Annotated in this window: 73 protein-coding genes; 34 read left to right on the forward strand and 39 right to left on the reverse strand. The window is 73.1% G+C overall.

Annotation, left to right across the window (positions count from 1 at the left end; genetic code table 11):
• Positions 1–118: 118 nt before the first annotated feature.
• On the reverse strand, positions 119–631 hold the full coding sequence (locus AB0M30_RS38490) for a hypothetical protein (RefSeq protein ID WP_364594732.1): 513 nt from the start codon (positions 629–631) through the stop codon (positions 119–121).
• Between the two features lie 327 nt (positions 632–958).
• Between AB0M30_RS38490 and AB0M30_RS38495 the strand changes: the two genes are divergently transcribed.
• Positions 959–1,882, forward strand: a complete 924-nt coding sequence (locus tag AB0M30_RS38495; protein ID WP_364594735.1) for an SDR family NAD(P)-dependent oxidoreductase — start codon at positions 959–961, stop codon at positions 1,880–1,882.
• 87 nt (positions 1,883–1,969) lie between these two features.
• On the opposite strand, the gene AB0M30_RS38500 is transcribed toward AB0M30_RS38495, so the two are convergent.
• Positions 1,970–2,875 (reverse strand): hypothetical protein, encoded by a 906-nt coding sequence (locus AB0M30_RS38500; RefSeq protein ID WP_364594738.1) that lies wholly within the window; start codon positions 2,873–2,875, stop codon positions 1,970–1,972.
• Positions 2,876–3,141: 266 nt separating this feature from the next.
• Here AB0M30_RS38500 and AB0M30_RS38505 point away from each other — a divergent pair, with 266 nt between their 5' ends.
• On the forward strand, positions 3,142–4,344 hold the full coding sequence (locus tag AB0M30_RS38505) for a cytochrome P450 (protein ID WP_364594741.1): 1,203 nt from the start codon (positions 3,142–3,144) through the stop codon (positions 4,342–4,344).
• A gap of 80 nt (positions 4,345–4,424) precedes the next feature.
• On the opposite strand, the gene AB0M30_RS38510 is transcribed toward AB0M30_RS38505, so the two are convergent.
• Genes AB0M30_RS38510 through AB0M30_RS38520 form a run of 3 tightly spaced genes read right to left on the reverse strand, consistent with a single transcriptional unit; the run spans position 4,425 to position 7,908 of the window.
• A complete protein-coding gene (locus tag AB0M30_RS38510; RefSeq protein WP_364594744.1) occupies positions 4,425–5,084 on the reverse strand; it encodes a class I SAM-dependent methyltransferase in 660 nt (219 codons plus the stop codon).
• Between the two features lie 5 nt (positions 5,085–5,089).
• Positions 5,090–6,661 (reverse strand): GMC oxidoreductase, encoded by a 1,572-nt coding sequence (locus tag AB0M30_RS38515; protein ID WP_364594747.1) that lies wholly within the window; start codon positions 6,659–6,661, stop codon positions 5,090–5,092.
• Positions 6,662–6,675: 14 nt separating this feature from the next.
• Positions 6,676–7,908 carry a cytochrome P450 gene (locus AB0M30_RS38520; RefSeq protein WP_364594750.1) on the reverse strand — a complete coding sequence of 411 codons (1,233 nt, stop codon included), beginning with the start codon at positions 7,906–7,908 and terminating at the stop codon, positions 6,676–6,678.
• Between the two features lie 252 nt (positions 7,909–8,160).
• Between AB0M30_RS38520 and AB0M30_RS38525 the strand changes: the two genes are divergently transcribed.
• Positions 8,161–9,693: an AMP-binding protein gene (locus tag AB0M30_RS38525; protein ID WP_364594753.1), complete on the forward strand. Its 1,533-nt coding sequence runs from the start codon at positions 8,161–8,163 to the stop codon at positions 9,691–9,693.
• A 75-nt stretch (positions 9,694–9,768) separates the two neighbouring features.
• Positions 9,769–10,548, forward strand: coding sequence for an alpha/beta fold hydrolase (locus tag AB0M30_RS38530; protein WP_364594756.1), 780 nt, complete (start codon positions 9,769–9,771; stop codon positions 10,546–10,548).
• Between the two features lie 106 nt (positions 10,549–10,654).
• Here AB0M30_RS38530 and AB0M30_RS38535 read toward each other — a convergent pair whose 3' ends face one another.
• The gene (locus tag AB0M30_RS38535; RefSeq protein ID WP_364594759.1) at positions 10,655–11,461 is read right to left on the reverse strand and encodes a hypothetical protein; all 807 of its coding nucleotides are present in this window, start codon (positions 11,459–11,461) and stop codon (positions 10,655–10,657) included.
• Positions 11,462–11,568: 107 nt separating this feature from the next.
• On the opposite strand from AB0M30_RS38535, the gene AB0M30_RS38540 reads away from it, so the two are divergent.
• Positions 11,569–12,591 carry an NAD-dependent epimerase/dehydratase family protein gene (locus AB0M30_RS38540; protein WP_364594762.1) on the forward strand — a complete coding sequence of 341 codons (1,023 nt, stop codon included), beginning with the start codon at positions 11,569–11,571 and terminating at the stop codon, positions 12,589–12,591.
• Positions 12,592–12,617: 26 nt separating this feature from the next.
• Here the strand turns inward: AB0M30_RS38540 and AB0M30_RS38545 are convergent, their stop codons facing one another.
• The 12 genes from AB0M30_RS38545 to AB0M30_RS38600 form a co-directional block, all read right to left on the reverse strand.
• Positions 12,618–12,836 carry an MbtH family protein gene (locus AB0M30_RS38545; protein WP_364594765.1) on the reverse strand — a complete coding sequence of 73 codons (219 nt, stop codon included), beginning with the start codon at positions 12,834–12,836 and terminating at the stop codon, positions 12,618–12,620.
• 24 nt (positions 12,837–12,860) lie between these two features.
• Complete coding sequence (locus AB0M30_RS38550) at positions 12,861–30,194, reverse strand: amino acid adenylation domain-containing protein (protein ID WP_364594768.1); 17,334 nt, start codon at positions 30,192–30,194, stop codon at positions 12,861–12,863.
• A gap of 272 nt (positions 30,195–30,466) precedes the next feature.
• Positions 30,467–31,129: an alanyl-tRNA editing protein gene (locus AB0M30_RS38555; protein WP_364594770.1), complete on the reverse strand. Its 663-nt coding sequence runs from the start codon at positions 31,127–31,129 to the stop codon at positions 30,467–30,469.
• A gap of 15 nt (positions 31,130–31,144) precedes the next feature.
• Complete coding sequence (locus AB0M30_RS38560) at positions 31,145–32,728, reverse strand: amino acid adenylation domain-containing protein (protein ID WP_364594773.1); 1,584 nt, start codon at positions 32,726–32,728, stop codon at positions 31,145–31,147.
• A gap of 17 nt (positions 32,729–32,745) precedes the next feature.
• A complete protein-coding gene (locus tag AB0M30_RS38565) occupies positions 32,746–34,146 on the reverse strand; it encodes a class I adenylate-forming enzyme family protein (RefSeq protein ID WP_364594776.1) in 1,401 nt (466 codons plus the stop codon).
• A complete protein-coding gene (locus AB0M30_RS38570) occupies positions 34,143–34,628 on the reverse strand; it encodes a hypothetical protein (protein WP_364594779.1) in 486 nt (161 codons plus the stop codon). The genes AB0M30_RS38565 and AB0M30_RS38570 overlap by 4 nt, the downstream gene beginning before the upstream one ends.
• A gap of 1 nt (position 34,629) precedes the next feature.
• Positions 34,630–35,751: a beta-ketoacyl-[acyl-carrier-protein] synthase family protein gene (locus AB0M30_RS38575; protein ID WP_364594782.1), complete on the reverse strand. Its 1,122-nt coding sequence runs from the start codon at positions 35,749–35,751 to the stop codon at positions 34,630–34,632.
• Positions 35,752–35,756: 5 nt separating this feature from the next.
• Complete coding sequence (locus AB0M30_RS38580) at positions 35,757–36,242, reverse strand: hypothetical protein (RefSeq protein WP_364594785.1); 486 nt, start codon at positions 36,240–36,242, stop codon at positions 35,757–35,759.
• Positions 36,239–36,646, reverse strand: coding sequence for a thioesterase family protein (locus AB0M30_RS38585; RefSeq protein WP_364594788.1), 408 nt, complete (start codon positions 36,644–36,646; stop codon positions 36,239–36,241). The genes AB0M30_RS38580 and AB0M30_RS38585 overlap by 4 nt, the downstream gene beginning before the upstream one ends.
• Positions 36,643–38,304, reverse strand: coding sequence for an aminotransferase class III-fold pyridoxal phosphate-dependent enzyme (locus AB0M30_RS38590; protein WP_364594791.1), 1,662 nt, complete (start codon positions 38,302–38,304; stop codon positions 36,643–36,645). The genes AB0M30_RS38585 and AB0M30_RS38590 overlap by 4 nt, the downstream gene beginning before the upstream one ends.
• A gap of 28 nt (positions 38,305–38,332) precedes the next feature.
• Positions 38,333–39,550 (reverse strand): cytochrome P450, encoded by a 1,218-nt coding sequence (locus tag AB0M30_RS38595; RefSeq protein ID WP_364594794.1) that lies wholly within the window; start codon positions 39,548–39,550, stop codon positions 38,333–38,335.
• A gap of 205 nt (positions 39,551–39,755) precedes the next feature.
• On the reverse strand, positions 39,756–40,580 hold the full coding sequence (locus AB0M30_RS38600; protein ID WP_364594797.1) for a hypothetical protein: 825 nt from the start codon (positions 40,578–40,580) through the stop codon (positions 39,756–39,758).
• A gap of 88 nt (positions 40,581–40,668) precedes the next feature.
• Here AB0M30_RS38600 and AB0M30_RS38605 point away from each other — a divergent pair, with 88 nt between their 5' ends.
• Positions 40,669–41,688, forward strand: a complete 1,020-nt coding sequence (locus AB0M30_RS38605) for a reductase (RefSeq protein WP_364594800.1) — start codon at positions 40,669–40,671, stop codon at positions 41,686–41,688.
• A 128-nt stretch (positions 41,689–41,816) separates the two neighbouring features.
• Here AB0M30_RS38605 and AB0M30_RS38610 read toward each other — a convergent pair whose 3' ends face one another.
• Positions 41,817–43,082, reverse strand: a complete 1,266-nt coding sequence (locus AB0M30_RS38610) for a hypothetical protein (protein ID WP_364594803.1) — start codon at positions 43,080–43,082, stop codon at positions 41,817–41,819.
• A gap of 581 nt (positions 43,083–43,663) precedes the next feature.
• On the opposite strand from AB0M30_RS38610, the gene AB0M30_RS38615 reads away from it, so the two are divergent.
• The 7 genes from AB0M30_RS38615 to AB0M30_RS38645 are packed head-to-tail and all read left to right on the forward strand — an operon-like array spanning position 43,664 to position 63,554.
• Positions 43,664–45,598 (forward strand): RiPP maturation radical SAM C-methyltransferase, encoded by a 1,935-nt coding sequence (locus AB0M30_RS38615; RefSeq protein ID WP_364594806.1) that lies wholly within the window; start codon positions 43,664–43,666, stop codon positions 45,596–45,598.
• Complete coding sequence (locus AB0M30_RS38620) at positions 45,595–46,533, forward strand: TauD/TfdA family dioxygenase (RefSeq protein ID WP_364594809.1); 939 nt, start codon at positions 45,595–45,597, stop codon at positions 46,531–46,533. Before AB0M30_RS38615 ends, AB0M30_RS38620 begins: the two co-directional genes overlap by 4 nt.
• Positions 46,530–47,819: an MFS transporter gene (locus tag AB0M30_RS38625; RefSeq protein ID WP_364594812.1), complete on the forward strand. Its 1,290-nt coding sequence runs from the start codon at positions 46,530–46,532 to the stop codon at positions 47,817–47,819. The genes AB0M30_RS38620 and AB0M30_RS38625 overlap by 4 nt, the downstream gene beginning before the upstream one ends.
• 21 nt (positions 47,820–47,840) lie before the next feature.
• A complete protein-coding gene (locus AB0M30_RS38630) occupies positions 47,841–52,859 on the forward strand; it encodes an amino acid adenylation domain-containing protein (protein WP_364594815.1) in 5,019 nt (1,672 codons plus the stop codon).
• Positions 52,856–59,548, forward strand: coding sequence for an amino acid adenylation domain-containing protein (locus AB0M30_RS38635; RefSeq protein WP_364594818.1), 6,693 nt, complete (start codon positions 52,856–52,858; stop codon positions 59,546–59,548). Before AB0M30_RS38630 ends, AB0M30_RS38635 begins: the two co-directional genes overlap by 4 nt.
• On the forward strand, positions 59,545–63,312 hold the full coding sequence (locus AB0M30_RS38640; protein ID WP_364594821.1) for an amino acid adenylation domain-containing protein: 3,768 nt from the start codon (positions 59,545–59,547) through the stop codon (positions 63,310–63,312). The genes AB0M30_RS38635 and AB0M30_RS38640 overlap by 4 nt, the downstream gene beginning before the upstream one ends.
• A gap of 29 nt (positions 63,313–63,341) precedes the next feature.
• Complete coding sequence (locus AB0M30_RS38645) at positions 63,342–63,554, forward strand: MbtH family protein (RefSeq protein ID WP_364594824.1); 213 nt, start codon at positions 63,342–63,344, stop codon at positions 63,552–63,554.
• Positions 63,555–63,768: 214 nt separating this feature from the next.
• On the opposite strand, the gene AB0M30_RS38650 is transcribed toward AB0M30_RS38645, so the two are convergent.
• Complete coding sequence (locus AB0M30_RS38650) at positions 63,769–65,157, reverse strand: lysine 2,3-aminomutase (protein ID WP_364594827.1); 1,389 nt, start codon at positions 65,155–65,157, stop codon at positions 63,769–63,771.
• Positions 65,158–65,277: 120 nt separating this feature from the next.
• Between AB0M30_RS38650 and AB0M30_RS38655 the strand changes: the two genes are divergently transcribed.
• From AB0M30_RS38655 to AB0M30_RS38670, 4 genes are read left to right on the forward strand one after another with little or no spacing between them, the layout of a single operon-like run.
• Positions 65,278–66,873: an amidohydrolase gene (locus AB0M30_RS38655; RefSeq protein WP_364594830.1), complete on the forward strand. Its 1,596-nt coding sequence runs from the start codon at positions 65,278–65,280 to the stop codon at positions 66,871–66,873.
• An 11-nt stretch (positions 66,874–66,884) separates the two neighbouring features.
• A complete protein-coding gene (gene lnt / locus AB0M30_RS38660) occupies positions 66,885–68,495 on the forward strand; it encodes an apolipoprotein N-acyltransferase (protein WP_364594833.1) in 1,611 nt (536 codons plus the stop codon).
• A 26-nt stretch (positions 68,496–68,521) separates the two neighbouring features.
• Positions 68,522–69,289 (forward strand): polyprenol monophosphomannose synthase, encoded by a 768-nt coding sequence (locus AB0M30_RS38665; RefSeq protein WP_364594836.1) that lies wholly within the window; start codon positions 68,522–68,524, stop codon positions 69,287–69,289.
• 26 nt (positions 69,290–69,315) lie between these two features.
• Positions 69,316–70,119: a PIG-L family deacetylase gene (locus AB0M30_RS38670; protein WP_364594839.1), complete on the forward strand. Its 804-nt coding sequence runs from the start codon at positions 69,316–69,318 to the stop codon at positions 70,117–70,119.
• On the opposite strand, the gene AB0M30_RS38675 is transcribed toward AB0M30_RS38670, so the two are convergent.
• A complete protein-coding gene (locus AB0M30_RS38675) occupies positions 70,052–70,801 on the reverse strand; it encodes a DeoR/GlpR family DNA-binding transcription regulator (protein ID WP_364594842.1) in 750 nt (249 codons plus the stop codon). The two genes, AB0M30_RS38670 and AB0M30_RS38675, sit on opposite strands and share 68 nt — an antisense overlap.
• A gap of 48 nt (positions 70,802–70,849) precedes the next feature.
• Between AB0M30_RS38675 and AB0M30_RS38680 the strand changes: the two genes are divergently transcribed.
• Complete coding sequence (locus AB0M30_RS38680; protein WP_364594844.1) at positions 70,850–71,458, forward strand: NUDIX domain-containing protein; 609 nt, start codon at positions 70,850–70,852, stop codon at positions 71,456–71,458.
• Positions 71,459–71,740: 282 nt separating this feature from the next.
• Here AB0M30_RS38680 and AB0M30_RS38685 read toward each other — a convergent pair whose 3' ends face one another.
• From AB0M30_RS38685 to AB0M30_RS38695, 3 genes are all read right to left on the reverse strand, one after another.
• Positions 71,741–72,088: an RNA polymerase-binding protein RbpA gene (locus AB0M30_RS38685; protein ID WP_003081521.1), complete on the reverse strand. Its 348-nt coding sequence runs from the start codon at positions 72,086–72,088 to the stop codon at positions 71,741–71,743.
• 227 nt (positions 72,089–72,315) lie between these two features.
• The gene (locus AB0M30_RS38690; RefSeq protein WP_364594847.1) at positions 72,316–73,077 is read right to left on the reverse strand and encodes a thymidine kinase; all 762 of its coding nucleotides are present in this window, start codon (positions 73,075–73,077) and stop codon (positions 72,316–72,318) included.
• A 21-nt stretch (positions 73,078–73,098) separates the two neighbouring features.
• Entirely contained in the window at positions 73,099–74,499 is a 1,401-nt protein-coding gene (locus AB0M30_RS38695; RefSeq protein WP_364594941.1) for an MFS transporter, read from the reverse strand.
• Between the two features lie 245 nt (positions 74,500–74,744).
• Here AB0M30_RS38695 and AB0M30_RS38700 point away from each other — a divergent pair, with 245 nt between their 5' ends.
• Complete coding sequence (locus tag AB0M30_RS38700; protein ID WP_364594850.1) at positions 74,745–75,413, forward strand: transglycosylase family protein; 669 nt, start codon at positions 74,745–74,747, stop codon at positions 75,411–75,413.
• Positions 75,414–75,416: 3 nt separating this feature from the next.
• Here AB0M30_RS38700 and AB0M30_RS38705 read toward each other — a convergent pair whose 3' ends face one another.
• Entirely contained in the window at positions 75,417–76,208 is a 792-nt protein-coding gene (locus tag AB0M30_RS38705; protein ID WP_364594853.1) for a glycerophosphodiester phosphodiesterase, read from the reverse strand.
• Positions 76,209–76,274: 66 nt separating this feature from the next.
• Here AB0M30_RS38705 and AB0M30_RS38710 point away from each other — a divergent pair, with 66 nt between their 5' ends.
• Positions 76,275–76,655: a hypothetical protein gene (locus AB0M30_RS38710; RefSeq protein ID WP_364594856.1), complete on the forward strand. Its 381-nt coding sequence runs from the start codon at positions 76,275–76,277 to the stop codon at positions 76,653–76,655.
• Positions 76,656–76,751: 96 nt separating this feature from the next.
• Here the strand turns inward: AB0M30_RS38710 and AB0M30_RS38715 are convergent, their stop codons facing one another.
• The 5 genes from AB0M30_RS38715 to AB0M30_RS38735 form a co-directional block, all read right to left on the reverse strand.
• Positions 76,752–77,732, reverse strand: a complete 981-nt coding sequence (locus tag AB0M30_RS38715) for a tyrosine-type recombinase/integrase (RefSeq protein ID WP_364594859.1) — start codon at positions 77,730–77,732, stop codon at positions 76,752–76,754.
• A gap of 540 nt (positions 77,733–78,272) precedes the next feature.
• On the reverse strand, positions 78,273–78,713 hold the full coding sequence (locus AB0M30_RS38720) for an SRPBCC domain-containing protein (protein ID WP_364594862.1): 441 nt from the start codon (positions 78,711–78,713) through the stop codon (positions 78,273–78,275).
• A 2-nt stretch (positions 78,714–78,715) separates the two neighbouring features.
• Positions 78,716–79,060: a metalloregulator ArsR/SmtB family transcription factor gene (locus AB0M30_RS38725; protein ID WP_103339392.1), complete on the reverse strand. Its 345-nt coding sequence runs from the start codon at positions 79,058–79,060 to the stop codon at positions 78,716–78,718.
• Positions 79,057–79,503, reverse strand: coding sequence for an SRPBCC domain-containing protein (locus AB0M30_RS38730; protein WP_364594866.1), 447 nt, complete (start codon positions 79,501–79,503; stop codon positions 79,057–79,059). Before AB0M30_RS38730 ends, AB0M30_RS38725 begins: the two co-directional genes overlap by 4 nt.
• Before the next feature lie 31 nt (positions 79,504–79,534).
• Positions 79,535–80,050, reverse strand: coding sequence for an N-acetyltransferase family protein (locus AB0M30_RS38735; protein WP_364594869.1), 516 nt, complete (start codon positions 80,048–80,050; stop codon positions 79,535–79,537).
• A gap of 43 nt (positions 80,051–80,093) precedes the next feature.
• Between AB0M30_RS38735 and AB0M30_RS38740 the strand changes: the two genes are divergently transcribed.
• Genes AB0M30_RS38740 through AB0M30_RS38755 form a run of 4 tightly spaced genes read left to right on the forward strand, consistent with a single transcriptional unit; the run spans position 80,094 to position 83,384 of the window.
• Entirely contained in the window at positions 80,094–80,657 is a 564-nt protein-coding gene (locus AB0M30_RS38740; RefSeq protein WP_364594872.1) for an XRE family transcriptional regulator, read from the forward strand.
• Positions 80,658–80,683: 26 nt separating this feature from the next.
• Positions 80,684–81,139 (forward strand): SRPBCC family protein, encoded by a 456-nt coding sequence (locus AB0M30_RS38745; protein ID WP_364594875.1) that lies wholly within the window; start codon positions 80,684–80,686, stop codon positions 81,137–81,139.
• Between the two features lie 33 nt (positions 81,140–81,172).
• Positions 81,173–81,778, forward strand: coding sequence for a TetR/AcrR family transcriptional regulator (locus AB0M30_RS38750; RefSeq protein WP_364594878.1), 606 nt, complete (start codon positions 81,173–81,175; stop codon positions 81,776–81,778).
• A complete protein-coding gene (locus AB0M30_RS38755; protein WP_364594881.1) occupies positions 81,762–83,384 on the forward strand; it encodes an acyl-CoA dehydrogenase family protein in 1,623 nt (540 codons plus the stop codon). The genes AB0M30_RS38750 and AB0M30_RS38755 overlap by 17 nt, the downstream gene beginning before the upstream one ends.
• Here AB0M30_RS38755 and AB0M30_RS38760 read toward each other — a convergent pair.
• Together AB0M30_RS38760 and AB0M30_RS38765 are read right to left on the reverse strand one after the other, a co-directional pair.
• Complete coding sequence (locus AB0M30_RS38760; protein ID WP_364594884.1) at positions 83,381–83,875, reverse strand: pyridoxamine 5'-phosphate oxidase family protein; 495 nt, start codon at positions 83,873–83,875, stop codon at positions 83,381–83,383. The two genes, AB0M30_RS38755 and AB0M30_RS38760, sit on opposite strands and share 4 nt — an antisense overlap.
• Before the next feature lie 91 nt (positions 83,876–83,966).
• Entirely contained in the window at positions 83,967–84,500 is a 534-nt protein-coding gene (locus tag AB0M30_RS38765) for a TetR/AcrR family transcriptional regulator (RefSeq protein WP_364594887.1), read from the reverse strand.
• Between the two features lie 77 nt (positions 84,501–84,577).
• On the opposite strand from AB0M30_RS38765, the gene AB0M30_RS38770 reads away from it, so the two are divergent.
• A complete protein-coding gene (locus AB0M30_RS38770) occupies positions 84,578–85,699 on the forward strand; it encodes an FAD-dependent monooxygenase (RefSeq protein ID WP_364594890.1) in 1,122 nt (373 codons plus the stop codon).
• Positions 85,700–86,135: 436 nt separating this feature from the next.
• Here AB0M30_RS38770 and AB0M30_RS38775 read toward each other — a convergent pair whose 3' ends face one another.
• Genes AB0M30_RS38775 through AB0M30_RS38790 form a run of 4 tightly spaced genes read right to left on the reverse strand, consistent with a single transcriptional unit; the run spans position 86,136 to position 91,481 of the window.
• A complete protein-coding gene (locus AB0M30_RS38775; RefSeq protein WP_364594893.1) occupies positions 86,136–87,224 on the reverse strand; it encodes an SWIM zinc finger family protein in 1,089 nt (362 codons plus the stop codon).
• Positions 87,221–89,731 (reverse strand): DEAD/DEAH box helicase, encoded by a 2,511-nt coding sequence (locus AB0M30_RS38780; RefSeq protein ID WP_364594896.1) that lies wholly within the window; start codon positions 89,729–89,731, stop codon positions 87,221–87,223. The genes AB0M30_RS38775 and AB0M30_RS38780 overlap by 4 nt, the downstream gene beginning before the upstream one ends.
• 44 nt (positions 89,732–89,775) lie before the next feature.
• A complete protein-coding gene (locus AB0M30_RS38785) occupies positions 89,776–90,558 on the reverse strand; it encodes an ABC transporter permease (RefSeq protein WP_364594899.1) in 783 nt (260 codons plus the stop codon).
• The gene (locus AB0M30_RS38790) at positions 90,555–91,481 is read right to left on the reverse strand and encodes an ATP-binding cassette domain-containing protein (protein WP_364594902.1); all 927 of its coding nucleotides are present in this window, start codon (positions 91,479–91,481) and stop codon (positions 90,555–90,557) included. Before AB0M30_RS38790 ends, AB0M30_RS38785 begins: the two co-directional genes overlap by 4 nt.
• A gap of 79 nt (positions 91,482–91,560) precedes the next feature.
• Here AB0M30_RS38790 and AB0M30_RS38795 point away from each other — a divergent pair, with 79 nt between their 5' ends.
• The gene (locus tag AB0M30_RS38795) at positions 91,561–92,337 is read left to right on the forward strand and encodes a TetR/AcrR family transcriptional regulator (protein WP_364594905.1); all 777 of its coding nucleotides are present in this window, start codon (positions 91,561–91,563) and stop codon (positions 92,335–92,337) included.
• On the opposite strand, the gene AB0M30_RS38800 is transcribed toward AB0M30_RS38795, so the two are convergent.
• A complete protein-coding gene (locus AB0M30_RS38800; RefSeq protein WP_364594908.1) occupies positions 92,320–93,495 on the reverse strand; it encodes a cytochrome P450 in 1,176 nt (391 codons plus the stop codon). The two genes, AB0M30_RS38795 and AB0M30_RS38800, sit on opposite strands and share 18 nt — an antisense overlap.
• 86 nt (positions 93,496–93,581) lie before the next feature.
• Between AB0M30_RS38800 and AB0M30_RS38805 the strand changes: the two genes are divergently transcribed.
• The 5 genes from AB0M30_RS38805 to AB0M30_RS38825 are packed head-to-tail and all read left to right on the forward strand — an operon-like array spanning position 93,582 to position 97,535.
• Entirely contained in the window at positions 93,582–94,652 is a 1,071-nt protein-coding gene (locus tag AB0M30_RS38805; RefSeq protein ID WP_364594911.1) for a TetR/AcrR family transcriptional regulator, read from the forward strand.
• A gap of 22 nt (positions 94,653–94,674) precedes the next feature.
• Positions 94,675–95,952 carry a sigma-70 family RNA polymerase sigma factor gene (locus AB0M30_RS38810; RefSeq protein WP_364594914.1) on the forward strand — a complete coding sequence of 426 codons (1,278 nt, stop codon included), beginning with the start codon at positions 94,675–94,677 and terminating at the stop codon, positions 95,950–95,952.
• Positions 95,949–96,713 carry an alpha/beta hydrolase gene (locus tag AB0M30_RS38815; RefSeq protein WP_364594917.1) on the forward strand — a complete coding sequence of 255 codons (765 nt, stop codon included), beginning with the start codon at positions 95,949–95,951 and terminating at the stop codon, positions 96,711–96,713. Before AB0M30_RS38810 ends, AB0M30_RS38815 begins: the two co-directional genes overlap by 4 nt.
• 1 nt (position 96,714) lies before the next feature.
• Positions 96,715–97,050: a YciI family protein gene (locus AB0M30_RS38820; RefSeq protein WP_364594920.1), complete on the forward strand. Its 336-nt coding sequence runs from the start codon at positions 96,715–96,717 to the stop codon at positions 97,048–97,050.
• A complete protein-coding gene (locus tag AB0M30_RS38825; protein WP_364594923.1) occupies positions 97,050–97,535 on the forward strand; it encodes a GyrI-like domain-containing protein in 486 nt (161 codons plus the stop codon). Before AB0M30_RS38820 ends, AB0M30_RS38825 begins: the two co-directional genes overlap by 1 nt.
• Here AB0M30_RS38825 and AB0M30_RS38830 read toward each other — a convergent pair.
• Together AB0M30_RS38830 and AB0M30_RS38835 are read right to left on the reverse strand one after the other, a co-directional pair.
• Positions 97,532–97,984 carry an anthrone oxygenase family protein gene (locus AB0M30_RS38830; RefSeq protein ID WP_364594926.1) on the reverse strand — a complete coding sequence of 151 codons (453 nt, stop codon included), beginning with the start codon at positions 97,982–97,984 and terminating at the stop codon, positions 97,532–97,534. The genes AB0M30_RS38825 and AB0M30_RS38830 overlap by 4 nt on opposite strands.
• 17 nt (positions 97,985–98,001) lie before the next feature.
• Positions 98,002–98,823, reverse strand: coding sequence for an NmrA family transcriptional regulator (locus AB0M30_RS38835; protein WP_364594929.1), 822 nt, complete (start codon positions 98,821–98,823; stop codon positions 98,002–98,004).
• A gap of 81 nt (positions 98,824–98,904) precedes the next feature.
• On the opposite strand from AB0M30_RS38835, the gene AB0M30_RS38840 reads away from it, so the two are divergent.
• From AB0M30_RS38840 to AB0M30_RS38850, 3 genes are read left to right on the forward strand one after another with little or no spacing between them, the layout of a single operon-like run.
• The gene (locus AB0M30_RS38840; RefSeq protein WP_364594932.1) at positions 98,905–99,840 is read left to right on the forward strand and encodes an AraC family transcriptional regulator; all 936 of its coding nucleotides are present in this window, start codon (positions 98,905–98,907) and stop codon (positions 99,838–99,840) included.
• A gap of 46 nt (positions 99,841–99,886) precedes the next feature.
• A complete protein-coding gene (locus AB0M30_RS38845; protein ID WP_364594935.1) occupies positions 99,887–100,480 on the forward strand; it encodes a TetR family transcriptional regulator in 594 nt (197 codons plus the stop codon).
• Positions 100,477–101,115, forward strand: a complete 639-nt coding sequence (locus tag AB0M30_RS38850; RefSeq protein ID WP_364594938.1) for a VC0807 family protein — start codon at positions 100,477–100,479, stop codon at positions 101,113–101,115. Before AB0M30_RS38845 ends, AB0M30_RS38850 begins: the two co-directional genes overlap by 4 nt.
• Positions 101,116–101,266 lie beyond the last annotated feature (151 nt).

A 101,266-nucleotide genomic window follows, 5' to 3' on the forward strand; every position in this document is an offset into this window, starting at 1 on the left:
CGATGTAGTTGTGGTTGAGCATCCTGGCCTCTTCTTGAGCCAGGACGACCACCCGCCTCGCGCGGTCGGTGAACCTCTCAAACATGTGCACTCCCAAACCGGCGCGAACAGCACCTGACTAGCGGGGATCCAATCGGTCCTTGATGGAACTGACCAGGACACCGACCTCGTCGGTGTCCCGCTGCAGCTTGCCTCGTTTGACCAGGTCGTGTGCGCCCTGGCGGGTGATCCCGAGCATCGCGCTGGCGACCGACAGCGAGACGACGGGCGAAGTCGGGTGGCCGAGCCGCCGGGCGACCACGGAACCGAACGGGGTCCGCCACCAGGAAGCCGGCTGGGTGAACTCGGTCCCGTCCAGGTACAGGGCCGAAACGATCCTCGAAATCGTCGCCTCGGCGAGCCTGCTGTCCGGTCCCGTGACCTGAGCCGCCCACATCTCGGTGTCGGCCTGCAGCTGCTGCCGCAGGCCCTCGACGGCCGGCCGCAGTTCGTCACCGCTGAGGAGCTGCTCGAGGCGGTGGAGGATCTTCTCCTCGATGTCGTGCAGGAGCTGGCGGGCGATGGCGGTGTGCGTCGCGGTCGACGTCCCGTGCCCGGCACCTCGCGGCCGCCGGCGCGTGCTTTCGTTCAAGGGACCCTCCTCCCGTCGAGACCTCTGTCAAATTTACCAGCTGCTTGACGGCAAGTGTCAAGTCGGGGGCCGCTCCGCCGGTCCGGCCGAGCGCCGGGCGGCTCGCGCACGAGCTTGACAGCGTCTGTCAGGCGGGGCCACAATGCGGACGGGTCGAAGCGACGATTCACTGGGGGTTCTGCCGGGGGTAAACAATCGGAACGGGTGGCGTGGTGACGCGTCCGGTAAAAGTGCTGCCGTCCGTTCGGGTATTTCCTTGCGCGGATTTTCCCGCGGTCCGGTACCGCCGAATCCGAATAGCCGTCACGGCGGTCAGGAGAAATACCCGTGTCCCACACCGTCGTGATGACCGGAGCCACCCGGGGAATCGGCCGGGTGGCCGTCGAGCGCCTCGTCGGCGAAAACCGGAACGGCCATTTCGTGCTGCTCGGCCGCAGTCCGGGTGTCGCCGCGCTGGCGGACGAGCTCGGCGCCGGCGGGAGCCCGGTGCGGTGGATCGAGGCGGACTTGCTGTCGCTGGCGAGCGTCCGGGCCGCCTCCGGCCGGTTGCGGGCGCTGCTGGAGGAGAAGGAGCTGCCGCCGCTGCGCACGCTCGTGGCGAACGCGGGCCGGCAGTTCACCGACGCCCGGCACGAAACCGCGGAAGGCTTCGAGGCGACCTTCGCGATCAACGTCCTGGCCAACCACGTCCTCATCCGGCGGCTCGAGGACCTCTTCGAGACGCCGGCGCGGATCGTGATCACCGTGAGCGACACCCACTTCGGCGACTTCAAGCACAACTTGGGGATGGTCCCCGGACCCCGGTGGAGGGCGCCGGACGAACTCGCCCGCGTCGGCGCGTTCCCTCGTCCCGGCACGGTCGCTGCCGGCCGCACCGCGTACTCCACCAGCAAGCTCGCGGCCATCCACCTCGTCCACGAGTACGCGCGGCGGCTGCCCTCCGGGCTGGACGTCGTGTCGTACAACCCCGCGTTCGTACCGGGCACGGACCTGGCCAGGGACGCGAACGCCGTGGCGCGGTTCGCGATGCGCCGGGTGCTGCCGGCGCTGGCGCTGACGCCACTCGCCACCGGCCGGAAGGTGGCGGGCGGGTGCCTCGCCGACGTCGCCTTGGGCCGCGTCGACGCGCCGACCGGGTCGTACGTCGATCGCGCGGAGGTCGTCCGCTCGTCCGGCGAGTCCTACGACCCCGCGCGGGAACGGGAACTGTGGGACGCCGTCGAAGACCTCACCGCCCCGTACCGGCGGTGACCCGGACGGCGGCGTGACCCGGGAGGTTCGCCGGTGGTGCCGGGCGGGTCCGCCGGGCCACACCGGCGAACCCGCCCGGGCGAGCCGCTAGGCCTGCCGGGGGATCGGCTGGTCGGGGTCCCCGCCGATCAGGCCGAGCCGGGCCGCCTGGGCGCCCGCCTGGAACCGGGATCTGGCGGACAGCCGGTCCATCAGCCCGGCGACGTACCGGCGGTAGGTGCGCACCGACATGCCCAGCTGCCGGGCGGCCGTCTCGTCCTTGCAGCCGTTGCCCAGCAGGTCGAGCACCTGCGAGGCGATGTCGTCGTCCCGTTCGAACCCGTGCTGGCGGAACTCCTCCAGGTCGATCGCCTTCTCCCACGCCGCGGTGTACAGCAGGGACAGGCTGAGGACGATCTCGGTCGAGTTGATCAGGAAGATCTTCGACGGCCCGTCGTCGACGGCGGTGCGCAGGATCGCGACGCGCCTGCTCAGGATGGTCAGGTAGGGCAGGCGCTCGTGGTGCACCCGGACCGTCGCGTACCGGTTCAATTCGTCCAGCTGCGTTTCCCCTTCCAGTGACGTCGCGACCTCCGGTCGCGCCAGGACGCACACCTCGGTGCCGCCCGGACCCCCGGCCAGCCGGCTGAGCAGCGACGGGTGTGCTTCGAGCCGCGGCCGCGGGCTCCACACCGTGCACAGCTGCGCCGGTGCGCGGCCGGACCGCTGCAGGAACTGCGCGAGCACCGGCTTCAGTTCTTCTTCGCCCGCGCAGAGATCGACCATCGACGGGCTGTGTTCCCGGCAGTCGCGGTAGGTGCTCAGTGCGATGTCGACCATCCGCTGCGCCTGCTCGAGCGCGCGGTACACCTCGAACTGGTCGACGACGGACTCGTCCCTCAGCCAGTGCTCGGCATCGGGAGAAGGTTCCGGCAGACGGGACTGGTCCGGAATGATGTTGAAGCTTTGACAATTTTCGGCTGCAAATCGCAGGCTCTCGGTGGTTTCGGTCAACGCCACCCCCCAGTGTTTCACGCGGTCGTCCGGGCCTTACCGGAAGTAAGTCCCTCACCGGTTATCAGTATCCCCAGCCATCCGTGTCTTAGCCACCTCCACCGGTGTACGGGAATACGCTCGGAACACCCATTTGTGCCACTCTGACCGTGCGATGTCGAACCGATTTCCGAGGCAAGGGGAACAAGCTGCCAACGTTGCGCCAGTGCCGGGCAGCTTGCTGCCGTGCCGCGAAGAGCGGTACGGACCCCGACCATGCTGGCGGTATGGACTCGCGCACCGAGCAGCAGGCCCCCGTGCTGGACGCGGCCTTCATGGCCGATCCGTTCGACCTGTACGACCGGCTCCGCGACGCCGCCCCGGTCTGCGAGGTGCGCCTCCCCGGCGGAGCGCGGGCTTGGCTGGTGACCAGGTACGCGGACGTCCGCGCGGCCCTCACCGATCCGCGGCTGTCCATGGACAGCCGCAACGCCGGGCACAAGCGGTGGGGCGGCCTGCCCCTCCCGCGCGAACTGCGGGCGAACCTGTTCAACATGGACGCGCCGGACCACACCCGGGTGCGCGGCCTGATCGCGCACGCTTTCGGCAGGCGGCGGATGGAGGATCTCCAGACGGCCATCGAGGGCGAAGCGGACCGGCTGCTGGACGCCATGGCGGCGCGGGGACGGGCCGACCTCATCGCCGAGTTCGCCGTGCCCCTGCCGTTCATGGTCATCTGCGACCTGCTCGGGGTGACCGGCGGGGATCGCGCCGGGTTCCGGCACTGGGCCGACGAGATGTTCGCCGGCGAGGCGTACGCGCAGCCGGAACGGGTCAGGGACGCGGTCGGCAGCATCGTCGGCTTCCTGCAGGAGCTGATCGCGGACAAGCGGGCCCGGCCGGGCGACGACCTGCTTTCCGACCTCGTGCGGGCCCGGGACGGCGACGGACGGCTCAGCGAGCCCGAACTGACCGCGCTGGCGTTCCTGGTCCTGCTCGCCGGGTACGAGAACTCCACGAACATGATCGGCAACGGGGTGCTGGCGCTGCTGCGCCATCCCGGCCAGCTGGCGAAACTGCGTGCCCGGCCGGACCTGATCACGACGGCGGTGGACGAGCTGCTGCGCTACGACAGCCCGGCGAACGTCGCGTTGCGCCGGTTTCCGCTCGTGCCGGTCGAGATCGGCGGTGTCCCGATCCCGGCAGGCGAACAGGTGCTGCTGTCCTTCGCCTCGGCCAACCGCGACCCGGCCCGGTTCCCGGGTGCCGCCGACCTGGACGTCGAGCGGGCGGACAACCCGCACGTGGCCCTCGGGCACGGTCCGCACTACTGCGTCGGTGCGCCGCTGGCCCGGCTGGAGGGCCGGATCGCCATCGGCAAGCTGCTGGACCGGTTCCCCCGGCTCGCCCTCGCGGTGCCCGCCGCGTCGCTGAACTGGCGGCCGTCGGTGCGCAACCACGGCCTGGCCGAACTGCCCGTCGTGTTCTGACCGGGGTCCGCCGGACACCGAAGCCGAACGCAGAACGGGAAGGACCCGGCCGGGTCCTTCCCGTTCTGCGTGTCACCGCGTCATCGGCGACGGGCGAGGGTGAGGCCGTCGGAGAGCGGCAGCATCACGGCGTCGACCCGGTCGTCGGCGGCCACCAGGTCGTTGAACTCGCGCATCACGGCTACCCGCTCGTCGTCGGGGGAGACCACCCGGCCGTGGCGCAGCACGTTGTCCACGGCGATGATCCCGCCGGGACGCACCCGCGGCACCAGTTCGGCCCAGTACGCCGGGTAGTTGCGCTTGTCGGAGTCCATGAACACGAAGTCCACGACCGGGTCGGCGGGCAACGACTTGAGCGTCTCGATCGCCGGCGCGATCCGCAGCTCGATCCGGTCGGCCACGCCGGCCTTCTCCCAGTGCACGCGGGCCATCTCGGTCCATTCCTCACTGACGTCGCAGGTCAGCAGGCGGCCGCCCGGGGCGAGGCCGCGGGCGATCGCCAGCGCCGAGTACCCGGTGTAGGTGCCCAGCTCGATGGCGTTGCGGGCGCCGAGGAGGCCGGCCACCATGGTCAGCAGGCCCGCCTGCTCCGGCGGGATCTGCATGGCCGCGCTCTCCGGGAAGACCCGCGCCGTCTCGGCGACCAGGTCGTCGGCGGCCGGACCGAGCGGCATGCTGTGCGCCACCACGTAGCGGTGCAGTTCGGGGGTCAGATCGACTTGCCGCCTGAGTGCGGTCATGGCTCCTACTCCTGGTGGGCCGCGGCGAACGGGGACCGGACGCCCGCGATGCGGATGAGCGCGGCGGTGACGCAGCGGTCGGCGAGTGCGGTGACGGTCAGCGAAGGCGGCACGGCGCCGGTCGTGCCGGGGATCAGCGAACTGTCGATGACGAACAGGTTGGGGTAGCCCTGGACCTGGCCGAACGAGTCGGTGACCGCGCCGAGCACGGCGCCCCCGAGCGAGAGGGGAGTGCCGCCCGCGTTCAGGTGGTAGGTCCTGGTGCCGGGGTTGGCGGCGTTGAGCCGGTTCAGCGTGCCGGCGACCGCCGTGTTCAGCTTGACCACCGCCGGATCGCTGCTGGGCCAGTTGAGCGTCACGCTGTCCGCGGCCGCGTCGTAGCTGAAGCTGCCCAGCGGCGGCGCGGGGACCACGGCCACCGCGGCCGAGATGCCGCCGCCCTCCGGCGACGGTCCCGACGGGAAGCTGCCCAACGTCACCGGGCCGTCCGGGTTGCCCCAGTCCTTGAGGGACATGGCCGCGGGCCCGCCGTTGGTCGGCTGGTACGGCTCGCCGACCCGGATGGTCTCGAGCTCGCTGCCCGGGCCCCACAGCCGGCCGACCTGGTCGTTCAGCCGGGGCAGCGTGCCACGGCCCTTCGCCTTGACCAGGAGCTGGCTGGTCCCGGTCGAGCCGGCGGCGAGGAACACGTACCGCGCGGAGAAGCGCGGCCGCTCGAGGACCTCGCCGGTCTCGCTGATCCGCTCGCACTCGACGAGGTACCGGTCGCCCTCCCGGCGCAGCCCGGTCACCTGGTGCAACGTCCGCACGGTGACCTTGCCGGTGCGTTCGGCCGCGGGCATGATCGTGCGGTCCACGCTCAGCTTGGCACCGCTGTTCATGCCCCAGCCGCCGAGGCCGGCGATCGCGGACGCGCGCACCTTGCCCGCCAGCTCCTGGCGGACGACGTTCCAGTCCACCAGCACGTCCGGCCGGAACGCCTCCAGGCCGGCCGCCGTGGCCTCCTCCTTGAACATGCGGGCGCTGAAGTACGGGTCCGAGGCGAGGACGTCGTCGGGAATCGGCGCGGCGCCCAGCAGCCGCCGCGCCCGCGGGTACCAGATCCGGTTCATTTCGTCGTAGTCGAGGCGCGTGCCGAAGGAGGCTTCGAACTGCGCGCGGATCGGCTGCAGCGTGACGCCGTTGTTGACGAGCGAGCCGCCGCCCACCCCGGCGCCGTTGTGCACGAACACCCCGTTGCCGTCGAGCTGCTCGAGAACGCCCGCGTACCGGGGGACCGGGAAGCTGGTGGACATCCACGCGGCACGGCCGTCCGGGGTCCACGGTTCGGCGAACGTGTCGCCCGCCGGCGTGATCGGCCACCGGCGCCCGCGTTCGAGCAGGACCGTGCAGACGCCGGCCTGGGACAGCCGCAGGGCCGCCACCGCGCCCGCGTAGCCCGCGCCGATGATCAGGGCGCCGACCTCAACCGGGTCGCCGGTCGCCGCGAAGGCGGGGACGCCGGCGCCGGCCGCGAGCCCGGCCGCGGTCAGCGCACCGGCCCCCATGAGAAAGTTCCGGCGGGTCAATCCAGCCACGGCAGTCTTCTCCTTCACTGCGGACGTCGGGCGGTCGCGGACACGGACAGCGGAAGCTGCTTCACGCCGCAGAGTTCGAAGCGGTTGTAGTACGACGGCGCCGCCGTCGCGGCGAACTCCGGGTACCGGTCCAGCAGCAGGCCCAGTGAAACCTTGGCCTCCAGCCGCGCCAGCTGGGTGCCGACGCAGAAGTGGGTCCCGTGGCCGAACGTCAGGTGGGCGTTGGGGCTGCGGCGGATGTCGAACACGTCGGGGCGCTCGAACTGGCGCTCGTCGTGGTTGCCCGACAGGGTCCAGATGACGGCGAGTCTGCCCGCCGGGAGGTCCACCCCGCCGAGCTGCGTCGGCTTCTTCACCATGCGCGCGGCCAGCGTGGTCGGCGACCGGAACCGCAGCACCTCTTCGACGGCCGCGGGCAGCAGCGAGCGGTCCGCGCGCACCGCGGCGAGGTCGTCCGGGTGCTCCAGCAGGCACGCCACCGTGTTGCCCAGCATCATCGTGGTGGACATGTGGCCGCCGAGCAGCATCCCGGCCGCGAAGCCGACGACCTCGTCGTCGGTGAGGCTCTCCCCGTCCACGGTGGCCATCGCCAGCCCGGTGATGAGGTCGTCCCGCGGGTGCGCTCGCCGCGACCGCACGTGGCCCAGCACGTACTCGCACAGCTCCCGCATCGCCTTCGTGACCGCTTCGGGGATGTTGACGTCGGTGCCCTGGCCGTCGAACGGGCTCTCATAGGTGGCCGAGAGCATCGCCTCGTTCCAGGTGCGGAACATCTCCTGGTCGCTTGCCGGAATGCCGAGCAGCTCGGCGATCACCGTGACGGGCAGGGGATAGGCGAGCTCGGTGACGTAGTCGAACTCGTCCTTGTCGGCCACCGAATCCAGCAGGGCCGTCGCGATGGCCGCGATCCGCGGCTCGTACTCGGCGACCACCCTGGGCGTGAACGCCTGGCTGACCAGGCGGCGCAGCTTGCCGTGCCGGGGCGGGTCGGCGCCCAGCGGGTTGCCCGACATGAACCGCTCGACGTCGGGGTCGGCACCGGTGCCCGCGTGGCCCAGCTGCGACGAGAAGGACGCGGGGTCGGACAGCGCCCGGACCGCCTCCGCGTAGCCGAAGACGTTCACCGCCCCGGTCTGTTCGCTGTAGGTCACCGTGCCGGCGGCGCGCATCCGCTGCAGCCAGCTCAGCAGTGCGGCGCCGCCGTCGCCGGTCGACGGGGGCTGGTCGGTCACGATGGGCGAGTTCATCGGCTCCTCGCTTTGCTTGCTCGACGACGGGAGATCGGCTGACGACCGCGTCCGTCGCGGGCAGGCTGGGCCGCCCCGGCCAGGTCGTTCGCAGCGACGCTAGCCAGGCACCGCCGGCATTCCAGGGCGCCTGGCAACAACTTGACCGGCGCAGCACACATTGCTGCCAGCGGACGCGCGGGCCCCGCGCGGACGACAGCTTCCTGCCACGATCCGGCCGCCGCCGGGCGCGGTGCGGCAGAGTCCGCGTAGATGAGCAGCACAGCACCGTCCGCCATCCCCGATCACTGCGTCGTGGACCACGTGTTCGCGGTGCCGCGGCCGCCGGACCGGCCCGCCATCGTGGACGCCGCGACCGGGGACACGCTGACCTACGGCGAACTGGCCGACCGGATCGACCGGGTGGCCGGGGCGCTGCAGCAGCGCGGCCTCGGCACCGGCGATGTCGTCGCGATCTTCGGCTTGAACAGCGGGCAGTTCGCCGTGGCCCTCTACGCGAGCCTGCGCACCGGCGCGACCGCCACGCTGGTCAACAGCCTCTACACCGAGCCGGAGGTGCGGGCCCAGCTCGAGCACAGCCGGGCCTGCCTGGTGTTCGCCGACGCCGCCTGCCTGCCGCGCGTCCCCGCCGGTACACCGGTGATCGGGCTCGACGTCCCCGCCGGGCCCGGCGGGGAGACGCTGCGGTCACTGGCGGAGCGGGGCCACCGCGCCCGGGCGGTGCGCATCGACCCGGCAGCCGACGTCGCGCTCCTGCCGTACTCCTCCGGCACGACCGGGACCAGCAAGGCGGTGATGCTGACCCATCGCAACCTGGTGGCGAACATGTGCCAGAACGACGCGTTCATGACGGACCTGACCGACGGCTCGCGGGTGCTCGCGTCGCCGCCGTTCTTCCACATCTACGGCACGCAGATCGTCCTCAACCTCAGCCTGCGTGCCGGTGCGCTCGTCGTCACCCTGCCGCGCTTCGAGTTCCGCGCGTTCCTCGACGCCATCACCCGGTACCGGACCGATCGGGTCTACGCCTCCCCACCGGTGCTGGTGCTGCTGGCCAAGAGCCCGCTCGAGGGCGACGCCGATCTGGGCGCCGTCCGCTACCTGTTCTCCGGTGCCGCACCGCTGGACGAAGCCCTCGCCGGGACGGTCGCGGCCCGGCTGGGCTGCCGGATCCGCCAGGGTTACGGGATGACGGAGCTGGGCCCGACGTCGCACGCGACCCCCGACCACCGCGACGACCTGCCCGTCGGCTCGGTCGGGCTGCCGGCGCCCTACACGGACTGGCGCGTGGTCGACCCCGGAACCGGCCGGGACGCCGGGCCGGGGCGGACCGGTGAGCTGTGGTGCCGCGGCCCGAACGTGATGAGGGGGTACCTGCGTGATCCCGAAGCCACGGCGGCGACCATCGACGCCGACGGCTTCCTGCACACCGGCGACCTCGTCCGCCACGACGCCGACGGCGTGCTCACCGTCGTCGGCAGGCTCAAGGAGCTCATCAAGTACAAGGGCCACCAGGTGCCGCCCGCCGAGCTCGAAGCGGTGCTGATGCAGCACCCGGGCATCGCCGACGCCGCCGTCGCCGGACGGCCCGACGAGCTGGCGGGCGAGATCCCGGTCGCGTTCGTCGTCCGCCGCCCCGGCGGGGACGGGCCGACCGCCGAGGCGGTGCTCGACTTCGTCGCCGTCCGGGTGGCTCCGCACAAGAAAGTGCGGGCGGTCCGGTTCGTCGAGCGGATCCCGAAGTCCGGCTCCGGCAAGATCCTCCGGCGGCTGCTGCCCGTGTGACGGCGGGGCCGCGGTGGTGGCAGCAAGCTGTCGGCAACGGCGTGGGGCGCGCCCGCGCGCATTACGTTGCGGGGTATGGCTTCTCGGAATGGTGCAGCGACCTCGGCGGACTGGCTTCGGCGGTACTCGGACACGCGCGGTGCGGCGGTCCGGCTGGTGTGCTTTCCCCACGCCGGTGGCGCCGCGAACTTCTTCCGGTCCTGGCCGGACGCGCTCGGGCCGCGGGTGGACGTGGTCGCGGTGCAGTACCCGGGACGGCACGACCGGATGGGCGTGCCGTGCGAGGACACGATGGCGGGCGCGGTGACGCCGATCGCGCACGCGCTGGCCGAACCCGGCGACCGGCCGACCGTGTTCTTCGGGCACAGCATGGGGGCGGCGATCGCCTTCGAGGTGGCGCTGGAGCTCGAGCGCGGGAACGGGCCCGCGCCCCGCGAGATCGTGGTGTCGGCGCGGGAGGCGCCGGATTCGGCGCACCGACGGCCGGAGGACTTCCGGACCGACGAGGACATCATCGCCGAGGTGCGGCGGCTCGGCGGCGTCTCGGCGGAGCTGATCGACAACGAGGACTTCCGGAGCTTCGCCATGCCCGCGCTGCGCGGGGACTTCCGGCTGATCACCGGATATCGCCCGGACCCGGCCCGTGCGGTCCGCGCGGCGCTGACCGCCTACGTCGGCGACCGGGACCCGGACCTGTCCGAGGAGGACATGCGGGCCTGGGCGAAGTACACGACGGGGGACTTCGCGTGCCGGGTGTTCCCCGGCGACCACTTCTACCTCGCGGAGCGGCCCGACGAGGTGCTGGCGGACCTGGCTCTGCGGCTGGTCGCCGAGCGCACGTCCGAGGTCGGGTGACGGCGGGGCAGAGCCGTGGCCGGTGCCGTACCGGGGCGATTCCGGCAGCACGACTTCTCGAACGACCTTGCCGGAACCCCGTGCCGGCGTCGGTGGCGCGTGGCGCTCAGCCCGTGCCGTGGACTTCGGTGAACACCGACAGTGCCACCTCCGGCTCGTAGGCCAAGACGATCCGGTTGGCGCGGTGCCGGAGTGCTTCGACGGCGTGCGCGCGGCAGGCCGGGGTCGCTTCCCAGCCGGCGGCGAAGACGAGGACGGCCAGTACCGGGCCGGCCGGGCAGCCGGGTGTGCTGCAGCCCGCGGCGACGGCGGACGGCTGGGTGTTCGTGGTGGCGTAGGCGTCGGCGGCCAGCGCGGAGAGCAGGCCGATCGCCAGCGCGGCGGCCGCTCCGGCCGGCGGGCGGGCCCGCAGGGCGATCGCGTGCGCGTCGAGCAGCGCCGTGTCGAGCAGGTCGACGCGCTGGGCCGGTGCGGCCGCCGCCAGCTCCGCGAGCTGGGTGCGCAGGCCCTCAAGGCGGTCCGTCTCCGCGTGTTCTTCCGCGGTGGCCAGCACGGCTTCGACGCACTCGGCCAGCTGGGCGCCGCGGCGCTGCCACCAGTCCAGCTTGCGACGGCGTTCCTCGCTGAGCCCGGTCAGGCCGGGCCACCGGCGCTTGGCGCCCTGCCTGGTGGTCTCCGCCGCGTCCCCGATCGCGGGGTAGTCGGCGTGGTGCCGGGCCGCCGAGAGCGCCGCGGACGCCGCCAGCTGCTCCGCGCTGTCGGAGATCACCTGCAGCGTTGTCAGGACGGCCAGCCACTCGCGTTGCGGGACGGCGTCCGGGGCGAACTCCGGCAGTTCCCGCGCCGCTGTCCAGGCCAGCTGCTCCACCGCCAGTGCCAAGGCGGCGCGTTGGGCGTCGGACAGCTTTCGCACGGGCGGCTCCTCGCGAGCGGGCTCCTTGACAACACTTGTTTACGCCACCATCATGAGCTGCGACAACATCTGTTGTCAATGGCGAACAGTGGCGAACAGGGGAGAACATGCGGTTACTGGTCATCGGCGGCACGTCGTTCGTCGGGCGCGCGATCGTGACGGAAGCCCTCGGCCGCGGGCATGACGTCACGACCTTCAACCGGGGGCTGACCGGCAAGGACGTCGACGGCGTCGAGCCGCTTCGCGGGGACCGGTCCACCGACGAAGGCCTGGAGGCGCTCGCCGGGCGCTCGTTCGACGCGGTCGCCGACCCGAGCGGGCTGGTGCCTGCCCACGTCCTCCGCACCGCGCGGGCGCTGGCCGATTCGGCTCCGTTCTACGCGTACGTCTCCACCACGGCCGTCTACCAGAAGTGGGACACCGCTCCGGTGGACGAGTCGGCCGCGACCTGGCCGGGGGTGGCCGACGAGGACGGCGACGCGGCCGACTACGCGAAGTACCCGGCGCACAAGCGCGGGTCCGAGCTGGCGGTCGAGCAGGTCTACGGTGCGGACGCGGCGCTGATCGCCCGCGCCGGCTCGATCGTGGGGCCGCACGACAACCTGGGGCAGCTGCCGTGGTGGCTCACCCGGATCGCGGCCGGCGGCCGGGTCGTCGCCCCCGGTGACCCCGGGCGTGGGCTGCAGCTGATCGACGTGCGCGACGTGGCCGCGTTCGTGCTGGACCAGGCCGAGACCCGGACCGGCGGCACCCACAACGTCGTCCCGGACGGGACGAACACCACGATGGGCGAGCTCGTCGACAGCTGTGTGGGGGCGACCGGCTCCGGTGCCACTCCCGTGTGGATGGACGAGGGTTTCCTGTTCTCCCAGGGTGTCCAGCCGTGGGGCGAGCTTCCACTGTGGATCCCGAACGTGCCCGACACGGCGGGCTTCTGGGCCGTGTCCGGTGCGTCGGCGAAGGCCGCGGGCCTGCGGACCCGGCCGGTCGCGGAGTCCGTGCGGGACACCTGGGAGTGGCTGCGCTCGGGCGGCGAGGTCCGGACCACGCCGGGCGCCCCGCCGCTCGGCCTGGCCACCGAGAAGGAGCAGCAGGTGCTCGCGGCCTGGGACACCCGGCCGGCCGGCTGAACGGCCGCCCGGCCGGGCGGAGGCGGTCAGGCCGGCCCACCGGCCCGGCCGTCCACCAGGCCGGCCGGGCGCAGGTCGGTCCAGGCGCGCTCGATGTAGTCCAGGCACTCCTGCCGTGCGGCCTCGCCGTGGACCGACGTCCAGCCGGCGGGCACCGGAACGTGCGCGGGCCACATCGAGTGCTGCCGTTCGTCGTTGACCAGCACGAGGTACCGGCCGTTTTCGTCATCGAACGGGTTGGTCATGGGTGTCCTCCCTGATCGTCGTACTCACAACCGGTCCAGCAGTGCGGCCAGCGCGCGCCCGATCCGTTCGAGCGCCTCCGGCCGGGTCAGCATCTCCCCGTGCGTGCAGTCCAGCACGTGCGGGTGGATCAGATCGCCGACGTACGGCCGCCACAGTTCCGCGGTCGGCTGCGGGTCCGGCCAGCCCTGGCCCGCGCCGAAGAACAGCAGCTCCTGGTCGAACCGGCCGGGCCGGTACTGCCGGGCGAGGGCGGAGTTGTTCAGCATGATGTCGGCGACCGCGGCCAGCTGGGACTCGCTCATCGACACCAGGCCCGTCGCGTTCAGCACGTCGGCCACCTCGCCCGGCAGCGGCTCGTCGGGCACCTGCGCGCCGTCCACGCCGAAGTACTCGATCGCCAGGTAGCGCAGCACCTCGGCCTGGCTGATGTCGCGGTGCTCCGGCAGGCCCTCGCGCGGGTAACTGTCCAACATGGACAGCAGGCCGACCCGGTGCCCGGCCGCGCGCAGCCGCTCCGCCATCGCGTGGGCCGCCAGGCCGCCGAACGACCAGCCGAGCAGGCAGTACGGACCTTCCGGCTGGACGGCCCGGATCCGTTCGACGTAGTCGGCGGCGATCTCGTCGACCGACCCGGCGAGCGGGTGCGGCTCGGCGATCCCGCGAGCCTGGATGCCGTACACCGGGTGCCGGCGCGGGATGTGCCGCAGCAGGCTCGCGTAGCACCAGCTGACCCCGCCGGCCGGGTGGATGCAGAACAGGGCCGGCCCGTCGCCCTGGGGACGCAGGGGGAGCACGACGTCGAACACGTCGTCCGCCGTGTCGACGCCGAGCCGGGCGGCCAGCGCGGCCACGGTCGGGTTCTCGAACAGGGTGCGCACCGACACCTTCAGCCCGAGGGCCGCGCGGATCTCGCCGACCAGCCGGATGGCCAGCAGAGAGTGGCCGCCGAGGTCGAAGAAGTCGTCGTGCACGCCGACCTTCGGCCGCTTGAGCACCTCGGCGAACAGGCCGGTGAGCAGCTCCTCGTGCGGGGTGCGTGCCGCCCGGCCGGGTGCCGGCTCGCGCCGTGGCCCGGACGGTGCCGCCAGCCCCGGCCGGATCCGCTCGTCGAGCGGCACGGTCGCGGGCTCGGTCGCGGACGCCGCCGCGGTGAGCAGCTCGACCAGGTGGTCGGCGAGCAGCTCCGCCGCCTCGGCGGTGACCAGGTCGGTGCGGAAGTCGAGGCGCAGCCGCAGCCGCTGCCCGCCGGTCGCGGCGAGCATGAGCGGGTAGTGGGTGGCGTCCACTCCGTCCACATCGGACAGCCGGAGCTCCGCGCCGGCCGGGCCGGCCGGGACCGGGCCGGCCGGGTAGTTCTCGAAGACGACGACGGTGTCGAACAACGTGCCCTGCCCGGCCACCGCGGTGATCTCGGCGAGGTTGAGGTGATCGTGCGGGCGCAGAGCGCCGCGGTGCTCGTGCACCTGGCGCAGCACCGCGCGCAGCGACGTGTCGGCGTCGAACCGGATCCGCACCGGCACGGTGTTGATCAGCAGCCCGATCATGTGCTCGATCCCGGACAGCTCGGCGGGCCGGCCCGCCACCACCGTGCCGAACACGACGTCGTCCCGCTCGGTCACCTGGCGCAGCAGCACGGCCCACAGGCCCAGGACGACGTCGGCCTGGGTGAGCCCGTGCCCGCGGGCGAACGCGGCCAGGTTCGCGGTCACCGTTTCGTCCAGTTCCCGGCCGGTCCGCGCCGGGAACCGGGCCGGGCGCGCCGGATCCGGCGGCGCCAGCAGCGGGGGACGGCCGAGCCCGGCCAGTGCCGACCGCCAGGCTTCCCGCGCGGCGTCGACGTCCTGGCGGGACAGCCATTCCAGGTACGTGCGGTAGGAGGGGACCGGCGGCAGCTCCTGCCCGCCGTAGCCGGCGAACAGCTCCCGCAGCAGCACCGGGATCGACCAACCGTCCAGCAGCATGTGGTGGCTGGTGATCACCAGCCGGTGCCGCGGTCCGCCGAGGTGCACCAGCAGCATCCGGAGCAGCGGCGGGACCGCGGGGTCGAAGCCGCGTGCCCGCTGGGCGGCCACCAGGTCCCCGAGCTCGTCGCCGGTCGCGTCGACCTCCTCCCACGGCAGCGCGACCGTCCGCGGGATGACCTGGACCGGCCCGTCGGCGTGGAACGCCGCACGCAGGTTCTCGTGCCGGTCCAGCAGCGCCTGCCCGGCGGCGCGCAGCCGCCGCGCGTCCACGGTGCCGGCCAGGTCGACCACCAGTTGCACCGTGTAGACGTCGTCGTCCCCGTCCGCGTGCAGCACGTGGAACAGCAGCCCCTGCTGCAGCGGGGCCAGCGGGACGACGTCGGCGATCTCCGACGGCGGCAGGCCGGCGTCGCGCAACCGGCGTTCCAGCACCTCGATCCGGTCCTGCGACCACCGCAGCAACGGCAGGTCGGACGGCGTGCGGCCGCCGCCCGCCGCCTCGACGTGCGCGGCGAGCTCCCCGAGCACGTCGGTCCAGGCCGCGGCCAGTGCGTCGATCGCCGCGTCGTCGAACAAGGCCGCGGGCCGGCTGAAGGTGGCGGCCAGCACCGGGCCCGCCGGACCCTCCACAGTGGCCATCGTCAGTTCCAGCTCGTGGGCCATCGGCAGGTCCGGATCCGCGCCGCCGCCGGCGGCGACGGGCAGCCAGTCACCGGCGGCAGGCCCGGTGCTGCGGCCGAGGTAGTTGACCGCGATCCGCGGCTCGGCGAGCCGGGCGAGTGCGGTGGCGGTCTGCGGGTTGGCGTAGCGCAGCAGGCCGTATCCGGCGCCGTGGCCCGGGACGGCCCGCAGCTGTTCCTTGACCCGCTTGAGGCTGTCCGCCACCGAAGCCGTCTCGCCGGGATCCAGCCGGACCGGGAACACCGTGGTGAACCAGCCGACCGTGCCGGAGACGTCGGTGCCGGGCAGCGCGTCGCGGCCGTGGCCCTCGACGTTCACCAGCAGGGCGCCACTCGCGCCGCGCCACCTGTTCACCGCGACGGCCAGCGCGGCGAGCAGCACGTCGTGCGTGCGGGCGTGGAACGCCTGCGGCACCGTGGTCAGCAGCGCCCGGGTCAGGCCGGGCGGCAGCTCCAGCTCGGTGGCGGTCCGGGTGCGCTCCACGTCGCGGGCCGGATCGAGCGGACCATTGCCGAGGCCGGGGTCGCGCTCGGCGAGCATTGTCGTCCACAGCGGCATTTCGGCCAGGACGTCCGGGTCCTGGGCGCGGGCGGTCAGCCGCTGCGCCCACACCTTGAACGGCGTGCCGCGCCGGCTCAGCGGCGTGCCGCGCCACGCCGCGGCGAAGTCGTCCGCCAGGATCCGCCAGGACACCGCGTCCACGGCCAGGTGGTGCACGGCGAGGAACAGCCGCCCCGGGTCGCCGTCGAACCGGACGGCCCGCACCACCACCCCGGCTTCGGGGTCGAGGGCGTCGACGGCCGCCTGCTGGGCGGTCCCGTCGGCACCGTCGTCATCGGCGGCGCGGGTCAGCACGTCCTCGGCGCGCACCGATCCCACCGGCAGCGCGTCCATGCTCCAGTAGGCGCCGCCCAGCGTGCTGGTCAGGCGCAGCCGCAGCACGTCGTGGTGGTCCAGGACCGCCTGCAGCGCCGCGATCAGCCGGTCGTGGTCGGCCTCGGCGGGCAGGCGCAGCGACAGCGACTGGTGGAACCGGCCGACGGGACCGCCGCGCTCCCGCAGCCAGTGCACGACCGGGGTCAGCGGGATGGTTCCGACGCCGGATTCCGCCGCGGGGCCCGGGTCCGCCGGCTCGGCGGCGCCCGCGACCGCGGCCAGTTCGGCGACCGTGCTGTGCTCGAAAAGCATCGCCGGGGTCACGGCGATGCCGAGGTCGCCCGCTCGCGTCGCCACCTGGATCGCCCCGATGCTGTCGCCGCCGAGGGCGAAGAACCCGTCGTCGGCGCCGACCGAGGGCACCCCGAGCACGTCCGCGAACACCCCGCAGAGGAGTTCCTCGGTACGGCCGCGTGCCGCGCGGCCGGTCGCGGCGCCGTCCGGCACCGGCTCCGGCAGCTCCGAGCGGTCGATCTTCCCGTTGGGCCCCACCGGAATGGCGTCCACCACCGTGATGGTGGCGGGCACCAGGTACCCGGGCAGCGTCTGCGCCAGCCGCGTGCGCAGCGCCGCCGGGTCCGGACGGTCCCCGCCGGGCTCGCCCACGACATAACCCGCCAGCCGGGCACGGCCGGTGTGGTCGGGGACGCCGCGCACCGCCGCCGCGGTCACGCCGGGGAGGCTCCGCAGCGCGGCTTCCACCTCGCCCGGTTCGATCCGGTGGCCGCGCACCTTCAGCTGGTCGTCCGCGCGCCCGGCGTACACCAGGTCGCCGTCGGGCAGGCGCCGCGCCAGGTCACCGGTCCGGTAGAGCCGGGTGCCGGGCGGGCCGAACGGGTCGGCCACGAACCGCAGCGCGGTCTGCCCCGGCTGCCGGAGGTAGCCCAGCGCGATGCCGGCACCGGCCAGGTACAGCTCCCCGGTGACGCCGACCGGCACCGGCCGGAGCCCGCTGTCCAGCACGTGGGCCCGCACGTTGCCGAGCGGTCGCCCGATCGGCGGGACGGCGGCCCCGGACAACGGCCTGCTGACGGTCGCGCACACGGTCGCTTCGGTAGGGCCGTACGCGTTGAGCATGCGGCGCCCGGCCGACCACTGCTCGGCCAGGTCGGGCGGGCACTGCTCGCCCGCGACGATGACGGTGGCCCGGTCCGGCAGGGCGCCCGCCGGCACGGCGCCGAGCGCCGAGGGCGGCAGTACGAGGTGCGTGACGGCCCGCTCGGCCACGAGGTCGCCGAGCGCCCGGCCCGGCAGGAGCCGGTCCGGCGGCGCCATGACGACCGTGGCGCCGGCCAGCAGCGTCGCCCACAGCTCCCAGCACGCCGCGTCGAAGCTGGCCGAGGCGAACTGCAGGACGCGCTCACCCGGCCGCACGCCGAAGGCGTCGCTGTTCAGCGCGAGGTTGACCACGCCGCGGTGCGGCACGACCACGCCCTTGGGGCGGCCGGTCGAGCCGGACGTGAATATCACGTACGCCGGGTGATCCGGCGTCAGCGGCGTTCCGCGGTCTTCCTCGGACAGCGGGGTCGACGGGAGGCCCTCGACCGCCGCCGGGGTGTCCACGAGCACGGCGGTGCCGAGCGAGCCGGCGAGATCCTCCGCGCAGATCGTGACGACCGGCGCGGTGTCCTCGAGCAGCAGCCGGACGCGCTCGGCCGGGTAGCCGAGGTCGAGGGGCAGGTAGGCGGCCCCCGTCTTGAGCGCCGCCAGCGCCGCGACCACGAACCGCGGCGTCCGCGGGCACGCCACCGCGACCACCGTGCCCGGCCCGGCTCCCCGCGCGAGCAACGCGCGCGCCAGCCGGCTCGACTCGGCGTCGAGCTCACCGAACGTGGTCACGGAGTCCTCGTACGCCACCGCCACCGCGCCGGAGGTCCGTGCCGCGACCGCGGCGAAGGCCTCCGGGACCGTGACCTCGCCCGCCGGGCGCACGGTGTCGTTCCACGCGGTCAGCAGGCGGCGCTCGCCCGCGGTCAGCACGTCGAAGGCGCCGAGGCGCCGCTCCGGGTCGGCGACGGCGCCGGCGAGCAACCCGGCCAGCCGCTCGGTCAGCTCGCGCGCGGTCCCCTCGTCGAACAGATCCGAGCTGTACTCGAGGAAGCCGACCATCCCCGCCGGGTCGCCGTCGTCCGTGCGGTGCTCGGTGAAGCCGAAGGTGAGGTCCAGCCGGGAGACCCCGGTGGCCACCGCGTGCGGTTCGGCCCGCAGGCCCGCGAGGGACAGTTCGGCGGCCGGGTTGTTGTTCAGCGCCAGCATCACCTGGAACAGCGGGTTGTGTGCGGACCGCTGTCCCCCGAGCTCCGCGAGCCGTTCGAACGGCAGGTCCTGGTTGGCGAACGCGGCGAGATCGGCCGCCCGCGCCCGGGACAGCAGCTCGCCGAACGTGGGGTCGCCCGTGGTGTCGGTGCGCAGCACCAGGGTGTTGACGAAGCAGCCGACGAGGTCGTCCAGCGCCCGGTCGGCCCGGCCGGCGACCGGGGTGCCGAGCGGGATGTCGGTGCCGGCGCCCAGCCTGGTCAGCACGGCGGCGAGCCCGGCGTGCAGCACCATGAACAGCGTCGCCTGGTGGGCCCTGGCCAGGTCGGTGAGGCCCCGGTGCAGCGCCGCGTCGAGGTCGAACCGGACCATGCCGCCGCGGTTGCTCGGTGCGGGCGGGCGCGGCCGGTCGGTGGGCAGGTCCAGCCGCTCCGGCAGGCCGGCGAGGGTCCGGCGCCAGTACGCCAGCTGACGGCCCGCCACGGTGAGCGGATCGTCCTCCCCGCCGAGCAGTTCGCGCTGCCACAACGTGTAGTCGGCGTACTGGACGGGCAGGCCCGGCCAGTCCGGCCCGGTGCCGTCCAGGCGCGCCCGGTACGCCTGGGCGAGGTCACGCATCAGCGGCCGCATCGACCAGCCGTCGCCGGCGATGTGGTGGGTCAGCAGCACCAGCACGTGCTCGTCGGCGGCCACCGTGAACAACCACGCCCGCACCGGCAGTTCGCCCGCGAGGTCGAAGTGGTGGCGCGCCGCGTCTTCGACCGCGGCGCCGAGTTCCGCCGGGGCCACGGCGCGGACCTGAAGCACCGGTCGCGCGTCCGCCACGACCTCCTGGCGCGGCCTGCCGTCGGTGCTGGGGAACACCGTCCGCAGCGCCTCGTGCCGGTCCACCACGTCGGCGAGCGCGGCCCGCAGCGCGGCTTCGTCGACGAAGCCGGTCAGCCGCAGGGCAAGCGGCATGTTGTAGGTGGCGCTGGGGCCTTCCAGCCGCCAGAGGAACCACAGGCGCCGCTGCGCCGAGGACAACGGGACCTCGGCGGGCCGCGGCAGCGGCCGCAACCGCGGCCGGGCCGTCCGGTCGCCGGTGTCGCCGAGCCGGCGGGCGAGCAGGGCCGGCGTCGAGGCGTCGAAGACGTCCCGGACGGCCAGCTGGATGTCGGTCGCCGCGCGGAGCCGCCCGACCACCTGGGTGGCCAGCAGCGAATGCCCGCCGTGGTCGAAGAAGTCGTCGTCCACGCTCAGCCCGGGGACGCCCAGCACGTCGGCGAACACCCGGCAGACCAGTTCCTCCTGCGGGGTGGCCGGCGGCCGCGCCGTGAGCGGCGCCGACGTGCCCGGCGCGGGCAGCGCGGCCCGGTCGAGCTTGCCGTTCGGCGTCACCGGCATGGCATCCAGCCGCACGAAGGCGGTCGGCACCAGGTACGCCGGCAGGCGCTCGGCGAGGAACGACCGGATCTCGGCCACCACGTTGGCGGACCCGGCCGGGGTGTTCGCCAGCGGGCGGCTGACGCCGTCCGGGCGGTACTGGCCGAGACCGGCGTCGGCCGGGTCGGTCCCGGCGGCGAACACGACGTCCAGTTCGCCGTCGGTGCCGGCGCCGGACCAGGTCACGACCGTCTCGTAGCCGTACCGGGCGCCCAGCTCCACCAGGGATTCCGGGTCCACGCCGTCGTCATCGAGCCGTCCATTGGGGACACTCGCCACGCGCAGGTGGTCCGGCCGCGCGGCCAGCAGCCCGGCCAGCGCCGCGAGGTCCGCTACCCCGGCGCCCCACCGCAGCTCCGCCCGGTCGGCCACCGGCCGCGGCGAACCCTTGCGCAGCACGACTTCGTAGCGGTACCGCGTCAGCTCGTTGTGGTGCGTGCCCCGCTTGACACGGATGTCCACCCCGGCGACGCCGGGCAGGGCACCGGCGATCCCGGCGAAGTAGTCGGGATCGATCAGCAGTTCGCGTTCCGCCTGCGGACCGGTGCGCAGCCGGTCCAGCAGCCGCAGGTTGCGGACGTCGCCCACGAACACCGAGCCGCCCGGCCGCACCAGGGCGAGCGCCTGCCGCAGCACCTCGGTGACGTAGCCGAGGTCCGGGAAGTACTGGACGACCGAGTTCAGCACCACCGTGTCGAAGAAGCTCGCCGGCACCCGGTCCAGCCGGTCCGCCGGGCCGGCCAGCAGGCGCACCCGCTCCGCCAGCCCCGGCACCTCGGCGACCTGCCCGGTCAGCCGCTCGACGACCGCGGCGGAGAGGTCGGTACCCCAGTACTGTTCGCAGGACGGCGCGACCCGGGCGAGGATCAAGCCGCTGCCGACACCGACCTCGAGCACGCGGCGCGGGCGCAGGGCGAGGATCCGGTCCACCGCGCTCGCCCGCCACTCCCGCATGTCGGCCAGTGGGATGGGCGAGCCGTCGGCACTGCTGGTCCAGCCGGAGAAGTCCTCGCCGAGCGCGGCCGGTGCCGGTTCGCCGTACTGGGCCTGGAAGACCTCGCGCCACCGGTCCACCTGGTCGGCGGCATCCGGCTCGCCCTCGACGAAGTAGGCGACCAGCTGCGGGGTGCCGGACACGTCGGGCCGGGCGGCCACCGCGGCCGCGGCGACGCCGGGATGCGCCCCCAAGGCGTTTTCCACCTCGCCCAGCTCGACCCGGTGCCCGCGGATCTTGACCTGGTCGTCGGCGCGCCCGGCGAACTCCAGCGTTCCCTCGGCGCGCCACCGGACCAGATCGCCCGTGCGGTACATCCGCTCGCCTGCCGGGCCGTACGGGTCGGCGACGAACCGCGCGGCGGTCAGCCCGGGACGGCGCAGGTAGCCCCGGGCCACGCTCGGCCCGCCGACGTACAGTTCGCCGGTCACGCCGGTGGGTACCGGCCGCAGGGCCGCGTCCAGCACGTACACGCGGGTGCCCGGGAGCGGCCGGCCGATCGGGGGCCGCTGCGCCCCCCGCAGCGGGTCGCTCATCGTCGCGCACACCGTGGTCTCGGTCGGGCCGTAGGCGTTGGTCAGCCGGCGTCCGGCCGACCAGCGCTCGACGAGTTCGCCGCCGGCCGCTTCGCCGGCGACGACGAGGTGGGAGACCGTCCGCAGGCTGCCGGGCGGCAGCACCGCCAGCGCGCTCGGCGGCAGGGTCACGTGGGTGACCGCGTGCCGTTCGACGAGACCGGCCAGCGCCGGCCCCGGCACCAGGTCGTCGGGTGTGCCGAGCACCATCGTGGCCCCGGACAGCAGGGCCATGGTCAGTTCCCAGAACGCCGCGTCGAAGCTCGGCGAGGCGAACTGCAGCACCCGGGCGCCCGGGCCCGCCCCGAACCGGTCCCGCTGCGCCGCGAGCAGGCACGCCACGCCGCAGTGGGTCACGACGACGCCCTTCGGCTCCCCGGTCGAACCGGACGTGTAGATCACGTAGGCGGGGTGCGCCGGGTGCCTGGCCACCTCCGGATCGTCCGACGGCTCACCGGCCACCGCGGCTTCGTCGAGCACGAGCACGTCGGCGTCCGTCGCGGGCAGCTCGGCCCCCGCCGTGATGACCAGCTCCGGCCGGGCGTCGGAGAGCAGGTAGCCGATGCGGTGCCGCGGGTAGGCCAGGTCGACGGGCAGGTAGGCGGCGCCGGCCTTGAACACCGCCAGGATGGCGACGACGAGGGCCGGGGTCCGGGGCAGGGCCAGCGCGACCAGGGTCTCCGGGCCGACGCCCCGGCGGATCAGGGCGTGCGCGAGCCGGTTGGCCCGGGCGTTGAGCTGCTGGTAGCTCACTTCTTCGGCGTCGTACCGCAACGCGACGGCGTCCGGTGCCTCCGCCGCTCGCGCCTCGAACAGATCCGCGACCGGTTCGGCGGGCACCGCGGCCCCGCCGTCGCTCCACTGTTCGAGCAGCGTCGCCCGTTCGCCGTCGTCGAGGATGTCGAGCCTGCTGATCGGCAGGTCCGGGTCGGCGGCGGCCGCGGTCAGCAGGCGGGCCAGCCGTCCGACGAGGCGATCGACCGTGCCGGCGTCGAACAGGTCCGTGCTGTACTCGACGTAGCCGGACAGCCCGGCCGGGCCGCCGGCGTCGTCGTGGTGCTCGTCCAAGCTCAGCGAGAAGTCGAACTTGGACACCAGCGGGCGGACCCGCATCGGCCGCACGTGCAGGCCGGGCAGGTCCAGCTCGGCCGAAGGCGCGTTCTGCAGCACCACGAACACCTGGAACAGCGGCTGACGGGCCAGCGTGCGCTCCGGATTGAGGACTTCGACCAGCCGCTCGAACGGCAGGTCCTGGTTGGCGTACGCGGCGAGGTCGCCGGTCCGCGTCCGGGCCAGCAGCTCGCGGAAGCTCGGATCGCCGGAGACGTCGGTGCGCAACGTCAGCGTGTTGACGAAGAAGCCGACCAGGTCGTCGAGCGCCTCGTCGGTCCGGCCCGCGATGGCGCTGCCGAGCGGGATGTCGGTCCCCGCGCCGAGCTGGGACAGCAGCGCGGCCAGACCGGCCTGCAGCACCATGAAGAGGGTGGCGTGCTCGCTGCGCGCGAGGTCGCCGAGCCTGCCGTGCAGGCCGGCGTCGAAGCCGACCCACCGCACGTCCCCGCGGAAGTCGGCGACGGCGGGGCGCGGCCGGTCGGCCGGCAGCGCCAACTCCTGCGGGGCGTCCGCCAGCGTCCGCCGCCAGTAGCCGAGCTGGCTCGCGGCCAGGCTGTCCGGATCGGTCTCCTCGCCGAGCAACGAACGCTGCCAGAGCGTGTAGTCGGCGTACTGCACCGGCAGCGGCGTCCACTGTGGAGCGTTACCGGCCCGGCGGGCGGCGTAGGCGACGGTCAGGTCCCGCACGAGCGGCCGCAGCGACCAGCCGTCACCCGCGATGTGGTGCAGCAGCAGGAAGAGCACGTGCTCATCGGGCCCCAGCACGAGGAGCTTGGCCAGCAACGGTGGCTCGGCCGCCAGGTCGAACCCGTACCGGGTCTCGGCGGTCAGCAGCTCGGCCAGGCCGGCGTCGTCCAGCTCGCGGCAGTCGACGACCGCGAGCTCCGGCCGGGCCTGGTCCACGGGCAGCACGACCTGCCGCGGCCGTCCGTCGACGTCCGGGAACACCGTGCGCAGCGACTCGTGCCGCGCGACGACGTCGCCCAGCGCCACCCGCAACGCCTCGACGTCCAGCTCGCCGGTCATGCGCAGCGGCAACGGGATGTTGTACGCCGGTCCTGCCGCGCTGAGCCGGTGGAGGAACCACAGCCGCCGCTGCGCGAAGGACAGCGGCAGCTCGTCCGGGTACGGCACCGGGCGCAGCGCCGGCCGGGCGGCTTCCGCGGACCCGAGGACCTGCGCCAGTCCACGCGGCGTCGGCGCCTCGAACACGCTGCGGACGGGCAGTTCCACGCCCAGCGCCGAACGCACCCGGCTGGCGAGCCGGGTGGCCAGCAGCGAATGGCCGCCGAGCGCGAAGAAGTTGTCCTCGACGCCGACCCGGTCCAGCCCGAGGACCTCCGCGAAGACCGTGCAGAGGATCTCCTCCTCCGCGGTCCGGGTCGCCGCCGGGACGAGCGCGGAGCCGGCCTCGGCGCCGGGGTCGGGCAAGGCCGCCACGTCCACCTTGCCGTTGGCGTTCAGCGGCAGTGCGTCGACCCGGACGAACGCGGACGGAACCATGAACTCCGGCAGCCGGCCGGCCACGTGCTCGCGCAGCCCCGCCACGTCGATCCCGTCGGCGACCACGTAGGCGACCAGGCGCTTGCCGTTGTGGTCCGCCCGCGCCACGACCGCGGCCTGCGCCACCGCCGGGTGTTCGGCCAGCACGGCCCGGATCTCGCCGGGTTCGATCCGGAACCCGCGGATCTTCACCTGCTCGTCGGTGCGGCCCAGGTAGGTGATGACCCCGCCGGACTCCCACCGCACCAGGTCGCCGGTGCGGTACATCCGCTCGCCGCCGGTCCCGAACGGGCAGGCCACGAAGCGTTCCGCCGTCATGGCCGCGCGCCCGGCGTACCCCCGCGCCAAGCCGTCGCCCGCCAGGTAGAGCTCGCCCGGTACGCCGGGGGGCACCGGGTTCAGCCGCTCGTCGAGCACGTACGCGCGGGTGTTGTCCATCGGCGCGCCGATCGGCACGTTGTCCCCGGACACCCGGTGCGGGTGCGTCATCGGGTACGCGAGCGCGAACGTGGTCGCCTCGGTCGGGCCGTAGACGTGGACGATCGTGGTGCCGGGGCACGTGTCCAGCGCGCGCTGGACGGCCTCGGGGGAGACGCGCTCGCCGCCGGTCCACACCTGCCGGACCGCGGCGAAGCAGCCGGGGTCCTCCTCCACGAGGAGGTTGAACAGGGCGGTGGTGAGGAACACCGCGGTGACGTCGCCGCCGCGGATGACCCGGGCGAGCGCGGCGGTGTCCCGTTCCTCGCCGGGCGGCACGACGACCTCGCCGCCGGACAGCAGCGGCACCCACATCTCGTAGGTGGACGCGTCGAACGCGTGCGGCGACCGCAGCAGCACCCGGTCGTGGCCGCCGTCGCGCCAGCGCCGGTCCGACGCCAGCCGCAGCACGTTGCGGTGGGTGTTCCCGATGCCCTTCGGGGTCCCGGTCGAGCCGGACGTGTACATCACGTAGGCCAGCTGGTCCGGCGGGGTCTCCGCGGCGAAGCCCATCGCCGGCTCGTCGGCCGGGGCGTCGTCGACGAAGATCACCTCGGCCGGCAGCTCCCGTGCCCGTGCGGAGTTGTCCCGATCGGCCAGCAGCACGGGCGCCGCCGTCTCCTCGAGGATCAGGGCCATCCGCGCGGCCGGGTAGGTGGCATGCATCGGCACGTACGTCCCGCCTGCCTTGAGCACGGCGAGGGTCGAGACCACGAGGTCGGCGGACCGGCGCTGCAGGATGGCGACGCCGGTCTCGGTGCGTACTCCCGCCGCCCGCAGCCGGTGCGCCAGCCGTCCGGCCCGGTCGTCCAGCTCGCGGTAGGTGAGCACGACGTCGCCGGCCCGGACGGCGACGGCGTCCGGCGTCCGGGCCACCTGGTCGGCGAAGCGGGCGTGGATGGAGCCCGCGGGGATCGCGGCCGCGGTGTCGTTCCAGGCGGCCACGAGGTCATGGCGTTCCGCCCGGTCCAGCAGCGCCAGGTCGCCGACCGGCCGGTCCGGGTACTCGGCCGCGTCGGCCAGCAGCCGGACGAGCCGGTCGAGCAGGGTTCGGACGGTCGCCGGGTCGAACAGGTCCGTGGAGTACTCCACGAACCCGTCGATGCCGTTGGCGGAACCGTCGGGGCGGCGGTGCTCGTCGAGGCTGAACGCCAGGTCGAACCGGGCGACGCCGGTGCGCACCGGCTGGTGCTCCACCCGCAGCCCGGACAGCTCGATCCGGGCCTCCGGCGCGTTCTGCAGCGTGACCATCACCTGGAACAGCGGCTGCCGCGACAGCGTCCGGTCCGGGTTGAGCACCTCGACCAGTCGCTCGAACGGCACGTCCTGGTGGGCGAACGCGGCCAGGTCGGCGGCCCGCACCCGGGAGAGCAGCTCGGTGAAGCCCGGGTTGCCGGACACGTCGGTCCGCAGCACCAGGGTGTTGACGAAACAGCCGACCAGGTCGTCGAGCGCGTCGTCCGTGCGGCCGGCGTTGGAGGTGCCGAGCGGGATGTCGGTGCCCGCGCCGAGCCGGGACAGCAGCGCCACCAGGCCGGCCTGCAGCACCATGAACAGCGTCGCCTGGTTGTCCTTGGCGAGGGCGGCGAGGCGCTCGTGCAGCACGGGGTCGAGCCAGACCCGCTCGGTGTCACCGCGGAAGGACACCGCGGACGGCCGGGGCCGGTCGGTGGGCAGGGCGATCTGGTCCGGCAGGCCGGCCAGTTCCCGGCGCCAGAACTCGATCTGCTCGCCCGCCAGGCTGCCCGGCTCGTTTTCGTCGCCCAGCAACGCGAGCTGCCACGCGGTGTAGTCGGCGTACTGGACCGGGAGCGGCTCCGGGTTCGGCGCCCGCCCGGTGTGGCGGGCGAGGTACGCGGCCGCGAGGTCCGCGGCCAGCGGGCCGAGGGACCAGCCGTCCCCGGTGATGTGGTGCAGCAGCACGAGCAGCACGTGCCGGTCCGGCGCCAGCTCGAACAGCGTCACCCGCAGCGGCGGCTCGGCGGCGAGGTCGAACCGGTGGCCCGCGGCGGCCCGCAGGGCCTCGTCCAGTCCGGACTCGGCGACCGGGACGACGGTGACCTGCGGCCGCGCGTCGGCCACGTCCAGGATGCGCTGCCGGGGTTCCCCGTCGACGTCCGGGAACACGGTGCGCAGCGTCTCGTGCCGTTCGACGACGTCCGCGAGCGCCTCGCTGATCGCGGACCGGTCCAGCGGGCCGGACAGCCGCAGCGCCAGCGGGATGTTGTAGGTGCGCGCCGCTTCCGGCAGCTGCGCGAGGAACCACAGCCGCCGCTGGGCGAACGACAGCGGGATGACCGACGCCCGCGGCACGGGCACCAGCGCGGGCCGGGCGGCCTGCCCCTCGAAGAGGCGGCCGGCCACCGCGGCCACCGTCGCGTCTTCGAACAGTGCGGCCATGGAGATCTCCACGCCGAGGGTCGAGCGGACCCGGCTGATCAACCGGGTCGCGTACAGCGAGTTCCCGCCGAGGTCGAAGAAGTTGTCGTCGATCCCCAGCGTGGCCAGCCCGAGCACCTCGGCGAACAGTCCACAGAGGATGGTCTCGTGCGTGGTCCGCGGCCGCCGCCCGGTCACCGGGGCCACCGGCTCCGGCGCAGGCAGCGCGGCGCGGTCGAGCTTGCCGTTGGGCGTCACCGGAAGCCGGTCCAGCTCGGCGAACACGCCCGGGATCATGTACCCGGGCAACGCCGCCGCGAGGTGCTCGCGCAGTCCCTCGACGGTGACCCGGCGGCCGGGCGCGGACACGAAGTAGGCGACCAGGTCCTGCACCCCGACCTCGTCGGCGCGGACGACCACGGCCACGTGGGTGAGGTCGGGGTGCTGGGCCAGCACCGACTCGATCTCGCCCAGCTCGATCCGGTGACCGCGGACCTTGACCTGCCCGTCGGCCCGGCCGGCGAATTCCAGCTGGCCGTCGGCGGTCCACCGCACCAGGTCGCCGCTGCGCTGCATCCGGCTGCCCGGCGGCCCGTACGGATCGGCCACGAACCGCAGGGACGTCAGTGCGGGACGGTTCAGGTACCCACGGGCGATGCCGGGGCCGGTGACGTAGAGCTCCCCGACGACGCCCGGCGGCACCGGCTGGAGGTTGCGGTCCAGGACGTACACGACGGAGTTCGCGATGGGCCGCCCGATCGGCGGCGCCTTGCCCTCCACCACCGGCTCGCTGAGGCTGGTGCAGACGGTGTACTCGCTCGGCCCGTACGCGTTGATCATCCGGCGGCCCGCCGACCACCGGCGGACCAGGTCCGGGGTGCACGTCTCGCCCGCGGCGACCACGGTCGTCGACGGCGGCAGGCCGCCGTCGGGGATCACAGCCAGCGCCGAGGGCACCAGCGTCAGGTGGGTGATGTCCTGCTCGGTGGCCAGTTTCGTCAGCGGTTCGCCCGGCATCAGCCGGTCCGCCGGGGCCAGCACGAGCGTCGCGCCGTGCAGCAGGCCCATGCAGATCTCCCAGAACGCCGCGTCGAAGCTCGGCGAGGCGAACTGCAGCACCCGGCTGCCCGGGCCGACGCCGAGCGATTCCGCCTGCGCGACGACCATGCTCGCCACGCCGGTGTGCGACACGGCAACGCCCTTGGGGCGCCCGGTCGAGCCGGACGTGTAGATCACGTACGCCAGGTTCCGCAGGTCCGGGGCCGGGATCCGGGGCACGTCGTCGAGCCGCACCGCGGCCAGCTCCTCGGCGATCCCCGGGTCGTCGAGCACGATGGTGGTGCGGTCGCCGGGAACCACGGCGGCGAGCCCGGTCGTGGTCACCACGACCGTCGGTGCCGCGTCGTCGAGCATGTAGGCGATCCGGTCCGCCGGGTAGTCGCCGTCGACGGACACGTACGCCCCGCCTGCCTTGAGCACGGCCAGCAGCGCGACGACCAGTTCGGGCGCGCGCGGCAGCACCAGCGCCACGAGGTGTTCCGGACCCACGCCGCGCGCCGCCAGCAACCGGGCGAGCCGCCCGGCCCGCTCGTCGAGCTCGGCGTAGGTGATGGTTTCACCCTCGTAGGCGACGGCGATCGCGGACGGCGCTCGGGCGACGCGGCCGGCGAAGAGGGCGGCGACGTCGGCGGACGGCACCGGCGTCCCGGTGTCGTTCCAGCCGCGCAGCACCTGGTGGCGCTGCGCGGGTCCGATCAGGTCGAGCAGGCCGATCCGCTCGTCGGGCTCCGCGTTCGCCAGCCCGGTGAGCAGCCGCGCGAGCCGCTCGCGGTGTGCGGTGAGGTCGGCCGCCGAGTACAGCTCCGAGTTCGCCTCGAAGATCAGCTCGAGCCCGCCGTCCGGCAGGTCCCGCGCAGTCACCTTGAGGTCGTCGACCGGGCCGGTGGAGATGAAGTGCCGGTTGGCGGGCAGGCCGGCGAAGTCGCCCTCTTCGAACGGGACGATGTTGACCACCGGGCCGTACGAGGCAGGCCAGTCGGCGGGCAGCCGGAGGTCGCGGCGCAGCTGCTCGTGGGGATAGCGCTGGTGGCTCAGCGAACGCTTGGTCTCGTCGGTGGCCAGCCGCACCAGCTCGGCCACGCGGACGTCGGCGGGGACGTCGATGCGCAGCGGCACGACGTTGACGGCCATCGACGGGGTGCGCCGCGCGGTGGGTGTCGAGCGGCCGGTCACCGGCAGGCTGAGGATCACATCGGCCCGGCCGGTGACCCGGCTGACGTAGGCCGCGAGCCCGGCCACGATCACCCGCGACCACCGGGTGCCCGCCGCCTCGGCGAGCCCGCACAACCGGCCGAACACCTCGGGCGGCAGGACTTCCCGGTCGCGCAGCGTCGTGCGCGACGCGGGCGCCGAGCGGCCCGCGAGCATGACCGGCTCCGGCCGGTCGCCGAACCGGTCGAGCCAGAACCGCTGGTCCTGGCCGAACTCGGCGGACTCGCGGTAGGACCGGTCCTCGTCGAGCAGCGGCCGCAGCGGCGGGAGCGGCGCTCCCGCCGGGGCCGCGCCGGTGCGTTCGGCGTACAGCTCGGCGAGCCGCTTGCCGACCAGCCAGATGCCGACCGCGTCGAGCACGATGTGGTGGCAGCGCTGGTACCAGAAGTACCGGTCCGGCGCGGCGCGGAACAAGGCGAACCCGAACAGCGTCTCCTGGTCGAGCCCCACCGCGCTGTCGACTTCGGCGCGCATCCACTCCTCGGCCGCGGCACGGGGATCCGGCCGGTCGCTGACGTCGATCACCGGCAGCGGCCAGGACTCCTGGCGGACCAGATGCTGCTCGGGCTCGCCGCTCTCGGCGGTGAACCGGACCTGCAGGGCGTCGGTCTCCGCCACGGCCTGGCGCAGCGCAGCGCAGAACGCCGCCTCGTCGACCTCGCCGTCGATCTGGAGGTAGCCCGCGAAGTTGTACACCGGGTTGCCGGGGTCCAGCTGCTGGCCGAACCAGGAACCCAGCTGCGCGGACGAGAGCGGCAGGCGATTTTCCACAACGTCAGTCATGAGCAGGCAGTTCCTCGCTGATCCGTGGTCGACCGGGGCCGGAAAACACCGATTGGCTCAGTCGAGGACACTAGGAGCGCGCTGCCGCGTGTTCCGCGCACTGACAGCAAACTGCCACGGGGCGGGTCACGCTTCCGCGAGGTACCGGCACATCCTGTCAGGCTCCGGGACACCTCGGGGCCGGTGGCCCGTACGTCTACATTGGACAGACAAAAGCGGCTGCCGGTCCGAAGACACGGCAGCCGCTCTTCCGGTACGCCCGGCTCGCTCGCTCAGACCAGCTGCACCGACAGGCGGAACACGCCGGAGCCCTTGCGCTGCACGCCCAGCTTGACGCCGCCGACCTCGCCGGTGCGGCGCACGTGCGTGCCACCGCACGGGATGGGCGGGTGGCCGTCGAGCTCCCAGATCCAGGTGCGGGGGCCGGATTCCTCGTCCCGGTACCGCCCGATGGGCAGGTCACGGGCCACGAGCTCGGCCAGCGCCGGGGTCAGGTCGTCCACCGCGGGCTTGCGGTCCGGATCGCTCCAGCTGACATCCAGCCGCGCCTTCTCCGGCCGGATCTCGCCGCCCCGGTCCTCGTGCCCGGCGCCGTAGACCGACTCGTAGGCGACCCACGACAGGTGCTGCGCGGTGTGCAGGCGCATCAAGCGGTACCGGCGGTCCCAGTCGATCGTCCCGTCGACGGTGTCGCCGGCCGCCAAGGCGCCTTCGCCCCGCCAGTCCACGACGTGCAGGACGCGGTCGCGCTCCGGGCTGTAATACGTGTCCGTGACCGGAAAGCCGCCCAGCAGGCCGGTGTCACCCGCCTGGCCGCCGGAGCGCGCGTAGAACGCTGTCTCGTCGAGTTCGACGAGATCGCCGTCGACCGCCACCACGGTCGCGGTGAACTCGGCGCGGTACGGGTCTTCGCGGTGCAGTTCTGTCGTCTTCAACGTCCTGACCAGGTGTCAGGTGACCGGCGCGGCGGGCGCGGTCACGATGGACAAAGCAGTTTCGGCCACGGCCTTGCGGTCGAGCTTACCGCTGGGCGTCCGCGGCAGCCCGGTCACCACGTCGAGCCGCGACGGCAGCATGTAGTCGGGCAGCTTGCCGCGCAAACGTTCCCAGACCGCGCCCGTCACGGTCATCGGGTCCGCGTCCGCGCGCAGCACCACGAACGCGTGCAGGTACTTCTCGGTGGCATCGGCGCCGACCACCGCCACGACCACTTCCGCCACCCCCGGCACCGAATCGATCAGCGTCTCGATCTCGCCGAGCTCGATCCGGAAGCCGCGGACCTTGACCTGGTGGTCCATCCGGCCGAGGAAGACCAGCGTGCCGCCGTCCACACGCCCCAGGTCACCCGTGCGGTAGGCGCGGCTCGCCGCCCCGCACGGATCCGGCACGTAGGCCTTCCGGGTGCGGTCCGGCAGGTTCAGGTAGCCGGGGCCGACCGCCGTCCCGGCGATCCACAGCTCGCCCGTCCGCCCGTCGGGCAGCACACCGCCCTCCGCGTCGCACACGTGGACGTGGGTGTTCGCGATCGGCGTCCCGATCGGGGCGAGCAGCGGCCAGGCCGACACGTCCGGCGGCAGGACGTAGCTGGTGGCGACGTGGGTTTCGGTCGTGCCCCACTGGTTGACCAGCCGGCAGCCGGGCAGCCTGGCGAACAGGGCCCGGATCTTGTCGCCGCACTGGACCTGTTCGCCCGCGGTGATGATCTCGCGCAGCGGGTGGCGCGCCGGGTCGGCCTCGTCGGTGAACAGGGCGAGCGACTGGATCATCACGAACGGCAGGAACAGCCGGTTGATCCGCTCGGTCTCGACCAGGTCCCACAGCAGCCCGGGGTCGAGCCGGTCGTCCTCGTCGCAGCACACCACCGTGCCGCCCGCGCCCAGCGCGCTGTATATCTCCTGGAACGTGATGTCGAAGGACGCGGGGGAGAACTGGAGCGTGCGCGCGCCCGGCGGGGCCGCACTGGCCGCGATCTGCCAGCCGACCAGGTTGGCGATGTTCTCGTGCTCGTAGCGGACGCCTTTCGGCCTGCCGGTCGAGCCGGAGGTGTAGACGAGGTAGGCGGGACCTCCGGGCGAGACCGCCGGCAGCGGGGCCACCGGGATCCGCCGCAGCCCGCCGCGCACGCCGTAGCTGAGCGAGCCTTCCTGGGCCAGCAGGGTCATCGTGCCGAGCCCGGCGATCCGCGCCGCGGTGCCGACCACGACCTCCACGGCCGCGTCCTGGCACATGTACGCCAGCCGGTCGGCCGGGTAGGCCACGTCCAGGGGAACGCACACGCACCCCGCGCGCATGATCCCGATGATCGCCACGACCAGCTCGATCGACCGGTCGAGGCACAGCCCCACCGGCGTGCCCGGTCCCGCACCCAGCGAAGCCAGTGTCCTGGCCACCTGCTCGGCCGCGGCCCAGACCTCGCCGTAGGTCACCGCCACGCCGTCGAAGGCGACCGCCTCGGCGGCCGGCTCGCGGCGGACCCACTCGGCCACCATGTCCATCACGGTCCCGTGGTCACGATCGCTTCGCGGTCCCCACATGACGCCGCACTCCTCCTTCACTTGTGCACGCCGCTGGGCAGTTCGGCGTGGAAGACGACGGCGGCCGGACGCTCGTTGCGCAGCAGCACTTCCCGCAGCCGGCGTTCGATGGCTCGCGTATCGGCCACCTCGTCCACGTACAGCTCGAGGTCGAACCGCACCCGGTCTCCGTCCGCGCGGTGCACCTTCGTGACCGCCTTCAGCACCCCGGGAAGGGACCCGGCGAACCGCCGGATCGACGGCAGCGCCACCTTCTGCCCGTCGACGACCAGGAAGTCGCGCAGCCTGCCCCGGAAGTACAGGTAGCCGTCCTCGTCGATGACGAACCGATCGCCGGTGGCCAGCACACCCGGTGACACGAGCGGGTCGGCGGCGTCGCCGTCGTTCCGGCCGACCTTGCGCCGCAGCACGGTGTCGGACGCCACCAGCAGCTCGCCGCAGCCGGTCCGGTCCGGGTTGCGCAGGAAGGCCCGCACGCCGGGCAGCGGCAGGCCGACCGAGGAGTGCCGTCCGGCCGGTTCGCGGTGCGCGGCCAGGGTCGAGACCCGTGGCCCCGCTTCGGTGAGCCCGTACGTCAGGTAGAGCTCGAGCCCGGGGTTTTCGGCCAGGACCCGTGCGACGAGCGCGGGTTCGAGCGCGTCACCGCCCACGGTGAGCACGCGCAGCGACGACGGCAGCGAAAGCTCCTGCCGGGCGAGCATCCGCACCAGCACCGGGGTCAGCGACGAAACCGTGATCCCGTGCGAGCGCACCGCAGCCCGGTAGGCGGGCGCGGTGAACGGAGGCCCGGACACCACCAGGCGGCAGCCGGTGGCGAACGCCGAAAGCGCCTGCGCCACCAGTGCGTACGAATAGTTCATCGGGAGGGTGACCAGGATCGTGTCGTCCGGCCGCTGGCCGATCGCCGCGGCGTGCCGCCTGCTGTTGCGCAGCAGTGCGTCCACCGTGTGCACGCAGGCGCTGAAGATCCCGGAGGTGCCGGACGTCGGGATCACCACCTCGCCGGGGGAGTAGTCCGCCGGCCTCGCCGACGGCAGCGCGACGGCATCGAGCCGGCCGACCCGGTACCGGCCGGAGCCGCCGAGCGGCCCGGCACGCAGGCTGGGCGCGACCACCGCGGCGGCCCCGAGCGCGACGGCGACCTCGCGGGTCCGCGCCGCCGTCGCCGAGGACGCCATCGGCACCGGAACCCCGCCCAGAAGTGACACCGCGAAGAACACCGAGAGCAGGTCGATGCCGTTCGGCAGAACGATCAGCACGGGTGCGCCCGGCGGCAGGGACAACGCGGCCAGGTCCTCGAGGACCTCCGGGAACGCGCTGGCACCCGGCTGCGGCGAGTCGGTGCGCACGCCGGTGGTGAGGAACTGCTCGACCTCCGCGGCACCGAACGGAACGGCGACGGCCGGTGTCGTGGTCATGCGCCGGGTCCCAGCACTTCGCACCGCGTCACGTGGCCCTCGGCGCCGGCGGTGTGCGAACACACCAGGACGTACCGGGCGCTCCCGTCGCGCAGCCACGCCCGGGCGACCGAGGCGACGGCGGGCGCCGCAGCCTCGGGGTCCATCGTGAAGACCAGGGTGGGGCCGCCGAACCCGAAGAGGATGCAGGGCAGGCTGCTCATCGCGCCGGGGTTGGCGCCGGCGAACCGCATCGGCGACACCCGGCCGTCCGGCACGCCGCGCCCGATCGCGCTGATGGTGTGCACCGTGCAGTGCCGGCTCACGCAGATGACACCGACCTCGGACGCGGCCGCGGTGAGCTCGGCCCGCATGCCCTCGATCGCGTCTTCCACCGCGGCGGCGACCAGCCACGCGGCCGGGTCGGCGAACATCGACCGCTTGCTGCCGCGGACGTCCGACAACGTCTTCGCGGTGGCCGATCCCTTGGCCAGCAGCGCCATGTCACCGGTTCCCTTCGAGTGCGAGACACGTGTTGAACCCGCCGAACCCGAGCGTCACGCTGAGCCCCACCCCGCCGCGCACCGGAGCCGGCCCGCCGACCGGGAACGGCCAGCCCGGCCGCGGCTTCGCGAGGCCGAGCACGGGGGGAACGACGTTGTCCCGCAACGCGAGCAGCACGGTGATCGCCTCGATCGCGCCGGTTGCGCCCAGGCTGTGCCCGAACGCGCCCTTGGTGGCGAACAGCGTCGGCGGGCCGGCCGCGCCGTCGAACAGCCGGGAGTACCCGGTCAGCTCGGTCGTGTCGTTGACCGGTGTGCCGGACCCGTGCGCGTTGATCACACCGACGTCGGCGAGGGTGCGGCCGGACCGGGCGAGGGCGCGGCGGACCGCTCTTGCCACCGATTCCCCGCTGGGGTCCGGGGCGGTGGCGCCCTGTGCGTCGTTCGACGAGCCCACCCCGATCACCTTCCCGTGCGGCCGGGCACCGCGCGCCCGCGCGGACCGGCCCGACTCGAGCACGAGGACCGCGGACCCTTCCCCGAGCAGCGTCCCGTCGTGGCTTTCGTCGAACGCCCGCAGCGACGTGGGCGACATCGTGCCCATCGCCGAGTGGGCGAGCCGCTTGGCCGGCGTCAGCACGTCGGTGCCGCCGCAGACGCAGATGTCCGCGACGCCGTCGCGGATCAGTTCGGTGGCGACCAGGATCGCGTCCGCGCCTGCCGAGCAGGCGGTGCTGATCGAAAGCGGCGCGCGGACCATGCCGATCCCGGTGGTCACCTCGGTGCACCACCGGGACAGCGACGACGGTGCCGGAGTGTCCAAATGCGACCCGTAGCTGGTACCCAGCACCGCCTGTACGCGAGGGTCCGAGGCCTCGACGCCCGCGTCGCCGAGGGCCCGCAGCACAGTCCGCTCGGTGAGCACCCGCTGGCGCCGGTCCGGTCCGTCGGTCAGCGGCGGGTCGCCGACCGCGGCCGCGGCCGTGTTCCGCAGCGGGAACCCGCTCGCCACCGGCCGGATGCCGGTCTCGCCCGCCAGCAGCGCGGACCACACGGCGTCCACGCCGGTGCCCAGAGCGGTCGTCCACGCCATGCCCGTCACCACGATGTCCCTGTCCGCCACGGCGGTCACCAGAACTGTTCGCCGAGTTGTTCCACGTTCAGGCGCACGAGGGTCAGCTGGCAGGCGGCCACCGGCGCCGGGCCGACCGTGGCCCGGCAGGTGTAGGAGAAGGTGTTGCCGCTGGTCTCCTCGTCGAACCGGGTGGAGATCACCACCTGGTCGCCGGGCACCACGATCTTGGTGAACCGCGCCTTCAGCGAGCCGACGAGGGTGATCTCGTCGTCGGCGAGCAGGGTGGTGCTCACCTGGAGCAGGATGATCGCCGACTGGGCCATCGCCTGGGTGAGGTGGCTGGCCGGGAAGATGGCCCGCTCGGGGAAGTGGCCCGCGACGCTGTCCATGTTGCCGGACACCGAGAGCATGCTCGTCAGCGAGACCCCCGGCTCGTGGTCGAGCACGCGGTCGAGGTAGATCATCGGGTGGCGATGCCGCAGCCAGGTCTTCAGCTCGCTGAATCCCATGGCCTTGACCGTCGTGGCTGTCGTGCTCACACGAACTCCTTCAGCACCTCGGTGACCCGGCCGGGCAGGACCGACGGCGTTCCCGTCGTCCGGCCGACGGCTCCGAAAACCAGTGTTCCGGTGACCAGCGTGGTCTCCGCGAGTGTGACCTCGCCCGCCACCCGGAGGGAGGCCGCGCCCAGGTGGGCCAGGCCGACCGTGACCCCGAGCCGGTCGAGGAACCGGGCTGGGTGCCGGTAGGTCAGCTTCGCCTCGGCGACCACCAGGTCGAGCCCGTCCGCGGCGAGCGCGTCGAGGCCGATGCCGAGGCGCTCCAGTCCTTCCAGCGCCGCAGTCTCGAGCAGCGAGGGGTACCGGGCGAAGTGCATGACACCGGAGGCGTCGGTGTCGACGTGCTCCACCCGGCGGGTGAGCGTGCCCAGCGTCGCCGTCACAGGCTGGCCTTCCGGAACGCCGTCGACCCCTCGCGCAGTCGCTCGACCACGGTCACCACGTCGTCTTCGGTGGCGATCAGCGGCGGCGCGACGCGCATGGTCGGGTACACGTAGGACAGTCCGCGCGACCGCTGGCCGGCCCCGGACATGTACTCGACGTAGACGCCCGCGCGCACCAGGCATTCCCGCAGCCGGCCCAGGTGCCACGACGCCTCCTCGGTCAGCTCGACGCCGTGCAGGTAGCCGGCGCCGTCGGAGCGCCGGTAGAGGTCCGGGAACTGCGCGACGAGCTCGTCGGCCAGCAGCCCCGACAGCGTCCGGCCGACCGCCGCGGACCGCTCCAGCAGCCGCTCGGAGGTGATGTACCGCAGGCCGTCGCGGATCACCGCACAGGTCAGCGGACGCAGGTCGGAGGTCGCTACCGCGCCCGAGGCGCGCACGGTCAGGTCCCGCAGCGCGATGACCATCGACGTCGACAGGACTCCCATGCCGAGGCTCTTGCCGAGCACGGTGATGTCGGTGGGGATCGGGCCGTCGGCGTCGGTCATCGCGAAGAAGCGGCCGGTCTTGGCGAACGTCAGCACCTCGTCGGCGACGAGCAGGGCGCCGGAGTGCCGGCACAGCGTGGAAATCTCCCGCAGATACCCCTCGGGCGGCACCAGCACACCCGCGTCACCCTGCACGGGCTCCACGACGACGGCCAGCAGGCGCTCACCCTCGGTCTCGAAGAACTCCCGGAGCGCCGTGGCGTCGCCGAACGGGATGTGCTCGACGCGGATCCCGTACGGTTCCCCGGACGCCGGTGCCGGCAGCCCGACGCGGTAGTGCCGTTTGTTGAGCAGCGGCAGCAGGCCACCGGACCAGCCGTGCCAGGCGCCCTCGAACGCCAGCACGGTGTCCCGCTGCGCCTTTCCTTCGCGGGGCGCCAGTTTCCGTCCGTCGAACCGGGATTCCAGCACCAGCCGCATGGCCAGCTCCACGCCCTCCGAGCCGGAGTTCCGGCCGCTGACGTGGTACTGCTCCGCCGGGAAGCGGTCGGCCCACAGCCCGCCTTCGCCGAACAGCTCCCACAGCAGGTGCGCGCGCTCGGCCGAGCCGGTTTCGTCGGTGGCGTAGCCGACCTCGTCGACCGCGCGGTCCAGCGCGGCCTTGACGACCTCGTGGGCCGCGCCGAGACACGCGCTGCCGTACCCGCCGCTCGCGTCGATGACGTCGAACCCGCGGCCCGCGGCCGGACCGGCCAGCTCGACGAAGCGCTGGACGAGCCCGCTCGACCCCAGTGCCGCGAACGGCAGCGCATGGCCACCGTAGTGGTCGAGCCGGACCCGGCGCTCGAACCGGAGGACGTCGAGGTCCGCCTCGGGCACCCGGTCGTCGAGGCCGTCGCCCTGCCCGGTGTTCGCGGTCAGCTGCTGGTGGATCAGCTCGGTCACCGCACGGATGCTGGTGAAGTTCTCCGGGTTGAACTCCTCGTCGGAAATCCGCACACCGAAGACGTTCTCGCACTGCACCCGCAGCTCGACGAAGCCCAGCGAGTCGAGCCCGAAGGCGTCGCGCAGGCTCTGGTCCAGTCCCATCTCGTCGGCGCCGACCTCGACGAAAAGGTCGGTCACCAGCATCTTCTTGATGGCGGCGGCGATCTCGTCCGCGTTCGTCATCGTGCTCCCTGTCGTCGGGCGGTCGGGTTCAGGCCGGGCGGACGGTGACGGGCAGCCGCTTCACGCCGAAGATGTCCGGGCTCTGGTGGTAGGTCGGGGCGGCGCCGTCGGCGAGCCGGATGTCGCGGTAGCGGCGCAGCAGCGCGGTCAGCACGATCCGCGCCTCCATCCGGGCCAGCGGGGCGCCGATGCAGAAGTGCGGCCCGTGCGAGAAGGTCAGGTGGGCGTTGGCCGGGCGGTCGATGTCGAACCGGCCGGCCCCGGCGAACCGGTCCTCGTCCCGGTTCGCCGAGATCACCCACGGGACCACGATCGTGCCGGCGGGCACCTCGACGCCGCCGAGAGTCACCGGCGCCTTCGTCAGCCGGTACAGGAACACGACCGGCGGCCGGTAACGGAGCACTTCCTCGACGAGGGCGGGAATGCGGCCGTGGTCGGCGCGGACCGCCGCCATCGCCTCGGGGTGTTCATCGAGGCACAGCATCGTGTTGCCCAGCAGCAGAGTCGTGGTGAGGTGCCCGGCCAGCAGGAGGAACGCGACGAAGCTGACGATCTCCGCGTCGGTCAGCCGCTGACCGTCTACTTCGGACTCGACGAGCTTGCCGACGAGGTCGCCGGTCGGCCGGGTCCGCCGCTGCGCGATGCTGTCTAGCAGGTAGGCGTTCATCTCCCGCAGGTGCCGTCCGGTCTCCTCGGGTACGGTGCCGTCGCCCATCGTGCCGACCGCGGCGTCCCTGCTGTCGGAGAGCAGTGATTCGGCCCAGCCGCGGAACATGGCCCGGTCGTCCCCGGGGATGCCGAGCAGCTCGGCGATCACGATCACCGGCAGCGGGTAGGTCAGTTCGGCGACGAGGTCGATCTCCTCGCGTCCGGCCACGGCGTCGAGCAGGCTCTCGGTCACCGCTTCGATCCGCGGCTCGAGCGCGGCCGTCATCCGCGGCGTGAACGCGCCGGACACCAGGCCGCGCAGCTGGCGGTGCCGCGGCGGGTCCAGCATGGTCAGCGCGGCCTCGGTGAAGCTCGGCACGTCCGGGTCACCCGGCGGGGCCAGCGAGGCGAAGTCCGAGGAAAACGTCGCCGGATCCGAGAGGATGCTCATGGCGTCGGCGTACCGGAACACGTGGACCGCCCCGGTCGCCGGATCCTTGATCACCGGTGCCGTCCGGCGCATCCGCTCGCACCAGGCCAAAGTCATCGTGCCAGAGCCCACCGGTCCGGGTGGCTGGAACTCAGTGGTCTGGGTCATGGACATCCGCTCCAAGCGTCGTGAGTGTGCCGCCATCGTGCTGGGCGCGGACGCGAATCGCGGTGCCGTGACAGGAAGTTGACCGCGCGGCGGACCGGGGAAACAGCTAGCTGTCAGGCCGGGTTTGGCCGGTGCGGTGAACGACTGCTCGAACGGCTTCGCCCGCCCCACCCGCAGCGGGTGGGGCGGGCGATGCTCCGGTTTCTTACGCTTCGCCGTTCGCCTCGGCGAAGACCTTCAAGGCGACGTCCGGCTCGTGGGCGGCCACGATCCGGGTAGCCGGACGGCCGAGGGCTTCGATGGCGTGCTCGCGGCAGACCGGCGTGGCCTGGCTTTCGGTGTCCGTGCGCCACACCTCGACGATCGGCCGCTCCCCGCAGCCGTCCGCGGTGCACGTGCGGTTCTCGTGGCTCACCAGTGCCGAATGGCTGGTGGTGGCGGCGTACGCGTCCGCGACCAGCGCGGCCAGCAGCCCGCCTGCCCGCTCCGCCGTGGTCTCCACCGAGATCGCGTGGGCGTCGATCAGGAACATGTCGAACGCGTCGATCCGCTCCACCGCCGGCGCCCGCTCGATCTCCTCGAGCCGTTCGCGCAGTGCTGCCAGCCGGGGCGATTCCCCGTTCCGGCCCGCCTCGGCCAGCACCGCGCGGACGCAGTCGGCGAACTGGCTTCCCCGCCGGTCCCACCAGGCGAGCTTGCGCTGGCGTTCGTCGCTCAGCCCGGCCAGCCCCGGCCACTTGCGCCGGGCGCCCTGGCGGGTCATCCCGGCCGCGTGGCCGATCGCGGGGTAGTCGGCGCCACGCTGGGCGGCCGACAGCGCCGCGGACGCGGCCAGCTGCTCGGCGCTGTCGCGGATCGCCAGCAGTGAGGTCAGCGCCGTCAGCCACATCTGGCGCAGGTCCGCGTCCGGCAGGTCGGAGTGCGGACCGTCCTCCGGCCCGAGTTCCAGCACCTCCCGCACCACGGTCCACGCCAGCTGCTCGACCGCGGCGGTCAGAGCGGCGCGTTGGACGTCGGACATCGCCCGCACGGACACCTCCTTGACAACAAGTGTTTACGCTACCACTATGACCATCGACAACATTTGTTGTCAACTGGGCGATGAGTGGGGTGGAAGCATGAGGCTGTTGGTCATCGGCGGCACGTCGTTCGTCGGGCGCACGATCGTGGGCGACGCCCTCGGCCGGGGACACCGGGTCACGACCTTCAACCGCGGGCTGACCGGCAAGGACGTGGAGGGCGTCGAAGCGCTGCGCGGCGACCGTTCCACCGACGACGGCGTCCGGGAGCTCGCCGGGCGGTCCTTCGACGCGGTCGTCGATCCGGGCGGTGTGGTGCCGATCCACGTGGCGCGCACCGCGCAGGCGCTGGCCGGCTCGGCCCCGTTCTACGCGTTCGTCTCGACCACGGGTGTCTACCAGAAGTGGGACACCGCGCCGGTGGACGAGTCGACCGCGACGTGGCCGGCCGATCCGGACCAGGATGGCGACCCGGGCGACTTCCAGAACCTGCGGGTCCACAAGCGCGGGTGCGAACTGGCGATCGAGCGGTCCTACGGACCGGGCGCCTCGCTGATCGCCCGCGCCGGATCGATCGTCGGGCCGCACGACAACCTCGGCCAGTTGCCGTGGTGGCTGACGAGGGTCGCCGCGGGCGGCAGGCTGATCGCGCCCGGCGACCCGGGCCGTGGACTCCAGCTGATCGACGTGCGCGACCTTTCGGCGTTCGTCCTGGACCAGGTGGAGGCGCAGGCAGGCGGGACGTACAACGCCGTCCCGGCCGGGACGAACACCACGATGGGCGGGCTCGTCGACGAGTGCCTGCGGGTCACCGGTTCGGCGGCCGGTCCGGTGTGGATGGACGAGGGTTTCCTGCTCGGCCAAGGGGTGATGCCGTGGGCTCACCTGCCGCTGTGGATCCCGGACGCACCGGAGACGGCCGGTTTCTGGGCCGTGTCCGGCGCCGCCGCGAAGGCGGCGGGCCTGCGCACCCGCCCGTTCGGCGAGACCGTCGCCGACACCTGGGAGTGGCTGCGCTCGGGCGGTTCGGTCCAGGCCGCACCCGGCACGCCGCCGTTCGGGCTCGCGCCGGAGCAGGAGAAGCAGGTACTGGCCGCGTGGGACGCCCAGGCAGGCTGAATCCGGCGGAGGACGGCCGCCGGCCGCCGTGGAACACCAGCGGCGGGGCGGCGGCCGTCTGCGGGCGGTGGATCCGCATCGGGGCGATCGTCAGGGCCGGTTCCCCACCGACGCCCGACGGCCGGGAACTACCCCGCGGTGAGGCGAAGGGCCGCCGCGGTACGCACTTCGTCGTGCTCGATGGGGGAATCCCGCAGCCGGATGAGCTGTCGGCGGACTTCGCCGGTGAGCGGGGAATGCTGTGCGGCCAGCAGCCGGACGTCGCTCTCGCAGTCCCGGAGCGCCTCGGGCAGATCCTGCCGCGTGGTGCCGGGATCCAGTGTCAGCAACGCTTTCACGTAGGCGGCCCGTTCGTAGGAGTGCGGGCTCCGGTGCCAGAGCGAACGAAGCCTCGGCACGACCTCGGTGACACCGAGGCGCGCGAACCCACGGGCCAGGGCGTCGTAGCCGCACCAGTCGTCCTTGTCACCGTCGAGCCGTTCGAGGGCGGTCAGCAGCGCGGGGACGTCGGCAGCCTCTGCGTGTTCGGCGAGGGTCTCCACGGCCCGCCACCACAGCGGGTGGGCAGGGTCGCCGGCCCAGAGCCGGGCCTGTCGCGTGATCCGCGGTCCCAGCTTCTCGAGCGCGGGGAACAACCCGGTTCGCCGTACGTCCGTGCGGGCGGCCACGGTGTCGGCGACGTCGAGCAACCGCGGTTCCGGATCCCGGTGCCGGGCGAATTCGTGCAGCACCGCCGAGAGCGTCTCGGATGCGGCGCCCGGGTCCGTGAGCAGGCCGAGCAAGGCGGCGGCCGGAGTGTCGTGGTGGGCCACGCTCGGGCATTGCCAGGCGGTGGCCGGCTGGGCGGCCTGGCGCAGCACGTCGATCCGGCGGTCACGTCCGGCCCAGCTCAGCCAGGGTTCTTCGAGGGGGAAGATGTCCTCGGGTGCGGCGTCGGCCACCCGGCCGGCGACGATCGGGGCGAGGTCGTCCCACCAGGCGCGGGGCCAGGTGCCGGCGATGGTCGACAGGACGTCGGCCCAGCGTTCGCCGTCGCGCACGTACTGGCGCAGCGCGTCGGTCGCGGCGGGAACGTGGGCCCGGGCGAGGGTGGCCAGGACGTCGACGCCCTGGCCGAACCTGTTCCCGTCGTACCCGGTGGTCCGCCCGGCGTGCCGGATCTGCTCGACGATGGGGGCGAGGGGCAGTTCGAGGTCGAGGATCAGCCGGGCGAGGTAGACCGTCCGTTCGTCGACCTGCCGGTCCCACCGGTAGTCGCGGTGCACGCAGTCCAGCACCGGTTCCGGCGCGGGCTGGTGGGTGGCGACCCAGGCCGCGGCCACGCCGTGGCCGCGCTGGAGTGCTCCGTGCACCGTCCTGGCCGGCGCGTAGCACCAGCTGTCATCCTCGGTCATCCCCGCCAGTGTGAGTCGGCACGCATCCCTTCCGCCAGCGAATTCCGGTGCGACCGTGCCCGCTCGGCCACGGGTCCCGGGCCCCTGGACGGCGGTGAGATCAGGCTCTTCGACGGGATCCGGTCCCCCTTTCGTGTTGGACCCACCGCCCGGCTTGCCGAACCAATCCCGGATCGGTCATTTGTCCTTTGTATACCGCGATGACCACGGTGTTGCCGGGGATTTCGGTGTCCGGACCAATAGTGTGCGGAGAACCCTCTCCGGCAATTCCGGGAATTCGCGGCCGCCGGCCGGGGTGAAAGCGGTTTTCGTAGCCGTCGCGGGCCGGGTTGCGTGGCGGGGCAACAAGAAGCGACCGGATCAGGTCAACGAGTACCCAGATCGCGGTTCGGCTGCTATGCTCGGGAATCAGGCGCCGCGAACCGGGGGACCGGGCGGCGCCCGGGGGTTCACTGGTTTGCTGTCAATTCGCCCGTGCGAGTGGCGAATGATTCGGCATGTCCGGTAATTCGTCTGGGCCAAGTGCGACGCGAGAACAATCCGCCGTGCCTGATCGGGTGGCACCAACGGGGGAGTGATCCATGCTTCGGGTGGCTTTTGTCAACATGCCCTTCGCCGACTGGAACCGGCCTTCCTTCGCGCTCAGCCAGCTGGCCGCGCTGCTCGGCCGGGATTTCGGCGGCCGGGTCGAAGCGGAGGTCTGCTACCTGAACCAGGACGTCGCCGAACACTTCGGCGCGAAGACCTACGAGTCGATCTCCGTCACGCACGACCACGTCGACACCGGGCTCGGGGACTGGCTGTTCCGGCAGATCGCCTTCCCGGACGCCCCGGACAACACCGACGAGTACTTCCACCGCTTCTACCGCGGCGAGCACTGGGCGGAGTTCCGGCAGCGCATCCTCGCCCTGCGGGCGAGCCTGCCCGCCCTCTGCGAGCGGCTGATCGACCAGTACCGCCTCGCCGAAGCGGACCTGGTCGGGTTCAGTTCCATGTTCGCCCAGCACGTGCCGAGCATCGCGCTCGCCAGGCTGCTCAAACGGCGGCGGCCCGAGGTGCTGATCGCCTTCGGCGGAGCCAACTGCGAAGCGCCGATGGGTGCGGTGATCGCCGAACACGTCGACGCCGTCGACTACGTGTTCTCCGGGCCCGCGCTCGACACGTTCCCCGCCTTCCTGGACCACGTCCTCGACGGCGCTCCCGAACGGGCCGACGCGATCCCCGGTGTGGTGACGCACCGCAACTGCCACGACGCCCACTTCCGCGGGGCGATCGGCAGCGACCACGACATCGACGACCTGCTGCTGCCGGAGTACGGGAGCTTCCTCGCCGCGCTCGAGGCGCACGCCGGACTGCGGGAGACCGGGACGAGCAAACCCATGCTGTTCTTCGAAACCTCCCGCGGCTGCTGGTGGGGCCAGCGCTCGCACTGCACCTTCTGCGGGCTGAACGGCCAGAGCATGGTCTACCGCAACATGGACCCGAAGCTGGCGATCGAGCAGTTCAACTGGCTCTTCGGGTTCGCGCCGGAGTACACCTCGTTGTTCTGCACGGACAACGTGATGCCCCGCAGCTATCCGAAGGAGGTCTTCCCGCACCTCGAACCACCCGAGGGCGGTTCGATCTACTACGAGGTGAAGCTGCCCTTGAGCCGTCAGGACCTCGGGCGGATGTCGGCCGCGGGGGTCACCGTCGTGCAGCCGGGCATCGAGGCGCTGGCGACTTCCACGCTGAAGCTGATGGCCAAGGGGACCACGGCCTTCCACAACCTCCAGTTCCTGAAGAACTGCGACGAGTTCAGCATCGACCCGGACTGGAACCTGCTCATCGGCTTTCCCCGCGAAGAGGAGGCCGTCTACGAGCGGTACACCCACGACCTGCCCCTGCTGACGCACCTGCCGCCGCCGGTGGGGGTCTTCATGGTGCGGTTCGACCGATTCAGCCCGTACTTCAAGCGGCGCGCGGAGTTCGGGCTCGATCTGCACCCGATGGACTTCTACGGCCTGACTTACCCCTTCGGCGCCGACGCGCTGGCCGAACTCGCCTACTTCTTCGCCGACCACAACCTCGGGCCGTACATGCAGAACGCGCTGACCTGGCACGAGCGGCTGCGCGAGCTGGTCGCGGCCTGGCGCGCGGCCTGGGCGGGAGACGGCCCGCACCCGGAGCTGCGCCTGGTCACCGCGGGGCCCGGTGGGCCGGTCGTGCGCGATTCGCGATCGGGCGTCCCGGTCGAGCACCCGGTGGACGAGCTGGACGCCGAGCTGCTGCGGCGGCTGGCTTCCCCGGCGCGCCCCGACCAGGTCACCCTCGGCCGGCCGGACGGGGAAGCCGACGTCGCCGTCCGGATCGCCCGGCTGCAGTCGCTGGGGCTGTTGTTCGAGGAGAACGGGCGGTTGCTCAGCCTGGTGCTGACCGAAGGCGGTGATCAGGCCGAGCCGGAGTCGCCCGCCGCCGAGCCGGGGGCCCGGCGCCTGCTGCCGGTGCTCACCGGCGGTCGGGAGGACCTCCGATGACGGCCCCGGCACTGCCGCTGGTCGTCGAAGGCGGCGGGGAGATCGTGGACCGGGTCCGCGCCGGGCGTGCGGAACTGCGTGAGGCACTCGTGGTGCACGGGGCGGTGCTGCTGCGCGGGTTCCGGGTGGGCGGCGTCGAAGGCTTCGAGGCCGTCGTGCGCGAGCTGTCCGGCCCCGCGCTCGCCTACTCCGAGCGGTCGTCCCCGCGCACGGTGATCAAGGGCCACGTGTACACCTCGACCGACTACCCGGCGGACCAGGAAATCTTCCTGCACAACGAGAACTCCTATCAGGCCGGGTGGCCGCGGGTGCTGTACTTCCACTGCGTCGAGCCGCCGCACACGCAGGGGGCGACGCCGCTGGCCGACACGCGCCGGGTCCTCGAGGCGATCGATCCGGACGTGCGCGAGGAGTTCACCCGGCGCCGCTGGATGGTGGTGCGCAACTACAGCGACGAGGTCGGCCTGTCCTGGCGTGCGGCGTTCGGCACTGGCAGCCGGGACGAGGTTTCGCGCTACTGCGCCGAAAACGGCATCCGGGCCTGCTGGCGCGACGACGGCCACCTGCGCACCGAGGCGGTCCGTGACGCGGTGCACCGCCACCCCGTCACCGGGGCCTCCGTGTGGTTCAACCACGCGACCGTCTTCCACGTCACGACCCTGCCCGAACCCGTCCGGCTCGGCCTGCTGGAGATGTACGGCGAGGACGGCCTGCCCGGCAACACCTACTACGGCGATGGCGCACCGATCCCGGACGCGGTGACCGAGCACCTGCGCGCGTGTTACCGGGCCGCCGCCGTCCGCTTCGACTACCGCCGCGACGACGTGCTGGTCGTCGACAACATGCTGGCCGCGCACGGTCGTGAGCCCTTCACCGGGCCGCGCCGGATCGCCGTCGCCATGGCCGAGCCCTCGCGGGAACCCGCGCGCCGATGAGCACTTCGCGCCTGCCTGTCCGCCCGTTGTGGCGCGACCGGAACTTCGCCGTGTTCTGGGCGGTCCAGACGACTTCCGCGCTCGGCGACGCCTTCGCGCTGGTCGCCCTGCCCCTGCTGGTGCTGCAGGCGACCGGGTCCGTTGCGCAGATGGGGCTGCTGACCGGCGTCGCCGGGGCCGGGGCGATCGTCACCGGGCTGTTCGCGGGGATGGTCGTCGACCGGACCGACCGGCGACGGCTGATGATCTGGTGCGACGTCGCCCGCGCGGTGCTCTACGGCGCCATCCCGGTGTGCTGGGCGATCGACCCGCAGGTGTGGCTGCTGTACGTGGTCATGGCGTTCGCGTCGGTGTTCAGCATGCTGTTCCAGGTCGGGTACGTCACCGCGGTGGCCAACCTGGTGGACCGCGACCGGATCGTGGAGGCGAACAGCCGGCTGCAGACCACCGACGCGGTCGCGCACGTGGCCGGGCCGGTCCTGGCCGGCGCGGTGGCCGCGTCCCTCGGCTCCACCGTGGCCATCGCCCTCGACGCGGTCAGCTTCGCCGTATCCGTGGCCGGTCTGGTGTCCATCCGGCTGCGGAGCAGGGCGGTGGACCCGGGCGAGGCGCCGGCCTGGCGTGACGTGCGGACGAGCTTCGTCACCGGGCTGAGGTTCCTGTGGGCCAGCCCGGTGCTGCGCGCGGTGACGATCCTGCTGACCGTCATCACCTTCCTGAGCCTGGGGCTGCTCGACGTGTTCATCTACCGCGTCCGCACCGAGCTCGGCCACGGCGAGAGCGCGGTCGGGTACCTGCTGGGCTTCGCCGGGGCGGGCACGATCCTCGGTGCCGCCTTGACGGCGCGCCTGCGTCGCCGGTGGGGGTTCGGGGCGTGCTGGCTGACTTCGTACGTGGTGTGCGGAATCGCCGTCGCCGTGCTGGGGGTGACGGGCGGCCTCGCGGTCGCCGACGGCGCCGCGCTGGCCTACGGCGCCGGCATGGCACTGGCGGGGATCTGTTCGATGTCCCTGCGGCAGCAGCTCACCCCCGACCACCTGCTCGGGCGGGTGACGGCCGCCTTCTGGACGTTGCACAGCGCTCTCGGGCCGATCGGCGCCGTCGTCCTGACCGCACTGGTCGCCCAGTTCGGCGCCCGCGGGCCGCTGCTGGCCGTCGGCGGGGTCTTCCTGGTGGTGGTGGTGTTCGGCCTGTTCAGCCCGATCCGCCAGCGCGATCCCCAGCCTGCCGAAGCACCGCCCGACCCGTCCGGGCCGCGGACGGCCACGTCCACCGATGTGCGCTGAGCACCGAGCCGGGGAGGACTCGTGACGCACCCGCACCACCCGCCCGCCGTCGCCCCGACGCTCGCCGGGCTCGTCGAAGCCCAGGTCCGCCGCGCCCCGGACGCCGTCGCCGTGGTCATGGGCGAGGACGCACTGACCTACGCGGAGCTGAACCGCCGCGCCAACCGGCTGGCCGGGCTGCTGATCGAGCGCGGGATCGGCCCGGAACAGCGGGTGGCCGTGCTGCTCCCGCGCGGGTTCGAACTGGTGGTGGCGTTGCTGGCGGTGCTCAAGAGCGGCGCGGCCTCCGTGCCCGTGGACCCGGAGTACCCGGCGGCCCGGATCGAGGCGATGCTCGCCGACGCCCGCCCGTCGCTCACCTTGACGACCGGTTCCGCTCCGGTGCCCGGCGCCGTGATCCGACTCGATCGGACGGACCAGCTGGACCCGATGGCCGCGGACCCGGCCCGGTTCGACGGCGCCGACCCGGCCGCGCGGGCGAGCGCGCTGTCGCCGGCCTACGTGATGTACACGTCGGGTTCCACCGGGCGGCCGAAGGGCGTCGTCGTCCCGCACGCGGCGGTGCTCAACCTGCTGCGGTGGAAGCAGGCGGAGTTCGGCTTCGGGCCGCGCGACCGGTTCCTGCAGAAGACGCCGATCAGCTTCGACGCGTCGGTGTGGGAGCTGTGGTCGCCCCTGCTGGCCGGTGGGACGCTGGTGCTCGCCGAGCCCGGAGCGCACCGCGACCCCGGCCGGATCACCGAACTCGTGCGCCGGCACGGGGTGACGCTGATCCAGTTCGTCCCGTCGATGCTCGACCTGTTCCTCTCGGTGCCCGACGTCTCCGCGTGCACCTCGCTGAGGCACGTCTTCGCCGGCGGCGAGGCGCTGTCCGCGCGCACGGCCGGCCGGTTCCGGGAAGTCTTCGCCGTGCCGCTGCACAACCTCTACGGGCCGACGGAAACCGCCGTCGACGTGTCCTTCTGGACGGTGACCGCGGACCCGGGCCCGGTCCCGATCGGCCGTCCCGTGTGGAACACCGGCCTGCACGTCCTCGACGCCGCGCTGAAGCCGGTGGCCCCGGGCGTCGACGGCGAGCTGTACGTGGCGGGCGTGCAGCTCGCCCGCGGGTACCTCGGCGATCCGGCCCGCACGGCGCAGCGGTTCGTCGCCAGCCCGTTCACCCCGGGCGAACGGCTCTACCGCACCGGCGACCTGGCGCGGCGGCGACCGGACGGCGCGATCGAGTTCCGGGGGCGGACCGACCAGCAGGTCAAGGTGCGCGGCTTCCGCGTCGAGCTCGGCGAGGTCGAAGCGGCGCTCGCCGCACAGCCGGGAGTCGCACGGGCCGCGGTCGTCGTCGGCGAGGACCCGCGGGGCGTCCGGTACCTGGCCGGGTACGTGATGGCCGCGGACGACGACGGGGTCGACCCGGCGGTGCTGCGCCGCGCCCTGCGCGCGTCCCTGCCGGAGTACCTGGTGCCGTCGGTGCTCGCGGTGGTTTCCGAGTTCCCGTTGACCCCCAGCGGAAAGCTCGACGCGCGGCGCCTGCTCGCCGGACCCGTGACCCGCGGCCGCACCGCGGCGCGCACGCCGGCGGAAGAGACACTCTGCGAGCTGTTCGCCGACGCGCTCGGGCTCGACGAGGTGGGCGCCGACGAAGACTTCTTCGCATTGGGCGGGCATTCGCTGTCGGCGACGCGGCTGCTTTGGCGGGTCAACGAGCGGTTCGGCGTCGAGCTGCCGCTCAGCGCGATCTTCGACGCGCCGTCGGCGATCCTCCTGGCGGACCGGGTGCCGGTGCTGCCCGGTCGGGCGGCGGCGCCCGCGCCGATCCCGGCGGGGACGGCGATGAGCGGCGTGCCGTCGTTCGCCCAGGAACGCCTGTGGCTGATCGACCAGCTGACCGGGGCGGGCGCGGTCTACAACCTGCACCTCGTCACGGAGATCGAAGGGCCGCTCGACGTCGACGCGCTCGGCCGGAGCATCTCCGCGTGCGTCACCCGGCACGAGACGCTCCGGACGTGCCTCGAGAGCACCGGCGGCGCACTGCGGCAGGTCGTGCACCCGGCCGAGCCGCTGCGGCTGGGCGTCACCGACCTGCGGACGACCTCGGCCGGCGCCCCGCGCGCCACCGTGGACCAGGCCGTCGCCGACCTCGTCGCCCGGCCGTTCGCGCTGGACGCCGGGCCCCTGCTCCGCGCGGACCTGCTCCGCACCGCCGAGGAGCGCCACGTCCTGGTGATCGTCGTCCACCACGTGGCCGCGGACGCGCAGGGGCTGGACATCCTCGCCGCCGAGCTGGCGGCGGGCTACCGCGCGGCACTCCGAGGTGACGAGCCGTCGTTGCCTCCGTTGCCCGTCCGGTACGCCGACTACGCCGCCTGGCAGCGCGAACGCCTTGCCCAAGGGACGTTCGATGCCGACTTGGCCTACTGGCGGGACCGGCTGGCCGGGCTGCCGGTGCTCGACCTGCCCACCGACCACCCCCGCCCACCGGCGCCCTCGCACCGCGGAGCGTGCCACCACCTCGACTTCGGCCCCGCGTTCGCCGGCCGCCTGCGGGACTTCGGACGGCAGGAGGGCGCGAGCCTGTTCATGGTGCTGCTGGCGGCGTTCCTGGTCGCCGTGGGCCGCCGGGCCGACCAGTCCGACGTCGTGATCGGAACCGCCGCGGCGAACCGCGGCCGTCCCGAAACCGAAGACTTGATCGGCTTCTTCGTCAACCTGCTCGCGATCCGGGTGGACCTCGCGTCACCGCTTTCCCTGCGCGACGCGGTCCGGCGGACGGTGGTGGCGTGCAAACAGGCCTACGACCACCAGGCCGCGCCGTTCGAACGGGTGGTCCAGGCCGTCGGCGGTGACCGCGATCCGAGCCGGCACCCGTTGTTCCAGGTCGTGTTCCAGCTGCTTGGCGGCCCGCACCCGGCGCCGGAGCTGCCGGGCCTGCGCACGCGGCCGCTGCCGGTGGACACGCCGACGGCGCCGTTCGACCTGCTGTTCACCGTCGTCGACGCCGGGACCGGCCTGTCCTGCGAAGTGCGGTACGCGAGCGACCTGTGGGGCGCGCGGACGGTCGAGCGGATGGCGGGGGAGTGGCACGCCGTGCTGGCCGCGATCCTGGACGACCCCGGCCGTGACCCCTGGGACGTGCCGCTGCTGTCCCCGGCGGACCGGGCGCTGCTGGATCGCGAGAACGCGGCCGCGGCGGCGGTCCGGCCCGCGGGCACGGTCGTGGACCTCGTCCGCCGCCGGGTTGCCGCGGCCGGCGACCGGATCGCCCTCGCCGATCCGCGAGGGCAGTGGACCTACCGCGAGCTGGACCGGCGCGCGGGCGCCCTCGCCGCCGCCCTGGTCGCCGCCGGGGTTCGCCCGGACGCCCCGGTGGGGCTGCTGTTCGAACGCTCCGCCGACCTCGTCATCGCGATGCTCGGGGTGCTCAAGGCGGGCGCGGCGTACCTGGTGCTGGACCCGGCCTACCCCGCCGAGCGGCTCGCGCTGATGGTGCGGACGGCGCGCCCGGCCGCGGTGGTGACCCGTGGCGCGCCGCCGCCCTGGGTGGCCGTGCCGTCGGTGCCGCTCGACGGCCCGGCCCCGGCCGGCCCGCGGCCCGACGGCGAAGCCGCCCGCCCGGACGGGCTGGCGGCCGTGGTGTTCACCTCGGGCTCGACCGGGCACCCCAAGGCCGTCGGCATCCCGCACCGCGGCATCGTCCGGCTGGTGGCCGATCCGGACTACGTCGGCATCGCCGCCGGTGACGTGGTGCTCCACCTCGGGGACCCCGCCTTCGACATCACCACCTTCGAAGTGTGGGGCGCGCTGGCCCACGGCGCCCGCGTCGAGGTCCTGCCCGGGGACCGGCCGCTCGGACCCGACGAGGTGCTCGCGGCCGTCCGCGACCACCGGCCCGCGGTCCTCTCGCTGACCGCCACCCTGTTCAACCAGGTCGTCGACGTCGACCCCGGCGGCTTCGCCGGGGTGCGCCACCTGTTCGTCGTCGGCGAGGTGATGGACCCCGGGCGCACCGCGACGGTGCTGCGGGCGGGCGGGCCGCGCTGGCTGCACAACGGCTACGGGCCCACGGAGAACACGACCTTCGCCACGTGCCACCGGATGGAGCGGCCGCCGGAGCCCGGCGCGGCCGTGCCGATCGGCCGCGCCATCGGCGGCACGACGCTGCACGTGCTCGACCGGCGGCTGCGCCGGGTGCCGCCCGGCGTCCCCGGCGAGCTCTACGTCGGCGGGCACGGCCTGGCGCGTGGCTACGCGGGCCGTCCGGGGGCGACCGCCCGCCGGTTCGTGGCCGACCCGTTCGGCCCGCCGGGGAGCCGGATGTACGCCACCGGGGACCGGGTGTGCCGGGCCGCGGACGGAACCCTGCGGTTCCTCGGCAGGCTCGACCGCCAGGTGAAGGTGCGCGGCCACCGGGTCGAGCCGGGCGAGATCGAAGCCGCCGTCCTGGCCACCGGCCGGGTGCGCGAATGCGCCGTGACCACAGTGGCTGCCGGCGGGGACCGGCGGCTGGTGGCGTACCTGGTGCTCGGCCGGGAGGAAGCGCCGACGGCGGCGCAGCTGCGCGAGGAGCTCGCCCGGCGCCTGCCGGCTTTCCTGGTGCCCAACCACTTCGTGCTGCTCGACCGGCTGCCCACCACCGCCAGCGGGAAGCTCGACACCGGCGCACTCCCGGGGCCGGCGGCGGGACTGCGCACCTTGGCCGAGGCGGCCGTGGCGCCGCGCACGCCGCACGAACGCGCGCTCTGGGACATCTGGGCCGACGCACTGGAGATCGACGGCTTCGGCGTGCACGACGACTTCTTCGCGCTGGGCGGGCACTCCCTGCTCGCCACGGTCGTCATGGCGAGGGTCCGCGAAGGTCTCGGCCCGGGGCTCCCGCTGCGGACGTTGTTCGACCACCCGACCATCGCCGGGCTTGCGCAGGTCGTCGGGACGCGGGCTGCCGCGCCGCGTGGATCGGACGACGAGCTGGACGTGCTGATTGCCGAACTGACCGGGCTCGCCGCGGACCCGGGCACCGCACACGGGGGTGAACCAGGGATATGACCGCCGAGCCGAAGAACGTCACCGACCGGGTCCGGGACCTGCCGCCGGAGCGCCGGGCGCTGCTGCGGCAGCGGATCTGGGAGAGCGGCCGGGCCACCGGCCTGCCCGGCACCGACGAGCGCGGGCAGGCGCCCGCGTCGTTCACCCAGCGCCGCATGGTCTTCCTGCACCGGCTCGCCCCGGAAAGCGCCGCCTACAACAGCGCCGTCGCCTACCGCCTCACCGGCGACCTGGACGTCGGCGCGCTGACCGGGGCGCTGAATGACGTGCTGGACCGCCACGAAGCCCTGCGCACGACGCTCACCGTGGACGAAGGCCGCGTCGTGCAGCACGTTTCGGCGCCCCGCCCGATCGAGCTGCCGGTCACCGATCTCTCGGCGCTGCCCGGCCCGGAGCGGGACGCGGCGTACGACCGGGCCGCCCGTGCGGACCAGACCCGCCCGTTCGACCTGGCCGCCGGCCCGTTGCTGCGGCCGCGGCTGCTGCGGTTCTCCGCGCGGGAAGCCGTGCTGCTGATCACCTTCCACCACGCCGTGGTCGACGGCTGGTCGCTGTCGGTCTTCGTCCGCGAACTGGGAGAGCACTACACCGCACGGCTCGGCGGCACCCCGCCCCGCGTGCCCGAGCTGACCGTGACCTACGCCGAGTACGCGCAATGGCAGCAGGACTGGGTCGCCACCGACGAGGCGCGCGGGCAACTCGACCACTGGCAGCGGGAGCTCGCCGACGCCCCGGACGAGCCGGCGCTGCCGGTGGACCGGCCCCGGCCGTCCGTGCCGACCCACCGGGGCGCGGTCCACGGGTTCACCGTCCCGCCGCCGGTGACCGGCCGCCTGGCCGAAGTCGCGCAGGGCGCGGACGCCACGCTGTTCATGGTGCTGCTGGCGGCCTTCCAGGTCGTACTGGTCCGCTACAGCGGCCGGGCGGACGTCTGCGTCGGCACCCCGGTGGCGAACCGGCGGTACCGCGGGTTCCAGGACCTGATCGGCTTCTTCGCCAACTCGGTGGTGCTGCGGACGCACGTGCGCGGCAGTCAGGGATTCGGCGAACTGCTCGCGCAGGTGCGGAAGACCTGCCTCGCCGCGTTCGAACACCAGGACGTTCCGCTCGACCTCGTCGCGCAGCGCCTGCACCCGGACCGCGACCCGGGCCGGAACCCGCTCTACCAAGTCAACTTCACGCTGCACAACACCCCGACGGTGGTCGCCGCGATGCCGGGGCTGGAGCTGACCGAGCTGGCCGTCGACCACGACGGCGCACGGTTCGACCTCGACCTCAACGTCACCCGCACCGAGGCCGGGTTGGACTGCCGGCTCGGCTACGCCACGGACCTGTTCGACGCCGGCACCGCCGCCCGGTTCGCCCGCTCGCTGCAGGTCCTGCTCGACGCCGTCGCCGCGGACCCCGCGACGCCGGCCGGCGCGCTGCCGGTGCTCGGCTCCGCCGAACGCGCCCGGCTCGTGCAGCGCTGGTGCCGCGCCGCGCCGGTGCCGCCCGGTATCGGCTGCCTGCACGAGCTTTTCGCCCGCCAGGCCGAAGCCACTCCGGATGCGACCGCGGTCTCGGCCGCCGCGGGGCCCGTGCTGACCTACCGTGAACTCGACCGGCGGGCCAACGGGCTCGCCCACCACCTGCACGGGCTCGGTGTCCGGCGGGGCGCCACGGTCGCGGTGCTGCTTCCCTGCTCCGCGGAGGCCGTGGTGGCGGTGCTGGGCGTGCTCAAGGCCGGTGCGGCCTACGTGCCGCTGGATCCGGCGCACCCGGACGCCCGCTTGGCCCACGTGGTCCGGGACAGCGGCGCGAGCTGCCTGGTCACCGGGTCCGGCCTGGCCAGGCGGGTGGACGGCGGCGACGCGGCGGTGGTGTTCGCCGACGCGGTCGCGCGGGAGGCGGCCGAGCCGCCCGAAACGGGAGCCGGGCCAGGCGACACCGCGTACGTCATGTACACCTCGGGAACGACCGGCCTGCCCAAGGGTGCGGTGCTGGCCCACCGGAACGTCACCGGCTACCTGCGGTGGGCGGCCGGGGCCTACCTCCCGGACGGCTCGGGCGACACCGTGCCCGTGCATTCGTCGCTGGGCGTCGACCTCACGGTGACGAGTCTGTTCGCCCCGCTGCTGACCGGCCGGGAACTGCTGCTGCTGGCGGAATCCGAGGTTCCCGGCGAGGCGCTGCGGGCGTCCGCCGCGGCCGACAAGAACTTCGCGTTCGTCAAGCTGACTCCCTCCCACCTGCGGCTGCTGGAAGCGGCCGGCGCGGACCGCCGCGACGAGATCTGGGCACGGACGCTGGTCATCGGCGGCGAAGCGCTGCACGAGGACCACGTCGCGGCCTGGCGCCGCGGCGGCGCGGCCGGGCGGCTGGTCAACGAGTACGGTCCCACCGAGACGGCGGTGGCCTGCGCGGCCCATGAGCTGGGCGAGGCCGTCTCGCCGTCGGGGCGGGTCCCGATCGGACGGCCGCTGCCAGGCGTGCGGCTCTACGTCCTCGACGGGTTCCTGCGGCCGGTTCCGGTGGGCGCGCCCGGCGAGCTCTACGTCGGCGGTGACGGTGTGGGCCGGGGATACGTCAACGCTCCCGGCCGCACGGCGGAACGGTTCGTCGCCGACCCCTTCGTGCCCGCCGCGGTCGTGTACCGCACCGGGGACGTCGTCCGCCACCTCGCCGACGGCACGCTGGAATACCTCGGCCGCGCCGACGAGCAGCTCAAGATCCGCGGCCACCGGGTCGAACCCGCGGAGGTCGAAGCGGTGCTGGAACGCCACGAGCGGGTCCGGCGCGCGGTCGTGCTGTCCGAGGAGGCGGCCGGCGAGCTCCGGCTGGTCGCCTTCGTGAGCACCACGCCGGGCACCGGGCGGCGTGCGGAAAAGATCGCGGACTGGCGCTCGGTCTACGACGACACCTACGGGGAGCTCGCGGCCGGACCGGCCGCGACGGTCAACCTCACGGGCTGGACCAGCAGCTACACCGGCGAACCCCTCGAGCCGCCGGAGATGCGGGCCTGGCTGGACGGCACGGTCGAACGGATCGCCGCGCTCGGCCCGCGCCGGGTGCTGGAGATCGGCTGCGGCACCGGCCTGATCCTCTTCCGCGTCGCCCCGGGCTGCGAGCTCTACCGGGGCACCGACCTGTCGCCCGCCGCCGTCGAGTACGTGCGCCGCGTGCTGGCCGCCGGCCCGGGGGAGCGGGTCGAACTGGCGGTCGCCCCCGCGCATGCGGCCGTGCCCGCGGGCGAGAAGTTCGACACCGTGGTGCTGAACTCCGTCGTGCAGTACTTCCCGTCCGTCGAGTACCTGGCCGGCGTGCTCGAAAGCGTGGTGGCGGCGGTGGTGAACGGCGGGCACGTCTTCCTCGGCGACCTGCGCGACCTGACGTTGCTGGAGACCTTCCACACGTCGGTCGAGGCGTACCGGGCCGATCCGGCCACCCCGGTCTCCCGCGTCCGGGCCGAGGTCCGGCGCCGGGTGGAGGCGGAGGAGGAGCTCTGCCTCGACCCGCGCCTGTTCGCGGAGCTGGCCCGGCGCTCGCCCCGGATCACCGCGGCGCGGGTGCTGCGCAAGCCGGCCGGGTACGACAACGAGCTGAGCCGGTACCGCTACGACGTCGTTCTGACGGTGGCCGGTGACCCGGCCGAGGCGTCCCCGCCGGAGCCCGCCGGGCCCGATCCGCGGTTGAAACGGGACCTGGCCCTGCAGGCCCGGCTGGCTGCCGCGCCCGCCTCGGCGACGCTGGGCGATGTCCTGGCGGAGCCGGCGGCGCGGGGCGCGGTGCCACCGCGGCGTGCGGAGGCGGGCAACGCGGACGACAGCGGGTTTCCGCACCGGTACGCGAACGATCCGCAGTGGCACGCCGACGCGGTGGCGTGCCGGCCGGAGCTGGAAGCGCTGGCCAGCGACCACCTTCCGGCCGCGTTGCGGCCGTCGCGGTACATCTTCGTGCCGTCCGTCCCGTTGACCGCAACCGGCAAGACCGACCGGGCGGCCGTGCGCGCCCGGCTGTCGGCGGAGGGGCCCGACGAGGGCGGGCCGGGGGCCGCCGCGGACGGCCGGCCGATGACGCCGACCGAGCAGCGGGTGGCCGCGATCTGGGCGGAGCTGCTGCGCCGGGAGGGAATCGGCCCGGCGGACGACTTCTTCGACCTCGGCGGCCACTCCCTGCTGACCTTCCAGCTGGTCTTCCGGCTGCGCCAGGAGTTCGGCGTCGAAGTCCCCATCCGGGCGCCGTTCGACGCCTCCACGGTCGAGGCGCAGGCGCGGCTGCTCGACGAGCGGCTGGGCGAGGTCTCCGGCCCGCGGCTGCCCGAACTCGTCCCGGTGCCGCGGGACGGACCGGTCCCCGCCTCCTTCGCCCAGGAACGGCTCTGGTTCCTCAACCAGCTGGAGCCGGACAGCGTGCAGTACAACTTCCCGGTCTTCCTGCGGCTGCGGGGTGTCCTCGACACCGGGGCGCTGCGGGCGGCCGTCGACGAGGTCGTCGCGCGGCACGAAGTCCTCAGGACCGTGCTGGTTCCCCGCGACGGGCGGCCCTACCAGCAGGTGCTTCCGCCGGAACCCCTGGACATCCCGCTCACCGACCTGTCCACGCCGGCCGAAGCCGAGCGCGAACGCGAGGCCGGGCGGTTGGCCGCACGGCAGTACGCGGCGCCGTTCGACCTGTCCCGCCCGCCCGTGATGCGGGCGGCGCTGCTGCGGATGGCCGGCACCGACCACATCCTGCTGCTGACCGTCCACCACCTCAGCGTCGACGGCTGGGCGGTGGGGCTGCTGCGCGACGAGCTGGCGGAGAGCTACACGGCCCGGCTCGAGAACCGCCCGCCGCGGTTGCCCGAGCTGACCGTGCAGTACGCCGACTACGCGGTGTGGCAGCGCCGGCTGCTCGCCGAGGGCCACCAGGACGACCTGCGCGAATATTGGCGCACCCAGCTCGACGGCATCCTGGACCTGCCCGGCCTCCCGCTGGACCGGGAGCGCCCGGCCAGGCCGGCGCACCGCGGCCGCGCGCTCGACCTCCGGCTGCCCGTGGCCACCGCCGACGCGCTGCGCGCACTGGGCAAGGCGGAGGAGTGCACGCTGTTCATGGCGCTGCTGGCCCCCTTGTTCGCGCTGGTCGCCCGGCGCTCGGGCGCGACCGACGTGGTGGTGGGCACCGACGTGGCCAACCGCTCGGCCACCTCGACCGAACCTCTCATCGGCTTCTTCGTCAACCAGGTGGTCCTGCGGGCCGACCTGAGCGGGAAGCCGACCTGGCGCGAGCTGCTGCGCCGGACGCGCGCACTGACCCTGGACGCGTTCGCGCACCAGGACCTGCCGTTCGAGGAGGTCGTGAAGGCGGTCAGGCCGCCGCGCAGCCGCAACCAGAGCCCGCTGTTCCAGGTCAAGTTCGTCTTGAACACCACGCGCCGGGCCGAAGCGGCCGTCCCCGGCCTGGAGGTCGCCGAGTTCCGGCCGCCGGTGATCGAGACCAGCCGGTTCGACCTGGTGGTCCTGTTGCAGGACGGGCCGGACGGGCTCACCGGGATGTGGGAGTACGACACCGAACTGTTCACCGGCGAAACGATGGAGGGCATGCGGCGCGAGTACCTCGAAGCCGTCGAAGACCTGGTGCGGCGGACGGATGCGCCGATCCCGGCCCGCCGGAGACGGGCCGGGCCGCGCCCGCCGGCGGCCCTGCGGAAGGCACCGGCCAAGATCACGCTCTCCGCCCGGGACGCGGTCGTCGAAGCGCCGCTGTCGGAGGGGGCCCGGTTGCCGCTGGTCCTGCGGCCCGCCGGGGAGGAGGTCGACCTCGTCGCCTGGGCGCGGGAAAGCCGCGGCCGGCTGGAGACGGCGCTGCTCGACCACGGCGCCCTGCTGTTCCGCGGGTTCGCCGTGACCGAGCCCGCGCGGCTGGAGCAGTTCGCGGGCGTGTTCGTCGACGAGCTGTTCGCGGAGAACGGCGAGCACCCGCGGGCCCGGCTCGGCGGCGGCGTCTATACGCCGGTGTTCTTCCCGCCCGAGAAGAAACTGTTGTGGCACAACGAGAACTCGTTCAACGAGGTGGGACCGACGAAGATCTGGTTCTGCTGCGCCCAGCCCGCCGAAACCGGCGGGGAGACGCCGGTCGTCGACAGCCGCGAGGTCTACCGGCGGCTCGACCCGGCCCTGCGCGAGGAGTTCGCGCGCAAGCAGGTGTGCTACATCCGCCAGTACGGGTCCGGGCTCGGCCTGCACTGGCGCGAGGTCTTCCGCACCGAAGACCGTGCGGAGGTGGAAGCTCGCTGCGCCGAGCAGGGGTTCCGGTGGGAGTGGCACGGGGATCGCCTGCGCACCGAGGCGGTGCGCCCCGGCGTCGTCCGGCACCCGGTCACCGGTGAGTGGTCGTGGTTCAACCAGGCGCAGCACTGGCACACCGCCTGCCTCGACGAGGTCACCCGGACTTCGCTGGCGGCCGCCGTCGGCGAGGACGGCCTGCCACGCGAGTGCCGGTTCGGGGACGGCACGCCGATCCCGGACGCGGCGATGGCGGAGATCTGCGCGGTCTACCAGGAACTCGAAGTCGCGTTCCCGTGGCAGCGCGGTGACGTGCTGATGGTGGACAACATCCTCGCCGCGCACGCCCGCAACCCGTTCCGGGGCGAGCGGAAGCTGCTGGTGGCGATGGGCGACATGGTCCGGTTCGACGGACGGCGGGGAGAAGGGGACCGGGAATGACCTCTCAGGTCGAGGGATACCGGCTGTCGGCGCAGCAGCGGCGCCTGTGGCGGCGGGTCGAAACCGGCGCGCCCGCCTGGGCACAGGTTCTGCTCGCCGTCGACGGGCCGCTGGAGCACGACCGGCTCGTGCACGCGCTGGAGGACGTGGTGGCGGCACACGAGATCCTGCGCACCTCCTACCACCGCGTGCCCGGCGTGCGGATCCCGGTCCAGGTGATCGAAGACGGCGACCGCGAGCCGGTCTCGTGGACGGTGGCAGACCTGCGGCACCTCGACGACGGCGACCGCGCCGCCCGGATCGCGCGGGCCGTGCGGGACGCGCGGCGGGACTCGGCCGGGCCCGATGCTCCCGCGATTCCGCGTGCGATGCTGTTCCGGCTGGGTGAGCAGCGCCACGAGCTGATCCTGACCACCTCGGCCCTGGCGGCGGACAGCGCTTCCCTGCGACTGCTGGGCGCGGAGCTCGCCGCGAGCTACGGGGGTGCGTCCCGCCCCGGCGAGCGGCTCGCCTACAGCCAGTTCGCGGAGTGGCAGCACGGCATCGAGCCCGACGACGACGCGGAAGCCTTGCTGGCCGGCGAAAAACGGGGGGTCGCGGCCCGGTTCCCGCTGCGCCGCGGCGGCGCCGCCGACGAGCCCGAGGTGGTCGAGACGGTCACCACCGCACTGCCCGCCCCCCTGGTGGCCGAGGTCCACGACTACGCCGCGCGCCAGGGGGCCGCGGTCCCGGTCGTGCTGCTCGCGGCCTGGCAGGCCCTGCTGGTGCAGATCACCGGGCTGCCGCGCGTCACGGTCGGGGTGGCGATCCCCGCCCGGCCCTACGAGGAGCTGCGGACCTGCTGCGGGCAGTTCGCCAAGTGGCTCGGCGTGGACTCCGGCGCGGCGGCGAGCTTCGAGCACCTGACCGACGAGGCCGCCGGGCGGCTGGCCGACGCCGAGGAGCTCGAAACGTACCTCACCGGCTCCTACGCGGCCGCGGACCCGCGGTGGGACGTCGCCTTCCAGTGCAAGCGGGCCGAGCCTCCGCACCCGGCGGGGCCGGTGCAGTTCACCGTGCGCTGGGACGACGTGGCGGACGAACCGGCGGAGCTGAAGCTCGAATGCGTCCTCGCCGGGGCCGCCACGGACGCCACGGTCGTCTGGCACTACTCCGCCCGCAGGTTCGGCCGCGACTACGTCCGCTGCCTCGCGACGCAGTACCGCACGCTGCTCGCCGGGCTTCTGGCTCGGCCGCACGTGCCGGTGGCCACCGTCGGCGCGCTCGATGCCGCGACCCGCGACGAGCTGGTCCGTGCCGGCGTCCCGGCCCCCGCCGCGCGGTGCCTCCACGAGCTGGTCGGAGCCCAGGCCGAGCGGTCCCCGGACGCGGTCGCCGTCCGGGCCGCGGGTACGGAGCTGACCTACCGGGAGCTCGACGCGCGCGCGAACCGCCTCGCCCGGCTGCTGCGCGGCCGCGGCGTCGGGCCGGAGGTCCCGGTCGCGGTCTGCCTCGACCACACCGCGGAACTGCCGGTCGCGCTGCTCGCCGTGCTCAAGGCGGGCGGCGCTTACGTGCCGCTGGACCCGGCGCTGCCGCTCCGGCGGCTGGACGCCCTGCTGGCGCGGGTCGCGTGCCCGCTGTTACTGGCCCGGCGCGGTGGCCCGCTGAGCGACCGGACCGACGTGAAGGTCGTGCTCGTCGACGAGCAGGGCGAGGACGACGTCCCGTCCGCCGCCGGTGCGCGGATCCCGCCGCCGTCGCCGGACAACCTGGCCTACGTCCTGTTCACCTCCGGTTCCACCGGCGTCCCCAAGGGCGTCATGGTCACCCACCGGGCCATCGGCAACTACGTGCGGTGGGCCGCGGGCACCTATGCCGGGGCGCCCGGTGCCGGGGCGCCGGTCCCGACGTCGATCGGCTTCGACCTGACGGCCACCGCCCTGTTCGTGCCGCTGGTCACCGGCGGGGCCGTGCGTCTCGATCCCGCCTGGCAGGAGGCCGGCGGGCTGGCGGCGGAGCTGTCCGCGCGAGCGGGCCTGGACCTGGTCAAGGTGACCCCCTCCCACCTCGCGCTGCTGAACGCGCTGCTGCCGTCCGGCGCGCTCGCCGGCACGACCCGGTCCCTCGTGCTCGGCGGGGAGCCGGTGCCGGCCGGCCTGCTCGGCCCGTGGCGGCGGCACGCGCCGGCCACGCGGATCTTCAACGAGTACGGGCCGACCGAAGCCACCGTCGGCTGCTGCGCGCAGGAGATCCCCTCCGACCTCGCCGAAGGCGCCGCCGTGCCGATCGGCCACCCGATCACCGGCGTCGAAACGCACCTGCTGGGCCCGGACCTGCAGCCGGTGGCGCCGGGCGTGCTCGGGGAGATCTACGTGGGCGGCGAGGGGCTGGCTCGGGGATACCTGGACGACCCCGCGGTGACGGCCGGGCGGTTCGTGGCGCATCCGTTCGCGGCGGAGCCGGGCGGCCGCCTCTACCGGACCGGGGACCTCGGCTTCCGCGGGCCCGGCGGCGAGCTGTACTTCGCCGGCCGGGCCGACGAGCAGGTCAAGATCGGCGGCGTGCGCGTGGAGCCCGCCGAGACCCGCGCCGCCCTGCTCGAGCACCCGGCGGTCCGCGACGCGGTGGTCGTGGCGCGGACGGACCCCGGCGGCGAAAAGTACCTCGCGGCCTACGTCACCGGTTCCCCGGCGGACACCGGCGAGCTGCTCGAGTTCCTGGCCACCCGGCTGCCACCGGCCTTCCGGCCCCGCCACTGCACCCGGCTGGCCGAGATCCCGTTGACGGCCAACGGCAAACCCGACGTCGCGGCCCTGCCGGCCGCCGGCGCGAGCCGGTCCGGCAGCGCGGCTCCCGTGCCGCCGTCCGACGCGACCGAGGCGGCCGTGGCCGCGCTCTTCGAAGACCTGCTCGACCGGGCGCCGGTCGGCGCCGACGAAGACTTCTTCGACCTCGGCGGCCATTCGCTGCTCGCGGTGCAGCTCATCGCGCGGGTCAACGCGGCCTTCGACCGCAGCCTCCCGGTGTCGCTCCTGTTCGAACCGGCGGCGGCCGGGACGCCGGCGGCCGCCACGGTCCGGGGACTCGCGCACCTGGTCCGCCGGGGCGCGGTCGCCGACCCCGGCGACTGCCTGGTCGCCCTGTCCGGCGAGGGCACGGGTCCGCCGCTGTTCTGCGTCCACCCGGCCGGGGGCAGTGTGCTGGGCTACCGCGAGCTGGCGGCGAGCCCGGAGCTTCCGTGCGCGGTCCACGGGTTCCAGGCCCCGCCGGACGACGGCGCCGGACAGAGCGTCGAACACCTCGCCGAGCGCTATGCGACGCGGCTGCGCCAGGCCCGGCCCGACGGGCCGGCCCTGCTGCTGGGGTGGTCGATGGGCGGGCTGGTGGCGCTCGAGATGGCCGGCCTGCTCACCGCGGCCGGCGAGCAGCCGGGCATGGTGGTGCTGGGGGAGACGTACCCGCCCACCATGCTGCCCGAGGCGGATCCGCTCGCCACGCCGGACGCCGGCCGGCCGGAAGTGGCGCGGCTGCTGGACCTCGCCCGAGTCCACGGCCGGGCAGCCAGGCAGTACCGCCCGGTGCCCTACGCCGGGCCGGTCGTCCTGGTCCAGGCCGCGGAGCAGGACGCCGCGGTCCGGGCGGAAGCCGTTGCCGTATGGCGGGCCCTGTGCCCGGACCTCCGTGCGGTCCACGTCCTGCCCGGCGGCCACTACTCCCTGCTGCGCGCGCCGTTCGTCGCCGGGCTGGCCCGGACCTTGCGGGAAACCTTGCCCGGACTGTGAGGCCGACAACCGAAGGAGAGGTGCGTTCCATGACCAACCCGTTCGACGACCCGGACGCCGAGTACCTCGCGCTCGTCAACGACGAAGGCCAGTATTCGCTCTGGCCCGCGTTCGCCGACGTGCCGGCGGGGTGGGTGGAGGACCACGGGGCCGGCACCCGGCAGGCCTGCCTCGACCACATCGAGCGGAACTGGACCGACATGCGGCCCCGCAGCCTGGTGCGCCAGATGGAGGGGCACTGAAATCCGCTGTCCCGCGGAATCGCGGTGACCGGGGACAGCATGACCGCCGGGGTGGAAGACGACGAGCTCGAACGGCTCATTCGCGGGCTCGACGCCGAGAGCGCCGATGACGCGATCCGCCGACGCTGACCAGCCCCAACGCCCGAGGGGGTGCCGCGCAGCCCTGATCGGGCCCCACGGCACCCTCTCGGCACGCCTCTCGAACAGTGACGCGTCAGTGGGAGCGGTTCGCCCACCAGGTCTGGCCGGCTTCGGGCAGGGTGGTGATCGGGTCGTAGTAGGGGTACCGCCGCTGCAGCGCCTCCGGATCGTCGAGCTCGATCCCGGTCCGGTAGTTCTTCGTCCAGTACGAGATCCCCAGCTCCCGGTCGTACTCGGCCAGCTGGTGCACCCACCGCTTCCCCACATAAGGCACGTCGCACACGATCCGCGGCGTCGCGTACCCCGGCAGGTACCCCATGATCGAGTGCTGCAGCTCCTGCGCCTCCCACACCGCGACCCGCCAGTGCTCGGCGTTCGGGATCATGTCGCACATGTAGAAGTAGTACGGCAGGATGTTCGCTTCCCCTTGCAGGGCAAAGCAAAGGTCCAGCAGGGCCGCCGGTGTCGCGTTGACGCCGCGCATCAGCACGCCCTGGTTGCGTACGTCCCGCACTCCGACGTTCAGTGCCGTCTGGGCCGCCTCCGCCACCAGCGGCGTCACCGACTGGGCGTGGTTGACGTGCGTGTGGATCGCCAGGTTGACGCCGCGTCGCTGGGCGGTGACCGCCACTCGCTCGAGGCCTTCGACGACCTTCGGCTGGAGCCAGTGCTGCGGCAGTGCCGCCAGGGCCTTCGTCGCCAAGCGGATGTCGCGGACCGTTTCGATGTCCATCAGGCGCATCAGGAACGACTCCAGCTGCGGCCACGGCACGTTGGCGACGTCGCCGCCGGAGACCACCACGTCGCGGACGCCGGGGGTCTTCTTCAGGTAGGCGATCATCGCGTCCTGGCGGTCGACCGGCTTGAGCGTCAGCTTGTGTTTCTCGACCGTCTCCGTCGAATTGCCGACCAGGTCCATGCGGGTGCAGTGGCCGCAGTACTGGGGGCAGGTCGAGATCATCTCGGCCAGCACCTTCGTCGGGTAGCGGTGGGTCAGGCCCTCCACGACCCACATCTCGGCCTCGTGCAGCGAGTCGCGCTCGGAGTGCGGGTGGCTCGGCCAGGTGGCGTCACGATCGCTGCGCACCGGGAGCATGTAGCGGCGGATCGGGTCGGCGTAGAACGCCTCGGTCACCTTGGCCGGGTCGGTGCCCGCGGTGGGGGCCATCGTGTTGAGCATCTGCGGGGGCAGCAGCATCGACATCGTCGCCAGCTCGCGCTGGTCGGCGAGCAGGTCGTCGTAGAAGCGTTCCTCCAGCAGGTCGCCCATCAGGGCGCGCAGCTGCTTGACGTTGCGGACGCAGTGCACCCGCTGCCACTGCGCGTCACGCCACTCGGCGTCGGTCACGTCGTGCCAGCCGGGGAAACGGCGCCAGTCGGGTTCCACCAGCTCGGCGCGGGCGTACTCGTAGGGCTGGTCAAAGGCGGCGGCAGGCGTCACAGGTTCCTGGATCGCAGTCACTTGTACTCCTAGTCGTCGGGAACGCGTTAAAATATCCTGTCATAACGTTCTCACGGAGTAAATCTTCCTGCGTGCCGGGTCGCCGTCCCCCACGTGGACGCACGAGGCAGACTCAGGGACGTGACGGACGAACACACCACGCTCCTGCTCGGCGGGCGCATCTACACCCCCGCCGGTCCCGACGCCACGGCGATGGCGGTCACCGGCGGCACCGTGGTCTGGGTCGGACAGGACGCCCCGGCCCGCACCCTGCACCCGAACGCCGAGATCATCGACCTCCACGGTGCCTTCGTCGCCCCCGCGTTCGTCGACGCGCACGTCCACGCCACCGCCACCGGCCTGCACCTGACCGGCCTCGACCTCACCGGCGTCCGCGGCGGCGCCGACCTGCTGGCCCGCGTGCGCGACGCCGCCGTCCCCGGGCAGGTCCTGCTCGCCCACGGCTGGGACGAGAGCACCTGGACCGACCCGCGCCTGCCCAGCCGCGCCGAGCTCGACGCCGCAGCCGGGGGCGCGCCCGTCTACCTCAGCCGCGTCGACGTCCACTCCGCGCTCGTCTCCACCGCCCTGGTCGAGCTGGCCCCGGCCGCCCGCGCCGCCGACGGCTGGTCGCCCGGCGGCCCGCTCACCCGCGCCGCCCACCACGCCGTCCGCGCGGCCGTGCGCGCCGCCATCACCCCCGAGCAGCGCGAACGCGCCCAGCGGGCGTTCCTCGCCGAGGCCGCGAAACAGGGCATCGTCAGCGTCCACGAATGCGCCGGCCCCGACATCTCCGGCCGCGACGACCTCGCCGCCCTCCTCGCCCTCACCGGACCGGACACCCCCGAGGTCATCGGGTACTGGGGCGAGCTCGGCGCCGTCGGCACCGCGCGCGAACTCGGCGCCCGGGGCCTGGCCGGCGACCTGTTCGTCGACGGCGCCCTCGGCTCCCACACCGCCGCCCTCACCCGGCCCTACGCCGACCACCCCGGCGCGGGCACCCTCTACCTCGACGCCCACCGGATCGCCGGGCACCTCGCCGCCTGCACCGAAGCCGGGCTGCAGGCCGGCTTCCACGTCATCGGCGACGCCGCGGTCGCCGAGGTCGTCGAAGGCTTCAAGCTGGCGGAGAAGGAGGTCGGGCAGCGCGCACTGGCCGCCCGCCACCACAGGCTCGAACACCTGGAGATGGTCACCGCCGAGCAGGCCAAGCACCTGGCCGGCTGGGGCGTCGTCGCCTCGGCGCAGCCGCTGTTCGACGCGCTCTGGGGCGGCCCGGAAGGCATGTACGCCGAACGCCTCGGCGCCGACCGCGCGGCCTGGCTCAACCCCTTCTCGGCGCTGGCCGCCGAAGGCGTCCTGCTCGCCTTCGGCTCCGACGCACCGGTGACCCCGCTCGACCCGTGGGCGAGCGTCCGCGCCGCGGCCTACCACCGGACCCCGGGCGCCGGTCTGTCGCCGCGGGCGGCGTTCACCGCCCACACCCGGGCCGGGCACCGCGCGGCCGGCGTCAACGACGGCGTCACCGGCAGCCTCGTCCCGGGCGCACCGGCGCACTACGCGATCTGGGACGCCACCGACCTCGTCGTGGCCACCCCCGACAGCCGCGTGCAGCGCTGGTCCACCGACCCCCGGGCGGGTGTGCCGCCACTCCCGCGGCTCGAACCGGACGCCGCCCTCCCGACGTGCCTGCGCACGGTCCGCGCGGGTGACGTCCTCCACGACACCATCACCTAGAGTTCTCGGCTGTGGCAGTCACCGTGGCGGACCCCGGACCGGGCGCCCAGCACCAGCCCGCCCGCACGCGGCGGTTCCCCCCGCCCTGGCTGCTGCGCACGGCCGCCGCGCTGGTGTCCGGATTCGCCTATTACCTGAGCTTCGCGCCGCGCCCGCTGTGGTGGCTCGCGCCGCTGGCCTTCGCCGGGCTGGCCCTCGTGCTGCGCGGACGCCGCTTCCGGGCCGGCTTCGGCTACGGCTTCGCGTTCGGGTTCGTGTTCTTCCTGCCGCTGCTGACCTGGCTGCTGGACTTCCTGGGCCCCGACTTCGGTCCGTGGCCGTGGCTGGGCCTGTCGTTCGCGCTGGCGCTCTACCACGGCCTGGCGGGCGGCCTGATCACGCTGGTTTCCCGGCTGCCGGCCGCGCCGCTGTGGAGCGCGCTGGTGATCATCGCGCTGGAAACCCCCCGCGCGTGGTTCCCCTTCGGCGGCTTCCCGTGGGGCCGCGTCGCCTTCAGCCAGCCCGAAGGCGCGTTCCTGCCGCTCGCCTCGATCGGCGGCGCCCCGCTGGTCGGCCTGGCCGTCGTCCTCACCGGCTTCGGCCTGGCCACCCTCGCCGCCCGGTTCCGGGACGTGCGCAAGCTCACGCGGCCGGTGGTCCTCGCCGCCCTCGCCACGCTCCTGCCCCTCGTCGCGGGCCTGGCGCTGTGGCCGACGATCGGCACCGGCGCGCAGGACGGTGAGCGCACCGTCGCGACCGTCCAGGGCAACGCCCCGGACATCGGGCTCGCGCTGCAGGGACAGCGGACCGTGCTGCGCGACAACACCATCGCCGAGAGCCGGCGGCTGCTCGCCGACATCCGGGCCGGGAAGGTGCCCAAGCCGGACCTGGTGGTGTGGCCGGAGAGCGCCACCACCGTCACCGGTCCGGACCTGCAGGTCGACCAGCTCGTCGCGAACTTCGGGGTGCCGGCGCTGGTCGGGGCGATCTACCGGCTGCCGGACGGGCACCTGCAGAACTCCGTCATCGCCTGGGACCCGCGCACCGGCCCCGGCGAGCGCTACGCCAAGCAGCAGCTCGTGCCCTTCGGCGAGTACGTCCCCGCTCGCAAGCTCGCCCAGCTCGTCACGCCCTTCCTCGACTCCGAGACCGTCGACATGGTCCCCGGCGGCGGCGCGAACCAGACCATGGCCACCGCGGGCACAAAGGTCGGCGTGTTCATCTGCTACGAGACGGCGTTCGACTACCCGGCTCGTGACGCCGTGCTCGACGGCGCCGAGCTGCTGGTGGTGCCGACGAACAACGCCTGGTACGGCAAAAGCGAGATGAGCGTGCAGCAGCTGGCCATGTCCCGGCTGCGGGCGGTGGAGCACGGCCGGGCCGTCGTGGTGTCCGCCGTCTCCGGGGTCAGCGCGATCGTCGCGCCCGACGGGACGGTGACCAGCTCAACCGGCCTTTTCACCGCGGATTCCCTGGTCGGGCGCGTCCCGCTGCGGACGCAGACTACGCTGTCGGATCAACTAGGTGCGTGGACGGAGTACGGGCTGCTGGCTCTGGCGATCGCCGGGGTGGCCGGTGGGCTCGTACTCCGTTTTCGCACCCGGCGCACCAGCGCCGGCACGGCAGGGGAAGCGGCGGACTGACCGCCGCGGATATCGGAGGAGCACGGATGTCGCAGGCGCCGCGGGGGGCCCGGGAAATCGAGCCGGTGCTGGTGGTGATCCCGACGTACAACGAGCGGGAGAACCTCGGCCCGATCCTGGATCGCCTGCACAAGGCACTTCCGGACGTGCACGTGCTCGTGGTGGACGACGGCAGCCCGGACGGCACCGGCGAGCTCGCCGACGAGCGCGCGGCCGCCGACGACCACATCCAGGTGCTGCACCGCACCGAGAAGGCCGGCCTCGGCGCCGCCTACATCGCCGGGTTCCGCTGGGGCCTGGCGCGCGAGTACAACACCATCGTCGAGATGGACGCCGACGGCTCGCACGCCCCCGAGGACCTGCCCCGCCTGCTGGACGCGGTCGGCGACGCCGACCTGGCGATCGGCTCGCGGTACGTGCCCGGTGGCAGCGTGGTGAACTGGCCGGTGAACCGCCAGATCCTCTCCCGCGGCGCCAACATCTATTCGCAGGTCGCGCTGGGCATGCGCACCCGCGACATCACCGCCGGCTTCCGCGCCTACCGCCGTCCGGTGCTGGAGAAGCTGGCCCTGGACGAGGTCAACTCGCACGGCTACTGCTTCCAGATCGACCTGACGATCCGCACGGCCGACGCCGGGTTCGAGATCGTCGAGGTCCCGATCACCTTCACCGAGCGCGAGATCGGCGAGTCGAAGATGAGCGGCTCGATCATCCGCGAGGCGTTCCTGCGGGTCGCCATGTGGGGCGTCGAGCGTCGCTGGCACCAGCTGCGCAAGCTCGTCAAGCGCGCCTGAGCCGTTTTCCCCGGTTCTGGGCCATCATGGGCCGGGTGACGACCATCGTGGCCTTCCACGCCCACGCCGACGACCCCGTCCTGCTCAGCGGCGGCACGCTGGCCCGCGCCGCGGCCGACGGGCACCGGGTGGTGGTCGTGGTGGCCACCGACGGCATGGTCGCCGAACACCCGACACCGCGGTGGGCCGAGCTGGAGGCCGCGGCGGCCATCCTCGGCGTCCGGCGCGTCGTGCACCTGGGCTACGCCGACAGCGGCCACGGTCCGGTGCTGTACGCGGACCCGCCCGGACGGCAGCGCTTCGCCCGCGCGGACACCGAGGAAGCCGCGCACCGGCTCGCGGCCCTGCTGCACGAGGAGCGCGCCGACCTGCTGCTCGGCTACGACGGCAACGGCGGCTACGGGCACCGCGACCACGTGAAGGTGCACGAAGTCGCCCGGCGGGCGGCCCGGCTGACCGGGACGCGGCTGCTGGAGGCCACCGTGCCCCGGGAGTTCGCGCTGCGGTTCGCGCGGGTGGTCCGGGCGCTGCGGATCCCGTTCGAATACGACGTCGATGCGCTCGAGCACGTCTACAGCCCGGCCTCGGCCGTCACCCACCGGTTCGACGTGCGGCGGTTCGCCGGGCGCAAGCAGGCGGCGCTGGCCGCGCACGTGTCCGACGTGCGCGGCACCGGGCGGCTTTCGGCGGTGCTGCGGCTGCTCGTGTGGCTGCCGGCACCGCTGTTCGGGCTGGTCGCCGGCCGCGAGTGGTACACCGAGGTCACGCCGGCAGGATCGCCACACCCCGGGCTGCAAGTTCCTGCACGTTCTGGTCGTCGGCGTCGGTGATGATCCCGGCGACGTCACCGAAGGGCAGCACGGTGAACCGAGACGCCGCGCCCAGCTTCTCGGCGCTGGCCAGCACGTAGGTGTCGGCCGCGCGCCGGGCCAGGGTGCGCTTCATCGCGGCTTCGTCCGCGTCGCCGGTGGTCAGCCCGGCCTCGGGGTGGACGCCGGTGACGCCGAGCAGGAAGACGTCGGCGCTGATCGACTGGGCGGCCTCGGCCGCGGCCGCCCCGCAGGTGACCGCGGAGTGCCGGAACAACCGGCCACCCAGCAGGAACACCTCGATGCCGGGATGGTCGAGCAGCGCGACCGCGACCGTGGGGCTGTGGGTCACGACGGTGGCCTCGAGGTCTTCGGGGAGGGCTTTCGCGACGGCCAGCGTCGTCGTGCCGCCGTCCAGGATGACCGTGGAGCCGGGCCCGACCAGCGCGGCGGCCACCGCGGCGACCCGGTCCTTGCCGCCGACGGCGATGGCCGTGCGGCTCGCGTAGTCGGCCACGGCGGGGGAGACGGGCAGCGCGCCGCCGTAGACGCGCTGGCAGAGCCCGGCGGCGGCGAGGTCGCGCAGGTCGCGGCGGATGCTGTCCTCGGAGACCCCGAGCTCGGCCGCGACGTCCTTGGCCAGGACCTTGCCGTCGGCGGCGAGCCGGGCGAGCAGCAGTTCACGGCGTTCCCCGACCAGCATGCACGTTCCTCCTTGTTTCTTCCGAGTCGTGCACATTATGGTCGGGGCATGACCTCTTCGACAAGCCTGTCCCGCAACCCGCGGGTCCGGGTCACCAACGTGGAGCTGCTCTCGTCGGCCTGGTACGTGCTGCGCCGCACGACGTTCGATTACCGGCACGGCGACGGCCGCTGGACCACCGAGCAGCGCGAGACCTACGACCGCGGCAACGGCGCCACGGTGCTGCTCTACGACCTCGACGGCGGCACGGTCCTGCTGACCCGCCAGTTCCGCTACCCGGTCTACGTCAACGACCACCCGGACGGCATGTTCGTCGAGACCGCGGCCGGCCTGCTGGACGCCGACGACCCGGAAACGGCGATCCGCCGGGAGGCCCAGGAGGAGACGGGCGTCCGGATCGGCGCACTGGAGCACGTGTTCGACGTCTACACGAGCCCGGGCTCGGTGACCGAGCGCCTGCACTGCTACGCGGCGCCCTACGATCCCGCCGACCGCGGCGAAGGCGGCGGCATCGCGGAGGAGGGCGAAGACATCGAGGTCCTCGAGCTCCCGTTCCCCAAGGCCCTGGCCATGATCGGAACCGGCGAGATCGCGGACGCCAAGACGATCATGCTCCTGCAGTGGGCCGCCCTGCACGGCCCCTTCCGCACCGCCTAGCCCGTTCGGCCCACGTACGGGGGGAGTCGGCTCGCGTACCCGAGGGGTCGGTTGGCGTACCCAGACGGTCGGCCCGAGCGCCGAGGGATCAGGCGCGCGGCCGACCATCCAGGTACGCGAACCGACCCGCTAGGTACGCGAACCGACCGTTCCGGTACGCGAGCCGACCCTGTGGGGACGCGAGCCGACTCTGTGGGCATGCGAAAGGCCCCCGCGGGGGGAGGTCGCGGGGGCCTTTCCGTTGTGGTGGGAGCTTTGGCTACGAGGCCGAAGCCGGGAGGATCACGCCGACCGGGAGGTGCGGCGGCCCTTCAGCTCGGCGAGACGTTCGTTGAGCAGGTCCTCGAGCTCGGGGATCGTGCGCCGCTCGAGCAGCATGTCCCAATGCGTGCGCGGCGGCTTGACCTTCTTCTGCTCGGGCTGCCCGCCATCGACGATCTCCGATTCGCTGCCGTGCAGGCGGCACTCCCAGACCGTCGGGATCTCGGCGTCGTCGGAGAACGGCACCTCGAACTCGTGGTTCTTCGGGCAGGCGTAGCGCACGGTGCGGCGTGGGGCGAGGTCGTGGTTGCGGTCGGTCTCGTAGCTGACCGCTCCCAGCCGGCTTCCACGAAGAACACGGTCGGCCATGATGGGGGTCCTTTCAGTCAGCTCCGGGGTGGAGCCAGGGTGTTGCTCACCCTATGCAACGACCCGGGGGCCCGGAGGATTCCCGGTACACCATGTCGTTGCTCACGATGAGCTGCGTCACCCGCCTGCAACAGCTTCCACTAGTAGGAGGCATTTCGCGCTCCGGCGTGACGTCAATACGGCCTTCTTAGTGCTGATATCCCCCGGATGGGCTACCCGGGTCTCGCTCAGGTCAACCGTAACTGACCGTGATGGGCGGTAACCGGGCCTAAGTCACCCGATCGAAAGTGGCGGCGACACAATACCTGATAACGCACAGTAGCGAATTCGGCCTCAAAACGTGCTGAAGCTGAAGTTTCAACTACGGATTGTTCGGTATCTGCCACCACGACGGTATCGCCCTCGCGTACGACCTCGCCGTCCACCACCCGCGCATTGAACCGCCCGGACAGCCCGCACCAGCACAACACCTCCACCTGAACCGGCTGCAACTCGTCCGCCAGTTCGAACAGACGAGCGACTCCCGGGAACAACCGGCTCCGGAAGTCCGTCGCGATCCCGAAGCAGTAGACGTCGATCTCGACCTCGTCGGCCAGCTCCGCCAGCTGGTCGACCTGACCGGGGGAGAGGAACTGCGCCTCGTCCACCACCACGTAGTCCACGTGCCGGCCCTGCGCCCACTCCTGCCGCACCAGGTCACGCACGTCGGTGTCCTCGCCGACCTCCACCGCCTGCCGGGTCAGCCCGATCCGGCTCGAGATCTGCGGCGCGCCCGAGCGGTCGTGACGCACCAGCACCAGCCCCCGGCGGCCCTGCCGCGCGTGGTTGTGGTCGATCTGCAGCGCCAGGGTCGACTTCCCGCAGTCCATCGGCCCGTAGCAGAACTTCAGCCTGCCCACCGGCGGCGTCCCGCGGCGCGAACCGGCCGCGGGAACCGACGACAGGGCGTCGGTGGGATCAGGGCCGGCGGCGTCGTTGAGCAAGGTCACGACGCCCGACCCTATCGGTGGCTACAGAACCTCCGGCGGACGGTTGCCCGCCGCCTCGATCGCCCGCCGCACCGGCACCAGCCACACCAGCACCAGCCCGGCCGCGAAGAAGATCACCAGCGCCACGATGGCCAGCCGGAACGACCCCGTCGCCTGCCCGACCCCGGCGAACACCAGCGGCCCCAGCCACGACGTCCCACGCTCACCGACGACGTAGAGCGAGTAGTACTGCGCGTCCTTGCCCGCCGGGATCATCTGGCTGAACAGCGACCGCGACAGCGCGTTCGTCCCGCCCAGCACCAGCCCGATCCCCACCGCCACCGCGAGGAACTGCCCCATTTGCTTCGGCTGCACGAAGTACGCCCCGGCCAGCACCACCATCCACACCACCAGGCTGCCCAGGATCGTCCGCTTCGCCCCGATCCGCCGCGCCACCAGCCCGTGCAGCGTGCCACCCAGGTACGCCACGAACTGGATCACCAGGATCGTGACGATCAACACCTCGTTGCCGAACCGCAGCTCGTCCTTGCCGTACTGCGCCGACACCGTCACCACCGTGTTGATCCCGTCGGTGAAGACCAGGTAGCTGCCCAGGAAGGCGAGCGTCAACGGATACGCCTTCGCTGCCACCAGCGTCTGCCGCAGCTCCGTGAACCCCGCCCGCAGCACCGAACGCCCAGGCGCGACGTCCACCGGCACGTGCCGGCGGGGGAGCGCCCGCACCGCGGGGAAGGTGAACGCCGCCCACCACAACCCCGAGGTCAGGAAGCAGATCTGCACCGCCAGGTCCTGGCTCACCCCGAAGAGGTCGTGCTTCAGGTAAAACCCCAGCTGCAACGCCAGCGCCAGCCCGCCACCCAGGTACCCGAACGCCCAGCCCTTCGCCGAGATGCCGTCCCGCTCGTCCGGCCCGCCGATGTCCACCAGGAACGAGTAGTAGACGACCAGCGAACCCCCGTAGCCGATGTTCGCCACGATGAACAGCGCCGCGCCCAGCTGCCAGGCCGACCCCGAGAAGAAGAACATCGCCGCCGCGGCCGCCGCACCCAGGAACGCGAACCCGGCCAGGATCCGCCGCTTGTTGTGACTGCGATCGGCCACCGCACCGGCGATCGGCAGCACCAGCACCTGCACCACCGTCGCCACCGACAGCAGATAGCCCCACACCGAACCCGCCGGGAAGTGCAGCCCCAGCAACGTCACGTCGCAGTTGTGCAGCGTGTCCGTCTCACCCGCCGCGTTCAGGCACGCGCGGTCCCCGTTAAGGGTGATGTTCGCCTTCGCGTCCGCCGCCGCGATCGGGCTCATCGACAGCGCCCCGAACACCGTCGTCGTCGACGAATAGAACGGCGAATTCGCCCAGTCGTAGAAATACCAGCCCCAGCGCTCGCGCTTGGTCGAGCGCGTCCCGGCCAGCGTCATCCACGGCTCCTTCACCTCGAGAACGTCCAGGTCAGCGCGGAGACTACGGGGGCACCGCGACCCCGGAGAACGCACCACCGAAACCGTGTCCGGTTTGTCGCCTCGTGATCATCCGCCGGCCCGCCGCACCACCGCCGTCGACCGCTCGCGGCGTGTCGCCGGCAAAAGTGAACAGTGTTTCATGTGAGACTGGTGCGCCGATCGTGTCTGTTGTGGTCAGTGGGACACGCTCCTACTGTGCACCCATGATCCAGAAGCGCCGACGCACCGTGGTGAGAACCCTGCTCCTCGCCATCGCCGCCATGGGTCTGCCGCTGGTCACTCCGGCCGTCGCCGCCGCGGACCCCGCGTCGAGCGCCTGGGCCAAGCTCCGCATGTGCGAATCGAGCGGCCGCTACGCCACCAACACCGGCAACGGCTACTACGGCGCCTACCAGTTCGACCTGCCCACCTGGCGCAGCGTCGGCGGCCAAGGCCGCCCCGATCAAGCCGCCGCGGCCGAACAGGACTACCGCGCCCTCTACCTCTACCGCATGCGCGGCTGGCAACCCTGGCAGTGCGCCGGCATGCTCAAACTCGCCCCCGACGCCGACGCCCGCAGCAAACGCGTCCCCACCTACACCGAATCCGCCTACATCGGCGGGGGAGGCCTGCCCGCCCCGCCCCCAGGCCCCGGCGGTCCCCGCCCCGCGTGGCCCGGCGTCGTCTACCGCTACGGCGACTGCGCCGACCCCCTCAAGACCTTCCAGCTCCGCATGAACGCCTTCGGCTACGGCTTCACCGGCACCGGCTGCTACCTCGACAAGACCCGCACCGCCGTCCTCGACCTCCAGCGCGCCAACGGCATCAACGATAGCGGCCTCCTCGGCCCCAAGACCTGGGAAGCCGCCTGGACCGGCAAACCACCCCGCTGACGCTCACGGCTCCTGCGACTGCCGCCACTTACCCCGCTCGATCAGCACCTCACGCAGCAGATCCGGCCGATCCGTCACGATCCCGTGCACCCCCAGATCCAGCAGCATCCGCATCTCCGCCGGATCGTCGATCGTCCACGTGTGCACCTCGATCCCCGAACGCCCGGCGATCGACAAGAACGCCTTGTCCACCACCCGCAACGCCCCCTGCCGCACCGGCACCTGCGCCATCGCCCCCAGCACCAGCCGCCCCAGCGGCAACAACGGCAACCGGCCCCGCACCCACAACGCGAACGCCGACCGCGGCCCCATCGCCGTCACCAGCCGCGGCCCCGCCAGCTTCCGCAACCGCACCAGCCGCGCGTCCGAAAACGCCGCCCCCGCCACCCGGTCGAACGCCTGCGTCCGCTCCAGCACCCGCACGAACGGCTCCACCGCCCGATCGGCCTTCACATCCACGTTGAACCGCGCGTCCGGCAACTCCTCCAGCACGTCCTCCAGCCGCGACAACGGCGCCTTCCCCGCCACCTTGACCCGCTTCAGCTGCTCCCACGTCTGCCCCGCGATCGGCCCGGAGCCGTCCGTGGTCCGATCCAGATTCGGGTCGTGGTGCACCACCACGACCCCGTCCGCCGTCGCGTGCACATCCGTCTCGAGGTACCGGTACCCCTCCGCGCACGCCCGCTGGAACGCCGGCAACGAGTTCTCCAACCCCTCCAGGTCACCGAGGTGCCACCCCCGGTGAGCGAACGCACGGGGGAGCGGATCGGCCAGGTACGGGAACGACACGTGCATCCCTCAAGTGTGCACTTCCGCCATGACCCCGGCATGAGCAACCGATGGCCAGCTAGGGTCTCCCGGGTGAGGGACGCCGCCGAACTGACCCAGCCGACCACCATCGAACTCGCCCCGGCCCGCCGAGGCGCCCCCAAGCACTGCGGCTGGTGCGGACGACGCCTCCCCGAAGGCGGCAACGTCGGCCGCCGCCGCCGCTACTGCGGCCAATCCTGCCGCCAGCGCGCCTACGAACGCCGCACCGCACTCCAGCGAAGCGGCCTCCCCGAAGACGCCGTCGTCCTCTCCGACAGCGAAATCGCCGCCCTCCAGGACCGGCTCTTCCAGCTCCGCTGCGCCGCCGAAGACATCGTCACCGCAGCGGACGACGGAGCCGACGCCCGCGAACTCCGCGGACTCGCCGCCGAGATCGCCCGAGCGGCCAAGGACCTCGAACAACTCCGCTGACCCCACCCGGCGCCGTGTCGTCCCTCCAGACACGCGTGTCGACCCTCTGAACACGCGTGTCGTCCGTTCAAGCACGCGTGCCGGCCAACGCGGCACTCAACCCAGCCCGTCCAACGCCCGGTACGTCCGATTGCTCGCCGCCGCCGCCCGCTGCTCCCGGCCCGTCGCCTCGATGTAGTTCTGGCTCGTCGCCAAGCTCGCGTGCCCCAGCAACGCCATGATCTCCGACGCCGTCGCCCCGTCCTCCGCCAGCCGCGTCGCGAACGTGTGCCGCAACGCGTGCAGATTCGCCCCCGCCGGCACCCGGTCGTGCAACCCCGCACCCCGGTAACACGACTTCACCAGGTACTCCAGCGCACCCCGCCCGATCGGCTCACCCGCCCGGTCCAGCAACAACGGCGAACCAGGGGAGAACCGCACGTTCGGGAACCGCACCCGGCACGACTCCCGGTACCGCTCGATCAGCTCCGCCAGCACCGGCTGCACCGGAATCGACCGATCCCGGCTGCCCTTGCCCTTCACGTGCAACCGCAGCTCACCGGCGCGCCCCACCAGCGACCGCGCCGACAACGCCCGCATCTCCGCCGCCCGCAACCCCGCCACCAGCCCCAGCGCGATCACCAGCACGTCCCGCTCCGGCCACGGGTCCCGCGCGCGCCGCGAACCCGCGGCCGCCGCCGAGAGCAGCTGCTCCGGGGTTTCCTCGCCCCGCAACGGCTTCGGCGTCAACGCCGGCGTCCGCGGCCGCGCCACCGCCCCCATCGGATTGCCCGCCAGCAGACCATCGGCCACGCAGAACGTGAGGAACTGGTTCCACGTCGACCACGCCCGCAGCACCGAGCTCTTCGCGTGCCCGTCCGCGAACACGCCGAACGCCGACCGCAGCGCCGGCCCGGTGAGGTCGGCGACCTCCAGGTCCTCGGCCGGACGCCCGAGCTCCGAAACCAGGAGAGTGGTGATGCCGGCGAGATCCCGGCGGTAGGCGTCGGTGGTGTGCGGGGAGTCCTTGCGGGGACGGCGGGCGGCGAAGAAGGCTTGCTGGGCCTCGGAAACCTTCATGTGGATCTTGTACCGCACACCACCGACAGTTTCCGTGGCCGGGCCCGACCCCGGCATTTCATGCATAATGGCAATTATGCATGAAATGCCGGGGTAACCCAGGATCTTCCCCTGGGGGACACGGACTTCTCCGGATTTGCCGTACCGGGCCTTCGGACGCCCTCATTGCCCAAACTGCGGGGCATGCGCACACATGTTCGACACCGACTCATGGGAGCCGGGGATGGCCGCCGGGGCCGTGGGCGAATCGAGCGTCGCCAACTGCGCCGTGCGACGACTCCAGCGTGCCCGAACCTCAGTCAGTTTCGTCACCGTGACGTTTTGAGGTCGGGTGACCGGACCTCGGGCTCGAGCCTCTCAGGGGATGCTCTCGGACCTTCTGAGGCTCGGATCGGGCCACTGCTGGTTGGGCGGGCCCGCAAAACCTCACAGGAGCCGTCCTGACGAAGCGAACGCCCTCGCGAGCCCGATAGGTCCAACTCTGGATCTTGGCGCCCCTCCCAGCCTTCCGACCAGCGTGTCACCAAGTGCCGATAATGTACATTATGTCAAGTAACGTCAGTGCCAGTCGCTGATCATGACGTCCTTCGGTGCCGGGGCGCCCTCCCCGGTCTCGACGAGCTGCTTGAGGCTCATCAGGTAGATCGCCCACTTCGTGCTGCAGTGGTGCATGAACTCGCCCGCCTCGCGCCAGCCTTCGTGCTTGAACAGGACGATCGTGTAGTCGTTGCGCTTTTCGAGCTCCCAGCGGATCGTCGTGCCGATCCATTCCGGCGGCCCGTCGACGACCTCCCAGCGGACGAGCCGGCCCGGCTCGAGTTCGAGGACCTTCATGTCGAAGCCGCCCGGGATGAAGCGGAAGGCGATGACGCCGCCGGGTTCGGTGTCCCCCACGGTCTTCTCGGTCCACCAGCCGGCCAGGCCGTCGAGCGTGGTGAGTGCCTCGTAGACCTGATCGGGGTTGGCGTCGTGGACGCCGATGCGGTGCAGGATGTCCATTTCTACTGCTTCCTTTCGATGGTCTTCTCGATGGTTTCGGCGATGTGCTTGATGCGGCGGAGCCGGGCGTCCCAGGCGTTGCCGACGTCGGTGAGCTGGGCGACGGCGCGTGCGAGCTGGTCTTCGTCGACGCGGAACTGTTTTTCGCGGCCGGCGTTGTGGGCGTGGACGAGGCCGGCGCGGTCGAGGACGGTGAGGTGCTTGGCGACGGCCTGGCGGGTGACCGGGAGGTGTTCGCTGAGGCTGGTCGCGGTGCCGCTCCCCTGGTTCAGGAGCAGGTCGAGCATCCGGCGGCGGGTGGGGTCGCCGATGGCGGACCAGAGGTCGTCGTCGACGGCGGTGGTCACCGGGTGGCTCCGACTTCGGTGGCGTAGGCGGGCAGGCGGGACAGGAAGTGGTCCCACCCGGTGGTGTGGTCGGCGTGTTCGGCGGCGATCTTGGCTTCGTCCCAGCCGCGTTCGCGGAAGCCGGTTTCGGTCATCCGGAGGCGGGTGCCGGTGCCGGCGGGTTCGAGTTCGAAGACGACGAGGAACGAGTTGCCGGGGGCGGCGGTCTCCCCTTCGGTGTAGGCCCAGCGGAAGGAGAAGTGTTTCGGGGGGATGGCGTCGACGACGGTGAACTGGACCCAGGAGCCGCCGAAGCCGATGCGGCCCGCTCCCCCGGGTTCGGCGGGGTATTCGGCTTCGTCGGGCCACCATCCGCGGAGGTGTTCGGGGCTGCTGACGACGTCGAAGACGACGTCGGGGTGGGCGTCGATGTGGATTTCCCGTTCGATGGTGCCGTGTTCCATGCGGACTCCTTGTGCAACGTTCGGTTGCGTTTCACGTTAGCTCGCCGGGAGCTGATGTGCAACCTTCGGTTGCGCGCAGGTCCTTCTGGACCCAGGCGACGTCGCGCCAGGCGCCGTGTTTCCAGCCGACCCGGTGGTAGACGCCCGCCGGCTCGAAGCCGAGGGCGCGGTGGAGCCCCGCGCTGGCGTCGTTCGGCAGGGTCATGCCGGCGAAGGCGCGGCAGAAGCCGCGTTCGCGCAGCCGCTCGAACAGGGCTTCGTAGAGGGCGCGGCCCGCGCCGGTGCGGCGGCGGCCGTGTTCGAGGTAGATGCTCGTTTCGCAGGACCAGCGGTAGGCGGCGCGTTCGGCGAAGCGGGTGGCGTAGGCGTATCCGGCGACGCGGCCGTCGTCTTCGAGGACGAGCCAGGCGTGGGCGCCGTCGATGCGGCGGGCCATTTCGGCGGCGGTGGGTGGTTCGGTCTCGAAGGAGACGGCGGTGTCGGTGACGTAGGGCGCGTAGAGGGTCGCGCAGGCGGTGGCGTCCTCGGGGGTGGCGTGTCGGATCATGGCTCATATGGTAGCTGTGATGGCTCGTATAGTATCCAGAGTCATGACCGATCCCCTCTCTGCACGCCTGGCCGCCGCGGTGCACGCCGCCCGGACGTCGCAAGGTCTCTCGTCCGCGGCGCTCGCCGACCGGTCGGGGGTGTCGCGGGCGATGATCGGCAAGATCGAGCGGGGTGACGTGCAGCCGACGGCGGCGTTGCTGGCGAAGCTGTCGGCCGCGCTGGGCCTGACGCTGTCGGAGCTGATCGCGCGGGCCGAGGGTGACGAGCGCCGGCTGGTGCGTGCGGCGGAGCAGCCGGTGTGGGTGGACCCGGACACGGGATACCGGCGGCGGTCGGTCTCCCCCGCGGCGGGCCGTCCGCTGGAGCTGGTGGAGGTGGAGCTGCCGCCGGGGGTCGAGGTGCCGCTGGTGTCGGGGACGTATGCGTTCCTGCACCAGCAGATCTGGGTGCTGGCCGGACAGTTGCGGTTCCACGAGGGTGCGCAGGTGCACGAGCTGGCCGCCGGGGACTGCTTGCAGCTGGGGCCGGCGGCGGACTGCGTGTTCGCGAACCCGGGTCCGGTGCCGTGCCGGTACCTGGTGGCGCTGGTGAAGCGGGCGAGCTGACCGGGCGATCCGATTACGCTCTTTCCATGGTGGAAGTGACCGTGGAAGAGGTCGTGTCGTGCACTCCCGAGGCTTTCCTGGCGTTGGTCATGGATCCACGGCGCTACGCGGAGGTCGACCGCAAGCTGGGCCGGATCGACTGGGTCCGCGCCGACGGTGATGTCGCCGAGTTCCGGTTCCGCTCGGTGCTGCCCGGGCTGGGGCCGGGCCCGAAGATCGTGTCCCGGATGACGCTGACTCCGGGCCGGCGGGTCGATGTGCGGTTGCCCGACCGGCCGGAGAATCGCTTGGCGCGCCGGTTGTCGACGTTCGAGGCGTCCTTCGAGTGCGTGCCGGCGGGCGAGGGGATCCGGGTGCGGCGCCGGATCGCCTTCGGGTTCGTCGCTCCCCTGCGGTGGCTGGTCGAACCGGTGCTGCGTCGCAGGCTGCCGGCCGACGTCGAAGCCGAGGTGAAGGGTGCCAAGCGGTTGCTCGAGCGTTGACTGAAGCAATGAATCAGTGCTTCACTTCTTGACGTGCCCTACCGCCGCACCCCGAAGGTGCAGGAACGCCTCGACGCTCAGCGGGAGACGATCGTCGCCGCCGCGACGCGGCAGCTGGCCGAACACGGCTACGGCGGCTGTTCCGTCGCCGCGGTCGCCGACCGGGCCGGGGTGGCCGTCGGCAGTGTCTACCGGCACTTCCCCACCAAGGCCGACCTCGTCGTGCACGTGTTCCGGCAGGTGGTGACGCGGGAGGTCGAGGCCGTCCGGGCGGCGTCGGCGGAGGCGGGGGCACCGGCCGAGCGGGTCCTGGCGGCCGTCGACACCTTCGCCCAGCGTGCTCTCAAGGCGCCGAAGCAGGCGTATGCCCTGCTCATCGAGCCGGTCGACCCGCTCATCGACGCCGAGCGGCTGGAGTTCCGGCGGGCCTATACCGAGGTCATCGCCGAGCACGTCGCCGCCGGGGTCCGGGACGGCGTGCTGCCGCCGCAGGACGGCCGGCTCACCGCCGCCGCGCTGGTCGGCGCCGCCGCGGAAGTCCTGATCGGGCCGTTGACCAGCGGAAACGCCGGTGACGTCGCCGAGCTTCGCACGTTCATCCTTCGCGCTCTAGGAGGTTCCGATGCCCGCCACGCATGAGGTCACCAACCAGGTCCCGCCGTTGGCCGGGCACGACGTCGCCGACGATCCGGCGCTGCTGGCCGGGCTCGAGCGCGCCGGTGCGGGCTGGGCGGCGGCGGAGCTGCACGAGCTGGGCCGGCTGGCCGGGACGGAGCAGGCGCAGGAGTGGGGCCGGCTGGTCAACGAGAACGAGCCGGTGCTGCGCACCCACGACCGGTACGGCCACCGGATCGACGAGGTCGAGTTCCACCCCCACTGGCACGACCTGATGCGGGTCGCGACGGCGCACGGCCTGCACGGCACGCCGTGGCGGGACCCGCGCGAGGGCGCGCACGTGGCGCGGGCGGCGAAGTTCTACGTCTGGGGCCAGGTCGAAGCCGGGCACAGCTGCCCCATTTCGATGACGTACGCGGCGGTTCCGGCGTTGCGCGCGAACCCGGAGCTCGCGGCGCGGTACGAGCCGCTGCTGGCGGCGACCGAGTACGACTTCGGGCTGCGGGACCCGGCCACCAAGCGCGGCCTGCTCGCGGGCATGTCGATGACCGAGAAGCAGGGTGGCTCGGACGTCCGGGCGAACACGACGACCGCGTCCCCGGCCGGGGACGGCAGCTACACCCTGGTCGGGCACAAGTGGTTCACCTCGGCGCCGATGTGCGACGTGTTCCTGACGCTGGCGCAGGCGCCGGGCGGGCTCTCCTGTTTCCTGCTCCCCCGCGTCCTGCCGGACGGCTCGCGCAACCGGATCCTCCTGCAGCGGCTGAAGGACAAGCTGGGCAACCGGTCGAACGCGTCGTCGGAGATCGAGTACGGCCACGCGGTGGGCTGGCTGGTCGGCGAGGAGGGCCGCGGGGTCCGCACGATCATCGAGATGGTCAACAACACCCGGCTGGACTGCACGCTGGGCAGTGCGTCGGGCATGCGGCTGGGTGCGGTCCGCGCGGTGCACCACGCGACGCACCGGCGTGCGTTCGGCCAGGCGCTGGTGGACCAGCCGCTGATGGCGAACGTCCTGGCCGACCTGGTGATCGAGTCCGAGGCGGCGACGACGGTGGCGATGCGGCTGGCCGCGGCGGGCGACCGGCGTGGTGACGAGCAGGAGCAGGCGTTCCGCCGACTGGGGCTGGCGGTGTCGAAGTACTGGGTGTGCAAGCGGGCGCCGGCGCACGCGGCCGAGGCCCTGGAGTGCTTCGGTGGCAACGGGTACGTCGAGGAGTCGGGGATGCCGCGGCTCTACCGGGAGGCGCCGCTGTCGTCGATCTGGGAGGGCTCGGGCAACGTCGCCGCGCTGGACGCGTTGCGCGCGATGGGCCGGCAGCCGGAGTCGGTCGCGGCGTTCTTCGCCGAGGTCGAACAGGCCGCCGGCGGTGACGCCCGGCTGGACGACGCGGTGGACCGCGTCCGCAAGGAGCTGACCGACCTGGACGGCATCGAGTACCGGGCGCGGCGGCTGGTCGAGGCGATGGCGCTGGTGCTGCAGGGATCGCTGCTGGTGCGCCACGGCCACCCGGCGGTCGCGGACGCCTTCTGCGCGTCGCGGTTCGGCGGCGACTGGGGCATCGCGTTCGGGACGCTCCCGGCCGGCGTCGACACGGGAGCGATCATCGAGCGCGCCGCGGTTCGCTAGCCGGCCCGCTCGGCCCGCTGCCGGGCCAGTTCCTCGACCGCGCTGGGCAGGGTGGTTTCGAAGTCGATCAGCTTGGCCCACGTCGGGGTGATGACGATCCGGACCATGCCGTCGTAGAGGGAGCGCACTTCGCGTTCCCATTCGACCCGCTGCTCGGGGGTCATCTCGTAGCTGCCGTTCATCTGCAGGTACTCCTCCGGGATGCCGTCGACGACGTCGAGTTCGGCGTCGCCGCGGATGAGGAGGATCTTGGGCGGGTGCACTTCGGTGTCGATGGTCAGGGCGACGGCGGGGTTGGCGCGCAGGGACGGCAGCTTCGGGGCGTTCTTCGTCGTGCACAGGACGATCTCCGTGCCGTTCCAGGTGAAGGCGATGGGGATCGAGCGCGGGGTGCCGTCCTTGGCGACGTAGGCCAGCCGGGCGACGTCGCGGTCGAGCAGTTCGCGGCTGAGCGGCTTGTCGAGGACCTCGGCGATCTCGTTCGGCAGCATGGTCGTCTCCTTCTCCGGGGCGGCCTGAGGGGCCGCTGATGCCCCGGGGACGGAGCCGCCGGCGCGTTCTCGACACGCGCCGGCGAAAACTTCAGCGGCCGAGGGCGTCGAGCGCGCCGGCGACCGCGGCGGCTCTGAGATCGGCGACCGGGACGTCGGGGAACTGCATGCAGACGTCCTGCAGGCCGCCGAGGGCCAGGATGGCCCTGGCCTGCTGTTCGAGGGTGGGTGAGGGGCCGCAGATCAGCTCGGTGAGCCGGGTCCGCCAGCCCAGGACGCGGTCGATGAGCCCGAGGTCGGCCAGGGTCGGCATCTCGGCCAGCAGCATGACGACGTCGGCGCGGTGGCGGTAGTTGAAGTCGAAGAAGCCTTCGATCAGCTCGCGCACCGGCGCGTCGCCGCGGGCTTCCTGGTCGAGGAGGAATTTCTCGCCGTCGTCGAGCAGGGGCTGGACGATGCTGCGGACCAGGTCTTCGCGGGACGGGAAGTGGTAGTAGAGCGCGGGTTTGGTGATGCCGAGCCGGTCGGCGATGTCCTGCAGGCTGGTGCGCTGGACGCCTTGGCTGGTGAACAGCTCGCGGGCGACGTCGAGGATGCGCTGCTTGGTGTCGGAAGGCTTCGGCACCGAGCCAGCATAACTGACTTAACGATAGGTAAGGGACTGTGGTACAACTTACCTACCGTTAAGTCAGGGAGGTACTCATGCGGATTCTCGTCTCCGGTGCCAGCGTCGCCGGCCCGGTACTGGCGTACTGGCTCACCCGCCACGGCTTCGACGTCACCGTGGTCGAGCGCGCGCCGGCCCTGCGCAAGACCGGCGGCCACGCCGTCGACCTCTTCCGCCCGGCCATGGACATCACCGAACGGATGGGCGTGCTGCCCCGCGTCGAAGCCCTCGCCACCGGCACGACCCGGATGACCGTGCACCGCGAAGGCGGCCACCGGCCCATCCGGGTGGACCTGGCGAAGGTCTTCCAGGCCACCTCCGACCGGCACGTCGAGGTCATGCGCGACGACCTCAGCGAGATCTACTACGACGCCGGCCGCGAAGACGTCGAGTACCTCTTCGGCGACTCGATCACCGGCATCTCCCCCGACGGCGAGGTCACCTTCGAGCACGCGCGGGCGCGCCGGTTCGACGTCGTCGTCGGGGCCGACGGGCTGCACTCGAACGTCCGGCGCCTGGTCTTCGGGGAAGAGGCCGGGCTGACGACGTTCATCGGCGCCTACCTGGCGGTGCTTTCCCTGCCGGACAGCCTCGGCCTCGACGGTGAGGCCATCACCCACCTCGGCCCCGGCCGCACCGCCTCCCTCTACAGCGCCCGGCACCTGGGCGAGGCACGCGCGGTGTTCCTGTTCCGCCGCGACGAGCCGCTCGACTACCACCACCGGGACGTTCCCCGCCAGCAGCAGCTGCTCCGGGCAGCGTTCTCCGGGATGCATCCGCAGGTCGACGGCTGGCTGGCCGGTCTCGACGGCCCGGGCCCGTTCTACTTCGACTCGATCACCCAGCTGCGGCTGGACACGTGGTCGCGCGGCCGCGTGACGCTCGTCGGCGACGCCGGATACTGCCCCGGCCCGGCCGTCGGCGGCAGCACGAGCCTCGCGGTGCTCGGCGCGTACGTCCTGGCCGGCGAACTGGCCGCGGCGAACGGCGACCACGAACGTGCCTTCGCCGCCTACGAGCGGGAGATGGACGAGCTGGTGCGCCGCAGCCGCGCCTTCGCGATGGGCGCGGCACGAAGCCTGATCCCCGCCTCACGGGCCGGGGTCTGGGCACTGGCCCGGGGCGGCCAGCTGGTCTCGGCACTGCCGGCCGGGTGACGCGGGCACTCGCGAAGCTCAACACCGGCGGCGTCCGCATGCACGATTCGATGCGGGTCAAGGACTACGCGGCGAAGGCGGCGGCCTGACGCTGGAGGGGACCCCGTGGTGGTGGGAGCCCCCTCCAGCTTCGACAGCGGGTCTCTGCCTCGAACACTGTCGGTCACCGGCAGCAGCCGGGCGGGCGCGCGGGAGAACCCGCGCGCCCGCACCCCCAGTGGCCCGGCGGAACCCGCCGTCAGTGCACAGGAGACAACGAGTCCCGCGCTGGATACCGGGAAAGTTGGCGGAATTCAGCCCCGCAGCGAGCCGGAGCGCAGGTGCTGGCCGACCGGGCCCGGTCCGGCGCGCCCGGTCGGCGGGTGCCGCGAATGACTCATTCGGGACGCCGGAGGTCGCGAATGAGTCATTCGCGACCTCCGGCGTCCGGCGGCACTCAGCCCACCAGCAGCCCCGGATCGTGCTCCGGAGCCCCTGCGGGCCACCACATCTGTCCTTCGCGCCGGTACGGGTGCCACCGGCCCCGGCGATCCAGCCTCAGCTGCACCGCACCGACCGTGCAGTGGTTGCGCTCGAACACCGGCTCCCCCGCCACGTCCGCGAGCGCCGCCCGCGCGGCCGCCACGGCCGCTTTCGGCGGGGTCCACGGCGTTTCCAGCACCTCCAGCCCGTCCGGCCCGCCGTACCGCCACGCCGCGACCGCCCGCGCGAAGCCCGCACCCTCACCCAGCCGCCCGGCCACCGAGGGGAACTCGGCGGCCAAGCGGACCGCGTCCTGCCGCCGACCCGGCCACGGCCGCCCCGCCGACAACGCCCGCGCCCGCCCGGCCGCGTTCGCCGCCAGCAGCGCGAACACCTCGGCCGGCACCCCCGGCGCCGCCGGGATCGACGGGGCGCCCGACGGCCGGAACCCGGCCAGGTCGGGCAGCTCCCCCGGAACCCGGTCCGCCGCCGGCTCCGCGACCGGCACCGGTGCGGTGCGGCTCTCCAGCTCCTCGCGGATCTCCCGCTCGCCCTTGCCCCGCATCAGCAGCAACAGGAACGGGTCCGCGTCGAGCAGCCACGACGCCTGGAACGACAACGCCGCCGCGTGCCGGCACGGCAGCTCCCAGCCCGGGCAGTCGCACTCCGGATCGAGATCGCCGATCCCCGGCAGCAGGTCGACGCCTGCCGCCTCGACCAGGTCGGGCGGCAGGTCGCGGTCCAGCAGCGCCGCCAGGTGCCCCGCGCGGGAGGCGACGCGGTCGAGCAAACGCGTCCAGTCCGGCTCCGGCAGCTCAGCCAGCCGCAGCTGCGTGCGGTACGGGCCGCCGTCGGCGTCGTCGACCACCGCCGCGATGCGGCCCGGGCTGACCGTGATCGGGCCGACCAGGCCGGCCGCGGCGTACTTGCGGCCCTTCTTCAGCTGACGCAGGTCCAGCGCGGTGTCCTCCATCGCCCGCACCCACGCCCGGCCCCACCACGAGCGGGCGAGGTGCCCGGCCGCCCCGAACGCGGGAAACCCGCGCACCCGGTCGTCGGTCATCCGCGGCTCCTCAGTTCGACGAGCTCGGCCAGCTCGGTGTCCGACAGTTCCGTCAACGCGGCTTCGCCGCCGGCCAGCACCGCCTCGGCCAGCGCCCGTTTCTCCCGCAGCATCGCCGCGATCCGGTCCTCGACCGTCCCTTCGGCGACGAGCCGGTGCACCTGGACCGGCCGGGTCTGCCCGATCCGGTACGCCCGGTCGGTCGCCTGGTCCTCCACCGCCGGGTTCCACCAGCGGTCGAAGTGCACGACGTGGTCGGCGCGGGTGAGGTTCAGCCCCGTCCCGGCGGCCTTCAACGACAGCAGGAACACCGGCACCGCACCGGCCTGGAACCGGGCCACCAGCTCCTCGCGCCGGGGCACCGGGGTGCCGCCGTGCAGCAGCTGCGTCGCGATCCCGCGGCCGGCCAGGTGCTTCTCCAGCAGCCGCGCCATGGCGACGTACTGGGTGAACACCAGCACCGCGCCGCCGGTGGCGAGGATCGTGTCCAGCAGCTCGTCGAGCAGCTCCACCTTGCCCGAACGGCCGCCGGGTTCCTTGAGGTACTGCGCCGGGTGGTTGCAGATCTGCTTGAGCGCGGTCAGCAGCTTGACGATCCGGCCGCGCCGGGCCATCCCGTCGCTCCCGGCGATCTCGGCCATCATCTCCCGCACGACCGCCTCGTACAGCGCCACCTGGTCCGCGCTGAGCGCCACCGGCCGGTCCGTCTCGGTCTTCGCCGGCAGCTCGGGCGCGATCCCCGGATCGGACTTGCGACGCCGCAGCAGGAACGGCCGCAGCAACCGCGAAAGCCGTTCGGCCGCCGCGGAGTCCCCGGCTTCGATCGGCTTCGCCCACCGCGTCCGGAACTCGCTCAGCGACCCCAGCAGGCCGGGCGCGGTCCAGTCGAGGATCGCCCACAGCTCCGAGAGCGTGTTCTCCACCGGCGTGCCGGTCAGTGCCACCCGCGCCGCCGCCGGCACCAGCCGCAGCGCCTTCGCCGTGCCCGAACGGTGGTTCTTGACGTGCTGGGCCTCGTCGGCCACCAGCAGCCCCCACCGAACCCCGGCCAGCGGCGCGGGATCGGTGCGCAGCGTGCCGTAGGTCGTGAGGACGAACCCGGCGGCGTTCTCGACGTCCTCGAGCGAACGGGCGCTGCCGTGGAAGCGCCGCACCGGCACGCCGGGGGCGAACCGGCGGATCTCGCGTTCCCAGTTGCCCAGCAGCGAAGCCGGGCACACCACCAAGGTCGGCCCCGCGGCCCGGTGCAGGTGCAGCGCGATCAGCGTGACCGTCTTGCCCAGGCCCATGTCGTCGGCGAGGCACCCGCCGAGCCCGAGCCCGGTCACCGTGGCCAGCCACTGCAGCCCCCGCAGCTGGTAGTCCCGCAGCGTCGCCGCCAGCCCGGCCGGCGGGGCCTGCGGGTGCGGCGGCTCGGACAGCCGCTCCCGCAGCCGCGCCAGCCAGCCGCCGGTGACGACCTCGACCACCTCGCCGTCGACCTCGGTCGTCCCCGACAGCTCCGCCCCCAGCGCGTCGACCGGGGTCAGCGGCTTCAGCGCCCGGTCCCGCGCCTTCGCCGCCAGCGCCGGATCGACCAGCACCCAGCGCTCGCGCAGCCGCACCACCGGGCGGCGCGCCTCGGCGAGCGCGTCCAGTTCCGCCTCGGTCAGCACCTCACCGCCCAGCGCGAGCTGCCAATCGAACGCCAGCGCGCGCCCGCCGCCGAAGAACGACGGCAGATCGCCCGGGGTGTCCCCGGCGCGGACGACGGGCCGCGCGGTCAGCGCTCCCGCCAGCTCGGCCGGCCAGTGCACGTCGATCCCCGCCGCCGCCAGCCGTGGTGCCGCGGCCGCGACCAGCTCGGTCACGTCGTCCTCGCCCAGCGCCACCTCGGCCGGCACCGCCGAGGTCAGCAGCGGGCTCAGCGCCGGCCACACCTGCGCGCCGCGGCGCAACGCCAGCAGGACGTCGATGCGGGCCCGCGGCCCGAAGCGCCCGGTCTCCCACAGCTGCGCCGCGTCGGCGACCTGCCCGGGATCGGCCAGGCTGTGCACCTGGACCACGGCGTGGAACCGCCCGCTCTCGAACCCGCCGGGTGCGGTCACCCGCAGCGACACGCGGATCCCCGAGTCCAGGCCCGCGGCCAGCTCGCCCGCCCAGTCGCGCAGGGCATCCGCGCGCTGCGGTGCGACGGCGGCGAACAACCGCGTCCCGGCCGCTTTGGCCGCGGCGGGCGTGCGGGGCAGCGTGTCGGCGACGGCGTCCAGGAAGGCCCGCAGCAGCGGTCCCGGCGCGCGCTCGTCCGGCGGCATCGCGGCGGCGAGGTCCCGCAGCCACGCGGCTTCCGCCGGTTCCAGCGGACCGACGCGCCAGGCGTCGTGTCCGGCCGCGGTGACGCCGGGCAGCAGCCGTCCCGCGGCCACCAGCCGCAGCGCGGCCTTCGCCGCGGTCGCCCAGAAGGCGTCAGTGCCGGCCAGCAGCTCCGGCAGGCCGTCCGCAATGGACAGTTCACGACCGTCGACCACCAGGCGGCCCGTCCGCGGTGGTTCGCCCGGTTCGAAGTGGACGTTCAGTTCCCCAGCCTCCCGTACCTGCGCACCGACAACGGCACGAACACCGCCAGCAGCACCAGCGGCCACCCCACGGCCATCGGCACCGCGTGCGCACTCACCCAGGACGTCCCCGCCGCGCCCGGGTTGCCGAACAGCACCCGCGCCGCGGTCACCGTGGAGGACAACGGGTTCCACTCCGCCACGGTTCCCAGCCACGCCGGCATCGTCGAGGTCGCCACGAACGCGCCGGAGAGGAACCCGAACGGGAATTCCAGCGTCTGCGCCACTGTCACCATCGACGGATCGGCGGTCAGCAGGCCCAGGTAGATCCCGGCCCACACCAGCGCCGTCCGCAGCAGGAGCAGCAGGCCCAGCGCCGCGAGGGTCTCACCCAGGCTGCCGTGCGGGCGCCAGCCGACGGCGAACCCGCAGCCGACCAGCACGGCCAGCGCGAGGACGGCGTTCACCAGGTCCGCCGCCACCCGCCCGGTGAACACCGCCGACGGCGCCATCGGCAGCGACCGGAACCGGTCGGTGACGCCCTTGCCGGTGTCGTCCAGCACCGCGATCATCGTCCCCGAGAGCCCGAAGGCCATGGTCATCGCGAACATCCCCGGCATCAGGAACTCCCGGTAGGAGCCCCCGCCGGGCACGCTCATCCCGCCGCCGAGCAGGTAGGCGAAGATCAGCACCATCAGGATCGGGAACGCCACCACCCCGGCCAGGCGCGCCGGGCGCCGCGCCAGCTGGGCCAGGCAGCGCTGGGTCAGCGTCCAGCCGTCTTCGATCGCCCACCTCATCGCGGCACCCCCGTCAGCTGCAGGAACACTTCGTCCAGCGTCGGCTGCCGCAGCGCCACGTCGGCGAACGCCAGCTCGGTCGCCGCCAGCTCCCGCACGACGTCGGTCAGCATCGACGGCTCGGCCGCCGCGCTCACCCGCAGCTCCTCGGTGACCGGCTCGGCCCCGGTGACCCGCGCGAGCAGGCCCGCCGCCGCGCCGAGCGCGTCCGGGTCGGTGAGCACCAGCTCGATGCGGGTCACCCCGAGCGAGCCCTTCAGCTCGGCCGGGGACCCTTCGGCGATCACCCGGCCGTGCTCGACGAGGGAAATCCGGTCGGCCAGCCGGTCGGCCTCCTCCAGGTACTGCGTCGTGAGCAGCACCGTCGTCCCGTCCGCGACCAGCGATCGCACCGCCCGCCAGACCTCGGCGCGGCTGCGCGGGTCCAGCCCGGTCGTCGGCTCGTCGAGGAAGAGCACCCCCGGGGCCGCCAGCAGTGCCGAGGCCAGGTCGAGCCGCCGCCGCATCCCGCCGGAGTAGGCCGACACCGGCTTCGGCCCGGTGTCGGCGAGGCCGAACCGCTCGAGCAGGTCGTCGGCGCGCCGGGCGGCCTGCCGGCGGCCCAGGTGGTGCAGCCGGCCGAAGAGGATCAGGTTCTGCCGCCCGGACAGGATTTCGTCGACGGCGGCCTGCTGGCCGACCAGCCCGATCGACGCCCGCACCTTCGCCGGTTCGGTGGCGACGTCGAACCCGGCCACCCGGGCGACGCCGCCGTCGTGACGCAGCAGCGTCGAGAGCACGCGGACCGCGGTGGTCTTGCCCGCGCCGTTGGGTCCCAGCAGGCCGCACAGAGTGCCGGCCGGGACGGAGAGATCGAACCCCTCGAGGGCGTACGCGTCGCCGTAGCGCTTGCGCAGTCCCTCGGCGTGAATGTGCGGAGTCATCCTGCCCCTTAACTCTGTACAGTGTACGAAAAAGAGGTTAGCACAACTCTGTACGTTGTACGGGAATCAGGTGGGCAGAATGGCCGGAGTGCGCACGCAGGAGAACGGTGACGGCGACCCCCGGCGGGCGATCGAGCTGCTCTGGGGCGTCTCGGCACCCCCGCGCCGCGGCCCCAAACCCAAGCTGGCCACGGCCGACGTCGTCCGCGCCGCGATCGCGCTCGCCGACGCCGACGGCATCGAAGCCGTCACCATCCGCCGGGTCGCCGAGCAGCTCGGCGTCTCCCCCATGTCGCTCTACACCTACGTGCCGGGCCGGGCCGAGCTGCTGGACCTGATGATCGACCACGCCCACGGCGAGCTGGCCGCCCCGGAGGAAGGCCTCGGCTGGCGGGCGGCGCTGACCGCGATCGCCGAAGCGCAGTGGGCGCTGTTCCACCGCCACCCCTGGCTGCTGCACGTGACCACCAGCCGCTCGGCGCTGGGCCCGCACAGCTTCGCCAAGTACGAACACGAACTGCGCGCGATCGAGGGCATCGGCCTCGGCGACGTCGAGATGGACGCCGTGGTCAGCCTCGTCACCGGCCTGGTCCGGAGCACCGCGCGCAGCTCGCTCGACAACGCCCGCCTGGTCCGCGCCACCGGCATGACCGACGCGCAGTGGTGGGAGCGCGCCTGGCCGGTGCTGGCCGGCATCCCGGCCGCCGACGCGGCGCACTACCCGATCTCGGCCCGCGTTGGCCAGGCGGCAGGGGAAGCCCACAACGCCGCCGAGAACCCGGCCTACACCTTCCGCTTCGGCCTCGCCCGGGTCCTCGACGGCATCGAGGCGCTCGTGTCAGAACGTCAGCAGTAGCCGCGCCGGGCGCCAGGTCCCGCCGTCGGGCGCCCGCGGGACGTCCTCCACCAGCGCCAGGTCCGGGAAGCGCGCGAACAGCGACGACAACGCCACCTCGGTCTGCACCCGCGAGATCGAGGCGCCCAGGCAGAAGTGCGGGCCGTGCGAGAAGCCCAGCTGCGCCGGCCCCGAACGGGTGATGTCGAAGCGGTCCGGCTCGGCGAACGCCCGCGGATCGCGGTCGGCGGCCACCAACGCCGCCGTCACCCGCTCACCCTGGCGGATCAGCTCGCCGTCGATCTCGACGTCCTCGCGCGCGAACCGCGGCGTCGTCAGCAGCTGCGGGCTGCACCAGCGCATCAGCTCCTCCACCGCCCCCGGCCACAACCCGGGGTCCGTGCGCAGGAGAGCCAGCTGGTCCGGGTGCCCCAGCAGCGCTTCGACGGCGTTGGCGATGAGGTTCACCGGCGTCTGCCCGCCCAGGACCAGGTGCCACACCAGGGTGACCAGCTCGGTGTCGGTGAGCCGGTCACCGTCCTCGGCCTGGACCCGCACCAGGTCGCCGATGAGGTCGTCGCCCGGCTCGGCCCGGCTGCGCGCCACGGCTTCCCGCGCGCCCTCGATGATCGCCGGGATCGCCGCGGCGAAGTCCGGCCCCATCCCGCTCGCGACCGCGGCCCCGTACTCGCGCCAACGCGGCCGATCCGCCGGGGGAATGCCGACCAGCTCGCAGATGACGTCGATCGGCAGCGGCCGCGCGAAGTGCGGCACCAGATCGACGACGCCGTCTTCGGCGTGCCCGGGCAGCTCGTCGAGCAGCCCCTCGGTGATCGCGGCCAGCCGTGGCCGCAGCTGCGCGGCCCGCTTCGGCGTGAACGCCGGCGCCACCAGCCGCCGCAGCCGCAGGTGCTCCGGCCCGTCCTTCTCCGACATCGTCTCCAGGTACGCCAGGCAGTGCTCGGGGATCCCGGGCGGCCGCATGAAACTGCCGGAGTTCACCTCGAACCGCGCGTCGGTCAGCATCGCGCGCGCTTCGGCGTAGCGGGTCAGGGCCCAGAACGGACCGAAACCGGGGATGACCAGCTTGGCCACCGCACTCACTTCCCGCGCCCGGTCGTAGGCGGTGAACGGGTCGGTGAGCACCTTCGGGTCGGTCAGGTCGATCTCGGGGGTCATCCACCACTCCAGATGTTCAAATCAGATGTTCTTATCATTTCAGTGGTCACGGTATCTTGATCGGCGATCCCACGGCAAGGAGGACGATGGCCAGGCTCAGCAGGGCGGAGACCCAGGAGCGCAACCGCGCCAAGGTGCTCACCGCCGCCCGCGACGAGTTCGCCCAGCGCGGCTTCCGCGAAGCGAAGATCGACGTCATCGCCGAACGCGCCGAACTCACCCGCGGCGCGGTCTACTCCAACTTCCCCGGCAAACGCGCCCTGTACTTCGCCGTCCTGGCCGACCTCGCCGAACGCGCACCCCGGCCCGCCATCCCGCCGCGGTACCCGGCCGCGGCCGACGTCCTGGCCGCCTTCGCCCGCGCCTGGATCGCCCGGCTCCCGCTGGCCACCGACACCGACAGCGAAGACGCCCGCCTCGCCCGCGACCTGCTGCCCGAAGTCCTCGCCGACGAGCACACCCGGCGCCCCTTCGCCCAGCTCATGCACGTCGACGCGATCCTGCTCGGGCTCGCCCTCGAACGCGTCCGGCCGGGACGCCGTCTCGTGCGGGTCGCCGAAGCCGCGCTCACCACGCTGCACGGCGCGAGCCAGCTCGCCGCCGCCGCGCCCGGCTTCGGCGAGCCGTTCCACCTGGTCACCGCCTGCGCCGCCCTGCTCGAGCTGGACCTGAGCGACGACTGGCCGGCCGAGCCGCCGATCACCACCCAGGCCCGGCCCGCCGGGGAGCCGTGGAACCCGCCGGCGGCGACCGATCTCCTGACCGGCGAAACCTTCCGGCCCGGCGACGGCGTCGTCACCGTCCTCGGCCTGCACCGCGCCGCCGCCTTCGAAGAGGCCGTCCGCGCCGGCGCCGACGTCACCGCCGTGCTCGTCACCAGCGACCCCGGCGAACTCGCGCCACTGGCCCGGCTCGCCGTCGCCGACCTGCGCGGCTGCCTCGACCAGGCGATCGCACCCCCGGCCCGGCCCCGGCTGCGGCTCGTCTGCGACGCGACCGGCGCACTCGCGGCCGCCGCCGGCGTCACCGCCGTCAGCGACGCCACCGAGACGGCGGTCCGCGTGGAAGACGGCCGGATCGTCGTGCGCGCCGAAGGGTACGGCGCGTGTCACGCCGCGGCTGTCGGTCCCGGGCCGTCCCGTTCGTCGGGGTACTGACCGGCACGAAAGGAGCGGTGGGGTGGACGTCGAGACCGCGCTCGCCGAGGCGTTCCGCGAAGAGTGGGGCCAGGTCGTGGCCACGCTCATCCGGATCACCGGCGACTGGGACCTCGCCGAGGAGTGCGCCCAGGAAGCCTTCGCCCTCGCCCTGCGCACCTGGCCCCGCGACGGCGTCCCCGATCGGCCGGGCGCCTGGCTGACCACCGCCGCCCGCCACCGCGCCACCGACCGGCTCCGCCGCGACGCCCTCGGCGCCGCCAAGCTCCGGGAGGCCGCCCGCATGCCCGTCCCCAGCCCGGTCCCCGAACCCGACGACAGCGGCGTCACCGACGACCGGCTGCGGCTCATCTTCACCTGCTGCCACCCCGCGCTGGCCACCGAAGCCCAGGTGGCGCTCGCCCTGCGCACCCTCGCCGGGCTGTCCACCGCCGAGATCGCCCGCGCCTTCCTCGTCTCGGAAGCCACCATGTCCCAGCGGCTCGTGCGGGTGAAGCGCAAGATCCGCCACGCCCGCATCCCCTACCGCGTCCCGCCAGCCCACCTTTTGCCCGAACGCACCAACGCCGTGCTCGGCGTGCTCTACCTGACGTTCAACGAGGGCTACTCCGCCAGCGCGGGACCCGACCTGCTCCGCCCGGACCTCGCCGCCGAAGCGCTCCGGCTCGCCCGCGTCCTCGCGCGGCTGATGCCCGACGAACCCGAAGCACTCGGCCTGCTCGCCCTGATGCTGCTCCAGCACGCCCGCCGCGCCACCCGCGTCGACGACGACGGCGTCCTCGTCCCGCTCGAAGAGCAGGACCGCACCCGCTGGGACACCGCCGCGATCACCGAAGGCACCGCCGTCCTGGAGACCGCGCTGCGCCGGCGCCGTCCCGGGCCGTACCAGATCCAGGCCGCCATCGCCGCCTGCCACGCCACCGCCGCCCGTGCCGCCGACACCGACTGGCCCCAGATCGCCGGCCTCTACGACCAGCTGCGCAAGCACGTCCCCAGCGCCGTCGTCGAACTCAACCGCGCCATCGCGGTCGGCATGGCCGACGGACCGGCCGCCGGGCTCGCCCTCCTCGACGCCCTGCCGCTGCCGGGCTACCACCTGCTGGCCGCCACCCGCGCCGACTTCCTCCGCCGCCTCGGCCGCCACGCCGAAGCCCGGCGCTGGTACGAGCAAGCCCGCGACCTCGCCGGCACCGACGCCGAACGCAGCTACCTCGCGCGAAGAATTTCCGAGACGGTGTCGGTCCCGGGCGACGCCGTTCGTCGGGCTGGTGAAGCCCGACCACCGGAGGAACACCGATGACCACCCTCGCCGTCCCCGGCGCCACCCTCACCTACGACGTCCACGGCCGCGGGCCGGTGCTGCTGCTGATCCCCGGCGGCCCCGCCGACGCCGCGGTGTTCACGCACCTCCGGCCGCTGCTGGCCGAAGACCACACCGTCGTCACCTACGACCCGCGCGGCCTGTCCCGCAGCCCCCTCGACGGCACCCCGGGGCCCGATCCGGTCCGCGACCACGCCGAAGACGTGCACCGGCTGCTCACCGAAGTCGGCCCGGCCGACGTCCTGGCCAGCAGCGGCGGCGCGATCACCCTGCTCGAACACCTGCGCCACCACCCCGCCGACGTCCGCACGGCCGTGCTGCACGAACCGCCGGTCACCCGGTACCTGCCCGCGGGCGCCCTCGACGGCCCCGACATCCCCACCCTGTTCCGCGACCACGGCCTCGCGGCCGCCTTCGCCGCGTTCATGAAAGTCGTGGGCGTCGACCCCGCACCGCCCCTCGACCCGCGCGCCGAGGGCAACTTCGCCTACTTCTTCGGCCACCTCATGCCCGCGACCGGCGCCTACGAGCCCGACCTCGACACGCTGAGGGCCACGCCGGCGCGGCTGGTGGTCGCCGTCGGCGAGCAGTCCACCGAACTGCCGGTCCACCAGGCCGCCCTCGGGCTGGCCGAGGCCCTCGGCGTCGCCACCGAAGTGTTCCCCGGCGGCCACGGCGGGTTCGACACCGACGCCGAAGCTTTCGCCGCGCGCCTGCGCGAAGTCCTGAAAGGATGCTGACATGCAGTACCTGCTGATGATCTGCGGCGACGAAACGGCCGAAGAACACGCGCATGACGGCTGCGGCGGCTGGAGCGAGGACATGGAACGCCGCGGCAAGGTCCGCGGCGGAGGCGGCCTGCGCCCGCCGTCGGAAGCCACCACCATCCGCGTCCGCGACGGCGAAGTGCTGCTCACCGACGGGCCGTTCACCGAAGCCAAGGAACAGATCGGCGGCTTCGTCATCCTCGACTGCGCCGACCTCGACGAAGCCCTCGAACTCGCCGCCCGCCACCCCGCCGCCACCTACGGCAGCATCGAGGTGCGCCCGATGCTCGGACCGGAGGACTTCGCCTGATGCCCGCCGTCGTCGAGCGGCCCGCCCAGCGGTACGTCGCCGAACGCGCCACCGTCGGCATCGCGGACTTCCCGCGGATCGCCGACCGGCTGCCACCGCTGATCGGCACCCTCGCCGCCGGGGGCGTGGCCCTGGCCGGAGCGCCGTTCTTCCGCTACCGCGTGCTCCACCCCGGCCCCCGGTTCACCGTCGAAGCCGGCGTCCCGATCGACGGCGGCCACGCCCCGGCCGAGCCCGCCTTCCTCGGCGAGCTCCCGGCGGGCCGGTTCGTCCTCGACACCTACGTCGGCCCACCCGGCGGCCTCGCCGCCGCGACCGAGGCCGTGCTGGCCTGGGGTGCTGCCGAAGGCCTCACCTGGGACCGCACCCCGGGAGCGGACGGCGAGGAATGGGGCTGCCGCCTGGAAGTGCTGCGCAGCGACCCCCGCGAAGTCCCGGACCCCGCCCGGTGGGTCACCGACCTGCTCTTCCGCATCGAGGGCTAACCGCGCCGGGTGAGCACGGCCGCGACCAGGCAGCCGAAGCCCGCCGTGCTCACCAGCGCGCGCAGCACGTTCCAGCGGACCCACGTCGTCTCGAACGCCGCCCGCACCGCCGCGTAGTCGTCGCCCCCGCTGTCGAGCGCGTTGTTCAGCGGGATGTTGACCACCCCGGTGATCACCACCATCGCCGCCAGCAGCACGAACCCGGCGATCACCCACGGCCGCGGCCCCGGGTTCAGGAACACCGCCACCCCGGCCAGCAGCGGCGCGCCCAGGAACGTCAGCAGGAACACCGGGTTCACGATCGCCACGTTGATCCCGCGCATGCCCTCCACGAACATCTTGTCGTCCCCGCGCGCCAGGCCCGGCATCACCGAACAGGCGTAAGCGTAGAACAACCCCGCGATCAACCCCGCCGCGACCAGCGCGGCCACCAGCACCACCGTCGACATCGGTTTCCCCTTCCCCGTCACCGCGCCCAGACCCCGGTCGCCGCGGCATCCCGGGCGAAATCGGCGAACTCCGTCGCCGGCCGGCCCAGCACCCGCTCGACGTCGGAGGTCACCGACGAGTTGCGGCCGTCCAGCACCCGCGCGAACAGCTCGGTCAGCGCGCCGGCCTCCGCCTCCGGCAAGCCCCGCCCCGCCGCCGCGGCGGCGAACTCCCCGGCCGAAACCGGAACATAGCGGACATCCCGCCCGGACGCGGCGGCAATCTGCGCGGCGGCGTCGGCGAAACTCAGCAGCCGCGGCCCGGTCAGCTCGTACAGCTCGCCGGTGTGCCCGGGCTCGGTCAGCACCTTCACCGCGACGTCGGCGATGTCGCGGACGTCGACGAACGGCTCGGTCACCGTCCCCGCCGGCAGCGCGATCTCCCCGGCCCGCACCGCGTCCAGCAGGAAGTGCTCGCTGAAGTTCTGCGCGAACCAGCTGCACCGCAGGATCGTCCAGCCGGTCCCGGCCGCCCGGACGATCCCCTCGCAGGCCTCGGCTTCCTCTTCGCCGCGGCCGGACAGCAGCACCAGGTGCCGCACCCCGGCCGCGACCGCCAGTTCGGCGAAGGCGCGGATGTCGCCGGCGGCGTCCGGCACCACCAGATCGGGGTAGTAGGTCAGGTAGACCGCGCCGGCGCCGTCGAGCACCGGCGCCCACGTGCCGCGGTCACCCCAGTCGAACGGCGGCACCCCGCGCCGCGACGTGCTCCGCACCGGCAGGCCGCGCTCGCGCAGCCGGTCCGCCACCCGGCGACCGGTCTTGCCGGTGCCGCCCACCACCAGGAAGTTCGTTGTCATGGAAGTCAGTCAACCGGCCACCGGTGAGACTCTCCATAGCTGAAAGCCTCGATCGCATGTTCCAGCGTCTACAGTCGAGACATGGATCCACTCGCCGCGCTCCTCGACGGCCCCCGCGCCCACGGCGCGTTCCTGCTGCGTTCGGTGGTGACCCCGCCGTGGTCGTTGCGCATCGAAGACCGGGCACCCCTGACCGTGGTGTCGGTGGTGCGCGGCGAAGCGTGGATCGTGCCCGACACCGCCGACGGCGTCCTGCTGGGCGAAGGTGACGTCGCGATCGTCCGCGGCCCCGATTCCTACCTGGTCGCCGACCACCCGTCGACGCCGCCGCAGGCGCTCATCCTGCCCGGCCAGGAGTGCCGCACCCCCGACGGCGGTCACCTGACCGAACTCGCCGACCTCGGCGTGCGCACCTGGGGCCACGGCACCGACGGCCCGGTCGTGCTGCTCACCGGCACCTACGGCATGGAAGGCGAGCTGAGCAACCGGCTGCTGGCCGCGCTGCCGACGGTGCTCGTCCTGCGCGCGGCCGACTGGCCGAACCCGGTCGCCGGGCTGCTCGCCGCCGAGATCGGCCGGGACGTACCCGGCCAGGAAGCCGTCCTCGACCGGCTGCTCGACCTGCTGCTCATCGCCGCGCTGCGAGCCTGGTTCGACCGGCCGGACACCAGCGCACCGGCCTGGTACCGGGCCCACGACGACCCGATCGTCGGACAGGCGCTGCGGCTGCTGCAGCACCAGCCGGCCGAGCCGTGGACGGTCGCCAAGCTCGCCGCCGACGTCGGCGTGTCCCGCGCCGCCCTGGCCCGGCGGTTCGCCGCCTCGGTCGGCGAGACACCGATGGCGTACCTGACCGGCTGGCGGCTCGCCCTGGCCGCCGACCTGCTGCGCCAGCACCCGGAAACGACGATCGCCTCGATCGCCCGCCAGGTCGGCTACGGCAGCGCCTTCGCCCTGAGCACGGCCTTCAAGCGCGAATTCGGCGTCAGCCCGCAGAACTACCGGGCGCGGACGTAACGACTGTGGTAACTTTTATCTGATCAGATAAAAGTGTGGAGGGGTCATGGGGCGGACGTTCACCAACGAGGCGCGGCGGGCACAGATCATGCGGGCGGCGATCGACACGATCGCGGAGGTGGGGTACGCGAAAGCGTCCTTCGCGCGGATCACCGAGAAGGCCGGGCTGAGCGGCCCGCGGATGATCTCCTACCACTTCGCCGACAAGGACGAACTGATCCACGAGATCCTGATGCACGTCCTCACCGCCGGGGCGGTGTTCATCAACGAGCGGGTCGAAGCCGAAGACACCGCGACCGGCAAGGTGCGGGCCTACCTCGAGGCCAACCTGCAGTTCCTGCGCGAACACCCCGACGACATGGCGGCCCTGACCGAGATCGGCCCGCACCTGCGCACCGCGACCGGCCGGTCGTACACCTCCGTCAGCGCGCAGGAAGTCAGCGTGCAGAGCCTGGAGAAGCTCCTCGCCCAGGGCCAGGCGAGCGGCGAATTCCGCGACTTCGACCTCCGGTCGATGGCGGTGCTGATCCGGGGAGCCGTCGACGGAGCCGCACGCCGGCTGCGCGACGAAGCCGACTTCGATTTCGACGCCTACACCGCCGAAGTCGTCACGACGTTCACCCTGGCGGTGGCCCGGTGAAGCGGCTCAACGGCGTCCTGATCGAGGTGCTCGCGCCGCTGGCGCTGTTCTACGGGCTGCGCGCCGCGGGCGTGAACCAGCTGCTCGCCCTCCTCGCCGGCGCGGCCATCCCGGTCGTCACCGGACTGCGCGACCTGGCGGCGGGAAAGCGGATCGGCGGCGTGCGCTGGTTCGTGCTCGGCGCGATGGCGGTGACCGTGGCCGGGTCCTTCATCAGCGGCAGCCCCCGCGCCCTGTTGCTGCGCGGCGTGGTGCTGATGGCGGCGCTCGGCGGATTCCTCCTGGTCACCGTGTGGGCCCGGCGCCCGTTCCTGTACGAAGCGGCGAGGACGGTCTTCGACGAGGACAAACAGCGCACCTGGTGCCGCAACTGGGACGACCACCCGCCGTTTCGCCGCCTGCTGCGCCTGTGCAGCGCCCTCTGGGCGGCGGCGTGCCTGCTCGACGCGGTACTGCGGGCGGTGATCGTGCTGGTCCTGCCGGTGGACGCGGTGCCCCTCGCCGAACTGGCCCTGCTGGTGGTGACGCTCGCCGCGCTCGTCATCGTCCAACGCGTCTTCGGCCGCGCCTTCCTGCGCCGCCACGGGCTGCGGCTGAACGGCGTGGAAGTCACCCCCGTGGCGGCGGCGCGGTGACCGGCGCGGTCACGCTGATCACCGGCGGCGCGAGCGGAATCGGCGCCGCGGCCGCCCGCCGGGGGGCACGCCGCCGGGCGGGCGCGGCGGGGCTAGCCCGGGGTGGGGTGGGCGGGTGGCTGGTACCGAGACCCCCCCCCCCCGGAAACCG

Origin of the sequence: Amycolatopsis sp. NPDC051716 (genome assembly GCF_040681595.1) — a bacterium.
Lineage (GTDB): Bacteria > Actinomycetota > Actinomycetes > Mycobacteriales > Pseudonocardiaceae > Amycolatopsis.

Bases quoted from the DNA above. Each gene is read 5' to 3' on its own strand.
- AB0M30_RS38505 (WP_364594741.1), top strand. From the start codon at position 3,142: ATGGACTCGCGCACCGAGCAGCAGGCCCCCGTGCTGGACGCGGCCTTC.
- AB0M30_RS38510 (WP_364594744.1), bottom strand. From the start codon at position 5,084: ATGACCGCACTCAGGCGGCAAGTCGATCTGACCCCCGAACTGCACCGC.
- AB0M30_RS38520 (WP_364594750.1), bottom strand. From the start codon at position 7,908: ATGAACTCGCCCATCGTGACCGACCAGCCCCCGTCGACCGGCGACGGC.
- AB0M30_RS38525 (WP_364594753.1), top strand. From the start codon at position 8,161: ATGAGCAGCACAGCACCGTCCGCCATCCCCGATCACTGCGTCGTGGAC.
- AB0M30_RS38530 (WP_364594756.1), top strand. From the start codon at position 9,769: ATGGCTTCTCGGAATGGTGCAGCGACCTCGGCGGACTGGCTTCGGCGG.
- AB0M30_RS38540 (WP_364594762.1), top strand. From the start codon at position 11,569: ATGCGGTTACTGGTCATCGGCGGCACGTCGTTCGTCGGGCGCGCGATC.
- AB0M30_RS38545 (WP_364594765.1), bottom strand. From the start codon at position 12,836: ATGACCAACCCGTTCGATGACGAAAACGGCCGGTACCTCGTGCTGGTC.
- AB0M30_RS38550 (WP_364594768.1), bottom strand. From the start codon at position 30,194: ATGACTGACGTTGTGGAAAATCGCCTGCCGCTCTCGTCCGCGCAGCTG.
- AB0M30_RS38560 (WP_364594773.1), bottom strand. From the start codon at position 32,728: ATGTGGGGACCGCGAAGCGATCGTGACCACGGGACCGTGATGGACATG.
- AB0M30_RS38565 (WP_364594776.1), bottom strand. From the start codon at position 34,146: ATGACCACGACACCGGCCGTCGCCGTTCCGTTCGGTGCCGCGGAGGTC.
- AB0M30_RS38570 (WP_364594779.1), bottom strand. From the start codon at position 34,628: ATGGCGCTGCTGGCCAAGGGATCGGCCACCGCGAAGACGTTGTCGGAC.
- AB0M30_RS38590 (WP_364594791.1), bottom strand. From the start codon at position 38,304: ATGACGAACGCGGACGAGATCGCCGCCGCCATCAAGAAGATGCTGGTG.
- AB0M30_RS38595 (WP_364594794.1), bottom strand. From the start codon at position 39,550: ATGACCCAGACCACTGAGTTCCAGCCACCCGGACCGGTGGGCTCTGGC.
- AB0M30_RS38605 (WP_364594800.1), top strand. From the start codon at position 40,669: ATGAGGCTGTTGGTCATCGGCGGCACGTCGTTCGTCGGGCGCACGATC.
- AB0M30_RS38610 (WP_364594803.1), bottom strand. From the start codon at position 43,082: ATGACCGAGGATGACAGCTGGTGCTACGCGCCGGCCAGGACGGTGCAC.
- AB0M30_RS38615 (WP_364594806.1), top strand. From the start codon at position 43,664: ATGCTTCGGGTGGCTTTTGTCAACATGCCCTTCGCCGACTGGAACCGG.
- AB0M30_RS38620 (WP_364594809.1), top strand. From the start codon at position 45,595: ATGACGGCCCCGGCACTGCCGCTGGTCGTCGAAGGCGGCGGGGAGATC.
- AB0M30_RS38625 (WP_364594812.1), top strand. From the start codon at position 46,530: ATGAGCACTTCGCGCCTGCCTGTCCGCCCGTTGTGGCGCGACCGGAAC.
- AB0M30_RS38635 (WP_364594818.1), top strand. From the start codon at position 52,856: ATGACCGCCGAGCCGAAGAACGTCACCGACCGGGTCCGGGACCTGCCG.
- AB0M30_RS38640 (WP_364594821.1), top strand. From the start codon at position 59,545: ATGACCTCTCAGGTCGAGGGATACCGGCTGTCGGCGCAGCAGCGGCGC.
- AB0M30_RS38645 (WP_364594824.1), top strand. From the start codon at position 63,342: ATGACCAACCCGTTCGACGACCCGGACGCCGAGTACCTCGCGCTCGTC.
- AB0M30_RS38665 (WP_364594836.1), top strand. From the start codon at position 68,522: ATGTCGCAGGCGCCGCGGGGGGCCCGGGAAATCGAGCCGGTGCTGGTG.
- AB0M30_RS38670 (WP_364594839.1), top strand. From the start codon at position 69,316: ATGGGCCGGGTGACGACCATCGTGGCCTTCCACGCCCACGCCGACGAC.
- AB0M30_RS38675 (WP_364594842.1), bottom strand. From the start codon at position 70,801: ATGCTGGTCGGGGAACGCCGTGAACTGCTGCTCGCCCGGCTCGCCGCC.
- AB0M30_RS38680 (WP_364594844.1), top strand. From the start codon at position 70,850: ATGACCTCTTCGACAAGCCTGTCCCGCAACCCGCGGGTCCGGGTCACC.
- AB0M30_RS38685 (WP_003081521.1), bottom strand. From the start codon at position 72,088: ATGGCCGACCGTGTTCTTCGTGGAAGCCGGCTGGGAGCGGTCAGCTAC.
- AB0M30_RS38695 (WP_364594941.1), bottom strand. From the start codon at position 74,499: ATGACGCTGGCCGGGACGCGCTCGACCAAGCGCGAGCGCTGGGGCTGG.
- AB0M30_RS38700 (WP_364594850.1), top strand. From the start codon at position 74,745: ATGATCCAGAAGCGCCGACGCACCGTGGTGAGAACCCTGCTCCTCGCC.
- AB0M30_RS38705 (WP_364594853.1), bottom strand. From the start codon at position 76,208: ATGCACGTGTCGTTCCCGTACCTGGCCGATCCGCTCCCCCGTGCGTTC.
- AB0M30_RS38720 (WP_364594862.1), bottom strand. From the start codon at position 78,713: ATGGACATCCTGCACCGCATCGGCGTCCACGACGCCAACCCCGATCAG.
- AB0M30_RS38730 (WP_364594866.1), bottom strand. From the start codon at position 79,503: ATGGAACACGGCACCATCGAACGGGAAATCCACATCGACGCCCACCCC.
- AB0M30_RS38735 (WP_364594869.1), bottom strand. From the start codon at position 80,050: ATGATCCGACACGCCACCCCCGAGGACGCCACCGCCTGCGCGACCCTC.
- AB0M30_RS38740 (WP_364594872.1), top strand. From the start codon at position 80,094: ATGACCGATCCCCTCTCTGCACGCCTGGCCGCCGCGGTGCACGCCGCC.
- AB0M30_RS38745 (WP_364594875.1), top strand. From the start codon at position 80,684: ATGGTGGAAGTGACCGTGGAAGAGGTCGTGTCGTGCACTCCCGAGGCT.
- AB0M30_RS38755 (WP_364594881.1), top strand. From the start codon at position 81,762: ATGCCCGCCACGCATGAGGTCACCAACCAGGTCCCGCCGTTGGCCGGG.
- AB0M30_RS38760 (WP_364594884.1), bottom strand. From the start codon at position 83,875: ATGCTGCCGAACGAGATCGCCGAGGTCCTCGACAAGCCGCTCAGCCGC.
- AB0M30_RS38770 (WP_364594890.1), top strand. From the start codon at position 84,578: ATGCGGATTCTCGTCTCCGGTGCCAGCGTCGCCGGCCCGGTACTGGCG.
- AB0M30_RS38775 (WP_364594893.1), bottom strand. From the start codon at position 87,224: ATGACCGACGACCGGGTGCGCGGGTTTCCCGCGTTCGGGGCGGCCGGG.
- AB0M30_RS38785 (WP_364594899.1), bottom strand. From the start codon at position 90,558: ATGAGGTGGGCGATCGAAGACGGCTGGACGCTGACCCAGCGCTGCCTG.
- AB0M30_RS38790 (WP_364594902.1), bottom strand. From the start codon at position 91,481: ATGACTCCGCACATTCACGCCGAGGGACTGCGCAAGCGCTACGGCGAC.
- AB0M30_RS38795 (WP_364594905.1), top strand. From the start codon at position 91,561: ATGGCCGGAGTGCGCACGCAGGAGAACGGTGACGGCGACCCCCGGCGG.
- AB0M30_RS38800 (WP_364594908.1), bottom strand. From the start codon at position 93,495: ATGACCCCCGAGATCGACCTGACCGACCCGAAGGTGCTCACCGACCCG.
- AB0M30_RS38805 (WP_364594911.1), top strand. From the start codon at position 93,582: ATGGCCAGGCTCAGCAGGGCGGAGACCCAGGAGCGCAACCGCGCCAAG.
- AB0M30_RS38815 (WP_364594917.1), top strand. From the start codon at position 95,949: ATGACCACCCTCGCCGTCCCCGGCGCCACCCTCACCTACGACGTCCAC.
- AB0M30_RS38820 (WP_364594920.1), top strand. From the start codon at position 96,715: ATGCAGTACCTGCTGATGATCTGCGGCGACGAAACGGCCGAAGAACAC.
- AB0M30_RS38825 (WP_364594923.1), top strand. From the start codon at position 97,050: ATGCCCGCCGTCGTCGAGCGGCCCGCCCAGCGGTACGTCGCCGAACGC.
- AB0M30_RS38830 (WP_364594926.1), bottom strand. From the start codon at position 97,984: ATGTCGACGGTGGTGCTGGTGGCCGCGCTGGTCGCGGCGGGGTTGATC.
- AB0M30_RS38835 (WP_364594929.1), bottom strand. From the start codon at position 98,823: ATGACAACGAACTTCCTGGTGGTGGGCGGCACCGGCAAGACCGGTCGC.
- AB0M30_RS38840 (WP_364594932.1), top strand. From the start codon at position 98,905: ATGGATCCACTCGCCGCGCTCCTCGACGGCCCCCGCGCCCACGGCGCG.
- AB0M30_RS38845 (WP_364594935.1), top strand. From the start codon at position 99,887: ATGGGGCGGACGTTCACCAACGAGGCGCGGCGGGCACAGATCATGCGG.